The following is a 115343-nucleotide window of genomic DNA, read 5'->3' as shown; positions in this document are numbered from 1 at the left end:
GGATTCACCGCCTTTTCCGATAATGATTCCTTTTTGCGACTCTTTTTCTATAATTATTGTGGCATAAATTCTGTCAATTCCTGTTTCTTCTTCGATAGAGTCAATAATGACATCTGATTCATAAGGGACTTCATCACTGATGTTTTCAAAAATAGCTTCACGGATAAATCCTGCATAAATGTCACGAACAAGTTCACTTGTCAAATCCTCAGGATCATACAGATAAGGAGATTCCGGTAAGTTTTTTGCAATAGTGTCCAATAAGTCTTTATGACCTACCTTACGGGGAATTGCTACAGGAATAAGCGCTTCAAAGTGATCAGCATATTTATTGTAGGCACTAATCGATTTAAAAAGTTTTTCTTGCGAAACCTGATCTATTTTGCTTAAAACAATAATATGCTTCACCCGTCCGTTGTTAATTTTTAAAAATCTTTCATAATGTTCGGTAGAATCAGTCACCGGTGCAAGGTAGACGATTAAATCACAATCACCCATTGCTTTAAGGGCTTCATCAAGCATAAACTGATTGAGCATTTTTTCTTTTTCATGCAAACCGGGCGTGTCGACAAAAATAATCTGTGCATTTTCATGCATAACAATTGCATTTGAACGCTTTCTTGTTGCATTGGCTTTTTGACTTACCATTGCAATTTTTTCGCCCAAAAGGGAATTCATTAGAGTGCTTTTACCTGCATTCGGACGTCCAATCAAGGAAACGAAACCAGCTTTAGTCATTTTTACAAACCTTACTTATTTTTACAGACACAAGTGTCTGAACTTATTATAATATATATCTTGATAAGTCTTCATCTTCTACGGCGTTATCGAGTTTTTCATGCACAAGCTTTGCTGTGACGACAAACTCTTTTCCTTTATACTCATCTGCATTGAAACTGATATCTTCAAGTATTCTCTCTAACACAGTATGCAGACGTCTTGCACCGATATCTTCAGCCGTTTCATTGGCACGGTGTGCAAGTTTTGCAATGGCTCTTACCGCTTCATCTTCAAATATCAACTCCATGCCTTCAACGCCCAAGAGAGCCTGGTACTGTTTAAGCAGAGAGTTTTGTGTACGCGTTAGTATTTGATAGAGTGTCTCTTCTGTTAAAGCTTCTAGTTCTACACGAAGCGGAAATCTTCCTTGCAGTTCCGGAATCAAATCACTTGGTTTGCTGACATGAAAAGCACCGGCTGCAATAAAGAGAATATGATCGGTATTGATTGTTCCGTATTTTGTTGAAACACTGCTTCCCTCTACGATAGGCAAGAGGTCTCTCTGGACTCCTTCTTTTGAGGGGTCATTCCGTCCCTGACTTTTTTCACTGAGTGCAATTTTGTCTATTTCATCAAGAAAAATAATCCCTCCGTTTTCCGCCCGTCTCAATGCTTCTGCATTTACTCTTGTCATATCAAGAAGTTTATTGGTTGCTTCCTGACGAAGAAGCATCTTGGCATCTTTAACCGTTACCTCTTTTTTGTTGTCTTCTTTGTTAATTGTGGCAAAGACTTTGGAGAAACTCTCTTGCACTTTGGCCATTTCCGGCGGTAAATTTGTGTCATTAAATTCGATATTGAGTTTTTCTATTTCAAGTTCTATGACTTTATCATCCATTTCACCGGATTCTATACGCTTTTCCATAGCTTCTAAGAGGCGTTGATAATCATCTTTTTTGCTTTCACTTGCACCGGCAGGAAGGGGAGGGAGCAGTTTTTCTGTGATTTTATTGATAATGTAGTTTTCTATTTTGTCTTTGTTCGCTTCTTCCTGTTCCGCTTTGACAATGCTGATGGAATTTACAACCAGATCACGAATCATAGACTCTACGTCACGACCGACAAACCCCACTTCTGTATATTTGCTTGCTTCAACTTTTATAAACGGTACTTTCATCATTTTAGCCAGACGGCGTGATATTTCCGTCTTTCCGACACCGGTTGAACCAATCATTAAAATATTTTTCGGAGTAATTTCATTCTTGAGTTCATCATCAAGCTGCATACGTCTGTAGCGTGTTCGCAAAGCAAGTGCAATGGTTTTTTTCGCATCTTTTTGAGCAATGACATAATTGTCCAGATATTCTACAATTTCTTTTGGTGTTAAATTCACTGCGCTTCTCCATCGAGTATGAGTGTTTTAATATTGTGATTTGTATATATACAAAGATCTGCCGCTACATGTAAAGACTCTTTGACAAGTTCCTCTTCATCCAATGAAGCGTGCTTTTTTAATGCGCGTGCAGCTGAAATGGCAAAATTTCCCCCGCTTCCTATAGAAGCGATTTGTCCGTCTTCCGGCTCAACCACATCGCCGTTTCCCGTCAAAATAAATATATGTTCATTGTTCAAAACAATCATCATAGCCTCAAGACGACGCAGCACTTTGTCTTTTCTCCAAGCCTTAGAAAACTCAACAACAGATTTGAGCAAATCTCCTTTTTTATTTTCTAAAAATTCTTCAAACATATCAAACAGATTAAAAGCATCAGCAGTACTTCCGGCAAACCCTGCCAGAATTTTACCGTGATGCAGCCTGCGGATTTTTGTTGCATTGCCCTTTAAAACGCTGTCTCCAAAGGTCACTTGACCATCACCGCCGATAACGGCTTTTTTTTGACCTTTGTAGGCCAGTATGGTAGTAGCATCAAACATTAATTCTTACTCTCCCTGAACATCTACATGGAGTTTTGCATGAATTCCGTGACCGAGTTTCAAATCCAAATCATGTTCCCCGATTGTTTTAATCGCTGTTTTGTCTGTAATGGCTTTTTTATCTATCTCTATGTCATGTTGTTCTTTGAGTGCATTTGCGACTTCTTCTTTGGTTATAGCCCCAAACAGGTGTCCGTTGTTGCCAACTTTTTTTGTAATGACAACTTCGAGTTTATCAAGTTTTTCTGCAATCTTTTTGAGTCTTGCTATTTCAGCTTTTTCTTCTTCTTCTTTTCTTTTGATTTCTGCCTCATGTTCAGCAATAATCTCAGGTGTTGCAGGTTTGGCAAAACCTTTTTTAATTAAAAAGTTTTGACCATAACCTGGTTTGACCTCTTTGACTTCACCGGCTTTACCCAAACTTTTTACATCTTTAATTAATAATACTTTCATAGATTATTCCTAGTTTTATTTTATCTTTCTATTTCACCTGGATAGGCAACAATACCATTTGTCAAGTTTCCGATTTTTGTATAACCGTTGTCTGTAAGAATTCTTGCAACATGAGCAGAACGGCTTCCTACATGACAGTAGAGTATGATATTTTCATTTTTACCGTAGTTTGTTTCTTCCCATGTTTGAAAAAATGAACTTGTCGGTACCAGTTTGTCTGCACCTTTAATGTGCCCCATCTGCCATTCCATATATTCGCGTACATCTACAAGCTTAAAATCAACCATTTTCAGTTCACGTGCTTCTAAAAGGGATACAAGTTCATCACCGTCAAGTTCGTCTTTGTTCACAAGTATTTCGCACTCCTCTTTTGTCAGTCCTCTGGAATGGCTGTGTGCGGCCTCTTCCATACCGAGTTCAATACGCTTTTTCTCGGCAAATTCAGGAGTACAGAAAATTCCACAGTGACAGACACCACCCTCCGGAATTTCTTTTTCAATGGCAGGTTTACAAGGACAGATTCTGTCATCAACCGATTTTGGCTTTCCGTCAACTTCTTCAACCATAAAACAGGGACAAAATCTTTTTTTGTACATCATCTTGTTTCGTGCAAGGCCCATCTGTACGCCTTCGTTCACTTCTTCTTGCGGGTTGTATACCCAACCGAACTGTGCATTGACCTTGTCTGTAAATTTGATTGTTTTTTCAAGTTCCGCCTGAAATTCCGGTGAATTCATATCAATTTTTATTATACTCATATCTCGTTCCTCTAGTTATTTTTTAAATTTGTTTCTTGCTTTACCTTCAATGATAAAACGCAATGCATTGAGTTTTATAAAACCTTCTGCATCTTTTTGGTTGTAAACTTCATCTTCTTCAAAAGTAGAATATTCAGGATTAAAAAGCGAAACATCAGAACTTCTTCCCACAACGGTTACATTTCCTTTGTAAAGCTTTAATCGTACTGTTCCTTCCACCCATTTTTGTGTTTGATCAATTGCTGCCTGCAGCATTTCACGCTCAGGAGCAAACCAAAAACCGTTATATATAAGTTTTGCATAACGAGGCATCATCTCATCTTTAAGGTGCGCTGCTTCACGGTCAAGTGTGATGGATTCTATTGCCCGGTGTGCTTTGAGCATAATCGTTCCGCCCGGAGTTTCATAACATCCGCGGGCTTTCATGCCGACAAAACGGTTTTCAACGATGTCAACACGACCGATTCCGTGCTTGTTGCCATATTCGTTTAGTGTCTGCAGCATTGTGGCAGGTGAAAGTTTTTCTCCGTTGAGTGCAATCGGATCACCGTTTTTGTATTCGATCTCTATGTATTCGGGAGTATCCGGTGCTTTTTGCGGTGAAGTTGTCCACAGCCACATCGACTCTTCCGGCTCTGCTGCAGGGTCTTCCAAAATACCGCCTTCATAAGAGATATGCAAAAGGTTGGCATCCATAGAATAAGGGGATTTTTTTCCTTTTTTCTCAATCTGAATGCCATGCTGTGCCGCATAGGCCAAAAGTTTTTCACGAGAATTTAAATCCCATTCACGCCAAGGAGCGATAATGGTAAGTGTAGAGTCCTGTCCAAGGTATCCCATTTCAAAGCGAACCTGGTCATTGCCTTTTCCTGTTGCCCCATGCGCTACACCGTCAGCACCGGTAATTTTTGCAATTTCAGCCTGACGTTTTGCTATTAAAGGGCGTGCAATGGATGTCCCTAAAAGATATTCCCCTTCATAAATAGCATTGGCACGAAACATCGGGAAAACAAAATCTCTTACAAACTCTTCGCGTAAATCATCAATAAAAATATTCTCAGGTTTAATGCCAAGTTCAAGTGCTTTAACACGTGCAGGTTCAAGTTCTTCACCTTGTCCTAAATCTGCTGTAAAAGTAACAACTTCGCATTTGTATTCGTCTTGCAGCCATTTGAGTATAACACTGGTATCAAGTCCGCCAGAGTATGCCAAAACAACTTTTTTAACACTTTTTTTCATGTAAAAAACCTTTGATAATAAAATAATTACCGCGATTATAACGAAAAACAGGTGAGAAGTTGCTTATGAATTTTGTATTTGTTTTTTTTAATAAAACTTACCAAAGGTGTGTTTACATGTAAAGAAGGTTCAAGAGTAAATGCAGTACTTTGTGAAGTACACTTTACCCCTTAGAGTCAAATAGAATTCCGCTGACCTCTTGCATTTTTGGAAGAAAATCATGTGCCTGTTCTGCCGGAAATCTTCGAATAACGGTATTTGTTTTTGTATCTATCGCCGCTACATAAAAGATGTCATTTTTGTCTACTCCGAATTTTATACTTGTATTGAGCGGAGAAAGTGCATCATTGAGCTCCTTTACCAGATTTTCAACATCTTTTTGGGCGTTTGTATTTTTTGTATTGTCAGCTGCAGAATTTTGTGTTTCTTTAATAACATCAGCCTGTTTTGTTCTTGTCTGTGCTGTCTGCTGTACCTGCTGTGACTGATTTTGTGATCGTCCCTGAATTTCTGCCGAACCTACCTGTGACTGCTGCTGTCTTGCAACATTTGCAATGCCATCCATGACATACTCCTTTGCGAAAAGTGTAATTAGTAATGACAAAATCGACAATGCCGTGAATAACTTTAGAAAATATTTTATTTTTTTGTGTTTATTCTAAAATATTTATGATAATCTTGCGTTTATGAAAGAATATATAAAATTACTCAAAGAAGAAAAAGTATTAAGACAGCTTTCGACAATTCAGCTGATTTCTTATTTTGGGGCCTGGTTTTCCAATGTAGCTATATATACTCTGCTCATTGAGTTACATGTATCCGCCTCTGTTGTCGGTTTTGTAGCAATGCTGAACTTTTTTGCCGGTGTTTTGCAGGCTCCGTTTTCGGGTCCTGTTATAGACAGGATGAATCCAAAAAAACTGATGCTGCTGCTTATCACGGTGGAAATAGTCGCTACTGTCTCTTTGATATTTGTGACACAGGTCTCGGACTTGTTACTTTTGTATGTATTGATATTTTTTAAAATGGCGGCAGCTTCATTTTATTTTACGACAGAGATGTCGCTTTTGCCAAAAATCCTGCATGGGAGCAAGCTGCAGCGCGCTAATGAACTGCATTCTATTATCTGGTCGTTTTCCTATACGCTGGGAATGGCGGTAAGCGGCTTTGTGGTTTATTGGTTTGGTATAAAAACGGCCTTTATGCTTGACGGATTGATGTTTTTTATAGCTTTTTGGCTGCTCTTTTATACAGAAATTAAAATAGAAATACTGAAAGTCGAAGAAAATATTTTTAAAATGATGCAGGAGACTTTTGTTTATCTCAAAAGAACACCAAAAGCTCTCCATCTGATGCTTATCCACTCTTTTGTCGGTCTTACCGCTTTTGATGCCCTGGTGGCCTTGATGGTTGATGAGTATTATGCCTCTTTTATTGCGGCTTCACTGGCTCTTGGGCTACTGCATTCTGCCCGTGCCGTAGGTCTTGTCATCGGTCCGGTATATATCGGAAAATGGATTAACAACACAAGGCTTGTCTATGTATTTATAGCCCAGGGGACAGCTGTCTGGATATGGGCATTTGCAATGCATAATTTTTATCTTTCTTTGGCAGCGAGCGTGCTTGTCGGTTTCTTTACAACGACTTTATGGTCTTACAGTTATACACTTTTGCAAAAAAACATAGAAAAAAAATACTATGGACGGATTGTTGCCTATAATGACATGCTGTTTTTGTCTTCGGCAGCTTTTACTTCGTATATGATTGGCTTTTTGGCAGCACATTCATTTTCTTTAGAGGCAATTACGGCTATAATTGGCAGCGGTTTTTTTGTAGGCGCGCTTTACTATAAATATGTACTCAAAAGTCAAAAAATAGAAGAGATTTCATGATGAGTTTTGCAATACTTGGCGGACTGCTGTTAAACATTGGTGCCTATCTTACCTATAAAGGAAAGATTTATCAGGCAGTGATTGTCTATCTTTTTGCAGATATCTGCTGGATAATAATGGCAGTGCAAAAAGAGGATGTGATTGGTGCGGGTTTTATCGTAACAGGCACCATATTCGGATTTTTGGCATATTTGAAGATGAAAAACGGTGCAATGAAAAAAAGTTTAGACAAGGGAGAGGAATGATTTACAAATCAAAAGAGGGTGACATCAGTTTGGAGAATTTGACGCGTCTGTATGGTGCAGTTGTCATTGATATGCAGGGTGAAATTGCCGAAATGAGTCTGGAATGGTTTGATCTGTACGGTGAGAAAGTCAAGTTGATACATTATGTGCTTGTGTTTGATTATACGCCGCCGGGTGAAAATGTCAGAGATACAAAAGTTTTGGAATTTTCTACAAAAGAGGCACTGATAGAAACGATGCAAGAGGTAGCACAATTTTTTCAAAAATAATTTCAAAAGATACCAAAAAAGTTCTCTCTCTTGCCTTTCCTGCAGCGCTCAAGCATCTTGTAGATATTTTACAGGTGCTTATAGATATGCTGATGGTGGGAACGGTAAGTGTTGCCGCACTTGCAGCTGTCGGTATGAGTATGCAGTTTATGATGATTATCAATGTGTTGATGACGCTGTATGTCATAGGCGGCAATGCGCTTATCTCGCGATTTATCGGGCAGGGCAGAAAAAACAGAGCTTCGGCACTTCTCTTTTCACTTGTTATTCTTGCCGTGATTTTGGCTTTTTTTGTAACGATTGGCGGCTATTTCGGCAGCACACATTTTTACAGCTGGATGGGTGCGACACCTGCAGTGGTAGAGCAGGGCAGTATCTATTTTAAAGTCTTATCACTCGGTATTGTCGTGATATTTTTGGATAACCTGCTTTACAATGCCCTGAGTGCCGCAGGAGATACAAAAAGCTCTTTTTACATCAAACTCTCCTCTGCCGCTATGAATGCTTTTATGAACTACGTGCTGATATTCGGTCATTTCGGCTTTGAAGCAAGAGGTATTGAAGGTGCCGCCATTGCAACGGTCATCTCCTATATATTTAATGTTGTTGCCTACTATATACTTATAAAAAAGATGAATTCGAGTCTTGATTTTGTGCCGATTATTCGCACGCAGGATATAAAAAGAGTCCTGAAAGTCGGTTGGAGTGCAGCACTTGACCGTGGTATATCGAGTATGAGTTTTTTGGTTTTTGTCTCCATCATCACTGCTTACGGAACGGCAGAACTTGCAGGCTATCAGGTCGGACTCCGTGTTGAGGGCATTGCCTTTATGCCAGGTTTTGGTTTTGCCATCGCCGCAATGGCGCTGGTAGGACAAAATATAGGAAAAAAAGACTTTGACAAAGCCTATAATATGGGGATAATTTCCGGACGGATTGCCTATGTGTTTATGGGAAGTGTCGGGCTGATTATGATACTCTTTCCGGAGTTTCTTGTGAGTTTTTTTACAAAAGACGCTCTGACGATTGCAGTTGCCTCAAAGTACCTTATACTGGTAGGTTTGGCGCAGATTCCACTTGCAATTATGTTTGTCTATTCTGCAGCACTTCGAGGAGCCGGTGCCACAAAAACCACCCTGAAAGTCAATGTCTCTTCTTTGTGGCTTTTCCGTGTGATTCCTTCGTATACAGCCTATCATATGGGCTATGGAGTTGTTGTGATTTTTGCAATTATGAATATAGAAACTTTGATAAAAGGCATTATCTATTGGTATCTGTACTCGAAAAGAGAGTGGCTCTATACCAAAGTATAAATTTATTTGGGATATGTTGTTTATAACTATTTCACCAGAGGGAGCTTCAATGCCATAAAGTTTAGCGGCTTTTTCGGAACCCGTACTGCAGTGCGGGCCGAGAGTGGCAGGAAAGTAGCAACAGTCGGCACTAAAGTACCGATTCCAAGAGGTTGTTGTATTGCGGAACCTATCCTTTATGATGGGCTGAGAGTGGCAGGAAAGTAGCAACAGTCGGTACTACAGAAAAAATTTAGTTTTTCTCACAAGTTATGCTTTAGTGTTAGAAGTACTGATTCCGGGGAGTTGCTATATTCCGGAACCCGTACTTCAGTGCGGGCTTTGCGTTTTTAAAACCTAACGTCTAGGTTAAAACCCAGATTCTAAAAAAATAGCAATTTTTTTTTCTTAACTAATGGCAATACATTAGTTTTGATGGTTCCCAACAGTATTTGGGATTGTGTTTCCGCTGGCTTGCATGCTGAGTGCCTGAGGGTGTTTTTTATAATGTGTGCGTACTGTTTTGGCGAGTTTTTCTTTGGTGCGTGTGTCGATGACTCCGTTGTCGGCTATGGCGTCTGCAATGTTTTGTACCAGTTCATCCTGGGGGTTTTGCATTTTGCTTTTCCAAGAAAGTAAAAGTGCTTTGTTTACATGTAAAGGCAAGGAGCCCATTATGCCGATATCGTTTTGATTGTGAATGAGCAGTCCTGAGGTAGTGCCTCTGTCAAGTGTCAAAACCTGGAAAAGATAGAGTGTGTGGTAGTCAAGCTGCTGTTGGAGTGCCTCTTTTGAGATTTCTGTTCTTGTCTGTAAAGCATTTGTTATAATGTGGATGTAGGTGTCTATAATGCCCTCTCCAAAGTTTTTTGCAAAATCGGCGTCGGCTTGTTTGTTGTCTGTTTTGTAGTTTTCAAGGTAAAAATGAGAGATGCCGCGTGTACGCTGCAGGGCAGGAATTGTAAAATATTTGTCGCCCTGTTCTGCGCCTGTTGTATAGTTTTTGCTTCCTAGGTTTTGCAAGGCTTTGTCAAATGCAGTTTTATCTTCTTCATAGGCAACAGCAGGATTCAAATCAGCCATAATTCGCCAATAGGAGGGTGCATTACGCAATTCTGTCAGACTGATGTGAATATGCACAGAGGGGACATGCGGATTGGCAGGATGGATAATGGTTGAAATGGCGGTGGCACTTTTGAGGTTTTTTTCAGGTTTGTCATCATAATGTACCTGTGAGACATTCACGCTTGCGGTATTGAACAGTTTTTTGTCTCTTGCTTCAAATCTGTTTCCGCCCCCGTGAAGTCCGGCATCTCTGAGCCAGGTAACTTCTTTGAACTTTTTATCGGCTCCAAACTTTTTTGAAAGAGTATCGAGTTTGTCAACAAATCTTTTTTGTAAAGCAGTGACGAGTGCGTATGCTTGCTGTGCTTCTTTTGAGTCTGCTAAAATCAGTGTCATATTTATTATCCATAATTTTTTCCTAATTTTAGCAGGTTAAGACTAAATAAAAGTCTACAGAGTAAAATATTTACCTTCTTCCTCCGCCTTTTCCGTGAGAACCCTGGTACATATTTTGAGAACCTGAACCGCTTCCCTGATTTTGGGAACCACTTTTATATTGGTACTTGTTTTGTTTTTTTTCTCCTGTACCTGAACCTGTGTATTGTTGCGTTCGCTCTTGCATTTGTTGCATTTGTGCCTCATGTTGGGCAAAACTTTCATCTGCATAACTTATGCCTGCTAATAATAGTGACAGAATGAGTATCTTTTTCATCTTACGCTCCTTATGTTTTATAGGAGGAGTATAGCAGTTTTGTATTAGCGGATTGTTAGCGGTTAGATGTTTTTTTAGCAAGTTTAAGATAATATTTCAGTATGAATAAACAAGAGTATAAACAGGCAGTAGAAAAATTAAATTTGTGGGCATATCATTATTATGTTTTGGATGATCCGATTATGACGGATGAGGTGTATGACAGACTTTACAAGGAGGTGGAAGAGTATGAAGCGGCACACCCTGAAGATGTTTTAAAAGATTCGCCTACGCAAAGAGTCGGAGATGTTGTCAGCGAGGGCTTTGTAAAAGCACGTCATCTCTCGCGTATGTGGTCTTTGGAGGATATTTTCAATGCCGAAGAGTTGAAAAAATGGCTGGAAAAAACCTACCGGCTTGACAAAAATGTGACCTTTTACTGTGAGCCAAAGTACGACGGTGCATCGCTCAACCTTATCTATGAAAACGGTGAACTGCAAAAGGGCATTACCAGAGGTGACGGAACAGTGGGTGAACTGATTACGCAAAATGTCAAAACGATTCGCACGGTTCCTTTGAGCATAGAGCATAAAGAGCTGATTGAAATTCGCGGAGAAGTAGTTATATTTAAAGACGAGTTTGAAAAAATCAACAAAGAGCGTCTCAAACAGGGAGAACCGCCTTTTGCCAACCCGCGTAATGCTGCAGCAGGGAGCCTTCGCCAGCTTGATCCGAATATTACCGCAAAAAGAAATCTTGTCTTTTTGCCCTACGGTGTCGGTGTAAACACTCTGCCGCACAAGCTTCTGAGTGATAAAATGTCTTACATTTATGAACTCGGTTTTCGCGAACCGCCGCTTCGTGCCGTAACAAAAGGCTATGATGAGATAGAAGCAATGTATGAGCGTATGAAAGAGGAGCGTGAGAGTTACCCCATGATGCTTGATGGAATGGTTGTCAAGGTGAACGAAATCGCAGCGCAGATAGATATGGGATATACGGTAAAAGTACCGCGTTGGGCGGTGGCCTATAAATTTCCGGCAGTCGAGAAGATAACACGCGTAAAAGACATCATTTTGCAGGTCGGGCGTACGGGTGTTGTGACTCCCGTAGCCATAGTTGAGCCGACAGAGATAGAGGGCGCCGTGGTTGAGCGTGCGACACTGCATAATTTTGATGAGATAGAGCGTATGGACATCCGCATAGGGGACAAGGTGATTATTTTGCGAAGCGGGGATGTGATTCCAAAAATCGTCAAAGTATTGACACAGGAACGCAAGGGAGATGAAAAGAAAGTTCTCCGTCCGACACACTGCCCTGTTTGCGGAAGCGAACTCTTGCAAGAAGATGTGCTTATAAAGTGTCAAAATCTCAAATGTGAGGCACGGGTTGTCAACTCCATTATCTATTTTGCTTCCAAGCAGTGCCTCAATATTGACGGACTCGGCAGTAAAATAGTTGAGCAGCTTTTTAATGCGGGACTTGTCAAAAGCGTACTTGATTTATTTGCTTTGAATGAAGAAAAACTCTTAAAGCTTGAAGGCTTTAAAGAGAAAAAAGCAAGAAACCTGCTCAATGCCATAGAGAATGCAAAAGGGTGTGAGCTTTGGCGTTTCATTAATGCGCTCGGAATCGAGCATATCGGCGAAGTGGCTTCAAAAATGATAGCCGAAGCCTTTGGGCTGGCATATTTACATGTAACGCAGGAACAGCTTGTAGGCATTGACGGCATAGGGGAAGAGATGGCGCAGAGCTATTTGGAATTTATGCGTGTGAATGAAGATACTGTGCTTAAGCTTCAAGAGATTTTACAGCCGGTGCCGCCGAAAAAAAGAGAAGAAGCAGACGAAAATCCTTTTAAAGGAAAAACGGTGGTACTCACGGGAACTATGAGCGAGCCAAGACCTGTTATAAAAGAGAAGCTTGAAGCACTCGGCGCAAAAGTTTCAAGCAGTGTAAGCAAAAAAACCGACTATCTTATTTATGGCGAAGATGCAGGCAGCAAGTATGACAAGGCTGTAAGTCTGGGTGTCAAAACACTTACGGAAGAGGAAATGAGAGAGATGCTTGCATGAGACTGGATAACTGTTTGGTAGCAAACGGCCTGAGTGAAAGCCGTAACAAAGCGCAGGCTATGATTAAAAACGGACTGGTTCTTGTAAACAGCAAAACTGTCAAAAAACCGGCCTTTGGAGTAGAAGAAGATGACAGGGTGGAAGTGGTGCAGCATAAAAGATATGTTTCCCGTGCTGCTTTGAAGCTTGAATATTTTTTGGATGAACTGGATTTACATGTAAGCAATAAAAGAGCTTTGGATATCGGTTCTTCCACGGGCGGATTTACCCAGGTTTTGCTTGAGAGAGGTGTGCGGGAAGTCAGTTGTGTTGATGTGGGACGGGAACAGTTGCATCACTCTTTGCGTGAAGATAATCGTGTCAATACTTATGAAGGCTGTGATATCCGCCGGTTTGAGGCGGATGAACCGTTTGAACTGGTTGTCAGTGATGTTGCCTTCATCTCTTTGCTGTATATTTTGGATGCTGTTGACAGGCTTGCTTCGGGTGATATCATTTTGCTCTTTAAGCCGCAGTTTGAAGTAGGGAGAGAGGCAAAACGTGACAAAAACGGTGTTGTACAGGATGCAAAGGCAATACAACGGGCAATGCAAAGGTTTGAAGATGCCTGCCGTTTGAAAAACTGGCAGTTGGTGAAAAAATCTCCCTCAAAACTTGCGGGGAAAGAGGGAAATTTAGAGTATTGTTATCACTTTAAAAAAGATATATTATAATGCTGAGAGAGAAGAAAAAAATGAAGGTGCAAATATGAGAAAAAGCACATCAATCGCCATAGGCGGATTTGACGGAATGCACATCGGGCATCAGGCACTTTTTCGTGAGCTTGATGACAACGGTACTATTGTTGTGATTGAGACAGGATATGCCAACCTGACACCTGACGGATTTAGACAACGCTATACAAAGCATCGTATTGTCTATCTGAAGCTTGATGATATACGGCATTTGGACGGAGAGGGTTTTGTTGCTTTTTTACAAAAAAAGTTTCCGAAATTAAAAAAAATAGTTGTGGGATATGATTTTCATTTTGGCAAAGACAGAAAATATTCCTATGAAGATTTAAAACAATTATTTAAAGGAGATGTAGTTGTGGTAGACGAGGTCAAACATAACAACGATTCGGTACATTCGCATAAAATAAGGGCAAAACTCCAAATAGGCGACATAAAAGGTGCCAATGATTTTCTCGGACACAACTATATGATTACCGGTATAAGAGTTGACGGACAGGGTCTGGGCTCCCGGGAACTTGTTCCGACAATCAACCTGAGAGTGAAGGGTTTTTTACTGCCGAAGGAGGGAGTGTACGCAACGCTTACTCGCATTGACGGTGAAGAACATTTTCATCCCTCGGTAAGTTTTATAGGACACCGTATAACAACGGACGGCAGTTTTGCGGTAGAGACACACATACTTGACGGTGTGGTTACATGTAAAGAAAAAGCTGAAATAAGTTTTGTTGATTTTATACGAAACAATGAGAAGTTTGACTCTTTAAATAACTTAAAAGAGGCAATTAAAAAAGATATAACGATTGCAAATCGGATGCTAAAAAGATTGGAATTGTAAGTATCAGTTTTATTGTAACTTTTATACTGTTACAGGATATGTGCCATATATTTTCCCTTGTGTAGTTGGGCAATAACATTTTGCTTGATTTTTGTAGAAGAAGTCTGTGGATTATAACTGACCTGTACTATTTTTCTGTCTTTTGATTTGAGGTAATCTTCTACTGCTATATTATGCGGTTGATCGCCCCAGTCTTCTCCAATGACAAAAATATCTGCATTTACTGCTTCACAGGCTGTGACATATTCAAGTTCGTGGTATGCTCTTACATCATCAACACATTTGAGTGCTTTGAGCATCTCCATACGTTGGGCCAAAGGAACAACAGGAACATTTGGTTTGTAAGAGTTGACAACCTGATCAGATGCAACACCGACTACAAGTGTATCCCCCAGTGTTTTACAGTATTCTAATAAGGCCAGATGCCCCACATGTAATAAATCAAAAGTTCCGACAGTATATATAATCATTATTTTGTTTCCTTTTGTAATATAATTAAGATATTTTAGATATAATACCATAAATATATTTAATATTCAGTAAAAATTTGATAAGGATTCAATTTATGACCAAACAACCAACGATTCTCTCTTATGTGAGAGATATTCCCAACCTTTTATCGCTTTCAGGATTAGCCTGTACACTTTTAGCCATCTATTTTAGTATCACCGGTCTTTATTATGCGGCTATGATTGGTATGGTTTGGGCTGTTGCATTTGACTGGGCGGATGGTTTGGTAGCCAGAAGGCTTAAAGGAAGAACTTCTACAGATGCGAAATTCGGAGGGCAGTTGGATGTTTTGATAGACATTGTAAGCTACGGTGTGACGCCTGCTGTATTGCTTTTGAGTTATGGACATTTTGAGCCTGTATACCTTATAGGCGCATTTATAATGATAAGTGCGGCTGCTGTGCGACTCAGTTATTTCAGTACATACGGACTTGCCGGAGGAACAAAATATACAGGACTTGCATTGGATAACAACAGTCTTATTTTGGTTTTCATTTTTTTGTTTGAAGGTTTTTTTACGCATGAAGTTTTTTCTGCCGTTTTATATATAAGCGGGGTAACTCTTGCGATACTGAATGTGTCAGAAATTAAAACACCAAAACTTTCCGGAAATCCGAGGAATGTCTATCTGCTAGGTATGTATACGCTTGGAATATCAGCTGTATACGGATTTTTTCTGAGATAAGCAAGTACAGAATATGCCAAAATTATAAAAACAAACAGGAAAATCAATGAAGATAACACCAAATGTAGTGGTGGAAAATGAAAATACCGCTTACAAAATTACTCTTAAAAATACGAGTAATATTGAATCTGTAGAAGTCCTCTCACGAGGGGATTATTATCATAAAGAGAAGATAGACTATACTGTACAAAACAATCATATTGTATTTGCATACACCATGAACTATCTTGGAGAGTTTATTGTAAAAGTCAATTTTACCTATAAAGAGTCTAAGTCCGTTTGTCTTTACTGCGTTGACAAAGAGATGATACAGTTAAGACCTTTCAAGGGTGATTTGCATATGCATTCTGTGTATTCTGATGGTAAAACAACACCTTTTGCAATGGCTTTGGCCTCTTTGCAGGCAGGGATGGATTTTGTGAGCATTACTGACCATGACAGCTACGAAGGCTCTCTTGAGGCGATAAAAAAAGTACAACAGAACAATATAGATATTTTGGTACTGCCCGGTGAGGAAGTGAGTGTCGGCGGGAAAAAAGATATGTCGATTGCCCAGGGAAACGGACATATATTATCTGTCAATGCAGACAAATCTATCCAAAAGCAGAGAGAAAAGAGCGAAATATATGAAAAAGAGCTTCAGGATATTGTCAAAAGACTGCAAAAAGAAGAGATAGATACAAAAATTGATCTTTTTCATTATGCAAAAAACATTTGGGTTATCGAAAAAATAAAAGAGGCACAGGGTGTATCCATCCTGGCGCATCCAAACTGGGTATACAGAGACGGAAAGTACCATCTTCATCAGGCTTTTTACAAAGAGATGCTTAAAAGTTCGCATCTTGACGGTGTTGAAGTTTTTGGAGAGGAAAAAATCAAAGAGTATAACAACATGACACACCTGACTGCGCTTCAAATCAGAAACAAACACAAGTATCTGGCACCGTTTGCCAATTCGGATGCGCATGACAGCGATCATGAAGTGGGAGAGCGTTTTAGCATTGTATTTGCAAAAGAAAGGTCTGCTGAAAATATTACTCATGCAATCAAAAAAGGGCTTAGCTGTGCTGTTTATAAAAGAGAAAACAATGAACATCAGTTCATAGGAAAAGATGAACTGGCACAGTATGTTTATTTTTTAATCAAAGAGTATTATCCAAAGCATAACAGTTTAAAAAGCAGATTGGCAAAACTTTATATGGACCAATTGATAAATGGGACAAGTTTTCAAAAAAAAATTGATGCGGTACAGTTGAAATTAAAAAATCATGCAAATGCATTTTTTTTTAGATACAATTAGCATAAAAAAGAAGTAGACATTTGAACAGAGAATATTTAGAAAACAAAGAGACCATACATTTTAAATTTGAACAAAACAAGGAAGACTTTACAGTAGATGAGATTCCTTTGGCATTTAAAGGCAATGGTAACTTTGTTGTATTACATGTAAAGAAAGTAGAACTCACAACCTGGGATATGATAGCAGCATTTGCTGAATTTCTCAACATACCTGCTGAAAAAATAGGCTATGCAGGACTTAAAGACAAACATGCAACAACGACACAGTATATTTCTGTCGAAGCGAAGTATGAAAAACAGCTCAAAAAATTTAGGCATCCTCAGATAAAAATACTCAATACGACAAGACATACCCACTCCATACGGATGGGTGATCTGGCCGGAAACCGTTTTAGCATCAATCTTTTTGGTGTTTCACAGATTGAAGCAGGACGTATTGAAAAGCTGGCTAGAAAAAGTGAAAAAAACGGCTTGCCCAACTATTTTGGATATCAAAGATTTGGACGGGATGAAGATTCAATAGAACAGGCCCGTGCGATGATAGCCGGAGACTTACATGTAAACGATGCAAAGCTGAAAAAGTTTCTTGTTTCTATTTATCAGAGTTTGTATTTCAATGACTGGTTGAAAGAGAGAGTTCTTTTGAGCAGAGAAAAAAACGGCGGAAAGTTTATGCTTTTAGAGGGGGATGTTTATCTTTCAGATGAAGAAAAACTCTTTACGCCGAAAAATACTCCTCAACAGGATTTTCAGGCAAAAAAAGTAGTACCGACAGGACTTTTGCCCGGACGGAATGTGTACCGTGCAAGAGGCGAGGCAAGAGCAATAGAAGCGAAATATGATGATGAGTTTTTATATGACAAAGGCATGCGTCGGGCGGCTTTGGTCTATCCTCAAGATATTACATGTAAGTATAAAAACCATTTTGATATTTTAAACATTGCTTTTACACTGCCAAAAGGTTCCTATGCCACAGTCTTTTTGGAAAATATCGCCAATAAAAACTTTAAAGCAAAAAGATTATAAGCCATCTATAAGAAGTTTTGTAGCAGTTTTGGCATCAACAGGTTTTGAATAGAAGTATCCTTGGATAGTATGAATACCAAGGTTGCTAAAGAAGTCAATTTGTTCTTTTGTCTCAACTCCTTCAACAACACATTTTAAGTTAAAGGTATCGGCAATTGATTTTATAATTCGAACAAGATCCTCATCCTTTTTATGTCCAGGAATTTTATCAACAAATGCTTTGTCGACTTTAATCTCATCAAGTGGCAATTTATGAATATATTGCAGTGATGAGTATCCAGTTCCAAAGTCATCTAGAGAGAGTTTAATACTTAGGTTTTTAAGTTCATCAATGGATTGGAGTTCTTGCATATTAAGGCTCATTAATTCATTTTCTGTTACCTCAATTGTGAGGTATTGTAGTAGGTCACTGTTTTCTTCAAGAAGTTTAAAAACTCTCATACTATTAAAATCTCCGGTAGTAAAATTTACCGATACTGAAACTTTTTTCCCCATATCGTGCCATTGTCTTAATTGATGCAGAGATTTTTTTAACATGATATAGTCGATATCATTAATGATATTGTTTTTAGTTGCAATACCTAAAAACAAACTTGGAGGTATAACTTTAGAATTACTTTGCATTCTTACAAGTGCTTCAAAACTGAGTATGGCTTTTGTTCTTGAATCTACTTTTGCTTGATAGTATGGAATGAAGCTTTCATTTTGAACAGATTTTTCTAATTCTTCAAGAACAAAATGTTGTTGTGCTATATTGTCTCCCATATCAGAGTTATAAAATAAAGCAGTTTCATTTTTCATATTTTTTGCTATTTGTAAAGCAGTATTCGCATCTGTTATCATATTTTGAGTACTATTTGCATCTTTGGGAAACTTTGAGATACCTATGGAAAAATTTATTTTCACCTGTATCCCAGAAACAGTAAATGGCTTCATAAATGTTAATTTTATACTTTGAAGTGCCTGAGTAATGTCATAAGAAGAGTCAAGCAATAAAACAAATTCATCTGCACTGTAGCGATATAACAAATCTTCAGAGAATAACCTTTTTAAAATTTCTGAACTTTTTTGTAAAATTAAATCACCATGGATATGTCCGTATGTATTATTGAACATTTTAAAATTGTCTATATCTAAAAAGAGAAGTGAAAATTTTTCTTTTTTTGCTATGAGCGTGTCTACATTTTCAAATAAAGATTTTTTATTGAGCAGGTTTGTGAGTTGATCGTGTGTTTCAAGGTGTTTAGCGTATTTATTACTTAAATCAAGTTTTTCTTTGGCTAGAATTTTATCTGTTACATCATAAACGATACCAATCATTTTGATTGGTTTGTTATTTTTGTCTTTTACAAGAAAAGCTTTTTCATGTACCCATACGACTTTACCATTTTTAAGTTTAATTTTGTGCTCGAGATTGTAGAAGTCTTTTTTCCCGCTTAAAACATCTTCAATCTCTTTAAAGACAATCGCCTTCGTTTCATCATCAATTACATTTAAAAATTTTTCAAAGGAGGGTTTATAATCATCAGCATCTTCACCGTATATTTCGATTTTTTGCCGGCTCCACAGGACATCATTTGTTTTTATGTCCCATTCCCAGTATCCGACATGTGCAACATCCATCGCTATTTCAAAAAGTTTTTTAAATTCGTTTTTATTTATATCTTGTATAGGCATGTGCAAATTATAACATATTTTTATTTATTACCATTCTTCCTCTTCTTCATTGATGTCTGAATCATCATATGGGTCCATATGAGTGAGGATATGGACTTTTTTATCCGGAAAAAGTCCTTTTATTTTTGCTTCAATCCTGTCTGATATGAGATGGGCATCGTAGAGTGAAATGCTCACATTAAAGACAAGATGGTAAGAGATAAAGATATGCGAACCTGCTTCACGTGTCTGCAGGTAATGGTAGGCTGTAATCTCTTTTTCATTTTTGAGAATTTCTTCTATTTTCTCGATATCTTCTTTTGGCAGGGCAACATCAAGAAGCATCAAAACTCCTTCTTTTACTATAGGAATGGCAGAGTAAATCATATAAAATGCAATGGCAATACCTAAAACAGGATCTATAAGATACTCTCCTGTGTACTGGATGGCTACAAGTGCAAAAAGAACAGCACCGTTTGAAAATATGTCTGTTTTGTAGTGCAGCGCATCGGCTTTTATAACCATGTTTCCTGTTTTTTTTGCCACATATGATAAAAAGAGGACTAAAAAACCTGTGATGACAAAAGATGCCACCATTACAGTGATACTCTCATTCATGTGCTGCATTGCTTTAGGATGCACTATTTTAGAAATTGCTTCATATAGAATAAAAAGTGCCGAGAGCGAAATTATTGTTCCTTCCATGACAGCCGCAAGCGGTTCAAGTTTTGCCCGTCCAAAGTGAAATTTGTCATCCGGATGTTTTTCTGCATTGTGAAGCGCAAAATAGTTAAAGAGCGAAACCGTTAAATCGAGGAGAGAATCAATGGCAGATGCCAAAACGGCGATAGATCCGCTTAATATTCCGACAGTGAGTTTAAGCAGTATCAATACAGAAGCCACACTGCTTGAAACAACGGTCGCTTTCTTTTCTAATCGCATAAAAATCCTTAATTATTATTTAGATATAATTGTACTTAAACTTAACTATAAAAAGCATAAAATGAACTTAGAAGAATTAAGACAAGAGAGACAAAAATGGATGCAGTGGAAAAACATAGCACCCCTGAGAAAAGCGATTGAGAGCCTTGAGGCAGTTACATGCAATGCTACGTTTGGGGATGTGGTAAAAATCAGCGGTGTCTGTGATGAAAAAAAAGTGTATGAAACGGCAAAAATGCTGATGCCATGGCGCAAAGGACCCTTTCAAATCGGTGAAACATTTATAGACAGTGAGTGGAAAAGTAATATAAAATACAATCTGCTCAGACCCTATTTTAATTTAAAAAACAAAAGAGTTGCCGATATAGGCTGTAACAACGGGTACTATATGTTTCGGATGCAAGAAGACGAACCAAAACTTTTAGTCGGTTTTGATCCTTCACCGCTCTATAAAACACAGTTTGATTTCATCAATCATTTTGTAAAAAGTGACATCATGTATGAACTTTTGGGTGTTGAACATCTGCCGATATATGACGAAAAATTTGATATGATTTTTTGTTTGGGTGTTTTGTACCACAGAAGTGATCCTGTTGCCATGCTAAAATCACTCTATAAGGGATTGGACAAAAAAGGCGAAGTGATTTTAGATACATTTTATATAGATGGCGATGAGGAGATGGCACTCTGTCCTGAGTTTTCTTACTCCAAAATACCCAACATCTATTTTGTACCGACGATAAAAGCATTGAAAAACTGGTGTCTGCGTGCCGGATTTGATGGATTTAAAGTATTACGTACTTCTGTTACAGATGCTGATGAACAGCGTAAAACAGAGTGGATAGAGGGGCAGTCACTGGAAGACTTCCTTGATCCGGATGATAACACAAAAACAGTAGAAGGCTATCCTGCGCCGCAAAGAGTCTATGTAAAACTGATAAAGGATAAAAAATAATGAAAAATGAACAACTTGATGATGAATTAGAACTTGAAGAGTATAGAAATACAGAAAATGAAGTGATGATTCAAACACATGAAAAGGTCAACCAAAATCTTTGCGGTGAAGTGATAAAGATGGAAGAGGGATATGTGGAATTGAGCCTTGAGACTATTCCTGATATGCTTGCTGATGAGGTCGGATTGATTCATGGCGGTTTTATTTTTGGTGCTGCTGATTATGCAGCTATGCTTGCAGTAAACGAACGAAATGTTGTTTTGGTAGCAAGTGACTGCCAGTTTCTCTCTCCTGTAAAACTGCATGATGTTGTTGATGTTGTTGCAAAAGTAAGACATAAAGAAGGGCGTAAAAGAAATGTACATGTACAGGCTTTTGTTCTGGATATAAAAGTTTTTGAAGGAGAATTTAAAACTGTTATAACAGACAAGCATGTTTTAAAACTCAAACTGCTGGATGAGGAAGAGCAAAAGAGCGGAACACCAGAGTAAAAAGGTTCAGCCCACCTCTTACTCTTTGTTTGCTGTGAGTAAAAATATTCCAAAATCTTTATGGGGTTTTTTGATTGTATTTATGTTTTGTATTTTTACATCTGCAAATCCGTGTTTTTGGACGATGTCGCGCAGTGTTTGGGCATCGAATCCAAAATGGTGCACACCTGTATTGTCCGAGTGAAAGGTTCCGTCTTCCCTTTCCAAATCGGCAATGGCAATAAAACCGCCTTTTTTAATGTTTTTATAAATTGTTGCAAAAAAAGCATCCAAATCTTTTACATGATGCAGTGTCATTGAGCTGATAAGTCCGTCAAACTGCTGTTTGAGCGGTTCTTTGACAATATCTTGATGATAGGCTTTTATTGCCAGTTGCGGTGTGTTTTTTTCCTGAAGTTTTTCGAGCATTTTTGCCGAGGTGTCTACACCGTAAACCTGTTTTACTTTGGGAGCAATGCTAAATCCAAGCAGTCCTGTTCCCACGCCAAAGTCAAGTATCTCCATATGCTCACTCAGCGGTATCTCTTTTTCTATAGCATCAGCAATTGTTTTTGCGCCCTTCACACGTATGTCACCGCTGTCCCAGTTTTGTGCTTTTTCTTTAAAATGATCTTGCATTATTTTCCTTTAGAGTTGGTTGATCCAGTAGTCTGCATACTGCTGTTCCTGTTTGATCGAAGTATTGTCCCCGTGTCCCGGGTAGACAGTTTTGTCATAAGGAATCTGTTTGAATTTTTCTAAAGATTTTTTCATATCTTCAGGGCTGGAGTAAGGAAAATCCGTTCTGCCGATACTTCTTTGAAAAATAAAATCACCGCTGAACATTGCATGCCCGATTTCAATAGTGGAGCACCCCGGACAGTGTCCCGGAAAATGGGTAAATTTTACTTTTGTACCGTCAAAATCAAGCTCTTCGTCACCCTCAATGGCTACATCAGGAGTAGATGGCGGCAGATCCGGCATCCAGGTATTGTCTTGAAGCAGAGGAATGTCACCTTTTGGTGTGTAGAGTTTGACCCCCAGTTTCTCCTGAAGCTCTGCATTGCTCCACACATGGTCAAAATGACCGTGTGTATTTAATATGGCTACAGGATTTGTAACATTGTTCAAAACCCACCCAGTGGCACCAACACCCGGGTCAATTATAAAATCTTTGCCATCAACTGTAGCAATATAACAATTTGTCTGATACGGTCCCATAGGCTGTTTTTTTATCTGCATTATAATCTCTTTTTTAGTGTTATTATAGCATCATATCGGTATGAATTTTTATAAAGAATTAGAGTTAATTTTACAGACAAAATCACCCAAAGAAAAAATCAGAAGATTTAATGATTTTTATGCGCATTACAAAGCAGGGAACGCCGTTTTTGAAACAGAGTACAAAGCAAAAGAGTTTTCAGAACCCTCATACAGTGTTACATGTAAGACAGTACCGCCTCAGGATGTTCCAAAAAGAACAAACCTCACAACAAAAGAGGGACAGGTGAATTTGCTGCATGCCATAGCACATATAGAATATTCTGCTATAGATCTGGCACTGGACGGGGCATACCGTTTTACAAATATGCCAAAAAAATATTATGATGACTGGCTGGAAGTTGCAGATGATGAGATACGCCATTTTTTACTGCTTGAAGAACTGTTGCATGAACTTGGGAGCAAGTATGGCGATGTGGAGGTGCATAATGCTCTTTTTGAAGCAAGTCAGCGAACACAGACTTTATTGGAGCGTATGGCAGTAGTTCCCCGTTATCTCGAAGCCAACGGCTTGGATGCTACACCGATGATACTGCAAAAAATCCAGAGAATGCCAAAAAATACTATGCTTGAAAAAATTACACATGCTTTACATGTAATCCTTGATGAAGAGGTTTCTCATGTGAAAAAGGGCGATGTCTGGTTTGAGTATGCCTGTGAAAAAGAGGGTGTAAACAAAGATGTCTATTTTGAAATTATAGACAAATATTATCCGCAAGGATTTTTGCGTCCTAAAAATTTAAATCTTGAGGCAAGAAAAGCAGCAGGCTTTACATGTAATGAACTTAATATTATGGCAAAAAAAGAGGTGTGCTGATTATTTGATATAAATTATATGTTATAATTCAAAAATGATAATAAGAAAGATTCTCAGAAAATACTTTGCCGCTCTTTTTGTAGTTGCGACACTTATGGCGGTTTTTCATCACCACAGTGACCTGGAAGTACATGAAGATTGTCAGATATGCAGTATCTCCTCCAATATCTTTGATGGTGATATTCAAAGAGAACCGGTCTATCTTCCTACACTTGGGCAGACACTCTGTTTTGTGCCTGTTTCTACTCTTTTTATATACATAAACGAAATTTACACTCCTCGTAATCCCAGAGCTCCCCCAAGTTATTCTTAATTTTCAAAAACAACTGTTTCAAATTTTTTTAATTATTAATAAGGATACTTATGCAAAAAAAACTCTTCAAAAAATTACAAATACTATCACTGGCAGCATCAGCTGCTATAACGCCTTTATGGGCATGCAACTCTTCGCATGTCTTGGGAATGGGTGGCTCGAGCGCCGCGTATACACTTTCTGCAAATACAATGCAAAAAGGAAACTACTACATTGGCGTAAATGCTGAGCGTGTCCAGAACAACACACTCTCTGATCAAACCATAATATCAGCGATGCAAAACGGTTCAAGTCATTTGCACAATATTGATGCAATAGATTCCTATTCTCTCTCACTCTCTTACGGGCTCACAGACAGATTGACACTCAGTATGCAACTTCCCTATGTTTCGCGTATAAATATTCGTGCAGGTGAAGCAGATAATGGTTTATATGCAGTACATCCGCATGGAAATGCTCAGGGTATAGGTGATATTTCTACAATTTTACAGTATAAAGTGTATGACAAAGAGTTCAAAGTTGCTCTTTTAGCCGGAATAAAAGCACCAACAGGCAAAACTGATATAGCAGATGCAGGAGAAGTTCTTGAAGCGGATTTGCAGGCAGGAAGCGGCTCATGGGACTTTTTTGCCGGAGTTGCTCTGACAAAAGATTTTGACACTTTCTCTTTGCATGCAAACATACTGTACAAAAAAAATACAAAGGGTGTTGATGAGAGTCAATTGGGGGATATTTTTACCTACAATGCAGCATTTTCATACAAACTTTTTGCGCACCAGCATAATCAGAAGTTTTGCAGAGCAGATGAAAAAGAAGATTTTGGCTATTTTGTATCGCTATTTGCTGAAATCAACGGAGAAAAAGCGTATAAAGATGATTTTGGCGGTGAGACCGCTTACAACACAGGACATCATGTTGTTTTTGCGACCGTAGGAACACAGGTCGCCATGCACAGCGGTTACTCGTTTTTTATAACATTGTCAAAACCGTTTTATCAGAATTTTAACGGAATACAAAATGATATAAACTACAAATCAAGTATAGGGTTTGGAAAAAGCTTTTAAAGCTTCTTCTAAACTTTTGTGTAAGAGTGCATATCATTGTAGCTATCTCTTACATGTAAAAACTCATCAAGATGTTCAAAGAAAATATCGACAAGTTCAGGGTCAAAATGTTTTCCTTTTTCTTCTTGTATTAATTTGAAAATTCTTTCATCATCCCATGCTTTTTTATAGCAACGTTCACTGCCAAGAGCATCAAAAACATCCGCAAGCGCAGTAATGCGTCCGTAAATATGAATATTTTTTCCACGCAAACCTCTTGGATAGCCGCTGCCGTCATATTTTTCATGATGCTCATACGCAATGACTGCGGCAGTTTTCAAAAGCTCTCTTTGTGAGTTTTTAAAGAGCTGATAGCCTATTTCTGCATGGGTTTTCATCACTTTCCATTCTTCTTGTGTCAGCTTGCCTTTTTTGTTCAAGATATGATCAGGAATGGCAACTTTGCCTATATCATGCATCGGAGAAGCAATAGTGAGATATTTTGTCTCTTTTTCCCCCAAGCCGTAATGTTTTGCCAAGATCTGAGAATATAAGGCTACCCGTTTGACGTGGAAACCTGTTTCCTGACTTCGTGTTTCACCAATTTCACCCATTTTGAGAATAATATCTTCTTGCGTCTCTTCTATCTCTTTGTGGAGTTGTAAAATCTGTGTGATGTCATTTCTGATGGCAATAAACTCTTCAATTTCTCCTCTTTCATTTAAGATAGGGCTGATGGTCACTTCGACTATGTAAGAACTTCCGTCTTTTTTTCTGTTTTTTATAACGCCGGACCAGGCTCTTTTTTCTAAAACAGTGTGCCACATATCCCGGAACAGTGATTTTGGCATATCTTTGTGACGGACAATATTGTGCGGTTTTCCTAAAAGTTCTTCTTTTGTATAGCCTGAAATTATGCAGAATTTATCATTTACATAGGTGATTCTTCCGCTTCTGTCGGTTTTGGAAACAATGCTGCTTCTGTCAACAGCATTTTTGTATTCACTTAACAGTTTTAAGTTTCTCAAAATACTGTTTTTAATTTTGACTCCAAGCAAAAGCATAATCAAAGTGATGAGGACCAGTAGAAAAATATTTATAATCAGTTCTATTTTGAGTCTTGAGGCATATTTGTTTATCAAACTGTTAATATTGGCAAATTCCAGTTTTTGGAGTCTGTTAAATGCTTCTATAATAGCTGTAGCTTTATCAAACCATTCGTTTGGATCCTGTGTGACAGAAATATTTTGATGTTTTGTATACTTTTTAAATACATTTTGCAGCCATTGATAATTTTTCCCCTGAGCAATTGTATGAAACTCTTTCATCATCTCATCAGAAGCATATGTTAAAAAGTTTTGCTGTGCCAGATCATACTCGCCTTTTGCATGCATAGCTGTAAATACAAGTTGGTAGTTTTGTTTTTTCTGGGCAAACAATCCGCTGAGGGAACCTCGCATCTTGCCGGCGGCTTCTTTCATAAAAAGCAGGTTTGTGTAGGCATGAAACATCTGTTCAATCTCTTTTTCTTTGATTGTTTTGGTGATCATGAGATGATTTTGCAACAGATGGTATATGATTTTTGTATACTCGTTAAAAGCATCTATAGTGCTAAGAGAGAGTGATTGGACTTTTTTTCGGAGTTTTGCAAGTGTCTTTTTGTCGGGAGAATAATCTTCATGCAAAAAGATGATTTTAGCATATATACTGTCTGTATTTTGTTGCTGTTTGCGCAGTAGTGATTGAAATTTTGTTCCATGGGAGCCAAGATACCCGCTGCTGTAGCCTCTCTCTTTTTGAAGAGAGTTTATCAAAAGAGAAATATTTTGTATATGCAAAGCGTCTTTTTTAAGATGAGAAAGGCCTTGAAGATTGTTATAGCTGTGTATCATTAAGAGTACAAATCCAAAAAATATAATGATTAAAGGCAGTGATACCAATAATTTAAGTTTGGATATTATTGTTGTTGAATTTATTATAAAACCTTTAAAAATAAAATTAGATCTTAATTTTACAATAAATTTGTTACAAAAACGTTAAAATCACTTTTCTTAAAAAAACATTTGTTACAAATTTTAGATATAATATTTTTTGTTAATAAGTTGTAAAGGTTTAGTATATATTATGAGTAAATATTCGCAGATAACTGACTATTTGGTTCTTTTTTTGGAAAATGAAGTGAAAAAGACAGGTATAAAAAAAGCAGTGGTTGGTTTGAGTGGCGGACTGGATTCTGCTGTGGTCGCTGTTTTGGCGAAAAAAGCATTTGGAGATGACCTGTTATGTGTTAAAATGCCATCACAATATTCATCACAAAACTCACTTGATGATGCGGATGAATTGTGTCGCGATTTCAATATGCGTTGTGTTGTCTGTAGTATTGCTCCAATGTTGCAAGCGTATGAAGAGATGCACCCTGATATGGATAATCTCAGAAAAGGAAACTTTTCATCACGCATGCGAATGGCAACATTGTTTGATATTTCGGCAAAAGAGAATGCTTTGGTACTTGGTACAAGCAATAAAAGTGAATTAATGCTCGGGTATGGCACACTTTACGGCGACTTGGCGTCGGCAGTGAATCCCATAGGAGATTTGTACAAAAGCGAAGTTTTTGAATTAGCCGAGTACTTACATGTAAGTAAAAGTATCATTGAAAAGCCGCCTTCGGCTGATTTGTGGAGCGGTCAAAGTGATGAGGCTGATTTGGGCTATACATATGCTCAACTTGACGCAGCGATGAAACTCTATGTGGATGAGAGACTTTCGCGTGAAGAAGTCATACAAAAGGGTGTTGACGAACGGATGTTGGATATGATTATAAAAAGAATTTTTAGAAATCATTTCAAAAGAAAGATGCCTGTGATTGCAAAGTTGACTTCAAGAACATTGAATCATGACTTTAATTATCCGCGTGATATTACATTATAAAACCTAGGAGTAAAAAATGAAAAATGAAAAACTGAGTATCCCTTTTAGTAAGTATGAAAGTTCCCGCGAGGCACACTCTAATGTGAGTGATGTACTCGACGGAGAAGATTTGTATCAGGTACCAAAACTTGAAGAAGAGTTTCGTGAGTATGTCGGATCAGAGTATGCGCTTGCTACATCGCACGGCACATCGGCACTGCACCTTGCCATGCTTGCACTTGACCTAAAACGCGGGGACAAAGTAATCTGCAGTGTAAATGCGCATCCGAGTGTACCTGAGGTTGTCCGCCATTTTGATGCTGAGCCTGTTTTTATTGATATAGCCGAAGACTCTTATAATATTGATCTCAACAAGTTAGAAAATTATTTGGAAGAAAACAAATCCAAAAAGCTCAAAGCGGTTATTATAACGCATATTGGCGGTATGACTGTAGATTTGGACAGAGTCTATTCGATGGCTTCCATATATAATGTCAAAATTGTTGAAGATGCAAGCGATGCTCTTGGTGCTACATACAAGGGAGTGAAAATAGGTGCAACAGGTGCAGATATAGTCTGTTTTAACTTTTCTCCGCATTTAAAGAAAAATATCTGTAACGGCGGGATGCTTGTGACCAATGATGAAGATATTATGCAAAGAGCAAGGTTGCTGGCAAATCATGCAATGGTACGCAATGAAAATGCTTTGGAGTATATTTATGATGTTGTAGATATTGGGAATGATTATGCACTGAGCCATTTAAATGCAGCCTATATCAGAGCGCAGGTAAAAGAACAGGATGAAAACATCGCAAGACAAAAAGAGATTGCCAAAATGTACAGTGAAGGACTTGAAGGGGTAGATCACATTATTACTCCGGATATGGATAATGAAGAGAATCCTTTTTCTCTTTATATAGTAAAAATAGATAAAAACCGCGATTCTTTTGCTGTAGCACTCAAAGAAGAGGGAATCGGGGCAGGATTGCATTATATTCCGCTTCATCTTTTATCGTATTATAAAAGCAAATATGCCCTGCGTGTTAATGATTTTCCAAGAGCACTGCGTTCATTCCAACAGGTACTTTCTTTACCGATTTATGCAAGTATGACTGATGAAGATGTACAAACAGTTATAAGTAAAATCAAAAAAATAGCAAAAACGAGAGTGTAATTGAAAAAAACGCTCGTTTTCTGGGTTGAAGAGTATTTCTACAACCCAACTCCTTTGCAAAAACTTCTCTCCTATCTACTGCTTCCGCTGAGTTGGCTCTATTGTATTATTATGTATGTTCGATACAAAGTACAGAGACCGGAGGATTTTGCTATGGAAATTGTCAGCGTTGGTAATCTGACTGTCGGCGGCAGTGGCAAAACTCCATTGGTTATTGCACTGGCAAAAGAGCACAAAAAACCTGCGATTATACTTCGTGGCTATGGACGAGCATCCAAAGGCCTGATTGTTGTCAAAAACGGCAATGAAATTTTATGTGATGTCAAAAGCAGCGGGGATGAAGCGATGATATATGCCAAAAAACTTCCAAATGCTACAGTCATAGTCAGTGAAGAGAGAAAAAGAGCCATACAAAAAGCAAAAGAGCTGGGTTGTGAGATAGTTTTTTTGGATGATGCCTACTCCAAACATGATATCAAAAAGCAAGATATACTCATAGATGTAAAATCAAAGAACAGTTTTTGTCTGCCTGCAGGTCCTTTTAGAGAGCGTCTGTGGCCGGGGAAAGAGGCTTTACATGTAGAAGAGGAGAAAGATTTTTTTCGTAAGGTAAAGCTTGTGAACCCGACACAAAAAATGAGTCTTGTGACCGCTATAGCAAGGCCGCAACGACTTGATAAATATCTTCCTGCTGTTATTGCAAAGCATTATTTTGAAGACCATCACAGTTTTACAAAAGAAGAACTTGAAACAATTTTACAAAAAGATGCAGCGACTTCTCTTTTGGTAACATTTAAAGATTATGTAAAAATTGAGCATTTCGGACTGCCCCTTTCACTTCTGGATCTGGAAGTAAAAGTAAAAGAAGGTGTCTTTAGTGCGTTTGTTTAGAAATGATTCTTTGTTTGAAGTATCGCAGTAGATACTCTGTCGTAAAAGCAAGTGCAAAGGTCACTATAAGATAGTATGCAATCTCAGGCATGGTTTTATAGGTAGAATAGAGAGTAATCCCCGCAACGCCAAACATGGAAAAAATTGCCAAAACAACAAGATATTTTTTTGCGCCACTCTCCTGCAGAAGATTCAAATGCGCAATATGTGTACTTCCCTGAACGATGAGCATGACTATAGCGGCAACAGTTGTGATTTGCGCCAGGTTGAAAAAGAGTATCATCGGTATAATCAGCAACGCGCTGATAATGAGTCCTTCAAAAGAGCGGTAGATATTATATTCGTATATTTCAGGAAGATTTCCCTCTTTTGCCATTGTGTATCCTATGTCAGTTACGGCATAAAGTGTTGCATTAATAGCCGAGGCTGTTGCCAGGAGTGCTGTGGCGGCCATGATTTTAAATCCCCATTCACCAAAGATGGGCTTTGCCGCTTCAGCCAGAGCATAGTCTTTTGTCTGAATAATTTTATCAAGCGGCAGGTTTCCTAAAACAGCGATACTTGTAAGTATGTATAAAGCTGCCACAATGAGCAGGGCGACAAACATAGAACGCATCATGGTCACTTTCGGATTCTCCATATCCTCGACTGAGTTTGTAATCACACTAAAACCCTGGTAGGCAAAAAACGTAATTCCGATGGCAAAGACCATACCGCTTACAGGAGGCATGTCCGCTACACTTAAAAGCTGAGGCTGTATCGTAAAAAGTGCCGCAAAAGCAAAGGTAACAAGGACTCCGAGTTTGATAATGACAATGATGTTTTCCGCCTTCGCAACAAAAACGGCACCGATAAGATTGATAAGGGTAAAAAAGGCGATAATACCTATGGCAAATATATTGACCCAGGCTGTATCTCCGTGGAGCATAAAAGTTGCGCTGTAGGTTCCAAATGATTTGGCAACGGCTGCAATGGCAATGAGTTGGGAAAAATAGAACATGACACCCATAGAACCGGAGAAAATGTTTTCTCCAAAACCCTGGACCAGATACTCGACTATCCCGCCGCGTGACTGGTAGCGTACTGCCAGCTTTGCCAGAGAGTAGCCGCTTAAAAGAGCTATAATCCCACCGAAAACAAAAGAGATCCAGACAATATTTCCAGCCATGGCCCCTGCCTGACCGATGACTATGAAAATTCCGGCACCGACCATGGAGCCTATACCTAAAAAGACGGCACTCCAGAGACCAAATGCTTTTGTCTTGTGCATTTTATCGGTTCATTTTTTTAAAAATCGACCCTGTGACAAGCAGGGCAAATCCGTCAAAAAAGAGACTGAAACCGACAAGCAAACCTATAAGGTAGGTGGAGGTAAAAGGCCATCCTGCTATAAATAAAATACCGATTAACATGGAAAAAAGGGCATTAATCATCCACCAGATCCAGCCGTTTGCAGGACGCATATTCATCGCAAGAGAGAAACTGGCAAAAGAATCCATAAAAAAGTATATAGCCAGAAGCAGACCGACTGTGCCAATTCCTGTCATTGGATAAAAAATCATTAAAGCACCAATCCCGATAAGCACAAAGCTTTTAAGCCAGCCCAGAACATCACTTTTGTCACTTATATAGGTAAAATACCCGGCCATAAAACCACCAAACATCATCAGCCATGCCACAAAGGTGACTGTTGCCAGGGTCATAAATACAGGGTATATAATACCCACTATTCCGAGAATAATAAAAATCACACCTGTAATTTTTGAATACTTACTAAATTTGTCAAACAGATTCTCATCTATAGGATACTTCCACATTTTTCTTCCTTTTAGAATATTTTGGAAAGATTGTAACATAGTTTTATCACAAGAAGAGTTACTTAAGTAGCATTAATAGAAGATTGGATAGAATAGCAAAATTATTTTGCATAAAGGATAGAAATATTGCAGGCAAAAGTTGAAACAGTAAAAACACTCCTTGATGCACTTCCGTTTATTCGCGAGTTTAGAAAAGAGATTGTCGTTATAAAATATGGCGGTTCGGCACAAACATCTCCCGAATTAAAAGAGAAGTTTGCAGAAGATATTTTGCTTATGTATCTGGTAGGTATCAAACCTGTAATTGTTCATGGCGGTGGAAAAAAAATTACCGATATGCTCGAAGCGCTTAAAATTGATACGCAGTTTATAGACGGACAGCGTGTCACGACAAAAGAGACAATGCGGATTGTAGAGATGATACTCAGTGGTGAGATTAACAAAGAGATAGTCTCTTTGCTGAACTCTCATGATGCAAAAGCAATAGGTATCAGCGGTAAGGATGCACACTTTATCCGTGCAAGGGCGAAAGATTTTTCCAAGTGGGGATTGACTGGGAATATTACAAATGTCAAAGCAGATGTTGTTTTAAATCTGATAAAAGAAGGCTTTATTCCTGTGATAGCCCCTATTGCCGCAGGTGAAGAGATGGGACATCCCGGGTATAATATTAATGCTGATCTGTGTGCATCATATGTTGCAAAAGCCATAGGTGCAAACAAAATAATATTTTTGACAGATACTCCGGGGGTCTTGAACAAAGAGAAAAAACTTCTTGCAACCTTGACAAAAGATGAAGTAAAAGTGCTCAAAGAAAACGAAACGATTCACGGCGGGATGGTACCAAAAGTTGATGCCTGTCTTGAAGCGATAGACGGTGGTGTGCATAAAGCACACATAATTGACGGGCGACTTGAACACTCTATGCTTTTAGAGTTGTTTACATCAGAGGGTGTAGGTACCCAAATAGTAAAATAAAAAGGATTAGGTATGAGTTACAGCGCGTTATTTGAAGATGAAGATGATATTTTTGGAGGTTCTCCGAGATCAAAGTTTATGGATGTTGTTTTTAATGCGAACAATGATATAGTAAGACAGGAACTTGAAAAGTTTGTTGAAAAAGTTGCTGCAATGGAGTTGATGCTCCAAGAAGAGGTCGGTGATGATATTGATACGGCAGTTGCCCGATATAAAGCAAGTCATCTGGATGAGGTTGCAACCAAAACGAAAAGTATTTACATAGAGCTTATGGGTGATATTCTTTCTCAAAGCGAATAAGAGTTGCAAAGTATTTTACAGTTTTTCTTGACAGCATTGTTTCTTTGTAGCACTGCTGTTTTTGCAAGTGACTTACGGGATGTGCAGGAAATTTCATTGAAAAAGGATGAGCCAAAGAAAATTCTTGTAAAATACGATAACAAAACAAGACTTTTTACATTTAGATGGACTTTGTACACTAATGAAGGTTTGGTGGTTTTGCGTTCTTATGATAAGCATGTAGCGCAAAATATACTGTACTTGAATCATAAAAATCAAAGTTTTCGGGTTACACTAAAAACTCCTGGAGCAGATTTTTATAATATACCCTATATACTGGTTAAATTTAAAGAGTTTGATGTAAAAAAAAATATTGCAAAATTTGAGCTTTATCTCTCTGATGATAAAGAGCAAATACGATTAGAAACAGCAAAAAATAAACAAAAGACGAGATAAATGCAAAGAGTAGAAGCACAAATAAAAAGATTGATACAAGAGTGTGATTATGATGAAGTGACCCGTCTGTTTGCCATGCTGCAGGGCGGAAAAAGACTTCGGGCAAAGCTTATTCTTAAAATTGCTCCAGAACATAAGGACGCTCCTCTTTTAGCCGCCATAGTGGAACTGATTCATGCTGCCTCACTTTTACATGATGATGTTATTGATGATGCGATGACAAGACGCGGAGCAGCATCGGTAAATGCAACAGACGGAAGCAAAACAGCTGTCATGCTTGGAGATATTTTATACTCAAAAGCATTTACGGAACTTGTTGCCTTTGACAAAGCGGTAGCACAGACAATTGCTTCATCGGTTACAGCACTCTCAAAGGGCGAAATGATGGATGTCAGAATGGCAGAAAGTTTTAACAGTGATGAAGAGCGTTACCTTGATATGCTCTATCTCAAAACTGCTACACTCATTGAAGCAGCTGCAAAAGCGAGTGCTCTGCTAGCAGGAAAAGATGCAGAGAAATATGCTCTTTACGGACGTAACTTAGGACTTTCATTTCAAATTATAGATGACATTCTTGATATTACAGCAGACGAAGCAACGCTTGGAAAACCTGCGATGAATGATTATGTAGAGGGGAAATGTACTTTGCCGTATATTTATCTTTATAATGCACTTGAAGCAAAAGATCAGGAAAAGCTTCTATCTCTGCATGCGAAAAAACCTACGGAAGAAGAACTCTTATGGATGAAAAAGAAAATGCAAGAACATAAAACGATAGAAAAATCTTTTGAACTGGCACAGAAACTCTCAAACGAGGCGAAGATTGCTTTGCACGAAGATAAAGATTTAGTTGCCATTTTAGATACAATGATACAAAGAAGTTATTGATGCATTATTTAATTGTAAGTCTCTCCCATAAAAACAGTGATTTGGAACTGAGAGAAAAATTCACCTATACGGATGAAGAGAAAGAGGCATGTCTGCAAAGACTGCTCAAATCGCCTAATATCAGTGAAGCTGTCATGCTGGCTACATGTAACCGTATGGAGTTGTATGTATGCTGCAGTGACATTGAAGAAGCAACAGAACATATGATGAAGTTACTGGCATTTAAAGGTGGTTTGTCAGAAGAGGTTTTACGAAAAACTGCTGAGATAGTTGATGACAGCAGTGCTATTCATCATCTTTTTGCGGTTGCAAGTTCTATAGACTCTATGGTGGTCGGTGAGACACAGATTGCCGGACAGTTAAAAGATGCTTTTAAATTCTCTCATGAACGCGGTTATTCGGATAAGAAAATGTCACGAGCACTCTCTCATGCGTTTAAATGTGCTGCAAAGGTAAGAAATCTCACTGATATATCCTCAAAACCGGTTTCTGTGGCTTCTGTAGCAATAAAACAGATTAAAGAAAAGGTTCAAAATTTACGTGAAAAAAAAGCACTTGTGATTGGTGTAGGTGAAATGAGTGAAATCTGCGCAAAACACCTTATCTCGGACGGGGTGGAAACTTTTATTGCAAACAGAACAAAGCAAAAAGCCCAGACTTTGGCACAAGAGTGCAATGCGGAAGTATATGAATTTGGAGACCTGGACAAAGCGGTTAACGAATTTGACATTATATTTACTGCTACAGGTTCTTCTTATCCTATAATTACCAACGAACTTATAGAAGATGTAGATTTTGAAAGATTCTGGTTTGACCTGGCTGTCCCAAGAGATATTGATATAAAAAACAGAAAAAATATTTTTCTTTTTGTTGTGGATGATATAAAAGATATTGTAGATGCAAACAAAGCACAAAGAGAACAGTATGTAAGACAGGCACACGGAATTGTAGGACGGAGTGTTGTGGAATTTTATGAGTGGCTTGATACACTCAATGTGGAACCTATCATAAAAGAGATTTATAAAAAAGCCGAAAAAGCCGCACAGGAAGAGACAAAACGTGCGATTAAAAAAGGTTTTCTGCCTCAAGAATATGAAAAGCAAGCACAAAAAATGGCGCATCAGGCAATCAAAAGATTTTTGCATGATATGACAAAAAAGATGCGTGCAGCCTCGCATGAAGCCAAAAGTGATTCTGTCACTGGAGCAATGCAGTATATTCTTAATGATGAACATGACAATATTCCAGACCAATACAAACACCATTTAAAAAAGGATTAAAATTTGAGAAGAAGTAAAGCTTTTATACCGACAACCAAAGAGGCACCATCAGATGCTACACTTCCGAGTCATATATTTTTATCTCGTGCAGGATTTATTACACAGGTTGCTGCAGGTTTGTATAATTATCTGCCATTAGCAAAAAGAGTGATTAAAAAAATAGAAAATATCATTAATGAAGAGATGACAAAAGTAGGTGCCCAGGAAGTGGAACTCTCTTTTGTAACACCCGCAGAGTTGTGGCAGGAGAGTGGAAGAATAGAAAAGTTCGGTAAAGAACTGCTTCGTTTTCACGATAGAAAAAACAACCTTTTCGTACTTGGACCTACGCATGAAGAGATGATGGTTGATGTTGTCCGGAACCGTGTGACATCTTATAAAAATCTGCCATTAAATCTGTATCAGATTAAGACAAAATTCCGTGATGAGGCCCGTCCTCGTTTCGGGCTTATGCGTGGCCGTGAGTTTATTATGCAGGATGCCTACTCTTTTCATGCTACAGCAGAGGATTTAGACAGAGAATTTGATGCAATGGAAGCAGCCTACAAAAAGATACTTTCTCGTATGGGACTGGATTTCAGAGTGGTGGAAGCCGACAGTGGTGCCATTGGTGGAAGCGGTTCCAAAGAGCTTATGGTTTTGGCAGAGAGTGGTGAAGACACAATTGCTGTTTGTTCAAAGTGTGAATACGGTGCCAATATAGAAGCAGCTTCAAGAAGCAAACGCTCAAATATTCCTGAAGCTCCTGAAGCTTCTTTTAATAAGTTTAAAACACCAGAGATAAAAACAATAGATGAACTTGCAGAGTTTTTCAAAATTGACCCTTATTATACGGTTAAATGTGTTGCAAAAAAAGTTATATATGAAGATGCAAGTGAAATTGTTCTTTTCTTTGTACGCGGATGCGATAATCTTCAGGAAGTAAAAGCACTCAATGCAACAGAAGCCCTTGATATTGTGGATGTGACAGAAGAAGAACTCAAAGAGACAGGGCTGATTCCCGGTTTTATAGGGCCGCTTGATCAAGACAAGGCAAAACATGTCATTGACAGTGATTTAAAAGATGCCACAAATTTAATCTGTGGGGCAAATGAAGCAGATTATCACTTTATAGGTGTAGATTTGTCAGTGCTCAGCAATGCTGCTTATTTCGCAGATATAGCAGAAGTAAATGAGGGGGATATCTGCCCGTACTGTGACGGTGAACTCTCTTTTACAAAAGGTATAGAAGTAGGACATATCTTTAAACTTGGAACGACTTATTCTGAAGCTTTAAAAGCCGAGTTTTTAGATGAGAACGGAAAAGCACAGCCTTTTATTATGGGAACATACGGAATGGGTGTTTCACGCCTTGTAGCAGCAGTTGTAGAGCAGCATCATGATGAAAATGGCTGTATCTGGACAAAAGAAACAGCACCGTATATGGTAAATATTATGATAAGTAACATCAAAGATGAGGCGCAGGTGCAAGCAGGCGAACAACTTTATAAGCAGCTGCAGGATGCAAATGTAGAGGTAATGCTCGATGACAGAAAAGAACGTTTTGGATTTAAAATGAAAGATGCGGAACTTATCGGATTCCCGTATACGGTTGTTATCGGTAAAGAGTTGCAAAATGGACATGTGCAGATTTTTGACAGAGCAACAAAAGAAAAAAGAGATATCAAGAGAGAAGAGATATTTGATAAAATTATGGAACTGATTTAAATGATTTATTTTTTACTCTACCTTTTTTTGGAAGTGCTTGTCTCTGTGCAGATTTCTTCTGCTATAGGAGGACTTGCCACTTTTTTTGAGATTCTTGTTACTGCATTTATAGGGATATCAATTTTAGTGAATTTCAGAAAAAGTTTGATTGAAAATATGACGGCAGTCTCTTATAACTGTATTGATCTCGAGCAGTTTCAAAAATTAAATCTTTTTACCCTGATTGGTGCTATACTGCTGATTATTCCTGGATTTTTAACAGACATATTAGGTATACTCATGCAGTTTGGTGTTTTTACGAGTATGATTGTTAACCGTTATAATGTAAAATCAGGAAAATGTAATTCTTCTTTTGAGGAACAAAATAATATAACAAAGGATTCAGATGTCATTGATGTTGAAATTATTGAGCACGACTCTGCTCTTAAGTAGTTTTCTCTATGCAAGTAACGCAAGTGAAAATATAGAATATTTTTTAGAAGACAAGTTTAGTGAAAATCCAAGACTCAAATCAGTAGATGTAAAAGTGGAGGATGTTACACCACTCAAACAACTTCCAAAATGGAATGCCTATATTGTTAATGTGAAAGCTGTTTTGAAAAACAAGCCAAAGCAGGTAATTCGCCAAAAAATGATTTGGTTTTCAAACGGAAAGATGATTACAAAAGATTTGACAGATATAAGTACAGGAGAAAGTCTTGTCGACAAGGTTAAACCAACAGTAAAAGCCAGACATTATGCAAAAGAAAATTTGATTTACGGCAATGCCAATGCGAAACACAAAATAGTCATTTTTTCAGACCCACTGTGTCCTTTTTGTAGAGGATTTGTACCAGGGGCGATTAAAGATATGAAAAAAGAGCCCCAAAAATTTGCTGTATATTACTATCATTTTCCACTCGAAAGAATTCATCCCGCTTCAGTAACACTGGTCAAAGCAGCAATTGCCGCAGAACATCAAGGTGTAAAAGATGTTGTATTAAAACTTTATAATGTTTCAATCAATCCAAGAGAAAAAAGTGTCAAAAAAATTCTTGAAGCATTTAATAAAGCAGAAGGGACAAATATTACACCTGAAGATATTCAGAATTCCAGTGTAATCAAGCAGTTTAACCACGACAGACTTGTAGCCACTGATCTTATGGTTGGTGGAACACCGACGGTTTATCTTGACGGTTCTGTAGATAATACAAAGAAAAAATACCTAAAAGTGAAGTAATGCAAAAATTAACAATAGCAACACGCGTTTCAGACTTGGCACTTTGGCAGGCATATCATATCAAGGAAAGAGTTGAAGCAAGTTTTCCTGAAATAGAAGTAGTGCTTAATAAAATAGTAAGTAACGGCGATAAGGTTTTGGATAAACCTTTGGCTCTCATCGGCGGAAAAGGGCATTTCACCAAAGAGCTTGAAGATGAGATGCTCTCAGGCAATGCCGAGTTTGCTGTACACAGTTTAAAAGATGTACCGACATATATTCCCGATGGTTTGGAACTTGCAGCTGTGACGCAACGTCAAGACCAAAGTGATGTTTTTTTGTCACATACTTACAAAACACTTGAAGATTTGCCTGAGGGAGCAGTGGTTGGGACAACAAGTCTGCGCCGTAGAATGCAACTTTTGCAAAAAAGACCTGATTTAAAAGTCAAAGATTTGAGGGGGAATGTCAATACACGTCTGAGAAAGTTACAAGAAGGGCAGTATGATGCGATAATTTTGGCATGGATAGGACTTAACAGACTTGATTTGCTCAAAGATATTCCCTATACCCAAAAACTTTCTCTTGATATGATGATACCGCCGATGGGGCAGGCTGCCTTGGGTATTGAAATTGTAACCGGCAATGAACAGGTACGGATAATTGCACAAAGTCTCAATGATGAAGATACCTTTACATGTACACAGATTGAGAGAGATTTTATATCAAAAATCGGAGCGGGATGTTCGGCTCCTGTTGCCTGTAATGCTGTTATAGAAGATGATAATGTTGTTTTTAGAGTTATGCTTGGCTTTCCAAACGGAACACATATTATGCAGGAAAAAATCGTAAGAAGTATAGAGGAAAGTAAAAATTTAGGCAAAGAGCTTGCCCAAAAGATGATAGACAAAGGTGCACTGGAGTTATTAAAAGAAGCAGAAAAAACTGCTTTTAAAGATGAAATGCCACAAAGATTGTAAAGTACAAACACTCAGAAATTATTTTTTGAGTGTTTATACTATAACATGGCCTACAAATTTACTCATATTGTCTAAAATATCTCCGCCTTTTCTAAAACTCAGTCCACAGGCTTCATAGGCAAAGAAAACACCTGCCTGATATTTTTTTCCATGAACATCTTTTGGAAAATCTACATACTCCTGGTAGATTTTTTTATGATTCGCATAGGGACCTTCAGTCTGAATGCTGATACTTCCGTTTGCTTCGATAATCTTTGTATTGGCACCTTCGCGTCCAAAAACAGGTTTTTCAACTTGCTTGAGTCCTTGAAGCGGTTCAAAAGAGGTTTTAAGAAGGTAAGGCGAATCTGGAAACAGTTCACATAAAATTGCCATCATTCCTTTTGACTGAAAGAGTAAAGTATAGGCAGGGTTTAAAATAATGGCTTTTTGGTTTTGGATGATATTTGTGAGTGTTGTGGCGAGTTCCGGCTCATCAACTGCAATGTCTTCCCACGGATAGAGTTTGAACCAGTACTCATAATTTATGTCATTACTGTCATAAATGCCATCTTCATCAAAGCGGACATTCTGCAAAAACTCAAACTTTGTAACAAATCCGGCATCTGTTGCCATCTGCTGGAGCAGTTTTGTGGTGGCTTCTTCTTCGTCATTGCCTTCAACAGAAGAAAAAAGTATTTTCCAGCCGTCATAGAATTCTTCAAATTTGTCTGTGTCATCAAAGAGTGTAACGAGTCTTTTAAAATTGTTACTGATGGCCTCATATACATTGTTAAACTGACGCTCTTCGTCCATATCATTGGATTTTAAAATTGCCCATTGTAAAAGTGCAGTCTCAAAAAGCGCCGTTGGGGTGTCGGCATTAAATTCTATAAGCTTAATATCCTGTCCGTCAATACCGCCGGCTAAATCAAAACGACTGTAAATATGCCAATGGACATCGTTTTCCCAGCTTTTTTTAATACTCTCTATAAGGTTAAAAGGAATGCCCAAATCAAAAAAGAGATCATTGCTGATGACATATTCGGCTGCTTCGACATACATGTCATAAAGAGTATTTGCTGCCTCATAATAGGCCTCTGCTTCTTCTTGGGTCACTTCTACAAGCTCATCGCTGACATACTTGCTGCCGTCAGAATCAGTATGCCAGGTAAAGCCTATCTCTTCTAAGGTTTCATCGTCTATTGGACTCAGTTTTTGTGTAGTTATCATGTGTCAGCCTCCAAAAAATCCGCCACTGCTTCTGCTGTAGCTCGAGCTTCTTGAGGTGCCGCCAAAGAAGCTTTTTCTGCTGCTTGTTGATTTTCTTGCTGCCTTGCCTGCTGCCGAACGGCTGTAGGCACTTCTGTTGACACTGCTTGCATTTCTGGAAAACCTTTTGTTGTTCATCAGCGCATTGCCTATCATATTTCCGAGCAAACTTCCTGCCGCAACGGCTAAAATAGTACCGGCAAGTCCCATACCTGCACTGCCTGAATTATCTTGAAGTGTTTCGCTCGTACCGTTTTGTACTTTTTGATACTCTTGTGCAGCCAAAGCTTTCATCTCTTCTTCGTTCATAAAACGCTCTGTTACTCTGCCAAATTCATCACGTTCTCTGATGATTGCACGTGAAGGGCCCTGTGTCGGCATCTCTTCGACAACTTTATACTTTCCGTTTGGCTGTTGTTCTATAACCAAAAATTTATTTTGTGCTTCTTGTTGTTTTTGCTCACATCCTGTAAGCGTACTCATCATTAAAACACCTGCAGTTCCTAATACAACACCGCTGGCAATTGAAGAAATATGTTTCATGCTAATATTGACCTCGAATTTTATTTTTATCTAGAATTATAACTTTTTTTAGTTCATAATCGTAAAATGTTACATTTTTTCTTCCATCATAGTAGAGATCACCATGATAGAAAAATTTATCCGTTTTGAGTGTAATGTTTTTTTTCATAAGCATCATTTCTCCAATGCTTTTTCCTATAGGAGGAATAAGCGTTGCAAAAGAGAGGACAAAGAGAGAACCTATAACAATCAGTGCTGTTTTTGTGCTGGCATAAACTACCAAATAGCCAAGAAGTATAGAAAAAAATAAAAACAAAAAGAAATTTTGATGATCTGCAAATAAAATATTGTAGTATACATGTACACCATAAAAATCGATATAATTCAGTTTCACGCCTAATATAATGAAAAAATCAAGTATGAATGTAAAAAACATACCGCTTAGCAGTGCCTGGAACAGTTTGCTCATCGTAACCTCTTTATTTTTTTATGGTTGATTTTATAGAGTTTTGAAGCCTGACCTTCAAAGAGTCCTTTCTTGTTTTCTATTATTATATCAGCTTTTTGCTCACAAAAAGTTCTTGAAAAGTTTTTACCGCTTTCATTGGCAGATGTGGAGTATGTCCATTCCTTTTGTCTCAAACAAGAAGAGTCTGCCACATCTTCTGCAACCCGAAAAGCATGGTTTTTTACTATAAAGGTTGTTTTTTTAAGGCGTCTGACTCTGTTTTTTTGAGTGTTTGGTACTCTTTTATGGTCTTTCTTCAGTGCTTGAAAGTTTTTATAAACAACAATGAAAGGTTTGGTATTTGGACGTGATTTTACTGCACACAGCTTAGGCGCATCCTGGGATAAAAAACCGACAGTAGTGTCGGTTTGTGAGAGAATAATATTTGTTTTTATACTAAAAAATCTTGCAGGGCTGTTGAGCTTGACCATTTTTCATCTTCCATTTCATCGAGTGCGAGTATCAGTGCTCTTGCTGCACTGAGCGTTGTAAAGTAAGGAATACTTCTTTTAAGCACTTCTTGGCGAATGACAACAGCATCTTTTTTTGATGTGTTGTTGTCAGATGTATTAATTGCCATTGCTATTTCATCATTTTTCATGCTGTCCTCAATATTTGGACGGCCTTCTGAAATTTTTAAAACCACTTCACATGCTATACCCGCTTCTTCTATGGCTTTTTGTGTCCCTTTTGTTGCAACAAGTTTAAAGCCGTGTTCAACCAGACCTTTTGCTATTTCAGGAGCATGTTTTTTATCTGTATCAACAAAAGAGAGGAAACATGTTCCGCCTGTCGGAATATTATTTCCTGCACTGAGTTGTGCTTTTGCAAAACTTACCCCGAAGTTTTTACTGATACCCATTACTTCACCCGTAGATTTCATCTCAGGACTCAGTACCAAATCGGCACCGTAAAGTTTATGGAAAGGGAATACTGCTTCTTTGACAGATACATGCCCTTTGAGGCGAGGACGAAGCAGACCGTTGTGCTCTTCAACTATTTCATATTTGTCATAGTAGGCTAATGAGCTTCTTAAGTCTTTGCCCATCATAACACGTGTGGCTACTTTTGCAAGAGGCATACCGGTTGCTTTTGAGACAAAAGGAACTGTACGTGAGGCACGAGGATTGACTTCAATAAGATAAATTTCATCCTGATAAATTGCATACTGTACATTCATCAGTCCGACAACGCCAAGGCCGAGTGCGATGACTTTTGTCTGCTGCTCAACTTTTTCTATCATATCCTGTGTCAAATTCATAGGAGGCAGTGAACAAGCCGAATCTCCCGAGTGTATTCCTGCCTCTTCGATGTGCTGCATAACAGAACCGATGTAGACATCTTTGCCGTCACAGATACAATCCACATCAAGCTCAATTGCCTGATCCAAAAATTTGTCTACCAAGACAGGGGCTTCGTTGGAGACAGAAATGGCAAGATCCATGTATTGACGCAGCTCATCTTCGCTATATACTATACGCATGCCGCGTCCGCCGAGCACAAAGGAAGGACGAACAAGAACAGGATAGCCCAGTCTTTCGGCTATAATAAATGATTCTTCTTTTGTGCGTGCCAAACCGTTTGCAGGCTGTTTAAGATTGTGCGCTTTTACAAAATCACTAAACTGCTCTCTGTCTTCTGCCAAATCAATGACGGATGATGGAGTTCCTGAAATTTTTGCACCGATTTTTGTTAAAGAATCAGCAAGTTTAAGTGGAGTCTGTCCACCGAAATGAACAATGATGCCATCAGGATTTTCATTTTCTATCACTTCTCTTACATGTTCAAAATCTATTGGCTCAAAATAAAGAACGTCAGATGTGTCATAGTCGGTAGAAACCGTTTCGGGGTTGCAGTTATACATAATAGTCTCTATGCCCATCTCTTTAAGTGCAAATGCCGCATGTACACAACAGTAGTCAAATTCAATCCCCTGTCCGATTCTGTTTGGTCCGCCGCCTAAAATAAGCACTTTTTGTTTGTCGCTTTGACGATTGGTAATATTTGGCAGTTTTGTAATGTTTGTTGTTGAGTAGAGGTAAGGAGTGAGTGCTTCAAACTCAGCGGCACAGGTGTCAACTTCATTATACTCCAGGCTGATGCCAAGCTTTTTTCTTGCTTCATAGACCAGGTCTTCACTCACTGTTTCTTGAGAATTTTTTGCTATAAGCTGTGCAATTCTTTTGTCAGAAAAACCGTCAACTTTTACTTTTCTCATTAACTCCTCATCAAAAAGGATTTTATCGCTGACAGTTGCTTCTGTTTCCATCATCTCTTGTATTTGATATAAGAACCATGGATCAATCTGGCAGGTGTCAAACATTTCCTGTATACTCATGCCGCGACGAAAACCTTCGGCAACATAAAGAATTCTGTCAGCATTGGGACGACGGATTTCATGCTTGACAAACTCATCATCCGCTTCAATGTCATCAAAACCGCAAAGTCCTGTTTCAAGAGAGCAGAGTGCTTTTTGAACAGACTCTTTAAACGTACGGCCGATTGCCATGACTTCACCGACTGATTTCATAGATGTGCTGAGTGTACTTTCGGCTTCAGGAAATTTTTCAAATGTAAAACGCGGTATTTTTGTAACAACATAATCTATAACCGGTTCAAAAGCTGCAGGTGTTCCCGTGATGTCATTTTCAATTTCATCAAGGGTAAATCCGACTGCTAAAAGAGTGGCTACTTTGGCAATAGGATACCCTGTTGCCTTACTTGCCAGTGCAGATGAACGCGATACACGCGGATTCATCTCAATTACAATCATGCGTCCTGTTTTCGGATCAATTGAAAACTGAACATTGGAACCGCCTGTGTCAACGCCGACTTCACGTAAAATTGCGAAAGAGGCATCTCTCATTCTTTGATACTCTTTGTCTGTCAATGTTAATGCAGGGGCAACCGTAATAGAGTCTCCCGTATGCACACCCATAGGGTCAAAGTTTTCAATGGAACATACGATGATGCAGTTGTCCGCTTTGTCGCGGATAACCTCCATTTCATACTCTTTCCAGCCGAGCATAGATTCCATAATCTCGATTTCATTGACAGGCGAAGCTGAAATGCCTTCCTGGGCAAGTTTTTTAAACTCTTCCATATTATACGCCACACCGGAACCGCCGCCTGCGAGTGTAAAGGATGCACGACTGATGACCGGAAAACCTATCTCTTTGACAACTTCTATGGCCTCTTCAACACTGTAGGCATTTCTGCTTTTTGGCAAATCCATACCGATTTTTGTCATCGCTTCATTAAAAAGCTGTCTGTCTTCGCCTTTGTTAATTGCTTCGGGGTTTGCACCTAAAAACTCCACGCCTTCAAGCATTCCTTTTTCATACATACTCATTGCAACATTGAGTGCAGTCTGTCCGCCCATAGTCGGCAAAACAGCATCTACTTTTTCATCTTTGATGATTTTGGCGATAACATCTTCTTTGATAGGTTCGATATAGGTTCTGTCTGCAAATTCAGGATCAGTCATGATGGTTGCAGGATTTGAGTTGATGAGAACAACGCGGTAACCCAATTCTTTTAATGTTTTAACAGCCTGTGTTCCAGAGTAATCAAATTCACAGGCCTGACCGATAATAATCGGGCCAGAACCTATAAGTAAAATAGTTTTTATGTCGGTGCGTTTTGGCATTTGTTCCCTCTTAAATATGGTTATATAAATTTAGAGATTATAGCCAAAAGGCACTTAATAGGAGTTTAGTCAGTAGGTAAAAGTGTAGATAAGCGAGGCAAGTCCAGAGTAAATAAATTTGTTGTTCACCAAAGGACTGTTGTATGCACTGTTTGGAATTCTGTCTGCTCTTATGTTAAAAAGGGCTGAGAGTTTCTTGCTCAGAGGGTATTTAATATATGTTTGCACGGCAAATGAGAATCCTCCCTTTGGCATGTAAGCAGGACGCTGCAGTGTTGCTTCGGAATTTTTGACTCCGTAATAATAGTCAAGAAATTTTCTGGGTTGGTACAAGAGTACAGCACTTGGATAAAAAGTAAATTGACCTGCTGTGTACTTATCACCAATTTCTACACTGCCGACCCATGAATTATATTTGTTGAGGATGTCTGCCAAAAGCATTACTTCAATATAGCTGGAGTTTTTATAGCCGGCACTAAAAGCAATCCCGCCTTCCATTGTTGAGTCTTTGTCGCTCATTCCTTGCAAAGAGACTGAGTCTGATGCCTTGTAGCCAAGTGTTCTCGGCTGTACAGTAAAGGAAAATCCCCAGGAATATTCCGCTTTTTTGTCTCCTAAAAAGTAAAGACCGAATCTGCTCCATCTTGCATATACAACAGAGTTGTCAAAAAATATTACCGGTGAAGGCAAAACAAGGGCAGAAGCCTCTTTGTAAGGTTGACTCTGAAAGTACGGTCCTGCACCGATTGTAAGTTCTTGTTTGCTCTCTTGGGCTGTAAGATGTAAAAATAACAACACTGAGATTATGAAATATTTCATTTTAGATTCCTTATTATATGAAAATAACCCGGCTCATTCGCCTTGTAATATTGTTCAACAACAGCATTTTGATAGCCTTGTGATCTTGTAACAGAAAGAACCTTTCCTACTTTGAGACCTTTAAAAAAGATATTGTCCAGACCTGATGTGATCACTTCATCCCCGGGTTTGATACTGAACCAGGCCGGTATGAAATTGATAACTATATTTTTGGCATTGTTGCCATGTGCAATACCGGGTGCTTTTTCTTTCCCTACATAAACAGAATAGGCACTCTTTATATCAGAATTAAGCAGTGCCAGAGGTTTGTTGTTTTTTGCTATCACTATTCCTGCAACAAACTCTTTGTAGGTTAAGCCGTAAATTTTTGAGGCATTATACTCTGGAATATCCATCCATAATCTGTTGATATTTCCAAATTTTTCATACGATATTGCACGGACAAGCTCTACTTTGGGATCTGTTTTGAGTGAAGAGTTGTTTTCTTTGTACAAATCCTTGAGTTCAGAAGTGAGTTGCTGCAGGAGAAGATGATTATTTTCATATTTTTTCAGTCTGTTTTTCAGATTCTCTATTTCCTGCGCCTGAAATAAATATTTGTCTGTTTTGTTGTTAAAAAATTCTATACTGTCAAGATAATTTGATTTTATGGTGTTGAGTGCTGAAACAATGGGAGACTGAATAGGATTGTTGTAGTATAAAGCACCCACAAAGAGTGCTGTCAGGATAAAAAAATAGACAAACGATTTTTTATTCATTCTCAAAAAGTTCTTGCAGGAGGTCTATCTCTTCTAAAGCTCTTCCTGTTCCCCGTGCAACGGCTAAAAGAGGTTCATCTGCGACAAAAACAGGAATTCTGACGATATCTGAGAGATATTTGTCCAGCTGACGGATTAAAGCACCGCCGCCCGTCAAAATTATACCGTGGTTTACAATATCACCGGCTAAATCAGGCGGCATTCTCTCTAAAACATCACGGAGGGCTTCGGCAACTTCTTTAAGCGGTTCTTTCATCGCTTCTCTGGCATCTTCGCTTGTCAGTTCCACTGAACTCAGCAGTCCTTCAACCTGATCGCGTCCGTTGACAACCATTGTAAGTTCCTGGTCAAGTTCTACAGCTGTTCCAATGTTTATTTTAATCTCTTCGGCAACTCTCTCTCCTATGAGAAGATTGTATTTTTTTCTTACATAGTTGACGATTCCCTGATCGATTTTATCTCCGGCTGTACGGATGGACTTTGAGAGTACCAAACCGCCCAAAGAGACAACACCTATTTCAGTTGTACCGCCACCAATGTCTACAACAAGATTCCCTTGTGGTTCCCGAATATCTATGCCGGCTCCGATAGCTGCTGCCATAGGCTCTTCTATGAGAAAAACTTCGCGTGCTCCGGCACTTAAAGCAGACTCGCGAACAGCCTTTCTTTCAACCTGTGTCAAGCCGTAAGGCACACAGATGATAATACGGGGAGATATTAAAGAACTTCGTCCGTGCGCTTTTTCAATGAACTTGCGAATCATCTTTTCAGTCATGTCAAAATCGGCAATAACACCGTCACGCATAGGACGGATGGCTTTGATATTTCCCGGAGTTTTTCCCACCATCTCTTTTGCTTCATGTCCGACAGCGAGTACACGCTGTTGTCCATATTTTTCGGTTTTGACAGCAACAACAGAAGGTTCATTAATGATAATCCCGCGCCCCTTTGCTATGACGATTGTGTTGGCAGTTCCCAAGTCGATAGAAAGGTCATTTGAAAAAAGTCCGACTATTTTATTAAATATCATTTATTGTGCCTTATGCTGTTTTTTGTGTTGTTTTCTTAATATAAAGAGGCTGTTCGCCATTTTCAATGACTTCTTTTGTGATCATTACTTCATAACCGCTGTATTCAGGGAGTTCATACATGATATCTATCATACTCTCTTCTAAAATTGCGCGAAGTCCCCGTGCTCCTGTTTTTCTTTTGATGGCCTTTTTAGCAATGGCACGGAGTGCATCTTCTTCAAAGTTCAGTTCCACATCATCTATGGCAAAAAGTTTTTTGTACTGTCTTACAAGTGAGTTTTTCGGCTCTGTTAAAATGCGTACCATGTCATCTTCAGTGATTTCATTGAGTGATGCAATGATAGGCAGACGTCCGACAAGCTCAGGAATAAGTCCGTAATGTACGAGGTCATCCGGTTCAACCATGTCAAAAGTCGGTTTTTTCTCTTCTTTTGTCTTCTTTTCCTGGCCGAAACCAAGAACATTTTCACCCTGTTTGCGCTTTAAAATATCTTCAAGTCCGTCAAAGGCACCGCCACAGATAAATAAAATATTTGTAGTATCAATAGCTGTAAACTCCTGATTTGGATGTTTTCTTCCCCCTTTTGGCGGAATATTGACAGAAGAACCTTCGATGATTTTTAAAAGTGCCTGCTGGACACCTTCGCCTGAAACATCGCGGGTAATGGAGCGGTTTTCACTCATACGTGAAACTTTGTCAACTTCATCAAGAAAGATGATGCCTTTTTGCGCCCGTTCTACATCACCGTCAGCTGCCTGAATGAGCTTTGTCAAAATGTTTTCAACATCTTCACCGACATATCCGGCTTCTGTCAGACTTGTTGCATCCGCAATGGCGATAGGGACATTCAATACCCGTGCAATAGTTTGTGCCATAAGTGTCTTACCGCTTCCTGTAGGACCGATGAGCAGAATGTTTGACTTTGAAATTTCTGTATCATCTTCATCTGATTTGTGCATTTTAAATATACGCTTGTAGTGATTATAAACAGCAACACTCAGGAGCTTTCTTGCTCTTTCCTGTCCTATAATATACTCACCTAAAAAAGCATCCAGTTCTTTTGGTGTCATAAGTTTGTGTACTGCATCAACAAGTTCGCTGTTGTTCTCTTTTGCAAGTTCTTTTTCATCACCAAACATTATTTTGTAAGCTGAAACAACACAGTTTTTACAAATGTAAACACCGTTGCCTGCTATAAGAGGGTTTTGTTCGCTTTCGCTTGCATCACAAAAGCTGCAATGTCTGTGTATCATACTTTTTTCCTTTCAAACGGAATTCCGCGTTTTGTTGTAATGACAAAGTTACATAAATCTTTTACATAATGATTGTCTGAATTTTCCAGCAGTTCGCTTGCTGTATCTTTGAGTGGTCTGCCTGATTCAAAAAGTTCTCTGTAGGCTGATTTGAGGGCATTGATGTCATCTCTTGACAAATGTCTTCTGAGTCCCGTTAAATTAAGTCCTCTGAGCGAAGCACGGTTTCCCTCTGCCATACAAAAAGGAGGAATGTCCTGTGCCAAAGCTGATGCGCCTCCCACCATGGCATAATCGCCTACATGGACAAACTGGTGAATTGGTGTCATGCCGCCAATGACAACATAGTTGCCAAGTTCCACATGTCCTGCAAGTGTTGCCGCGTTTGCCAAGATACAGTGATTGCCGATGATGACATCATGTCCGAGGTGAACGTATCCCATAAAAAGGTTGTCGTTGCCTATGATGGTTTTTCCGCCGCCGCCTTTTGTCCCAGGGTTAAAAAGGGTAAATTCACGGATAGTATTGTTATCGCCGATGATAAGTTCAACATCTTCACCGTTGAATTTCAGGTCCTGCGGAATTGAACCGATGACTGCATGTGAAAAAATTTTGTTGTTTTTGCCGATAGTTGTTTTTCCGTAAATACAACTGTTTGCATCTATGCTTGTTCCATTGCCAATCGTTGCTTCACTTGAGATAAAGCAAAACGGTCCGATTGTAACATTTTCTCCGATTGTCGCGCCGTCTTCAATAACGGCAAGTTGAGATATTTGAGACAAAAATAAATCCTTTACTTGTCAACTATCATAGCTTTGAGTTCCGCTTCGCTTGCTAATTTGTCATCAACATATGCTTCACCTTTAAGCATCCAGATAGTACCTTTTTGTTTTATGACAGAAATTCTGTATTCGAGTTTGTCTCCCGGTTTTACAGGAGTTCTGAATTTTGCTTTGTCGATGCTCATGAAATAGACTACTTTGTTTGCAATCTCTTCCTCCGTCAAATCTCCCATACTTAAAAATGACAATATTCCGCCGGCTTGCGCCATGCCTTCTAAAATCATGACACCCGGATATATAGGATGGCCAGGAAAGTGTCCCTGAAAAACAGGCTCTGAAATAGAGACATTTTTGTAAGCAGTGACCGATTTTCCTTTTTCTAGCTGAGTAACTCTGTCAACCAACAAAAAAGGATAACGGTGAGGAAGAATTTTTTGTATTTCTGTAACATCCATAAGCATATTTATAAACCTTATAACAATATTTTTTTGATATTTTATCTAATTTATTGTTAAGAAAAGATAATAAGTTTTTCTTTGGTATCTTCATATACTTTTGCATTCAATTCAATGCTAAGCTTTGTCTCCGGTATATCTTTGACAACTATTATGGGAGTTATATCATAATTTGAGCCCGATACAACAGCTCTGAGTCTCTGTTCTTTTTCAAAGTCCAAGGGGTTGTAAATAAGCTCTTTGAGAGATTTATAAGTTGATTTGCCCAAGTCATTGTAGGTTTGCAAAGTGATAAATTTTATCTCTTCACGATTAAAATAATACACACCATTGTGTGAAAATTCTATGCGCCCCTGTGCTTTTTTTCTCGGCAGTGTGGAATAACTCATAGCATAGGCTTCTATGCTCTCTTTTTTTCCTGCTGTGAGCTTAAAGCCAAACTGTCTATAGTTAAGAAATTTTTGTTTAATTATTCTGTACTCTTTGCCTTCCTCTTCCAGTTCGTTTCTTTTGGTGTACATGTAAAGACGTTCTTCAATCGAGGCAGGAAGTGTCTGTCCTGAAATTGGTGAAAACATTTCATCCATCAGTCTGTTTTGCTGATCCCGCTGCATGGTAAGCCCGAAAATACAGCCGCAATAGTCCTGACGGTAGAGTTGTTCTTCTTTTGTGACACGGCTTTGATCCTGTGTCCCGCCGCCGCTTCTGTAGTCAACGGCTACAAACTCAACACCGTGACTTTTATAAAATTCATCACCGACACGTTTGAGCTGTTCCTGGGACTTGAGCGGACTTACCAACAGAGTGGTTGTTATTTTTTTTTCACCGAGTTCGAGGGCTTTTTTTGCACTTGTTGTGAAACGTTTGTCAAAACAGACTTCACAACGAGCCCCTTTTTCAGGTTCATTTTCCAGTCCACGAACTGCTTCAAGCCAGTTTTCATAGTCATATTCACCCTCAATCAATTCGATACCGAGTTTTTTGCAGGAGCGCTTGACATCAAGCAGGCGCAGCTGATATTCGGAATAGGGATGGATATTCGGGTCGTAAAAAAAGCCGGTCAGTTTTTCATCTGGAAAATCTTTTTGAAGTTTTTCCAGAAAGAAGTGTGAGTCAACACTGCAACAAATATGTACTAAGATGGTTTTTCCTTGAAAGATGTTTTAGGTTATGAGTATTTTTCAAAACGCGGACTTCAGTCCGGGCTGAGAATGGCAAGGCTGTTGCAACAGCCGGCACTGAAGTGCCGGTTCCGAGATTGAGGTTTTAACCTTGCCTGCGAAAAAATCAGTCTCTTTTTTCGTGAATCTCTATAGTTTTGATCTCATCCTGTCCTTCAATTGAATCTAAAACCGCAAAGCTTTCAGCATCATTCTCTTCAATACCGCCAAAAACTGTATGGACACCGTCAAGATGCGGGCAGGGAACAAAACAGATAAAGAACTGGCTGCCGCCTGTGTTTTGTCCTGCATGTGCCATAGAAAGTGTTCCTTTGACATGTTTATGTGTATTTTTATCGGTTTCGCATGCTATAGACCAGCCCGGACCACCAGTTCCTGTTCCCTGCGGACAACCGCCCTGTGCCATAAAACCGGGGATTACACGGTGGAAGCTGAGATTGTCATAAAATCCTGTTTGTGCCAAATGTGCAAAGTTTGCAACGGTATTTGGTGTTTCCTCCGGATAAAGTTTAATCCAGATATCGCCTTTGTTTGTTACGATTTTTGCATATTGCAGTTTTGATAATTCTTCTTCGCTTAAATTGTATTCTTTGAGTTGTGCTTTTCCAAACATATAAACCTCTTTATTTTATTTTTTTGTTATTATAGTTAAATTTTTATAAATATGTCTTGTGCTTTTAAAATTAAGTTTGGAATTAAAAGCGGTATAATTTTGTTGAGAAAAACAGGGATAAAAAATGCAAAAGAACAGATTTACATCTTTGACTATCAAGCAGGCCAATACCGTTACAACTGTTGTCATATTGGTTTTTGTCATTATATTTGCCTATTTGCTGATAAAAGAAAATTATCAGGATTATGAAAAAGCGCTTTACAGGCAGGAACACAGTGTGGCTGATTACGGAGATACACAAAAACAGCTCAAAAGGCTTCTGATAAAAAACACTCTGGCTATTGTGACACTCTCTTTTATACTTTTTGCAATCATGCTCGGGTTGTATAAGATATTTTATGCGTTGATTCAAAATGATATGCATGTATTTTTAAATTTTTTTAAAAATGCGGCACACAGGGAAGCATTGCTGAGTCCTGATGAGATTTTTTTTAAAGAATTTAAAGAGATGGTTCTGTATGCAAATGAAATGGTAAAGACAATAAATCAGCAAAAGCTATCATTAAAAGAGATCAATCTTATTCTTGAAAAAAAGGTACAAAAGAAAACATTGTATTTAGAACAGGCAAATGCAAAACTTTTAGAAGAAAAAAAGTTTTCAGAAGAGATACTTGCCGCACAAAAAGAGTTTTTACGCTACACTGTGCATGAAACAAACACGCCTCTGAGTGTTATTTTGACGAGTATAGAACTGTATGAAATGAAAAATAAAAAGGACAGACAATTGTCCAAAATAGAAGCGGCTGCAAAAAATATATTTAATATATATGATGATTTGAGTTATTTGGTAAAAAAAGACCAGGTGCCGTATCCCAAAGTTTCAATTGAACTGGTTTCGTATCTCGGCATGCGGATAGAGTTTTTTAGAGATGTTGCACATCTGTCTAAAATTGATTTTAAATACAGCAGTGATTTGGACAAGGTTTATATTTATTTTAATGAAACAAAACTTCAGCGTATTGTAGACAATACTATTACAAATGCCATCAAATACACTTTGCCGGAGGAAACAGTCTTCTTACATGTAAAGCAAACAGGAGCAGATGTAATGTTTAGTGTATCAAGCAAGTCCAAAATTATAAAAGATCCGGAGAAAATTTTTGATGCATACTACAGGGAAAATGACAATGTCAAAGGATTTGGATTGGGACTGCAGTTGGTGAAAAATATTTGTGAAGAAGACAATGTGAGCATAGATATTGCATCAACTGACAAACTGACTGCATTTGAATATAAATTTAAAATGATGGGTGAATAATGAAAATTCTTTTGCTGGAAGACGAAATAATGCTAAACGAGTCCATACAGGAGTATCTGCAGGAGCAGGGACATATTGTTGTAAGTTTTACAGACGGTCTTGAAGCATTTGAAAATCTTCAAAAAGACGACTATGATTTATTGATTTTGGATATCTCTGTACCAAATATAGACGGATTGACACTTTTGGAAAAGCTTCATGCCATCAAAATTCATACACCCAGCATTTATATCAGCGCTCTGGTAGATATAGAAGATATCTCCCGTGCCTATGATCTGGGATGCTATGATTACTTGAAAAAACCCTTTCACCTAAAAGAACTTGCTTTGAAAATTGACAGAATTTTAACAGACAAAGATATTCCTCTGGTTTTTCTCAGGCTTTCAAAAAACTATATGTATGATCAGGAAAACAATACACTTTTGTTTCAGAACACTCCCCAGATTCTTACAAAAAAACAATCGCAAATTATAGATATTTTAGCCAGAAACAGAAGCAGAATAGTTGATTTTGAACAGTTTCGCATGTATGTATGGGATGAACAAATCGTAGATAATGCAACCATAAGAGCAGAGATTAACAGACTGAAAAAAAGTTTAAAAGAAGATATTATTGTTAATGTCAGAGGCATGGGATATATGATAGAAAAATGAGCAGGGTATTGTTTGTTACATATTGATACACGCCAGAGATTAAATTGCAATTTTTTGTTAAAAATATGAATTGCTACGTTAATGCTATGTTTTGGATTTATGATTATCTTATCTAAAAGTGGAGGATTACATGAAAAAAATTGCATTAAGTATGTTTGTTACAGCATTGGTGACAAGTGTATATGCTGATTACGACGGTGTAAATATAAAGTTAAAGCACGGTGTTGAAGAGAAACAAGAGGTGCATGTTTTTTCTGATGACATAAAAGACATGTTTGCAAAAGGAAAAACAAGCGGTCAGATTAGAATGTTTTATGTGGACAGACAGTATCAGGGTGGTTCAGGGGCAGATACGCACAGAGATGCTGCTGTTTTAGGCGGTCATCTCAAGTTTGAAACAGCTGCATTAAGCGGTATTCGGTTGGCTGCGGCTTTTTATACAGTGCAGGATTTGGGTATACAGCAACACACTGCCCAGTCACCGGCACTTCTTGGAACCGGATACAAGTCATATTCAATTCTAGGTGAGGGATATCTTGGATACAATTTCAGTGAATACGGGCTAAAAAGTGATGCCAAGCTTGGTTATCAGAGATATGACTCTTTAATGATGGGATCAGATGATGCAAGAACGCTTCCAAATACTTTCAGAGCATACAAGTTTGTAAGCAAGGATGTGAAAAATATTACTCTTCAGATAGCACATGTAGACAGAATCGCTTATGGAACATTCTCAAATATCTATTCTGCCGGCGGAATACTTGCCGCTACTTCAGGGTACACTTCAAGAGGGATCAATGCTTCAACAGGAGTACAAACCGGAGAGTATCTGAACTTGGGACTTGCAACAACCGGAAGAAAAACTGCCGGTGTTACAAATATTCAACTGAAATATACAGCGAAAAACTTTCATGTAGATGTCTCAAATGATTATGCATGGAATCTTTACAATACACTCTACGCTGACACAGGAGTCTCCTGGAACTGTCTGCTCAACAGCAATGTAAAACCGTTTGTAAAAGTGCAGATGATTAAACAAAACAGTGTTGGCGGAAAATATATGCAGTACTCTCCGCTGGGAGGGTCCGGTGAGGTAGATTCTTTTTACTGGGCGGGTAAAATCGGGGCAAAATATGAAGGTTTTGCTGCATATATTGCCTACTCCCAAACATCTTCAAACAATGCAGGAGATGATTCTTACAAAAATGCGATACTTACACAGTTTGGCGGCATGCCGGCATATACTCAAGGTATGGTGACCCGTCATATGTTTTTAGCGGGAACAAAAGCAACAAAAGCTGCTGCTGTCTATAACTTCAAACAACATGGAGTCAACCTTTCAACTGCTGCCTATTATGTCGCTTTTGATACAGATGCAAACTCCGGATACGGTATAGCAAGAACAGCAACAGAAGCTGGGTTTGACATCAAATACTACCCAAAAGCAGTTGAAAAACTGCAGCTTCGTTTTCGCGGAAATTTTCCCAGAAAATTTGCGGAAGCAACTCCAGGAAGTGACACCGGTTGGAATGAGTACAGACTCATTGCAAACTATAATTTCTAATACAAGGAAAAATTATGACCAAAGAACAGATACAACAGATAAAAGCAGATCCTGATTACCAGAAACTTGTAAAGACAAGACAGGGTTTTGCTCTAAAATTAACAATAGCGATGCTTGTAGTCTATTTTGCATTTATACTTACAATAGCTTTTGATCCCTCGGCATTGGCAGTGCCCCTCTCTAGTGAGGCAGTTACAACCATAGGTATTCCTGTCGGTATGGCTGTAATCGTATTTGCTTTTATATTGACAGGCATATATACAAAAAGAGCAAACAGTGAGTTTGATGATCTGGCAAACAAAGTAAAAAACAAATTAAAGGAGCGCCTAGATGTTTAACAGAATATTTTTATTTTTAATTTTCGGCAGTATCGCGGCATTTGCCTCCGGAACTATCAACGGTGAAATTCAAAAACAGCCGCTGAATGTTCCGGCAATTGTTATGTTTGTTATTTTTGTCGGTGCAACTCTGGGCATAACATACTGGGCAGCCAAAAGAACAAAGTCTGCGAAAGATTTCTACACAGCAGGCGGTGGCATTACAGGGCTGCAAAACGGTATGGCCATTGCAGGAGACTATATGTCTGCGGCATCCTTTTTGGGAATTTCCGGACTTGTTTATCTCAAAGGGTATGACGGACTTATCTATTCGATCGGATTTTTGGTCGGCTGGCCGATTATTCTATTCATTATTGCAGAACCTTTGCGAAATTTAGGCAAATATACCTTTGCGGATGTTGCTTCTTACAGACTACGCCAAAAACCTATTCGTATATTGGCTGCATTTGGTTCTATTGCAACTGTTATTCTTTACCTTATCGCTCAAATGGTCGGTTCTGGAAAGTTAATACAGCTTTTGTTTGGTCTGCAGTATGAAGTAGCGGTTATTCTGGTCGGTGTTTTAATGATTCTTTATGTAACATTTGGCGGTATGCTCGCAACAACCTGGGTGCAGATTATCAAAGCATTCTTACTGCTTTCAGGAGCTACTTTTATGGCTATTGCTGTAATGGCGCATTATGATTTCAGTTTTGGAGCATTGTTTGCCCATGCAACAGAATTAAAAGGTATAGAAATAATGTCTCCGGGCGGACTCGTTTCGGACCCTGTTTCTGCAATATCTTTAGCCGTCGCCTTGATGTTCGGTACAGCAGGTCTCCCTCATATCCTGATGAGATTTTTTACAGTAGGCAATGCAAAAGAAGCACGAAAGTCGGTATTTTATGCAACAGGCTTTATCGGTTATTTTTATATACTGACGTTCATCATCGGTTTTGGCGCAATTGTAATGGTGTATAAAAATCCTCAGTATCTGGATCTGGCAAAACAGGCCATAAGCGGCGGATTTCCTATTCTTGGCGGAAACAATATGGCAGCCATACATTTGTCTCATGCTGTTGGCGGTGACTTCTTCCTTGGATTTATCTCTGCTGTGGCATTTGCAACAATTCTGGCCGTTGTTTCGGGTCTGACACTGGCAGGTGCTTCTGCAATTTCACATGACCTGTATGCTTCTGTGTACAAAAAAGGTGAAATTGACGGGCTTAAAGAGATGAAAGTTTCAAAAATTGCTACTGTTGTGCTGGGAATCGTAGCTATTATTATGGGGATAGCATTTGAAAAGCAAAATATCGCTTTTGTTGTCGGGCTTGCGTTTGCAATAGCAGCCTCTGCCAACTTTCCTGTACTTTTACTCTCCATGTACTGGAAAAAACTTACAACGCGTGGCGCTGTCATCGGAGGAACCTTGGGACTGGCTACAGCTGTCATGCTTGTCATCCTTGGTCCGATTGTCTGGGTACAGATTTTTGGCAATGCCGAAGCGATTTTCCCGTATAAATATCCGGCACTCTTTTCTGTGAGTGTTGCCTTTGTCGGTATCTGGTTTTTCTCAGTAACGGACAAATCAGAGGCTGCAGCACAAGAGATGGAGGCTTTTGAAGCACAATACATCAGAAGTCAGACAGGTATTGGTGCCGAGGGTGCATCCGAGCATTAACTATGAGCATCTTAGACCAAAAAAAACTTATTGAGTCTATTCACCCTTTTGGCTTACTCAGTTCAGAGGAACTGAGTAAGCTGATGCAAAAAATCGACATTGCATATTACCCTAAAGATACGCTGCTCATCAGCAAAAACCTTCCATCTGTTGCTTTTTATATCATCATAAAAGGATATGTGTCCGAGTATATTGATGACACACTGCATACTGTTTACGGTGAAGGTGACAGCTTTGATGCGGATGCTTTGATTTACGGGACAACACAAAACAGGTTTGTTGTCAGTGAAGATTTGATTTGCTATGAGATTCAAAAAGAAGACTTTTTGGAATTGATACAAAACAAACGCATACAAGAGTATTTTTTACAAGATTTTATTACACGCCATCAACATTTAAAAGAATACTCACAGCAGAGTCAATTAACTCCTTTTTTGGTATCTCAGGTAAAAGATATTTATCTTCATGCTGTTTGTATTGTTGCACAAGACACAACAATAGCAGATGCTTTAAAAGAAATGAAAAATCTTAAGGCTACATGTATTCTCGTAAGGGATGAAAACAGCTGCGGTATAGTTACGGATACGGACTTGAGAGAGAAGGTTTTGATGGGTAAATATGATGTGAGTGATGCCATTGTGCATATAGCATCTAAAAATATTATTGCTATTGAGAAGAGTGACTTTTTATTTAATGCTTTGGTGCTTATGACACATAATGCGATTAAGCGCTTGGTTGTAAAAGAGGGTGATAAAATTGTCGGAATATTAGAGCAGTTGGATTTGTTGAGTTATTTTGCAAACCATTCTTACCTGATTTCTGTGCAAATAGACAAAGCAGAGAACATTGATGATTTAAAAGAGGTTCAAAACGGATTGAAAAATCTTGTAACAACACTTGATTCCAATGGTGTAAAAGTACGTTATATCAGCAAACTTGTTGCAACACTCAATCAAAAAATATATGCAAAAGTTTTTACGATGTATGTTGATGAATCTTTACAGGAAAAATGTGCTCTTATGATAATGGGTTCTGAGGGCAGAGAGGAGCAGATACTCAAAACCGATCAGGACAATGCTCTGATCATTGCCGATGATATGGATACAGAACTTTTTGGAGAGCCTATGCATAAACTCAACAGGGCGCTTTTAGAAATAGGGTTTGTAAAGTGTGAGGGCAATGTTATGGTCAGTAATGCGTACTGGCGTCGTAATTTAGGGGACTTTAAAAATGAAATAGATAACTGGATAGCAAGTTTTGAAGGAAACAGTTTACAAAACTTGAGTATATTTTTAGATGCAAAGTGTGTTGCGGGTGATTGTACTTTAGTGAATGCGGCAAAAGAACATTTGTTTGCGCGTTTTGAGAAGAGAGATGATGTTTTGGCACATCTTGCAAAAGCAACGCTTTTTTTTGAAACACCTATTTCTCTTTTTAGCGGTTTTAAGCTTGACAAAGAGCATGAAAACAAACTGGATTTGAAAAAAGGCGGTATATTTGCAATTGTTCACGGCATAAAATGTCTGGCACTGGAGAATAAAATCAAAAAAAACAATACAATCGAACGTATCAAAGAGTTGAACAACCGAGGTGTTTTTGATAAAGTTTTTGCGACAGAACTCATAGAAAGTTTTGATACTCTGTTGTCTGTGAGGCTCAAAACAATGCTGTATGCAAAGGATCAAAAAGATATCAATTATATAAATCCAAAAGATTTGGACAAAACAAGCCGGGATTTGCTCAAAGACAGTTTTAAAGTGGTAGATAAACTGAAAAAGTTTATTAGTTTTCATTTTCATTTGGAAATGGTTTCGTAATGCTTTTTTCTATGTTTGAACAGATGAAAAAAAAGAGAAATCTGTCAAAACTCAAAGATAAATCTTTTTCTTCTCTTTTTGAACAAAGTGATGAAATTGTGGTTTTCGATACAGAAACCACGGGCCTCAATCCAAAAGAAGATGAAATACTTTCTATAGGTGCAGTTAAGATTAAAAATAATAAAATACTGACATCACAAACTTTTGAAGTTTATTTGAAAAACTTTGGAGCAATTGATGCAAAAAGTATAACAATACACGGAATCCGTCCATGTGACCTGGAGAATGCAAAAGAACCGCTGGAAGGAATTAAAGAGTTTTTGAATTATATCAAAGGTGCCACTTTGGTGGGGTACTATCTTGAGTTTGATGTTGCGATGATTAACAAATATATAAAGCCTGTGCTTGGAATCACTCTGCCAAACAAAATGGTTGAAGTTTCTGAAATATATTTTGATAAAACAATTGCAATGATACCGCAAGCTAATATTGATTTGCGTTTTGATACAATCTTGAAAAACTGTAATATCCCTCAAATGGGTGTGCATAATGCTGTAAATGATGCCATTATGACAGCAATGATTTACTTAAAAGTAATAAGGCATAATTAATTCCATTCTCAATGGAGACAGAAGCTATAAAATGCAAGGCAAAATCTTGAAGTTGCACTTATTGTGCTTCAAAAGATTTTAACGAAGCAGATTGTAGCTTCTGTCTTCACCCGTAGGGCAACAGATAAAAGGCTTATCTTCTGCGTTGAACTTCACTCAGTGATGAATGACATCACAGAGTAAAGTTTGCCTTGAATCTAAACTTTTTATCTGTTGTTGCGAGTGAAATTAATTATGTCTTATTACTTAAAACTAACACAGGAGAAAATAAATGTCAGAAATAGAAAAAAAACCGATTTTTAAACCAAACAAAGAGTTTGCAAAAACTGCCAGAATCAAAAACATGTGTGAATATCATGATTTGCAGGATGAAGCAATTGAAGATTATGAAGGATTTTGGGGCAGATTTGCCAAAGAAAAGCTGAGCTGGAAAGAGCCGTTTACAAAAGTGATGGATGAATCGAATTACCCTTTTGTCAAATGGTTTGAAGGCGGAAAGTTAAATGTTTCAGAACAATGTATTGACCGTCATTTAGACAAACGCAAGAATAAAGCGGCGATTATTTTTGAAGGAGATCGCGGCGACAAACAAATTATTACCTATTTGGAACTTTACTACAATGTAAACCGCTTTGCCAATCTGTTGAAAAATGAATTTGGTGTCAAAAAAGGGGACAGAGTTGTCATCTATATGCCGATGATTCCCGAAGCTGCCTATGCGATGCTTGCCTGTGCCAGAATCGGCGCCATTCACTCTATAGTATTTGGCGGATTTTCTGCAGAAGCACTCAAAGACAGAATTGAAGATGCGGATGCAAAAGTTGTGATCACTGCTGACGGAGCTTACAGAAAAGACAAACCGTATATGCTCAAACCGGTAGTGGATGCGGCTTTGGCAGAAGGTGGACCGGTAAAAAAAGTGCTCGTGGTTGAGAGAAACAATGAAGATATACGATGGGTTGAAGGGCGTGACTACTCTTATAATGAATTGATCAAAATGCAGGACGTTACATGTAAAGCGGAAGTTATGGATAGTGAAGACCCGCTCTTTCTGCTCTATACATCAGGCTCAACAGGAAAACCAAAAGGTGTGCAGCATAATTCTGCGGGATATATACTGTGGGCACAGATGACAATGGAATGGGTGTTTGATGTCAAAGAAAATGATACCTACTGGTGTACAGCAGATATCGGCTGGATTACCGGGCATACCTATATAGTTTACGGTCCGCTTGCAATGGGTGCGACAACGGTAATGTTTGAAGGTGTTCCGACCTATCCTGATGCGGGTCGTCCTTGGAAAATGGTAGAAGAGTATAAAATCAACCAGTTCTATACTGCGCCTACTGCGATTCGTGTATTGCATAAAATGGGTGAAGATGAACCGGCTAAGTATGATTTGAGTAGTTTAAAAGTACTTGGAACTGTTGGAGAGCCTATTGATCCTCCTGCGTGGAAATGGTATTATGAAGAGGTTGGCGGAAGCAAATGTGCTATCGTTGATACTTACTGGCAGACAGAAACAGGCGGGCATATAGTCTCTCCGCTTCCTGGGACAACCCCTATCAAACCGGGATGCGCAACATTTCCTCTTCCTGGAATCATGGCAGAGATTCTGGACCCGGCAACCGGTGAGAAAGTTGAAGTCGGAGAGGGAGGTTATATGTGTGTCACACGTCCTTGGCCTTCGATGATTCGCGGTGTCTGGGGAGATGAAGAGAGATTTATAAAATCCTATTTTGGTGATGTGAAAAAAGACGGTAAACCTGTCTATTTTACAGGTGACGGTGCTGTGTATGATGAAGACGGTTATATCACGATTACGGGACGTACTGATGATGTTATTAATGTCAGCGGTCACAGAATGGGAACTGCTGAAATTGAAGCAGCCATCAAAAAACATCAAAATGTTGCCGAGGTTGCCGTTGTCGGAAAACCGCATGAACTCAAAGGCGAGGGTATTTTTGCCTACATCGTTTTAAAAGATGACAAAGGCGTGGCTGATGAGGTTGAAGAGGCAAAAATTATTAATAATATCATCAAAAAAGAGATAGGAAACATTGCTGTCTGTGATGATATGGTTTTTGCACCGGGACTTCCAAAAACAAGAAGCGGAAAGATTATGCGTCGTATTTTACGCTCAATTGCCAAAGGCGAGGCAATTACTCAGGATATTTCAACTCTGGAAGATCCAAGCATAGTTGCCAAAATTGAAGCAATGGTGAAGTCCAAATAATAAGACTTTTCTGGAACCCAGACTTCAGTCTGGGCTTTAGTTTTTCATGCTATAATTCCACAAAAAAGAGTTAGTATGGAATTATGTGTTGCCCTTGATTTACCTACGAAAGAAGAAAATCTCACTTTAATTGAAAAAATAAAAAAGTATGATGTCTGGCTCAAAGTCGGACTGCGTACCTATATTCGCGACGGCGAAGCATTTTTGCAGGCTATTAAGCAAATCAACCCCGATTTTAAAATATTTTTAGATTTGAAACTTTATGATATTCCAAATACCATGGCAGATGCCGCCGAGTCAATTATGGGACTTGGTGTTGATATGTTTAATGTTCATGCAAGTGCAGGAAAACGTGCCATGAATACCGTGATGCAAAGACTGGAAAAGTATGAAAATCGTCCATTGGTCTTGGCTGTAACGGCTTTGACATCGTTTAGTGAAGAGGAATTTCAGGCAATATATGAAGCGGACATAGCAACAAAAGCAAATCAGTTTGCAAAAGATGCAATGGAAAGCGGACTTGACGGTGTTGTCTGTTCGGCGTATGAGAGCAAGGCTATTAAAGAGTTTACATGTAAAGAGTTTATGACACTCACTCCTGGTATTCGTCCTTTTGGTGAAGATGCAGGGGATCAAAAAAGAGTCGCCGATGTTGCCTATGCCAAAGAAGCACTTGTTGATTTTATAGTCGTCGGACGTCCGATTTATCAGGCAGAGAACCCTGCTGAGGTCGTTAAAAAAATATTAGCACAGATTTAAGCTAATTATTATGAAATAATGACTATAATCTCACTCTTCAAAAGGACGAGTGGGTGAGTGGCTGAAACCACATCCCTGCTAAGGATGCGTACTGGCAACGGTACCGAGAGTTCGAATCTCTCCTCGTCCACCACAAACCCCTAAAATACGAGCTTTCAAGTACCTTTTTAAAAATCAGTTTTTTTCTTGTCCTACCCCGTTAGACATATATCTCAATACTTCTGTCAAATTTATGATTTGAACTTAGGGAATTTTGAACGGTCTCACAAATTGTAATTGTGGCCAAGTTATAGCTTTTTTTAAATCTTTTGCAAGTCAACAATATAGGGATTTGTCAGAATATTTTTTTATCAAAATCAGGCCACTATTTGTTATTATCGTACTTAAGTGAACATTCTCACACTTTATTATATTTTGCAAATAAACGCCTATTTATAAGCACTTTCACGAGTAGTTACATGTATCACTAAAATTATAAGTTTATCATCATACTTTTTATAAATAACTCTATAAGAACGAAGTTTTAAACGATATAAATCTTCTTTTTGCCCTTGAAGCTTTTTAATCTTACCTTTTTGCATTAATGCAATTTCATATTCTTTAGAAAATAATTCCGAAAAATCTTTTAAACTATCACGAATAAATTTTAAATCAGGTTTATTTACTTTTTTAAAATCTTTTTTTGCGGTAACTGTAAATTCAATTTGATACATCAAGACCTAACTCTTGAAACATATCATCAAATGAAATTGTAGGCTCTTTAAGTTCAAGTCTTCTTTCTGCTTCTTTTAAGTCTATATAATCAAAATACATATCAAGGGCAGAAGCTATAAGATGACTCTTTTTTGTATTAAGCTCTTTGGCATAACGATTAATATCATTATCAAGTGATGTAGGTAATGTAATATTTAATCTTGTAGTATTCATAATGTCACTTCCTTTATGTGTATAATTATACACCTTTTATGTGTATGAAGTCAAATAAACAGCATAGGATTTTTTCGAATCTTTCCTAGTCCACCACAAACCACTAAAATACGAGCTTTCAAGCACCTTTTTAAAAATCAGTTTTTTTCTTGTCCTACCCCGTTAGACATATATTTCGCTACTAACACCCTCGATTTCTTCTATCATACTCATCATGACTACATACACAAACTAAATATATAACATCAATAGTACAATTCATTAAAATACGATATTGAGTATTTGGAATTCGGATAGAATATCTATCTTTATCTTTCTTGCAATTCATTTTTTTATAGTGCAAAGATGAATGATTTGGATCTTGTTCAAAAAGTTCTAAAGTATCATTTATTTGGATTTGAGAAAGAACATATTTTTTAATTAGTTGTTTTTCAGTACGAAGATATTGCGAAGTTTGATAATCTCCATAATATTAAGCAGATTTTTTATTTTCTTGAAGAATACGAACTTCTAATTGACCTATCCTGTCTAAAAAAATAATCAAAGAAGTATAAAGTTTATCTACTTGGATATAAAGTTCTTCAAAAAGAATATCTTTACCTTTTATTTGCTCTAATTTCTTTTTAAAAAGTTTTATGTCATCAATAGCATTTAATAAAGTATCATAAAATTCTTCTATATTATCAACAGGAAAAGTGTGCATATCATCCAGTTGCAATGAAAATCGTTCTAATTCTATTTCTTGAGTATGAATACTATTAATAATCAAACGTATCATTTTTTCAAACAATTTTTTAGGGGCAGTTTTTAATGCTTCTTGAGCTATATCAATATAGTCAACATAATCGATAAAATCTGTATTTATACGAATAGTCATAATAAAAACTCCGATGTTTTTACTAAATTATAGCATATTAAATAAAATACAGGATAGGTTTTTTTCGAGTTTCTCCTCGTCCACTACAAACCCCAAAAATACGAACTTTCAAGCACCTTTTTAAAAATCAGTTTTTTTCTTGTCCTATCCCGTTAGACATATATTTCAATACTTCTGTCAAATTTATGATTTGAACTTATGGAATTTTGAACGGTCTCACAAATTGTAAGTGTGATGTCAACGGCGGAGTTAAAATAAGCAGTATAAGCGTAAACTGCCTGTTTCTTAACTCTGTCGTGATATATTGTACTTTGGTACATTTTTGGATTGCGCTTGACACCTCTTCACCGCTTTTTAAATCCTTCTTATGATATAATCATATTCTAAATAAAGCTTAGTAAAAAAGAGTTCCATGCAGTCATCAGATGTCAGTAAAATATTAAACAATAAAGAAAAACTTTTAACGCAGATATATTTTGATTTACAACGGTTTTTTGAGCAGAAGTATGGGAATGATACAGTTGTTTTTATGGAAATCGGTACTTTTTTTGAAGTGTATGAAGTCAATAATGATGAAGAACAGATTGGAAAAGCCAAAGAGATAGCGGAACTTTTAAATATACAGCTTACGAAAAAAAATAAAAAAATTATTGAAAATTCTGAAAAGAATCCTTTGCTCGCCGGTGTGCCTGCTGTTTCGTTTGAACGTTACTTAAACCGTTTGATTCAGGAGCAGAAGTATACGGTTATAGTTGTCAAGCAAAAGGGAAATCCTCCTAAGATTAGTCGTTATATTTCTCAAATTGTCTCACCCGGTACCAATTTTGAACATATTATTGACAATGATGACAATTACATTGTTTCTGTTTTGATTGACAAGTTTCGTGATATTTATACGGTAGGGTATGCTGCCATTGACGTAACCACGGGGAAAACATGGCTGTATGAGACACACGGGACAAGTGAAGATCCTGCTTATGCACTTGATGAGATTTTTAATCTTTTAAATGTTTACAGAACGAGTGAAATTGTTGTGACTTTTTTAGACGGGATTGATGACCAGCGTCATGTGATGCAGTATCTGGAGATCCCCGAACATTATCACTATTCTGTGAACAACAAACGGGCAAAAATAGAGTTTCAAAATGAACTTTTTAAAGAGGTATATCAGATTCGTTCACTGCTCTCTCCTATAGAGCATCTGGATTTGGAACGCTCCCCTATGATTACCGAAGCCTTGGCAATTCTCATCAATTTTGTGATAGAACATGATTATCATATAGTGCAGAAGATGGCGATGCCCCGTCTTATAGACAATCGCCGTTTTATGTATCTGGGCAACAATGCACTGGAGCAGATGGGGATAATTTCCAAAGACAAAAAAGAGTTTACACTTTTAAAAATGCTTGACAAGAGTGCAACGGCTATAGGAAAAAGACTCTTAAAAGAGCGTCTTTTAAATCCGATAATGGAAGAAGACGAACTTGAACGTCGCTATAACCTTATAGAACGGGTTGCTTCACATGTAAGGTATTTGGATGAAATGATGCGGGGTGTTTATGACCTTGAGCGACTTTCTCGCCGTTTAAGTCTTGGCAGACTGCATCCTTTTGAGATGAATCATATGTATGACTCTATGGTAAGTGTCAAAGAGTTGATGCTCTATGTCAAAAAACATAAGATTCAAAAAACGCCTTTTCATGAGAGTGAAGTGGAAGAGTTCTTACGTGATATAACTAAAACGATAGATTTGGATATATCACGGCGTTTTACCAATGCCACGGTAGATGAAAACTTTTTGATGAGCGGTGTGGATGAGGCAATAGATACTTTGGTCAAAGAAAACAGTGTAATGATGCTTGCTTTTGAAGATATAATTTTGAAAATCGAAGCACTTCTGACAAGTGTCAATGCAGGAAGTTCGACAAAAATGGTAACTTTGGGACTTTTGGAAAAAGAGGGCTATTACATCTCTTTGAGCAAAAACAGATTCTCTTTGATTGAGAGTGAATTCAAAAAGCGGGAAGATTTTGCAGATTTCAGTGTAAAAAAACTGACAAACAATGTCAAAATCACCTCTGCTTTTACTGACAAACTTTCTGACAATATCATGAAAAACCGCCGAAAAATTGTTGTTTTGGTAAAAGAGCGCTATATCCAGCTTCAGGCACTTTTTGAGCGACGCTATTCACTTCTTTTTGACAGAGTTATCAGCTATGTGGCTGATCTGGACGTGGGAGTGAGTTCTTCAAAAGTGGCTCAGGAGTACAAACATTCAAGACCGATGATAGTTGAAGCTAAAGAGGATGAAAATTTTATGCAGATTATGCAACTGCGCCATCCTTTGATAGAAGTACAGGAGCGGGGAGGGCTCTATGTTCCCAATGATATCGTGATGGGAAATCGTGACTATATGGATCTGCCTCATCCAAAAACGGTGATGCTTGATGTGGCTGTGCATGACGGGCATGACATTAACGGAGTCCTTTTATACGGTATAAACTCCAGCGGAAAATCCTCTTTGATGAAGAGTATCGGCATTGCGGTATTGATGGCACAGTCAGGTTTTTTTGTGAGTGCTGCGGTGATGAAATTCAGTATTTTTGATTCTCTCTTTACACGCATAGTTTCTAAGGATAATCTGGCAAAGGGACTCTCTACCTTTGCAGTGGAAATGCTTGAACTTAAAAATATTTTCAACCGCTCAACCGTGAAATCGCTTGTTTTGGGAGATGAAATAAGCCACGGAACAGAAACGCTCTCGGGCGTTGCCATTGTCGCTGCAGCCATACAAAAGCTCTCGCATACTCGATGTCTGTTTTTGTTTGCAACACACCTGCATCAGCTCTCGACGATGGATGAAATTACTTCGCTTGACAATGTTGTCGATTTGCACCTGAGTGTGGAGTATGATGAGAAGAGAGATACACTGATATTTAACCGTGTGCTTCAAGCCGGAAGCGGCAGCAGTATATACGGACTGGAATTTGCCAAATCGCTCCATATGGACAATGAATTTTTGGAAAATGCCAATGCCATCAGAAAACGTCTTGCCAATGACTATGACGAGCTTGAACTGCTTGTGAAAAAGAAAAAATCCAAGTACAACAAAGAGCTTTATGTGACCAAATGTGTTATCTGCGGTGCGGTGGCAGAAGATGTGCATCATATATCGCAAAAATCACTGGCTGATGATGCAGGTTTTATAGGGCATTTTCACAAAGACAACAAACATAATCTTGTGCCTTTGTGCAAAGAGCATCATAAACAAATTCATGACGGCAAGTTACATGTAAACGGCTTTATAATGACGAGTAAAGGGCTTGAGTTGCAGTTTGAAGAGCAGATGAAAAAAACAGAAGTAAAAAAAGTTGTTGCACCTGAAATAAATACAAATATTGAAGTAAAAGAAGTAGAAAATGACGAGCCAAAGGGCTTCGTCCTGGATGACTGGTAAGATTTAAGCCAAGGCTTTTTTGACTGCATCACTGATGCGTTTTCCATCGGCACGTCCGGCTAATTCTTTGCTTGCCATGCCCATAACTTTTCCCATCTCTTTCATGCTTGAAGCACCTGTTTTTTCAATGATGGTTTTGATTTCATTTTGCAGTTCTTCATCACTGAGCTGTTTTGGCAGATAAACTTCATAGTAGGCGATTTCATCAAGTTCTATTTGCATTAAATCTTCACGGCCTGCTTCTTTGTACTGGCTTGCCGCGTCATTTCTGCGTTTGACCTGTGTCTGAATAATTTTTATGACATCTTCATCACTAAGCTCTTTTCGTTCATCTACCTCTATCTGTTTAAAAGCACTGGTAAGGAGGCGAAGCGCATCTCTTTTTTTTGTATCTTTTGCTTTCATGGCATTTTTTACATCTTGGTTGATTGTTTCTCGTAATGACATTGCTAAAATCCTTGTTTATTGTTTATGGAACTGTAATTGCTAGTATTATAACAAAATTAAGGGACTTTCTTGATGAAAAAAATAAAATTGACTGCTTTTGTATTTCTCTGTGTTGTGGTGTTGTTTAACGGATGTACAGCAAACTTAACTGATCCCGAGATAAATTTTGAACCGCCTGCCTATGTTGAACAGATGCCTGCCAAAGAAGAACAGCAGGATTTTGCCTCGACTGGCAGTATATTCGGACAGGGAGAAAATCCTCTTTTTTCTGATCACAAGGCTATGCATGTCAGTGATATTGTAACTGTAGTTATTTCAGAAACTGCACAAAGTTCAAATACCGGTACAAAGCAGCTGCAAGAGGCTGATACAAGTGCTCTTGGAGGGGGGTTGTTTTCAAGTACAGGTCTCAATTCTGCTGTAAACTCCAAAGTAGCAGACTTGAACGGATTTACGAATGTAGGTTTTAACTCTACATCAAACAGTAGTTATAAGGGATCCGGAAGTGCAACAAAGGATGCAAGCTTTACAACAACTATTTCGGCAAGAATTGTAAAAATTTTAAAAAACGGAAATTATTATATTTCTGGAAAAAGAGAGATTCTGATAGATGACCAGAAGCAGATAATTCAGTTAAGCGGTGTGATCCGTCCATATGATATTGATCAATACAACAGAATCAACTCTACACAAATCAGTGATGCAAAAATATTATATAAAACGGAGGGAGATATGGATCGTGCTACAAAACAGGGATGGGGGACGAAAATTGTTCAATCAATTTGGCCGTTTTAGTTTTGTTACAGCACTTTTTTTAACTTCTGTATATGCAGGGAGTTTTGCGGAGTTTAAAAAGGTGCAGACGGGATCTTTTAACAGCTTTAAAGATAAAAAAGACAGCGAATTCAACAAATATCTTCAGCAGCAGTGGGAAGAATACAGTGCGTATATCTCAACACCCTTATATAAAAAGAAAAAACCAAAGACTGTGCCGGCATTGCATCAAAAAAAAGTTCGAAGTGTCGGTCCGAATTTAGTGATAAAGATAAAACCTTTTGCTGAGAAAAAATCCGCTCCTCAGGAAAAAAAAATAAAAGCTGACAATACAGTTTTTGAGTTTTTTGGAACATCTTTGGGATTTGATGTTGATAAAAAAATAAAAAACGCCAACTTTTATCCCAGAACACAAAAGGGGATTGAGAATTTTTTCAGTGTTGTGGCGACAAGTGATTACGACAGCCTTTTGTACGGGATTGAGAGTACATGTAAAGAGATGCATCTCAATGACTGGGGAGTTTATCTTTTAATAAACAGACTCTCCTATACTCTTTTTTCTACACCGGATAATGAAAAATTATTGAGCTGGTTTTTGTTGAATAAGCTTGGCTACAGAGTCCGTGTAGCTTTGGGTGCAGACAAACATATAGTTTTACTTCACAGCGTCAAAGGCAAGATCTACTCTACACCAAACTATACACTGGACAATAGAAAATTTTATGTCATTTCTAAATATAACAAAGAAAATATTGCAAAAGTCTATACGTATAAAAATGATTATCCTGATGCAACAAAAGCACTTGATTTTACGTTAAAAACACTTCCTGTACTTGCAAAAAAAATCCAAACAAAAACTGTTTCTTTTAAAGAACATGGAAAAGTTTACACTTTTTCTTATCGGTATAACCAAAATCTCATAGATTTTATGAAAACATATCCTCAGGTGGAATATAAAGTTTTTTTCAATGCACCTTTGGAGTATGAGACATATAAAGACATAGCAGGGGATATCAAGAAATATACTGAGAACAAAAAAGCAAGTGAAGCTTTGGATTTTGTACTGCATTTTGTACAAAAAGCTTTTATATATGAGCGTGATCAGGAACAGTTTGGCAGAGAAAAAGTTATGTTTGCAGAGGAAACACTTTATTATAAAAAATCAGATTGCGAGGACAGAGCTGTATTGTATGCCCGTTTGGTGAAAGATTTGTTTGGTATTGGTATTGTGGGTGTTCAGTATAAAGATCACATGAGTACTGCTTTACATGTACCGATGGCAGGGGAGAGTGTACAGGTATCAGGACAAAGGTATGTTGTAGCGGATCCGACATATATAAATGCTTCTTTGGGACAAAGTATCCCCAAGTACAGATCTGTCATACCCGAAAGCTTTGTTTATGTAAAATAGGATTCAAATCTCACTGTAAATCGAACAACTGTTTTTTCCGTTTTTTTTGGCAACATACATGGCTTTGTCGGCATCATTCATAATATTTTCTATGTTGTGTTTTTCATCGGGAAAGATTTTAATGCCTATACTTGCACCAATGTGAATTTCATTTCCTTCAATGACAAATGTACGAGAGAGGGCTTCTATGATAGAGTGGCATTTTTTTTGTGCATACTCTTTGGCGGCCTCTTTTGTCTCTGCTATATTTACTAAAATGATTGCAAACTCGTCACCGCTGATTCTTGCAAGAATATCTTCTTCTCTTAAGATGCTTCTCATTCTGTGTGAGACTTGAATGAGAAGTTCATCTCCGACATGGTGGCCATAGGTGTCATTGACCTGTTTGAAATTATCCAAGTCTATAAATAAAAAAGCATGAATAAAGCTATGTCTGATTGCCTTTGCATTCTCTTCATGGAGTCTTTGCAATAAAGCTTTTCTATTCATGAGTCCTGTGAGAAAATCATGATTTGCCTGATATTGAGCCTCTTCCTGTGCATTTCTTAAGTCTGAAATATCATAAAACTGTGCAATAAAATTAATAATTTCACCGTTTTTATCTTTAATAGCAGTAATGGAGAGTCTTTCAGGATAAATTTCACCGTTTTTACGTTTGTTGTAAATATCACCTTTCCATTGTCCGGATGAAAGGAGTTGATGCCACATGTTGGCATAAAATTCTTTACTGTGTTTGCCCGATTTTAGCAGCTTTGTGGTTTGTCCTATAATCTCATTTGCTTTATATCCTGTAATTCTGGTAAAAGATTTATTGACTTCAAGTACAACACCGTTTTTGTCAGTAATGACTATAGCCTCGTGTGAGTCGAATGTATGGGAAGCTATACGTATTTTTGCAAGAAGTTTGTCCTCTTTTCTGATTAGAGCGTTAATATAATAGAGGAGGAGAAAAAAAGAGATAAAAGAGAGAATCCAGAAGATAATTGTATATGTAAAAACCCGTTTTATATCTTTTTGTGTCTGCAGGGCATCTGTTACAATGGTATTGAGAATGTGGCTTGACACATTGTAAAGTTGTGTAATGTATTGTGAAGCAGTCTGAAACCATATTTTTGCATCTTCTTTGGATGAGAGTTTATCCTGAAAAAACATTGTTCGTAAGGCAGCTGTTTTTTGTACAGTCTCTTTTTGTATGAGTTGTTTGAAAATATTTTGTGTGTTTTTTGAAGCACATATGTAAAAAATAGTCTGGAGCTTTTTCTCTTTTTCCTGCAGGAGATGAATATAATGTATATACTTTTCATTTTTTTTGGGAGCGAGTATCTGGTTATAAACATACGCTCTTTCCTGTCCCACATACTCTTTAAGTTTTTGAAGTTCAATAAGGGCTTTGCCGTTATATGATTTTGATTCTAAATTATGCATCAGTGCAGTAATAGCCTGAAGCAGCTCTTTATTGAGGGTATTATAATATTGCATTTCATCCCAAAAGCTGATTTGTGTTTTAAGAACTTTTCTTCTCACTGCCGTAATAGAATGAAACTGCTTTTTAAGATACTGATATGCATTTGAAAAATGAATCAGATCCTGATAGGCACTGTCTGTATGCTTATACTGTTTTTCCAGATTTTTTCGGATTATTTCATCTTTTGAAACAAGGTACCCTGCACTCAATCCTCTTTCAAGTTGTAAATTATGAATGAGTTTACTGAGAATTTTTGTTTGTTTTGCAGAGAATGCATAGGAAGTACTGTTCTTATATTTGATATAGTTTTCATTTACCAAAGAATAGGAAAAGTAAAGTAATGCAATGGCAGGAAGAGAAAAAATAAGGATAATTTTTATCTGCAAAGATTTTAAATTCATATTTAATGATATGCTGATATAGATTAAAAGATATCGTTACATGTATTGAAAATGTTAAAAGTTAAAATCATGTTTCACATTGAAACACAATTTAATAATTAATAGCAACCTTGTATGTCGGATCATCTTCTTCATAACTGCAATGCGGTCCGGCTTTTTTCATGATTTTTTTACAGTCATCACTTAAATGGCGCAAAAGAAGATTTTTGCCGGCATCTTCGTATTTTTTTACGAGAGAATCTATGGCTTCGACACCGGAAAAATCCAATACTCTCGCATTTTTAAAATCAATGACAACTTTTGGCGGATCATTTGGAATGTCAAAATTATCTGAAAAAGTTGTAGCACTTGCAAAAAAGAGCGGACCTTCAAGTTCATATACTTTTGTTCCGTCTGCTTCTGTATGTGTTTTTGCCCAGATGCGCGCATGCTTCCATGCAAATACAAGTGCAGAGATGATAACACCGGCTATGACTGCAACAGCCAAATCTTCTACAACTGTTATAATTGTCACAACGACCATTACAAAAACATCGGCACGAGGCATATGTTTGAGATGTGAGAAGCTCGACCACTCAAATGTTCCTATACTCACCATAAACATAATACCCACAAGAACACCGACTGGAATGGCATTTAAAACATCTGTTAAAGAGATGACCAAGATCAAAAGTCCGACGGCTGCCGTAAAAGAGGAAAGCCGTCCGAGACCGCCTGATGTATAGTTGATGATACTCTGCCCGATCATTGCACATCCCGCCATGCCTCCAAAAAATCCACAGGCGATATTTCCGGTTCCCAAAGCGATACACTCCTGGTTTCCACTGCCTCTTGTCCCACTCATTTCATCTAAAACTGCAAGTGTCAAGAGTGATTCTATAAGACCGACAAGAGCCATAATAACAGCATAAGGAAGAACCATGACAATGGCATCCATACTAAAAAGCGTATCGGGAATAATGAGATGCGGCAGTTTCCCTTTAAACTCTGACAAATCGGCCAATGCTCCGACTGTGAGTGTGTCTAAATGAGTAAAATACACCACAAGTGTTAAAAGGACGATGGCAACAAGTCCTGAGGGAACAGCCTTTGTATATTTTGGCAAGAAGTACATTATAAACATGGTAATGGCTACGATAACATACATATTTAAACCCTGTCCCTCAAAGAATTTAAACTGTGCCATGGCAATAACGATTGCCAGACCGTTTACAAAACCATACAAAGCAGGTTGGGGAACAAGACGGATAAATTTTCCAAATTTCAGCACTCCTACAGCAACCTGAATAAGTCCTGCTATGATGGTTGCCAGCAAAACATAGTGGAGCATATGGAAGTAGAGCTCATCTCCGCTAAACCCCTGGGCTGTGAGTTTTAGGTTTGCTTCTATAACAAGCCCGACTATAACAACAGCGACGCTGCCGGTAGCTCCACTGATCATTCCCGGTTTTCCGCCGATAAGTGCAGTAATAACACCTAAGATAAAAGCAGTATACAACCCTACAATAGGACTGACACCTGCTATAAAGCTAAAAGCAATAGCTTCAGGTACCAGTGCCACTGCAACAACAAGACCTGATAAAATATCGTTTTTTATATTTGGAGAAGTGTATTTTCTTATATCAAACAAATTATGCCTTTAGTGAATCTAATTGTGCTAAAACTTTTTCACGTTTGGCTTCTGCTTCTTTGAGTGCTTCACGATTCTTTGCCAAAACATCTGCCGGAGCATTCGCAACAAAGCGTTCATTGTTCAGCATCCCGCTCAGTTTGCCTATCTCTTTTTGGAGTTTTTCATCCTGTTTTGTCAGTTTGTTGATAATCGGCGTCAAATCAATAGAATCTGTCGGAATGAAAGTTTCGCAGCTGTCTGCGATGTCACTGACCGCATTTTCTATTTTTGTATCGGTAAATTCTACATCTTCCACTTTTGCAAGTTTTGCGATAAAAGGCAACATCATTGCCTTTTCTTTTTCGCTCAGACCGTCAATTTTCACATAGGCTTTTTGGATTTTCTGATTTGCCAAGTCAACCAAAACTTTTGCACGGCGAATGGAGACGATGGCATCCATAATGATGGCAAATGTTTTTTCTTCTTTGCGCTGCTTTGTTTTATGTGGAAATTTCTTAATCATAATAGAATCAGCATTTTCCAAAGAAGTGCCGCTGAGTTCATGGTAGAGATGTTCTGTGATAAACGGCATAAACGGATGCAGGAGTTTCATGGCTTCTTTGAAAATCGCACCAAGTTCTATGATGGATGCTTTGTCTGCTTTGCTCAACTCAATACCCCAGTCACAAAATTCATTCCATAAGAAACGGTACATTGTAAGGGCGGCATCGTTAAACTTGTACTCATCAAGATAGGTACGAACCTCTTTTGTGGCAAAATTCAAACGGCTCATCATGTAACGACCAAGATCGGTCTCAACACAAAAACTCTCCATATCAGGAAAAGTATCACCATTCATTTGCAGGTATTTGCTTGCATTGTAGAGTTTGTTTGTAAAGTTACGGTTTTGTTCGAGTTTGTCAACACTCATTCGTATATCGCGTCCCTGAGCAGCAGAAATGGCAAGAGTAAAGCGTAATATATCAGCAGAGTATTTATTGACCATATCAAGAGGATCAATGACATTGCCTTTTGATTTGCTCATTTTCTGACCGTGTTCATCACGCACAAGCGCATGCAGATAGATGTGGTTAAACGGCAGTTCTCCTATAAAATGTTCGCCCATCATCATCATTCTTGCAACCCAGAAGAAAAGAATGTCAAAACCGGTAATAAGCAAAGAGTTTGGATAAAAATCTTTCATATCCTGTGATTGAAAAAGCTTGTCCATCTCGGTATCACCTTGACCCCAGCCAAGTGTAGAGAATGGCCACAAAGCAGAAGAAAACCATGTATCGAGTACATCAGGGTCTTGAGAGATGTTTTTTGAAGCACATTTTGGACACTCAGTCGGGTGTTCATTTTCTGTTGCCCATTCATGGTCACAATCCCCGCAGTAAAAAACAGGAATCTGGTGTCCCCACCAGAGTTGACGGCTTATACACCAGTCACGGAGTTCACCCATCCATGAATTATAAGAGTTTATCCAGTGCGGCGGGAAAAATTTTGCTTCACCTGCATTTGTTTTTTGTATTGATTTGTCAGCGACTTCTTTGCGAACAAACCATTGTTTTGATATGTATGGTTCTACAACGTTTTTACATCTGTAACAGTGTCCAACCTGATGTTTATGGTCTTCTATCTTAACGATATAACCCTCTTCCTGGAGTCTTTTTACAATAGGTTCTCGTGCTTCAAGGCGTTCCATGCCTTTGAATTCTCCGGCATAGTCATTTAAAATACCTTTTTCATCAAAAACCGTAATAAATTCCAAATCATGGCGTTTTCCGACTTCGTAGTCATTCTGGTCATGTGCAGGCGTGACTTTTACGACACCTGTTCCAAACTCCATATCGACATAAGCGTCTGCAATAATTTTAATCTTTCTATCAAGAAGGGGTAAAACAACTTCTTTTCCTATGATGTCTTTGTATCTTTCATCATCAGGATGTACCATGACGGCAGTATCTCCAAAATAGGTTTCAGGTCGTGTAGTCGCCACTTCAACACTGCCGCTGCCATCTGTAAAATGGTAAAGCATATGGTAAAACTTACCATCTTCTTCTTCGTGTTCTACTTCGATATCTGAGAGGGCCCCGTCATGTGTGCACCAGTTTACCATGTAGTTTCCGCGAACAATCAAACCTTCATTGTAGAGATGGACAAAAGCTTCTTTGACTGACTTTTGCAGACCTTCATCCATGGTAAAGCGCTCTCTCTCCCAGGCAGGACTTACACCCATTTTACGAAGCTGTTCTGTCATTATGCCGGCAGATTCTTCTTTCCATGCCCAGACTTTTTCCAAAAATGCTTCGCGTCCTATCTCTTCTTTCGTGAGTCCCTGTTCTAAGAGTTGTTTTTCAACAACATTTTGTGTGGCAATTCCTGCATGGTCCGTTCCCGGCTGCCAAAGTGTTTTGTAGCCGTCCATGCGTTTGTAGCGGGTAATGATGTCTTGGAGTGTAAAGGTAAGAGCATGCCCGATATGCAGTCGTCCTGTTACATTTGGCGGTGGCATCATAATAGAGAAGTTTTTATTTTCTTCTTGTATGGCTTTGTTTCCGTCTGTTTCGAAGTATTTTCTTTCTTCCCAAATTTTATAATATTTGTTTTCGGTTTCTTGTGGATTGTATTTGTTGTCTGACATAGTGCGCGCCTTAAATTATCTAAATTAAAATTGCGCGATTATATCCAAAAAGAGGTGAGTATTTGCTTAGAAATTGCTATATGCCGGTTACTCTCTTTTTTATCTCTATCTTATCATTGTACATATTTTTATCAGCTACTTCTATAACCTGTGGCAGGAGATCATTTTTTTTAAATTTGGTTACACCAAATGAAAAACTGACACGAAAGGTGTCGTTGTGTGCTTTTAATTTTTTGCCAAGAACATTTTCTCTGATTGTATTTAAAAAAGAGCTTGCTTTTTCCTCGGAGACACTGTCGCCAAAGAGTATGATAAATTCATCACCTCCGTAGCGTATGACAGGAATTTTTAATTTTTTCAGTTCATTTGTCAAAAATATTAAAACTTTATCACCGATAATGTGGCCATGTGTATCGTTCACCTGTTTAAAATAGTTCAGATCTATAATAGCAAGCGTTCCATTATGCACAAAAGTATTGCCAAGCGGGTCCAGGTGAGTATCATGAAGCCATTTTCTGTTATATGCGTGGGTCAGTTCATCTTTGTAAACAGATTCTTTGAGTTTTTCAATTTCTTGACGAAGATATTGCGTCTCTTGCAACACCTGATTGAGAATTTTTTCATCTTTGTTCTCAATAGCATGAATGGCCCTGTTTGTATTTTCACTTAAGGCCTGTACATTTTTGGATGTTTCATTTTGTAAAGTTGTAAATCGTGAACATTCAGTTTCTATAATTTTTCTTGAAAGGCTTTCCTCATCTTCTATTTCAAGATTGTTTTTCTTGGCAAAGTCTGAAAAAACTGAAGCATAAATAGTAGGTGTGACAACAGGAATCTGTGCGATAGAGTTTTTTGCCTCATTCGAAACAATCTCTAATATTTTTTTATTTTCTTCCATGGCTTGCCTTAAAACATTTAATTTAAATGATTTTAGCATATCCCAAATAAATTTAACAATAAATAAGTATAATCACACTCTTAAAATTTTTGCCCAAGGAGTTTGTTTATGCCGTTGTCCCGATTAAATGAAGAACAGTATGCCGCTGCAACATCTCCTTACAGTAAAAATCTCATCATTGCCTCTGCCGGAACAGGAAAAACCTCGACTATTGTCGGCAGAATCGGACATCTTTTAAACAATGGCATTGCACCAAATGAAATTCTTCTGCTGACTTTTACAAACAAGGCGGCAGCAGAGATGGTGGCACGTGTTGCAGAGTATTTCGGTGCGGGTGTTGCCAAAAAAATTGATGCGGGAACATTTCATGCGGTCAGTTACAGATGGCTGAAAAAAAGAGACAAACGAGTGGTGCTCAAACAGCAGAGAGAACTCAAAACACTCTTTCGCTCTGTCTTTGAAAAGCGCTCTTTTATGCATATAGAGGCTGAAGTACAGCCCTACGGCGGGAATTATCTGTACGATTTGTACTCTTTTTACCAAAATACGGAACTGCAAAATAATTTTGAAGATTGGCTTATAGAAAAATATCCCGAACATGAACTCTTTGCTCTGATATATGCCGATATAGTCGATGAATTTGAAGCACTGAAAAAAGAGTACGGTTTTTTAAATTTTAACGATTTGCTGTTGAACTTCAGAGAGATGTGCAAAAATGACGAACTGGGATATAAAGAGGTTTTGGTGGATGAGTATCAAGACACCAATGCCCTGCAGGGAACGCTTATAGATGCGATGAACCCGCCTTCGCTCTTTTGTGTGGGGGATTATGATCAGAGTATTTATGCTTTTAACGGTGCTGATATCGGGATTATAGGCTCCTTTACGACAAAATATCCTGATGCGGTTGTGCATACTCTGACAAAAAACTACCGCTCTTCTGTGCCTATTCTCTCTCTTGCAAACAAGGTGATTGAGCATAATGAGAGAATTTATCCGAAAAAACTGGAAGTGACACGTATATATGATGCGCAGGCGCCAAAACTTTTGGCATTTGATGAGCTGTTTGACCAGTATCATGCCATGGCTGCCATGATTCGCGATACGCAGACACCAAAAGAAGAGATAGCCGTTATTTTCCGCAACAACTCCTCGGCTGATGGTATAGAAGTTGGACTTCGTGAACTTGATATTCCCTGTAAGCGAAAAGGCGGCACAAGCTTTTTTGATTCGCGTGAAATTAAGGCTATTCTTGATTTATATACGTTGCTTGTGAATGAGTCGGATATGATGGCTTTTATTCATCTCTTTGAATTTGCACGGGGTATTGGCTCTGCTATGGCAAAAGAGCTCTATATTGCACTCAAAGCTTTAGGGCAGGGGAGTATTTTTTACGGACTCTATGCGCCTGATGAGGGGATGAAAAATCCTTTTGAAAAGCGCAAACTCAACCATCAGCTCGGTCTTTTTGATGATTTTTTAGAACTCGGTGCCGTCGGAAAATATGCAAAACTCGGATTTGAAGCAAAATTTATGAGAAACCCGGTACTCAAACATCCAAAACTTACAAAAGAGAGCGCGACTTTTTTGCATAATTTTTACTTGCTTTTTCGTGATCTAAAAGGGGTGAAACAGCCAAAAACAGTCGTGAAAAAAATTGCAAATTCATCGCTTTACATGTATATATCCGATGTACTTGCAACTAAAAGAGCGACACTCAAAGACGGTTCTGTTGATGAGAAACAAAAAACGGAAGCACTGAGCAGAATACAGAGAAAAACTCTGCTTTTAGAAGAGCTCTCAAAACCTTATTCTGAGCATGAACGTTTTTTAAATGCGATGATTTTGGGTTCATCCGACTTGACGCAGGGAGAGGGGGTTAATCTCTTGAGTGTGCATGCAAGCAAAGGGCTTGAATACAAAGAAGTGTATGTGATAGATTTGATGGACGGGCGTTTTCCAAACAGAAAACTGATGCAGCGGGGCGGGAGTCTTGATGAAGAGCGACGGCTTTTTTATGTGGCGGTCACACGGGCAAAAGATATACTCTATTTGAGTTATGCCAAATACGACAAGATTAAAAAACAGAACTTTGTGCCAAGCCAGTTTTTGTATGAAGCCGGAATGGTTCCAAAAGATGAAGCTTACAGGAAAATGGTAATGCAGGAAGAAAAAGAGGAAGAGTAGTTTTTCGAATCTGTACTTTTAATTCTAAACAGTCGGCACTAAAGTACCGATTCCGTGCAATATGCAGTTTGTTCGGAACCCATCCTTTAGGGTGGGCCGAGAGTGGGAGGAAAGCAACAACAGTCGGCACTACAATACTGATTCCGTGGAATATGCAGTTTGTTCGGAACCCATCCTTTAGGGTGGGCTGAGAGTGGCTGGAAAGCAACAGCAGTCGGCACTACAGTACTGATTCCGTGGAATATGCAGTTTGTTCGGAACCCATCCTTTAGGGTGGGCCGAGAGTGGGAGGAAAGCAACAGCAGTCGGTGCTACAGTACCGATTCCGGACACAATGCCATATTAGCTTTCATTGCGTAACTTTCTGGTTTCTAAAAAGAAACTGTGTCCAAGATATATCACATAAAAAACAGATGCAAAAAATATAACAAAAGGGATGAGTGAGAGCAGATAGAGTCCCAGTGTCTTGAGCCTGAGTGTATTGGCATGAAAAAACCTGATTTTCATCGCTTCTTCTTTGGTGCAGATTGCCGAAGAGACATCATAGATCATCATTTTATGAAAGAAGTAATACAGCGGAAAATTAAATGCTATGATGTTTACAACGGGTATAAAATACAGGGGAATAAATACAAAAAACAGGACAATCATAACAAACATCCATTTCAGTGTTAAAAATATGCCTTCTGCTGCATTGGAATAGCCTATCATTGCTACATCCTGATAGTGCCTGTAGTGAATTTCTTTCAAAATAGCATGGGTTAAAAAGCCGATAACAAGCAGTGCTACAAATATAGAAGCATACAATGTCATGAATCCGCCTATGGTATAGATAAGAAAAGTGGCTATCCAGGAAGTCAGTGCACTGCTCATAAGAAACTTCATGATGCCTGTACCTGCGAGTGTGGCTTGAAAGCTCTCTGTATGGGGTATGCCGTTTTGGATCGTCGTTTGTGTGCTTTGTATCTCCATGGTTGTGAGCTGGTCAACACCAAGACCGGCAACGATAAAAAAGAGAATATACAAAATTAGCATACTGATGACAAAAGGCATGATGGAATACATTAGCATCTTTTTTGTAAAAAGGTCTTTGATACTCAGAGCAAGGATGTTTGTTTCATTCTCCATTTATAGGTTTTCCTCAATGATTTGAAATGCTTTTTGTGTATCGTCTTCACTCATTTTTCCTGATTTGTAAAAGAGGACTTTGCCGTCTTTTGAAAAGATGACGATATTTGAAGCATCATCCGCTATCTTCCACTCTTTTACCAGAGTTTTGTCTTTGTCCTTTACATAGATCGTTTTTGGAAATTCTTTTTGTTTGCCTTTGAGGATGGCTTCGATTGCGAAGTTTGGTTTCCATGTTGCCGCCATATTGACAATGGCAATACTGCCAAACGCTCCTTTTTCTCTGTAGTGTTTTTTCTTCAGTGCCTGAGAAAAATCTTCATTGACATCTTTTTCATCAGGATCAACATAAAACATGACAAATACTTTATTTTTAAGCATATTTGAGTTCCATGCGCCTCCTGTTACCAGTCCTCCTTTTTCACCCTCTATTGTTACATTTTTTGGTGCTTCCCCGATTGTAAGTGCATACAAATTGAGGGTGGTTAAAAGTGCTGCCAGTGTTAGTTTTATTTTCATCGTTTACTCCATAGTTTTTGGTTAAGTTGTAACTCCCCGACAATTCCCAGTGCCAAATGCAGGGTTTGTATATATTGCATTGCTATTTTATACTTTAAAAGTGAATGAAATACAGACGGTTCAAAAAGATCTTTATTATACTCTATTGCCATATAAATATTGCCTCCCAAAAAAGAGACATAGAGAGGGTGTTTTGATTTTTTTTTCAAATGCAGAAGTTTGCTCATAAGTGTATGTGTCAAAATATAGCGTGCTTCAATTTGGTCGTTTGAATAGACAACAAACTCTTTTTCAAAGGCAATATTGTCCATTTTTACAAGTTCGCTGCGGCTCATATTGTTTGCCTGCAGCCAGTTGCCGATGAGCGTGCCAAATGTATTTTGGGCACTGTCGGGAAGAATGACGGTTTGGGATGCAAAATGTTTGTTAAATTCGCAAACAATAAAAAGACCTTGAAATATTGTGCTCCAGCTTGTTCTGCCTTTTGAATCTTTATGTTTTTTTTGGGCATGAATATCTGAGAGTTCTATTTTTATTCCATCAATTTCTCCTCGAATATAGTCATTGCCGCTGAATTTGTCAGGCCGTGCGGTAAAAATCTTTGAACGGGTAAAATTCTCTTGTGCAATATGCGCATTTGGCAGATAAGTGAGATTTTTATCGATCTCTTGAATCAAGGGCTCAATTATGAGGCTTTTAAACTGGGCGGTATAATCTTTGATGAGGTATTTGTATATGCCTCCGCCCACAGCGAGATACACAACTGCTGCAAAAATCCAGGCTTCAATGTTTTGGATGTTTTTTAAAAGTGCAAAGGCAAAAAGCAGGATAATAACAGTATATACAATACCGGTATTTATAATCTTTTTTTTAAGTTTTTCTCTTTTATTTTCAAGTTCCTGCAAAACAGGGAAGAGTGTTTTATAGTAAAAATCTGTTAACTCACTGATATTTTTCATATCTTAAGAAAACAGCTCTTTGACATTGACATTTTTTCTCTCGTCTTCACTGATGACAAAAACATCTTTTTTCTTGTATCCCATCATATTTGCCATGATATTTGTAGGAATCTGTTCAAGTGCATTGTTGTAATCCGTAACGGCTTGATTGTAAGCACGGCGGGCTGCCGAGATCTGTGCCTCTACTTCATTGAGCGAATGTTGCAGATGCAGAATATTTTCATTTGCTTTGAGCTCAGGGTAGTTCTCAACCGCAATCATAATTGAGCCAAGAGCAGAACTCATTTTTTTGTCCAAATCTATTTTCTCTTTGTTGCTCAGATTTGTTTTGTTTGCCTGGGCACGGAGTTTTGTTATATCTTCAAGGATTGATTTTTCGTGCTGCATATACTTACTGACACCGGCAACAAGATTTGGTATGAGGTCATAGCGTTTTTTCAAAAGCGTATCCACCGAAGCAAAAATATTTTCAACCTGATTTTTCTTGGCAACAAGCGAGTTGTACATAAGAATGAGAACTATGGCAAGCACTATGAGAATTATAAGCGGTGTGGACATACAAGCAACCTTTTTTAATATAAGTATATTTTATCTGTTTATATTTTAATCTGCACTTATGGCGTTGGCCGCCGCATAGGCACTTGCCCAGGCAAAAGCAAAGTTGTATCCGCCGCGTTTGCCGACGACATCGAGACACTCTCCTATAAAGTAGAGATTTTTCTGTTTTTTTGATTCAAATGTTTTGTTGTCTATTTCTAAAGTATTTATGCCCCCGCCGCTGACTTCTGCGTGCCGAAATCCATGCGTGTCTGTTACTTCAAATCGCCAGTTGAGCATCAGGTTTGCTATTTTTTTGGAGAGTTTTGTATCTATATTTTTGCTCTCAGGGTTGAGATGCAGGTCCTGCAAAATACCGTTTGCTATTTTTAAGGGAACTAAGCCGACCAATACATCCAAAAAAGTAAACGCAGGCATGTTTTTCTTTACATGTAAGAGATGGGCAGAGAGTTTTTGTGCTGTAAATTCAGGAAGCAGGTTGATGGAAATATCTACAGCCCCGTACTCCAAGAGTGCTTGTGAGGCATGCTGGGAGATATCCAAAATAGCAAAACCGGAAACACCGTAATTTGTAAAAAGCACATCCCCTTTTACTGTTGTCTCTTTTTGATGGTTAATCAGCAGAGTCACTTCGGCATTGAGTTTGGCTCCGCTCATTTTTTTCGCAGTATTTGATGCTAAATGCAGCTGTACCAAAGAGGGATAGGCTTCAATGACAGTGTGCCCAAAGGCTTTGGCAAACTCCTCGGCATCGGCATTGCCGCCCAAATGAGAAGCAGCACGCGAACCGCTGGCAACGACAACACTGTCATAACTGTTTGTCAGTTTTTTTATATCGGTAATTTTATGCTCTGTATGAAAAACAACGCCAAGGCTCAGGGCATATTCTATAAAAATTTTGGCAACACTTTTGGCTTCATTGCTCAGCGGATAGGCTCTTCCGTCATCCGTTACATGTAAGAGCAGTCCGATTGATGCGGCAAATTTTTCAAACTCTTTAAAGCCGAAGTTCCTGATGGCATACTCTGCAAAGTTCGGATTTTGAGAAAAAAAATCGTTTACATGTAAATTTTTGTTTGTAATATTGCAGCGTCCGTTTCCAGAGACGAGAATTTTTTTTGCCGGTTTGGTATTTTGTTCGTAGAGCGTTACATGTAAACCTGCTTTTGCACAAAAGATGGCACACAAAAGCCCGCTTGCACCGCCTCCGATGATTGCAACTGATTTTGCCATTACAGATGTACTACCTTTGCTCCAAATCCACCCATATGCTGTGGGGCATCCTCAAATTTTTTCACTCGCGGGTGGCGTTTTAAAAACTCTTTGACCGCATAAGAGAGTTTTCCCGTGCCTATGCCGTGATAGACAATGACTTCATCCCAACCGTTGATAAGGGCGTCGCTTAAAAATTTGTCTAAGACTTCACAGGCTTCTTCGGCTCTTAAACCGTGCAAGTCACACTTAAGCCCCGCTTTTTTCTCTACATGCACATTGAAGTTTGTTGTTGGTTTCTGTTTGATGATTTGTGTAGGTTTGAGATGTTTTGTTTTGACGCGAACACGCATACCGTCCACTTCTATGGTCGCCTCGTTTTTGCCTTTCATGGAGACTATCGTCCCTTTTTGGGAATGGTATTTGACTTTGTCTCCGACTTTAAACTCTATATTTCTTTTGTCCTCTTTTTGTGTCTGTTTTGGCAGTTTTTTGTTTGCTTTGTTCATTGCACGGTGAATCTCTTTGACATCGCCTGCTTTTGCCGCATTTTTGGCTTCGTTTATGGCAACATCATAAGAGTGCTTGAGTGCTGCTTTTTCTTTTTCAAGTTCACGCAAAAGCTGTTCTTTTTGTTCTTTGAGGGCATGCTCTTTTTTATGAATTTCATCCAGTTTTTCATCGACTTTTTGATGTTTTTGCCTGAGTTCGCGTTCAAGCTGTGAACCGCGCTCGATCAAGAGTGAAAGTTTTTCCGAGTTGTCGCCATAGACTTTTTTTGCCTCATTGACAATGGTATTTGAGATGCCGTAACGGCTTGCTGTCTCAAATGCGTAACTTTTCCCGATGATGCCCTGCATAAATTCATAAGTCGGTTTTCTCTGCTCTTCATCATAAATGGCAGCCATCAGTTCCACATCATCACGATCCGCCATCAGTGCAGCAAGGCGTTTGTGGTGGGTGGTTACAACCACTTTTTGTCCGCGTTTGATTAAATCATCGAGAATGACCTTAAAAAGCGCCGCCGCTTCATCGGAGTCTGTTCCGAGTTCTATCTCATCGACTCCGATGAGTGCTGATTTGTACTCAAATATACGGGAAAACTGCTGCATTCTCCCGGCAAAAGTCGAGATGTCGTTTTTGACATTTTGCGGATCATCTATAATGGCCTGTATCGCTTTAAAATTGCCTATATGTGACTTTGTCTCATTAAGTTTCATAGGAATAATATACTTTGCCATAAAAGAAGCTGCCAATATGGACTTCAAAAGCATGGTTTTTCCGCCGGCATTGACACCCGTAATCATCAAAATATTTTTGGAAAAGTCAACATTGATAGGTTTTGCATTATGCAAAGCAGGATGAATAAAACTGTTGAGCACTATTTTTGTATCTTTTTTGCTTTTGACGAGTTGCAGGTTTTTGCTTTTTGCAAAGAGTACCCGTGCCTGATAGTTGTCAAATTTGGTAAACTCTTTGTCTATAAAGTTGATAAAAGGCTGCAGTTCATAGAGTTTTTTTGAAAACTCTTTGGCATATTCGTAAAATATTGCTTCACGTTCTTGCTCTATAAAACGAATCTGCTCTTTTGATTTAAGTACGCTGTCGGGTGCAACATAAAAAAATCCACCGGTACTTCTGCCAAGTATGGCACCTTTAAGGACATGATTAAATCCGCCACGCACAAGCAGACACTCTTCATTGTTTACAAAGTGAACCTGTGTATCGACAAGGTAACCGGCGAGTTTTGAACTTGACATCATTCTTTTGAGTGCGCCTGAGATGTTGCTTTTGTGCTCTTGTATGCGTTTACTGAGCGTAAAAAGGTTTTCATCCAGATTTTCTTCAAATTTTCCGTCATTTGTGAAATATTTTTCTATTTCCAAAAACTGTTCCGGGATGATGAATTTTTCCATCCATTCTCCGATTAGGCCCTCAAGTTCTCTGTTTTTAAAATAACGAAAATAGCGCACAATTTTGACAATCTCAAAAATCTGTTCAAAATTTAAGACACCGTGTTTTTTGAGATGTCCTTTGATTTCAAAAAAATCACTTACTTTAGGCGGGGCTTTAAACTCCAGCTTATCCAACTCTTTGATGTAACGAAAATGCAGTTCCTGATCACCTTCAATGTACAAAGAGTGTTCACGGGAAAAAAAACTTTTAAACTGTTCTATATGTTCAACTAAGTCAAGTTGGTGGATGAGGGTATCGACTCGGGAACTTTTAGCAGTTTTATTCACAACTGTCTGCACTTATCATCTCTGCATAGTGGGGTGTGTTCTTTTTGCCTATGAAGGTGTAGGTTCCTGTACTGAGGGAGTATATGTCTGCATTGACATCGACGCCGTTACATGTAATCGTTTTTCCCTGTTTGTATTTTATAATTGCATTGAGCATTGTATCTCTTTGTGCCTGATTGTATTTGTTGTAGGCAACAGCACCGAGAATAACGACTAACAGTACAGCTCCGATGAGAAGTTTTTGCAATTTGTCAAGCTCTGTAAAGTAATGCAGGGCTGCAAACAGCAGGGTAACTATAATTAAGCCATATATATATGCCATTACAGTGTGCCTCTGATTTGATAGGTAATATCACCTGCACCAAAACCGATGATGAGACCTTTATCAAGTGTTTCCAAGTCTTTATTGTCTTTTATAACTTTTATAGTATTGTTACTGCGGGATATTTTGTCCGCTAGAGTAAGGTTGTAATGTTTGAAATTTTCTTGAAAATCAATATCGCGCGGTGCTTCTCCCGCTGCCCATACCGGAAGAATGATAAGCTCGGCCGCTCCGTCGAAACATTTGATGAATTCCTCCAGATTGTCAATAGTTCTGGAGTATTTGTGCGGCTGCCAAATGGCTGTAATTTTGTCAAAACCTTTGAGCATGGCATACTCTTTGACCGATTCAAAAGTGGCTTTGATCTCTGTAGGATGATGCCCGTAATCATCTATGATGACACTGTCGTGCTCAAATCCGACAATATCAAAACGTTTTTTAATACCTTTGAAGTTTAAAATATTTTTGCGTATCTCTTCTATGGACATGGATTCATGTGCGGCAAGTATCGCGAGGGCTGCATCAATGGCAATATGCTTGCCAAATCCCCAGACATCAAAACTCCCAAAATCACGGAAGGTAAAACGGGTATGGGGCTGATTGTTTATGAGTACGAACTCTATGTTTTGTATCTCTTTGCTGGGATAAAGCCACTTGGCTTCAACTTCATTGACCAGTGTTGCCAAAAATGGGTCTTCGGCATTTAAAACTTTGAGTGGTGCAAGGTCTATGAATGTTTTGTACGAATCATAAAATCTTTCATAATTATAGTCATAATATTCCATATGTTCAGGCTCGGCATTGATGACGATGGCACAATGCGGGTTAGAGTTTATAAAACTGCCGTCGCTCTCATCAGCCTCAAAAATCATAACATCATTTGTTGCATCATAACGGACATTTGAGCCAAATTCTTTGGATTCTGCACCGATAATGGCAGAACCGCTCATAATAGCTGAGAGAATTGCCGTCGTTGTGCTTTTTCCATGCGCTCCCGCAACAGAGTAGACTTTTTTGTCCTGCAGAATTTTAGGCAGTGCTTCACGGCGGGCAAGCACTTCTATGCCTTTTTCTTTGGCTGCAATAATTTCTGGATTGTCTGGACGGATAATAGCAGAGTGTACTACCAGGTCATGATTCGTAATGGCATCCGCAGAATGAGGTATGGTTACATGTAAACCAAGAGCGCGCAGTTTTTTGGTAATAACAGTCTCTTTGATATCAGAACCGCTGACTTCATGCCCTTTGTAATGCATATACTGTGCAAGTCCTGAGATACCGATGCCGCCGATGCCGATGAAGTGTATTTTCATGCTTGTATGCCTTTGTCTTTCATTGTGTCGAGCAATTTTTGTGCCTCTTGCTGAAACTCGCTTATGTAAAAAGTTCCCGCTCTTTGTGTCGCTTCCAAATCTGCAATTCTGTCAAGGAAGTCATCAAAAGAAATTTTTTCCTCTGCTGCTATCCAGTGCAGTTTTAAAGCATTTGAAAATTTTTCGTCATTGCTAAGCCCGCTGAGCACCTCAAAGAGGGCAGCAGCATCATTTGTCTTACCGGCGGAGTAGTGCTCTATCGCATATTCATACAAAGCACGCAGGGTTGCAAAATCCTGCACTTCGTTCATATCCATTTTTCTGTGTTCTTCGAGTGTTTCGGTAAGCTTTTCCAGCGCCAAATCAAGAATATTTGCATAAAAACCTTGCAGTGTTTCTTCATCGAAACTGTCATGTGCCTGCTGTTCCAAAACATAAAGTGCTGCTATGTCACCGCTTTGCTGGGCTTTGAGGATTTTTTCTTTTAACTCTTTATCTTTGCTCATTTAAACATTCCTTAATTCTTACAAGTGCATCTTTTGTTTTTTGGGGATTCTCAACCAGTGCAATACGAATGAACCCTTTGCCCGGGTTGTCGTCTTTTGCATCTTCTCGGGCGAGATATTCGCCCGGAAGTACTTTTACATTGTAGTTTTTGTATAATCTTTTAGTAAATTCAAGCGCGTCACCGACATGTATCCAGAGGTAAAATGTAGCATCAGGAATTTTTGTTCCCAATATCTCCTGGGCTATACGAAAGTTTTCCTGATAGACAGCTCTTGCTTTGGCAACATGTTCTTCATCACTCCAAGCCGCTGCTGCCGCATATTGCAGAGGAAGGGGTGAGGCACAGCCTATGTAGGTTCTGTACTTCATATACTCTCCCAGTATTGTGGCATCACCGGCGATAAAACCGGAGCGAAGACCCGGTGCAGAAGAACGCTTGGAAATGGAATTGATCACTAAAACATTTTTATATGTGTCATTGTTTACATGTAACGCGGCTTCTAGGAGTGAAGGCATCGGTCTGTTTGTATATATTTCGCTGTAACATTCATCATTGAGCAAAACGAAATCATGTTTGAGCGCGAGTTTGACCCACTCGCCTAGTTCGTCAAGAGTGAGCGTTGCCGTAGTAGGATTGTTTGGAAAGTTAAGTATAACCAGATCACACTTTGCCAGCTCTTCTTCGTTGATTTCTGGTTTAAAGCTGTTTTTTTCACTCAAATTCAAATGTATCACTTTTGCTCGTGTCGCTGTTGCTGCACCTTCGTATATTTGGTAAAAAGGATTTGTGTAGGCAATAACGGGATTTTTCTTGTCAAAAAGCAAAAACTGCGGGAAGTTAAAAAGAACTTCACGCGTGCCGAATGTGGGAATGATTTGTGCATCGTTCAGCGTGACACCAAAGCGTTTGCCTATAAAATCTCTTTGCGCTTCTCTTAAAATCGCCTCGCCGCTGGTCTTTGGATATTTTTTTAAAAGTGCGGTATTGTCAGTTAATGTTTTTTGTATAAAATCAGGTGTTTCAAACTGTGGTTCGCCGATTGTGAGAACAGAGGGATAATAGCCTTTGTTTGGTTGTATATTTTGCAGTAAATTGTTTAATTTTTCAAATGGATAGGGTTCAAAATTCATAGTTTTCATCGCTTTATTAAATTAAAGCTATTATACTGTACAATAACTAATAAACAATTAAGGAATATGAAAATGAAGATAGTATTATCAGTTGTACTTGCAATGTTGATTGCAGGATGCAGTGACGAGAAAAAATCTGAGAATGTATCGGCTACAGCAGAAGTTGCGAAAGAGGTACAAACGGTCCAAAAACAACCTGTTCAAACCCGACAAAATGATGCAATGCAAAAAGTTGCTGCAGTGCAAAAAGCCATTGAAACAAAGAAGCTTGTAGTGGTAGAAAAGGTAACAAAAGATGTGCCCCAGACAAAAACAGCTGACGGTGCAAAACTTTTTACTGCTTGTTCAAGTTGTCACGGAGCACATGCTGAGAAAAAAGCTTTAGGAAAATCTCAGATAATTAAAGGATGGGACAAAACAAAAATCATAACGGCGCTCAAAGGCTATAAAGACGGAACATACGGCGGAGCCATGAAAGCTGTTATGAAAGGACAGGCGACAAAACTTTCTGATGCAGACATCAAAGCTTTGGCAGAATATATTTCTCAATTATAATATGTAATATTACACTGATATTCAAGTAAAGTTGGTACAATTATAAAAAGGGTACCTTAAAAAATAGAAACGGGAAATATTAATGACAATAATAGTGAATGGAAACAGTAAAGTCTTTCAAGACGGAGCAACGCTTTTGGAAATTTTAAAAGAACTTGATTTGGTTGATAAAGTTATGGCAGCGGCAGTAAACATGGAAATCGTAAAGCAAAATGACTGGGATAAAAAAGTTTTAAAAGATAATGATAAACTAGAACTGCTTGATTTTGTCGGAGGAGGGTGAGTTTAAAAACTCTATATTGACAACACTGATGGCATAGTCTCCGTCATGTGTAATCGATAAAGCAACATCAGTAATCTTAAATTTTTCAATGATCTTTTTTGAAAGTGCAAAAAGCGGAGCGCCTTTTTCCGATTTATAAATTCTCATATCGAAAAAGGAGCATTCGGCACCTATGCCTGTTCCCAGTGCTTTAGAAAATGCCTCTTTTGCAGCCCAGAATCCGGCTGCTGTTTTGTAGGACTTTACAAGTCTGATCTCATCTTCTGACAGAAATCTGCGAAGCCCTTTGTCGCCGAACCGCGTCATCAGATGCTGCATACGCGATGCTTTTATGATATCTATACCAATCATTAATTATTGAATAACAAATTCAGTAAAATAGATACCTTGTATTTTTCCGTCAGTAATCATAGAGTTCAGTGTATCCATAATTTGTTGTGAAACTTTTTGTTTGCCTTTTTTGGAAGAGATTTCTTCTAAAGTTTTAGAACTGAGTATTCGAATAATTCTGTCCCGAAGTACCGGTGCTTTTGAGTCAAGTTCATGACTGAGCTCGGGAGAATCAAGTTCTAAAGACATTGTTGCTTTGAGATATCTTCTCCCGGAATCACTTTTTAAGTTAACTGTAAAAGTGTCCAGCGGATATAAGACACCGATATCACTCAGTTTTCTGTTGTTGTCAAATGAACTGCTAGATACACTCTTTCTGCTTGTATGTGTATCTGCCATTCTTTCCTGTGCCTGAGGAGCATTATTGACTGCTGCTTCTTCATCTGAACCCATTAACAAAAAGGCAACTACAGCACCTATGATTATGATAAGAATCAAAACAACAATGATAATAATCATCAGCAAATTACTGGATTTTTTTTCTACGGGTGCGGATTCTTCGGTTTCTTTTTCTTCAGCCATATTTCTTCCTTGAAATTACAGTTTTATTTTTGTTAGTATATCAGAAAAATAATTATTTTTATTTTCAGTTAATAACTTTAACATCAAGAGACTTGATTATTTCTTCAAAAATCGGTCCGGCTTCACGATTACAGTCATCATGAAATTCAATAACCAAAACTTCTTTTCCATTAGCGACTTTTGTTGTATATGTGTCAGGCTTGAAAGCATATTTATTGATTATTGATTCTATTTTTGCACATACATCATCTTTTTCTTTCGCACATTCGTAAGCCAGTGACAATCTTGAAAATCGTTCTTCGCTTCTAAACTCTGCATCTATCATTTTTTGCCTTTTGAAAATATAGAGTTATTATACAACGAAATTATGCAAATATAACTTTAAAATGTATAATTTAATACCACTCCAAAAGTTTTGTTACTTCATCGACTATAAATGTTTTTATACTTGTCTTTTCAAGTGGTTTTTTAGATACAAGTGCCTTGGTGATATTTTGCATTCTCGCCTCTTTGAGCCTTGCATCAAGGGCATATACTTCTCGAACATCGCCAACCAGAGAGACTTCACCTATAAAAATAGTCTCTTTTGAGATGGCACGGTCACGGAAACTGCTGATAATTGCTGCGAGTATGGCTAAATCGGCTGCTGTTTCGGTGATTTTAATACCGCCTGTTATATTGATGAAAACATCATATCCCGAAAGCGGAATCTCCAGTTTTCGCTCAAGCAGTGCCAAAAGCATATTTAGTCGGTTGTTGTCAAAGCCGGTTGCCTGTCTTTTTGCATTTGGCGTGTGTGATTCTGACACAAGCGCCTGAACTTCTAAAATGATGGGACGGGAACCCTCCATAATGACAGTAAGTGCAGAACCGCTTTGAGAGGAGTTACGGTTAAAAAAGCGTGAAGCAATGTCTGTGGCACTCACAAGTCCTTCGGCTTTCATCTCAAAAACACCTATTTCACTTGTTGCCCCGAAACGGTTTTTAAAGCCTCGTAAAATTCTCAGCTCCTGGGAAGAATCCCCTTCAAAATACAAAACGGTGTCAACCATATGTTCCAAAACCCGAGGACCGGCAATAGAGCCTTCTTTTGTAATATGCCCGATAATGAAAATGGCTATATCCTTGTCTTTGGCAATACGCATCAATTCAAAAGTGATCTGGCGAACCTGTGTAACACTTCCCGGAGCAGAAGAGATGTTTTCCGAGTAAATAGTTTGAATAGAATCAATAATCAAAAAATCATATTTTCTGTGTTCAAGTTCAACCAAAATCTGCTCAAGTCGTATTTCACTTAAAAGGTAGAGTGAATCATGGTTTGACTTGAGGCGGTTTGCACGCAGTTTTATCTGTCCGGCTGATTCCTCTCCTGTAACATACAGTACATCTTTGCCTGTTGATGCAATGTTTGAACCTACTTTAAGCAAGAGGGTTGATTTGCCAACACCCGGACTTCCTCCTATAAGTGTGAGTGAACCGGGAACAATGCCTCCTCCTAAAACATTGTCAAGCTCATCGTCGAGTGAAGAAAATCTATAGACTTCTTCTTCTACAATGTCATTAATACTGACAGCTTTAGCCGATGATGATGTCGTTGATTTTGTCTGTTTGACAACTTCCTGCTGGTGCTCGTTTAATTCAACAAAGCTGTCCCAGGCACCACAGTTGGTACATTTTCCCATCCATTTAGGTGTGGTAAGCCCACAGTGTTGACACTCAAAGAGTACTTTTTTCTTAGCCATAATGATCATCTCTTATTTATATTTGAAGCATTATAATCTATTTTTTATTTTTGTATTAAAAAAATGACATTTTGTCATAAAATAGAAAGAGCCAATCACAGGGGGGGTAGTCCAATGGCATTAAGTTAAGCGGCTTTTTCGAAACCCGTACTTCAGTGCGGGCTTTGTGCCTTTCAAGACTAAGGCCTTGGTTAAAACCTAGGTTCCGAGAAAACATCAAGCTATTTTCTTAACTTAATGGCATTGAGAGGGGTAATTTTGTATTAATTTTTTTTTGCATAATATTTTTGCAACTCTTTATATTGACACATCAAACATCTGTTGCAGATTATTCTACTTCCTACAAATTATATATAGAAAAGCTTAAAATGATACAACTGATAATATAAATATTTATCAAGCTATAATTTTCCAAACTCCAACCACTTAATTCCCTTAAAAAGTTCCTTAACACTATACCCACTAAAATACTGCTGAGTAGTAGTGTCTTTATCAGGTTCATGTCCAAGTATTCTGTTTATTAAATCTTTCGGAAGTTTTTGGTGTACTGCATTTCTAAGCATTTGTGAACTTGGATTATGTCTCAGAGAGTGAAAAACTTGATTTTCTTCTTTTGTTACATATCTTCTAATTCCACCCCTGTGATTGAATATCCTTTTTACTACCTTATGTTCAACCTGCTTTAATGATAAATTTTAATATAAAAACCCAAACAACCAGAGTGGAATCTTATTGCCGTGCCCGATTTCAATATCATCCGCAACAACAAAGCTGTCTGGTATATCTTTTATTTGTTTAAAAGTTTTATTTTTACTGCCTACTTCTACCAAATATTTATTGTTTATTAAAAAATCACCTTTTGCAGGTACACTTAGAACATCATCGTCAAACATACTCATAAAAAAAACTTCTCTAATCGTACCTATCTCAATATTTTGGCAATACGCATAATGAAGATTCGTATTTCCCAAATAAAGTTTATCCGGCTTAGTGAAAATATTATCGCCTTTGGTTTTCGCTCTTAAAAGGTTAAGAATTTTACCTCTTTTTAAATACTCCATATATTTATAGAGTGTATGGTAATCACTTGTACCTATTTTTACAGAGAGCTCTTTAATATTGATTTTAAATGGTTTAGATTCACATACAAATTTTATAAGCTTTTTAAGCTTAATAATTTTATCATACTCTATCGGAAAAATAGAGGGTATATCTACTTCAATAACCGTATTGATTGTCTCTTGGAGTCTAAGCAGATAACTTCCCTCATTTTCAAAATAAAAAGGGTAGTATCCCATTTTTAGATACTCCGTCCAATACTCATAAATTTTTAATTTGGAAGATATTTCATACGCTATATTTTCATGGTCGACAAAAAGTTTTTCATATGTAAAAGTTGGCAACTTTTTTGAGCTCTTTAACTCTATAAATTCTCTAAAAGACAGACCTTTCATATGGTATAGAACAGCTCGTCTGCTTAAATCTCCTTTAGAATTATCTAATTGCAATGCACTTGAACCAGAAAATATTACATGTAAATCAAGCATATCATAAATTTTTTTTAGCTCTATTTCAAAATTTTTATATTTATGAATTTCATCTATGACAAGTAGCTTCCCACCCTCTTTTGAAAAGTTGTATGCTATCTCAAACAATGATTCTATTTCTATTGCATCTGCACTAAAGTAAAGCTTTTTAGCAAGAGGCAGATCATTTTCTTGTAAATACTGTAATAAGAAAGTTGTTTTTCCAACACCTCTGGCACCTATGAGACCTATCATTTTTTGAGAAAAATCTATATTTTTGTGTATATAGCGCTTATAGGAACTTTTTAAAACTCGTAAATAGTTCAGTTGATAATCTTTAAGAGTTTGAAGCATTAGAAGTCCTTTTATTGTTTGAACATAAATATTATATCATAAAATTATGGTTTGAACCATATTTTATCCGTATGTTTTATGAAGTACTATAATATAAAAGCAGAGTTATGCATCTTCTGTAAAAATGGCATCAAGCAGACCATCGACAAATTCGTATTTGTCAAACGGTGTGAGATTTTCCGGCTGTTCTCCTGTGCCTACGTAAATTATAGGAAGTTCCAAGGCATAGGCGATGGAGAAGATACTGCCGCCTTTTGCCGTACCGTCGAGTTTTGTGATGATGATGCCGTCTATGCCTATCATCTCATTGAAGGCCTTTGCCTGACTTATTGCGGAATTGCCCTGTGTGCCGTCTATGATGAGTACGGTTCTGTGCGGTGCGCCTTTGTGGGCTTTGTCGCAGATGCGTTTTACTTTTTTGAGCTCATTTGCCAGGTTTGTCTGTGTGTGCAGACGCCCTGCGGTGTCAATGATGACGTTGTCTATGCCTTTTGCCTTTGCCGAATCTATGGCATCATAGGCAACTGCCGAGCTGTCATGTCCCTGTTTGGAAGAAACAATGGGAATGTCAAGTCTGTTTGCCCAAAGTGTCAGCTGTTCGATGGCTGCGGCACGAAAGGTATCGCCTGCACCGAGTAAAACTTTTTTGCCTTCCTGCTTGTACTTGTAAGCGAGTTTTGCAATAGTGGTTGTTTTTCCGGCACCGTTGACGCCGACTATGAGTTCTACAAAAGGCGGTGTGAACTCCGGTTCTTTGTAAGAGGTGTATGCCAGTGTCGCCAAGAGTTTGGAACGCAAAATTTCACGTGTGATTTTGTCTTGGTATATTTCGTTGAGAATGATTTCGACCAAAGCATATTCTACATCCGCTTCAAGCAAAATGTCCTCGAGTTCTTCTTTGGTAAAAGTGATTTTTTTCTTTGGAGCGACTGTTTTTATAGCGGCGACGGTTTTGCTGAGGGATTTTTTTATAAAACCAAACATTGTTATATTCCTAACGCTTTTTTAATGTCACTTTCGATAAACTCTTCTTCTGTAGCACCCTGATAATAATTGATTATTTTACCGTCTTTATATAAAACCATAAGCGGAATTCCGAAGTCTCTGCCTAATTTTAACTCTTTTGCTATTTCACTGATGATACGTGAGTTTTCACTTGAATTGACAAGAGTATAGTTTGCATTATATTGTTTTTTGAATGTTTCAAGCTTTTCGTTTGGAATATTGTTTTCAACGCTAATCCCAATAATGATGAGTTTATCTTTGTATTTTTTTTGGAGTGAGGCAAGGTGTGACGCTTCCGCCTGACAAGGCGGACACCAGGTTGCAAATATATCATAAATGACTACTTTGCCTTTTGCCCCCTCAAGTTGCAGTCCATTGTCTGCTTTTTCGACAACAAGCTGTTTGTTGTCGAGTGATGTTAAAACGATTTCATTTGTTGCAAGGAGTGAATTTGCTTCTTGGCGGGTGTTTTCTTTCTCTTTTGAGCAGGCTCCAAAAAGTAATCCGATTGCCAGTAAAGTAGTTAAGAGTGGAGTGTTTCTCATATATTTTTTTGCCTTTGTTTGTTTATTTGTGTAAAATATGCAAAATTATAGCGATAAAGATTTAATATGACTCTTACAAAAAACAGTTTCAGGCAAATATGTCTTCAAAAGATTAAAAAAGCATCACAACACAATAAGTTTTATAAAGATTTTTTAATAAATAATGCACTCTTAAAAGAGTTGGAATATTTTAAAACCGGCAAAAGACTGAAAATATTGTTTTTTTATCCGTTGCCATATGAGGCGGACATCCTTAAAGTGCTTAAAAAAATGAGAAAAAAACACGATATTTTTGTGCCGTTTATGCAAGGCGAAAGTTTTAAAATGGTACCATTTAGATTACCGCTAAAGAAAAAAAAATTTGATATTTTTGAAGCGGGAAATACAATAAAAAAAAATAATAAAATTGATATAGCTATAGTTCCAGCAGTGGGAGTTGACGGTAATTTACAGAGAATTGGTTTTGGAAAAGGGATGTATGATCGTTTCTTTGCAAAATTAAAAGAAAAACCATATACTATTTTTGTACAACCGGTATTTTGTCACACAGAGAGTTCGATATGTGATGCATATGATGTGGCATGTGATGTACTTATAACCCCGACAAGAACACTGCGTAAACGGAGTAGCTAAGGTCTTTATAAAAAGGTTTATTAGATGTTAAACGAAATACTGCTTGGTGGTGCAATTGCAACAGTAAGTGGAGTAGTTGGTTTTTTAATTTCTAAAAAGATAACCGGTGCTAACTTTGATGTATATGTTGAACAGGCGGTTGCCAAAGCAAAGGCGATTGAAAATGAAGCACAGACACTTCTGGAACGTGCAAAACTCAAAGCACGTGAAATAGAGCATGAAGCACAAAAAGCCTTTGACAGTGCCAAAGAACGTGCACGTGCAGATTTTGCGCAAAGAGAAGATGAACTTTTACGCAAAGAACAAAGTCTAAAGCGCTTGATACAGGATGAAGAAAAAAACATTCAAAATGAGTTAAACAGAATCAAAGCACAAAAAGTTAACCTGGAAAGAAATGAAAAATCACTGGCTTCACTGAAAAAAAAGTATGAAGAGAAAATAGATGAAGCAGTCCATACCATAGAACACAGTGCAGGTATGACACAGGAAGAGGCTAAAAAAATTCTTCTTGATAAAATTGAAGAAAAGGCGCGTGGCGAGATAGCACATATTGTAAGAAAATATGAAAATGAAGCCAGACAAGAAGGGGAGCGCAAAGCCAATTTTATTTTGGCACAGGCAACGAGTCGTTTTGCCGGAGAATTTGCTTCTGAGAGATTGACAAATCTGGTTCATTTGGAGAGTGATGAACTCAAAGGCCGCATTATCGGTAAAGAAGGGCGAAATATCAAGGCTTTGGAAACTCTTCTTGGTGTGGATATCATTATAGATGACACACCAAATGCTATTCTTGTGAGCAGTTTTAATTTGTATCGTCGAGCTATTGCAACAAAAACACTGCAGTTGCTTATAGAAGACGGAAGAATTCAGCCTGCGCGAATAGAAGAGATATTTAAAAAAGTTTCTGAGGAGTTTGAATCCAAAATTTTGGCAGAAGGTGAAGAACTGATAGCAGAAATGAATATCGGTGTAATGCACCCGGAACTTATGAAATTAATCGGAAGACTGCGTTACCGCGCAAGTTACGGACAAAATGCGTTAGCCCATACGCTTGAGGTTGCCCATCTTGCCGGAATTATGGCTGCAGAAATGGGGGGAGACCCGATCTTGGCAAAACGGGCAGGACTTTTGCATGATATAGGCAAGGCATTGACGCATGATATGGATGGAAATCATGTTGATTTAGGGGCCCAGATTTGTCGCAGATACAATGAAGATGAAGTTGTCATCAATGCAATCTATGCACATCACGGACAACAGGAAATCAACTCCATAGAGTGTGGTGCGGTTTGTGCTGCAGATGCACTTTCAGCGGCACGTCCGGGTGCACGAAGAGAAGTTCTGGAGAGTTTTTTAAAGCGTGTTACCGAAATAGAAGATATCGCATCGCGTCACAGCGGTGTCAAACAGGCATATGCGATTAATGCCGGACGGGAAGTCAGAGTCATCGTGAATGCAACTTTGGTAAATGATGATGAGTCAATTCTGATGGCAAGAGAAATTGCAAAAGAGATAGAAGATCGTGTGCAGTATCCGGGTGAAATTAAAGTAAATGTTATTCGGGAAAGTCGGGCTGTGGAATTTGCCAAATAAAGTAGAAAACTCTACTTTATTTACTTTTTAATCGTAACAACGACGGCTCCTCTCAAGTCACCCATCTTGTAGTGCTGTGCTTTATCTTCCGGATATCTTTGGGCAATGGCACGTTTTAAAGCTTCATTCTGTATATTTCCATGACATTTCAAGCACACCTGTTTGTTTATTACTAATGGTTTATAGTATTTGTATGTATGTTCATCTACTTTTTGTATCAACTGTTTTGGTAGCTTTACATGTAGGCTTTGGAGCTTTTCAAGTGATGCCAAAACTTCTTGTTCATTACCTTGCGGCTGGTTGGCGGGGTTTCTGTATTTTGTACTGATTCTTTTGACTGTTACTCCTTTTGGAAGCTTTTTGTTCACTTCCTCTGTCAGGGTATAGGCTTTTTGTGTACAGAAATCAAGGGCTTGCATAGGACCGCCTGCTTTCATATTTCTTTTCATATTGGAACCCAGGGTTTTTAGCAGCAGCATGGAACTTTTCTGTCCTGTTCTTACTATGTTCTGCAGTTGTTTGTTTTCCTGTTGAGAGGCCCCAAAAAGCAATGAAACACTCAATGTAATATATGTAACGGATTTTAAAATATTCATGAAATCCTCCTCGATTAAAATATTCTTGGGATGATTATAACAAAACTTAGAATAATTTAATGCAACTTTGAGTATAATTGCGTCAATATTTAAAGACAAGGGAGCACACCTATGGGTGAACTGTTTACTTTTTTCGGACTTATCTCAGAAGATAAAACGTTTATTTTTATGAGTCACATGTTGCTATCAGCCGGTATAGCTTTAATCTTAGCGAGAGTGGCTATGTCAAATTTACAACTTGTACCCAAAGGGACACAAAACCTGATGGAAGCATACGTGCAGGGTGTATGGTCTATGGGTACGGATGTAATGGGCAGATTGCATGCCCGTAAATATGTTGCACTGGTAGCAACTATCGGTTTGTTTGTTGGAATTGCAAATATTATTGGAATATTCCCAGGATTTGAAGCGCCTACAGCAATGTTGGAAATGCCTTTGGCTCTTGCTATAACAGTATTTGTGTATTACAACTATGTTGGTATTAAAGAGCATGGTCTGCTGCTTTATCTCAAGCACTTTCTTGGACCTGTCTGGTGGCTGTACTGGTTAATGTTCCCGATTGAGATTGTGTCTCATATCTCCCGTATTATCTCTTTGACATTCCGTCTTTTTGGAAATGTAAAAGGGGATGATATGTTCTTGATGGTAATATTGATGCTTGCTCCTTGGATATTGCCGATTGTTCCGTTTGCTCTGTTGACATTTATGGCATTTTTACAGGCGTTTATCTTTATGATGCTTACATATGTTTACCTTGGTGGTTCATTACTTGTCGATGAGACTATCTAATTTCTCTCAATGCAAAAAGACATTTATGAAAAAATTATAAGCTTTTTGCTTGGAGCATCATGGGCAATAGTATTGTTCGGTGCTCTGTTTACTTTCAAGATATTTATCAATTTCGGAATCGTAATAGCGATTTTTACCACGATGGTATATATCTTTATCTCACTCTTTCTTATTCTCGCAATAGATGCTTTTTTAGTCAATAAACAGCGACTGCAGGAAGCGAAAAAACAAACCAAACTCTTAGAAAAAATCTATACTCAAGTCACTTCATAACGTCCTTTAAAGCATACATTGGTTAAAATAAGAACAATTAATTTATTTTCACAAGGAAATTTATGTTTGAAGTAGTTATCGGTCTTGAAGTCCACGTACAATTAAATACAAAAACGAAACTTTTTTGCTCGTGTCCTACGAGTTTTAACCATAAGCAAAATACAAATACCTGTCCGACCTGTTTGGCACTGCCCGGTGCACTTCCTGTGCTTAACAAAGAAGTTATACATAAATCCATAATGCTCGGTACAGCCCTTGATGCTACGATTAACAGAGTTTCTTATTTTGACAGAAAATCCTATTTTTATCCGGATTCTCCCTCTTCTTATCAAATTACGCAGCTCTATACGCCTATAGTGGAACACGGGAAACTGCAAATTGATTTTGAAGACGGTTCACACAAAACGATTCGTGTCAATCGGGCACATATAGAGGCTGATGCCGGTAAAAACATCCATGACGGCAATATTTCAAAAGTTGATTTAAACCGTGCCGGAACACCTTTGCTCGAAATTGTAAGTGAACCGGATATGCGCAGTGCTGAAGATGCGATTCTTTATCTGAAAAAGCTCCACTCGATTATCCGCTATTTGGATATAGGTGATGCGAACATGCAGGAGGGTTCTTTTCGAGTGGATGTAAATGTCTCTATCCGTCCTAAAGGAGATGAAAAGCTGTATACCCGTGTCGAGATTAAAAACATCAACTCTTTTAAATTTATTCAGCGTGCTATAGAGCTTGAAGTGGCTCGTCAGATTGATGCATGGGAAGATGGAACATATGAAGAAGAGATTTGTCAGGAAACACGTCTTTTTGATCCTGTAAAACAGGAAACACGTTCTATGAGAGGAAAAGAAGAAGCGGCTGATTACAGATATTTTCCGGAACCTGATCTGCTCAAATGTGTTGTAACAGATGAAATGATGCAAAAATATACACAAATTCCTGAACTGCCTGATGCAAAAAAAGAGCGTTTTGTGAATGAATACGGTATGAATAAATACAATGCTATGGTAATCACTTCTGCCGTGGAGACGGCAAACTTTTTTGAAACAATGCTGCAAGAGGAAGGGGTGAGTGCAAAAACGGCTACTACATGGCTGACTGTGGAATTGCCTGCCCGTTTTAAAGGGGAGATAAATATAACGAACTCTCCGGTAGATGCAAAAAAGCTTGGATTTTTGGTCAAAAGAATAGATGATAAAACCATCAGCGGTAAAGCGGCGAAAGAAGTTTTAGATTTTTTAATGGAGAATGAAACTGTAGATGTTGACAGTGCAATTGACAAACTCGGACTCAAACAGGTTACAGATACCGGAGCAATCGAGGCGATGTGTGATGAAATTATCAATGCAAATGAGGATAAAGTTGCCCAGTACAAAGGCGGAAAAGAGAAACTTTTCGGTTTCTTTGTCGGTCAGGTGATGAAAGCAAGCAAAGGAAGTGCAAATCCACAGGTTGTCAATGAAATTCTTAAAGCTAAACTGGGTTAACTTCTATGATAAAAAGTTTGATACTTGATGCGGCCTATTTTTTAAATACCTCAAAAAAGTATCAGTCTTTTAAAAACTTTTTTTACAATATTTTAGAGAATGACAAATGCAAATATAAAAGATATATAGATATCTTTATGATTCTGCTTATTTTTATAAGTGTGGGTGTTTTAATTCGGGAAGTCAAACATCATGTAAATGACTACCTGATGTTTTTTAGCAATTATGTAATTTCTATCATTTTTTTTATAGAGTATATGTTGCGTTTGTGGGTAAACAGCAGTGTCAGTGAAATTATTGTCAAACGAGCGGAACATGATACATTTTTGCTTCGAGAGGTTAATCTTTACAAGGCGTTTAAAGAGATCGCAAAAGTAAAACTCAGCTATATGGCATCACCAAAAGCCATTATAGATCTTCTTGCAATTTTACCGTTTTTCCATGAATTGAGACTGTTGCGTATATTTATTCTTTTTAGGGTTTTTAAACTTTTTCGGTATGCCAAAAGTTTGCAAATACTGAGTTCTGTTCTTGCAACAAAAAAGTTTGAGTTTTTTACGCTTGGTATTTTTGCCTTTGTCGTTATTTTTATCTCTTCTGTTTTGATTTATGTTATGGAAGGCAACAGGGCAGACTCTCCTGTTGATACTCTTTTTGAAGCACTTTACTGGGCTATAGTGACCATTTCAACTGTGGGATACGGTGATATAGTTCCGGTAACGAGCGAAGGGCGTTTTGTATCCATCATCGTTATCATTGCAGGTATTGCAGTTTTGGCATTTACTACATCTTTGTTTGTTTCTGCTTTTACCGAGAAGCTTGAAGAGATCAAAGAGATAAAAACAATTGAAAATATTGCCAAACTAAAAAAATTTTATTTGATATGCGGATATGAAAATGTTGCCAGGGAAGTTGCCAGAAAACTTTCAAAAAGCGGGCATAACATTATCGTTCTTGATGAAGATACCCAAAGGGTGGAAAATGCAAAACTGGACGGGTATACTACATTAAATTATAATCCCGGCAATAAAGAAAGCTATGAAAAACTCAACATAGATATGAAAAAACAACTCAAAGGAGTGCTGTGTCTGCGTGAAAATGATGTAGACAATGTTTATGCCGCTTTGACTATACGCTCTTTGAACAAAGATGTTATGATTTTGTCTTTGTTAAACAATGATGCAAACCGTAACAAACTGGAGTTTGTAGGCATCAATAAAATAGTTTATCCTCAGGAGCTTGTGGGACTTATAACTAAAGAGCTGGTAGGAAAGCCTGTTGCTTTTGAAGTGATTCATGAGCTTAGGAGTGAGGATTCTGATGTAATTATCGATGAGATCGGCATCACCAAAAGAATTGTAGAAAACTTTCCTACAGTCGGAGATTTGAACAATAAACACTACAGTATCGTTTTGCTTGGCGTGTATAAGCATGAAAAAGACCGTTTTTATTTTAACCCTTTAGACAGCACTTTGTTGGAGGCCGGAGATTATCTTCTGGTCATTGGATATCAGGTGTATATTAAAGAATTTGAAAAATATTTGCATACAAGAGTACATGATGACTAAAACTACAGCATTGATATTTGGACACAATAAATACGCCTATGAAATAATTAAAAATGTAAAAGACAAATACAACAGCATCAAAGTGTATTCTTTGGATGACAATGATAAAAAAGAGGGTTTGTATGATGTGGAACTTTTTGATTTAAGTGATGAGTGGGAAGATATAGAAAACAATGTGGATATTGAAAATTCAATAGCTTTTTGTGCATTGGAAGACCCTTCCGAAAATATATTTTTAACGATATCACTGCGTTCAAGTTTTAAAAACCTGACAATTATAACGATTGCATCAAATAAAGAAAATTCAGATAAACTGAAAATGGCAGGAGCCACAAAAGTCATTCCGATTGTAGAAACGACATCGGATATTATTGCAAATGTATTGGAAAAGCCGGTATCAAACAAGGTACTGCACAGTATTTTATATGAAGAGAGTGATCTCAAAATTGCACAAATTAAAATTGATGACACAAGTCATTTTAAAGATGAAAAACTTAAAAGTATAGACTGGACACGATATAATGGCATACTGGTATTATCTGTGATGCACGAAGATATGCAGAGTGAATTTATATATTCAAACAAAGCAAAAGAGCATGTTATAAAAAGCGGTGATATTCTCGTAATTGTAGGATATGAAAAAGATATACAGGAATTTGAAAATTTGATTGGGAGTAAGCGATATGTCAATTGGAGTCATTGGAGCAGGTAAGTGGGGCAGTGCTTTGGCATTTGCCCTGAGTGAAAAAAACAGTGTTCTTATAACGTCTAGAACTCCGAGAGATTTAGACAATTTTGTCACTCTAGATGAGATTCTTGAATGTGAGTATCTTGTGATTACAGTACCTGCACAGCAGATAGCAGGCTGGCTTGAAGAAAATTTTGTATTTAAAAACCAAAAAATTCTTGTGGCATCGAAGGGCATAGAGGCTACAAGCGGAAAGTTTTTAAATGAAATATATGAAAAGTATGTTCCCGATGAAAACATAGCCTTTTTATCCGGTCCCTCTTTTGCGTCAGAAGTGATGCAGTCACTGCCGACTGCCTTGGTTATAAACTCCTCGAATGAGAAACTTGCTCAAGAATTGGGTGGTTTGTTTCCCTCTTTTATCAAAACATATACCTCAGATGATGTGACAGGCGCAGAAGTTTGCGGTGCATACAAAAATGTCATTGCGATTGCCGCAGGCATATGCAATGGATTGGCATTGGGAAATAATGCAGCTGCAGCGTTGATATCTCGCGGTTTGGTTGAAATGCAACGCTTTGGCATTGCATACGGCGCAAAAGAGGAGAGTTTCATAGGGTTAAGTGGTGCAGGTGATCTGTTTTTAACAGCTTCTTCTCCCATGAGCAGAAACTTCAGAGTGGGAATCGGTCTTGCAAAAGGCCGTACTCAAAAAGAAATTCTTGAAGCATTGGGCGAAGTTGCAGAGGGAATAGGAACTGCGTATGCGCTGCAAGACATCTCTGCAAAACATGGTTTGTATCTTCCTATTGCGAGAGAAGTGTATCTGACACTTGAGGGAAAAAACCCACATGAAAGTTTGAAAGATTTATTGACAAAGTAGAAAGCAGGATATATATGAAAATAGCAGTGGCACTGAGTATAGGACTTTTCTTTTTTGCTCTAAGCGGAGTCTTTTTTACACTCCAACAGAGTACCCTTATAGGGTGTATAGCCTTTTTTGTAACGCTTTGGACAAACGAAGGTCTGCCATTGGGCGTAGTCTCTCTTTTACCGATAGTTCTTTTTCCTGCCTTTGGGATTTTAGATACAAAAATGACTGCCACAAATTATGCCAATCCTATCATTTATCTCTTTTTTGGCGGTTTTTTACTTGCAATAGCGGTTGAGAAAACAAAGCTGCATTTACATGTAGCCAATAAACTTTTGGGTTTGTTTCCTGCAACACCAAGAGGGATGATATTTTCTCTTGCACTGACATCAGCTCTTTTAAGTTCCATTTTGTCCAATACGACAACAACCCTGTTACTTATCAGTATTGCAGTTTTTTTAACAGATAATATAAAATTAAAAATGCGTTTTGCCCTTGCTATTGCTTATGGTGCAAGTATAGGAGGTATATTGACACCCATCGGCACACCTCCAAATTTGATTTTGCTCGGTATTATGCAAGAACACAATATGCAGCTTATTCCGTTTTTTCAGTGGATATTTATGGTTGTGCCACTCTCTCTTTTTATGTTGACAAGTGTCGGTTTTTTACTGAGTTACGGTGTCAATGCAATACCGATACAGACAAAAATAGAAAAAAAAGTTTTAGAGCCATCACAGAAAAAAGTGATGTATTTAATGTTGGGCTTAATTGCAGTCTTGTTTGTCAACGCTCCTGTAAGACCCTATTGGAATGGTCTTGGTATGAGTGAGAGTGGCATACTGCTTGGTTTTGGATTGGCACTGTTTATGCCGCCTTTTAATATACTGCAATGGAAAGAGGACAGTAAAAAAATCCCTTATGCCATAATGTTTTTATTTGGTGCGGGTTTTTCTATTGCAAAAGCTTTTGCACAAACCGGACTGGCAGATGAGGTTGCATCATATCTCTTACATATGACTGAACTTTCACCATTGCTTCTTCTGTTGAGTGTTGCGGTATTGATTACCTTTACAACAGAAATTACATCCAATACGGCACTGATTTCGATAATGCTGCCGGTTATCTATTCTGTAGCAGAGCAGTCCGGCATAAATACAACACTTTTCATGATGGTGGCTACCCTGTGTGCCAGTTATGCTTTTATGCTGCCTATTGCCACACCGCCCAATGCTATTGCGATGAGCAGCGGAGCTGTCGGGGTAAAAGATATGCTGAAATACGGAATAGTTTTGAATTTACTTGGAATATTTTTTATCGTTTTTATTGCAGAATATTTTTGGAAAAATATTTTATAGTTTGTCACTCTTTTTTCTGATGTACATGTAAAGGTCTTTGAAGATTAAAAATACAGAGTAGACCCATAAAATATCCAGAATTGGATTATGCTGCAGACCATGTGTCAGCATGTACGGATAAACAACGGCGATTGGCCATTTCAAAAAATAAAAAAATAAAATTCCTACACCGTATAACTCTTTCATACAGGTATCTTAGCAAAATATTATAAAATCTTTGCTAATATTGCAAGAAATATCTAAAGGTTGAAAAATGATAGTCCATATAGTGATGTTTAAATTTAAAGATGAAAACAAAGCTTTAAATATAGCAAAGGCAAAAGCGAAACTTGAAAGTCTGGAAAAAAGTATTGATGTGCTCAGAACCATTGAAGTTGGTATTAATTTTAATGAATCAGACAGAGCTATGGACCTCTCTCTTTACTCAACATTTGCAACCCAAGCAGATCTTGAAACATATGCGACACATGAAGAGCATCTCAAAGTGGTCTCTTTTATCAAAGAAGTTACTGTAGAATCAAAAGTTGTTGATTATATACTTGAGTAACTGAATTTTTCTAAAATGACGATAAAACAAAATAAAAAATAGACTTAAATCGTCAAACTAGCTCTTTTTTATCACATCAGCTTATATTTATTTTTGATACAATCTCACAAAATATTTATAAAGGATGGAAAATGATGTCAGAACCAAGATTAGAAGATATGGGTGATTACAATACGTTAAAAGGCGAAAAAAAGAGAATTGTATGGGCGGTTATCATTGCCGGTCTTCTTTTAGGCGCTGTATATATGATCGCATATAATATATTTGATGACAAAGGAGATGTTATTCCTGTAAAAGATGAAATAACAATCGTTCCGTTAAGCAAAAGTATTCCAATTAGATAAGTTTTAGCTATAATTTCTCAATTAAAATAAGGCGGTAGTGGCATGTTAATGACAATAGTGGGTATATATAGTTTTTATGTATTGATAATGATATATACAAGTGTAATGCAGATAGGCTATATTAATCTCATAAAAAGAAAAACACCGGTTTTGCTGTCTGCTGCTGATTTCTTAAAAGCGGGAAATTATGCTGTTGAAAAAGAAAAACTCTCGATTGTAAATACTTTTGTTGACTATCTTGTGTTTATTGCCTGGATCGGCATTGGGATAAAGTACCTTGTTGAACAGTACTATACTCTGTCAAACCAGGCATTGATGAATGTGGCTATAGTCATGAGTTTTGTAGTTGTAAACTATATCATTTCTTTGCCTTTTTCCTATTATGAAAAATTTGTGATTGATGCAAAATACGGCTTTAACAATTCAACCCTTGGACAGTGGATAAAAGATACGTTTATTTCTTTTTTTCTGACAATTGTTTTTGGTTCTCTGGTTGTGTGGGGTATTTATGAAATCATTGCAAACTTTGAGTTGTGGTGGCTGTGGAGCTTTTTGTTTGTTTTTGCGATAGTGATTTTGATAAATATGCTTTATCCTACTTTTCGTGCAATGTTTTTTGATAAACTGACACCGCTTGAAGATGCAGAACTTGACAGTGAAATTAAAAGACTTATGGACAAAACAGGTTTTGTAAGTTCGGGTGTTTTTGTAAGTGATGCGAGTAAGCGGGATAACAGGCTCAATGCCTATTTCGGCGGATTCGGAAAAGCTAAAAAAGTTGTTTTGTTTGACACTTTGCTTAAAAAACTGACAACGAAGGAGCTTTTAGCCGTTTTAGGGCATGAACTCGGACATTTTGCCCATGGGGATATTTATAAAAACATTGCTTTGGTGGGTGTGATGCTTTTTGCAATGTTTGCAATCTTTGGTAATCTGCCGGATTCGCTTTACCTGGAACTCGGTGTTTCCAAACAGCCCTATGTCATTATGATTTTACTGATGCTGTTTATGCCGGTACTTGGTTTTGTAATGATGCCTGTTATGGGAATTGTCAGTCGGCATAACGAATATGAAGCGGATAAGACGGGGAGTGAACTTGGCGGAAGCGCAGGTGCAATTGAACTTGCAAATGCACTGAAAAAACTGGTAAATGAAAACAAAAGTTTTCCGCTTTCGCATCCTTTGTATATTTTCTTTCACTATACACATCCTCCTGTGATTGAACGATTAAAGGAACTCGGCATGGATGTGGGATATATAGAAAAGAGCGGTACTGAGGGTAAATGCGAAGCAGATATATAGTCAAAGATTTACTTCGTGAGGTTACACAGAATCTACAGCCTTGTGTACAAAGAGCCCCAAGAGAAGCACAGCTGCTTTTAATGAAATATCTTGAAGTGGATGAACTCTGGCTCATTACCCATCAAAACAGTTCTGTAGAAATTTCACAGCAGTTTTTTGAATGGGTACAAAGACGGCAAAACAATGAACCTTTTGAATACATCACAAAGCGGGTAAGCTTTTACAGTGAAGAGTTTTACATAGACGAGGGCGCCCTGATACCCCGTCCCGAAACAGAACTGCTGATAGATGAAGTGATCAAAAACGTACCGGATAAAAAGAGTGCTTTCACTTTTGCCGAGGTCGGAGTAGGGAGCGGCATCATCTCTATAATGCTTGCAAAGACTTTTAAAAACTCTAAAATCATCGCAGTGGATATTTCTCAAAAAGCTTTGGATGTGGCACAAAAAAATATAGAAAAATTTGGACTGCAGGAGCAGATTGAACTGCGGTTAGGATCTCTGCTTGAACCGGTTTGTGAAAAAATTGATTATCTGGTTTCAAATCCGCCGTATATTGAAAACGGTACTGCTTTGGAATCAAATCTCTCCTATGAGCCGCAAAATGCACTTTTTGGGGGAGAGGTCGGTGATGAAATTATTAAAGAACTTCTTGATGAAGTCTTAAGACAAAAGATTAGATTTTTTAGTTGTGAGATTGGTTATGACCAACAAGATAAAATACAGGATTATATGCAAGGAAAAGATTTTAAATCTATAACTTTTTACAAAGACTACAGCTCGTTCGATCGCGGATTTACATTACAAATATAACAAGGTTTTACAAAATGAAAAAAAATATTTATCTGGATTTTACATATTTTATTGTTTTAGCAGCTACTTTTGGAGCTGTTTTGGTTTTAGGTGCTATCGTTGCGCCTGTTATTTTTCATACAGACAAGATTACAGTCAACTTGCTGATAGACCATTATAATGCGGGTATTATAATGGGAGAAATTTTTCACAGGTTTTCATATTGGACCTATTTTGTAGCAATTTTTGTCGCTTTGTATGAGACTATGGCTTATAAAATGGGTCAGCGTGATGCCATCAGTTTTGCAGCGGCTGTCACAGTGATATTTGCATCTTTGATGTTTTCTGCAGTGTATGTTCCAAAAATCCTTTCTATGCAGGCACTGGGAGCAGAAGCTACACAAAGCGATACCTTTGAACATCTTCATATTGCAAGTGAGATAGATTTTAAAATACTGGCATTTGCTCTTTTGGTTCTGTTTGTCAGAAGATTGATGCTCTTAAGAGTACCTTCCAGGCAACTTTAACGCTAAATTAACACTATTTTGATAAGATTTGTCCTGAACATATTTTTGTATTAGGTGGTTTTATGTCAATTTTTAAATTTTTCATTCTTGTTCCTCTTTTTTCAACACTTCTTTTTTCTTATCCGAATTATTCACAGGCCTTTAAAGAGAAGAAGCTTTATCCTATGGGTGAAAAAATTTATAAGAAAAAATGTTCTGATATAGACGTAAAGAGATACAACAGTTATGAAGAACTCTCAAATGCTTTGCTTACAAAAAAGAGTTGTGCAACACTCAATAAAAAATACTTGGAGGCATTGGCGCTTTATCTGTGGGAGGTTAAAAGAGTCTCAGGCAAATACAGACACTTTTGCAAACTTACTGTTTCAAAAGATGAAAAATGTCCTGTGTGCGGTATGCTTTTATATAAATATCCAAGTTGGATTTCACGTATAGAGTATACTGACAAAAATGTATCTTTTGACGGAATTAAAGATATGATGAAGTACTATTTTGAACATCCGAAGAAAATAAAACATATGTTGGTGCAAGAGTATTATACGCAGCAGGTTATAGATGCAAAAAAGGCCTATTTTGTTATGTGGAGTGATGTGTACGGACCTATGGGAAATGAGTTGATAGCTTTTAAGGATGAAGCATCTGCCAAACGGTTTTATCTTGACCACAAGGGAAAAAAGATACTCAAGTTTGATGATATAACGCCTGAAGATGTGTATAAACTGGATGAATAAAAAAAGCCGCTTTTGTCTCTTTACATGTAGTGCTTTAGTGCTTTTGAGTGTGGGAGAGATATTTTATCTACAGATGAATGATACGCTGAAAAAACAAGAGTGTATGCAAAAGAAAAAATTTGTACAAATGACAACTGTTTCCAATTTTGTTTTGGCGCTGAAAAACAACTCTATTAAGACAATACCGTGAAAAAGATTAATTTTCATCTTCTGGAATATGCCATCAATTATATTTTACGATATAAAGCAAAGAATATATTTATTCTTATAATACTGACACTGCTCATTACTCTGTTGGCGTCATTCTTTTTTGTGCAAAACTCGCTGAAGTATGAACTGGAATCAACACTTGATGCCCAACCGCAAATTATAGTGACAAATCAAAAGGCGGGCAGAGATACCACTGTGGATGAGCATGTGATAGATAGCATTGTAAATATTAAAGGTGTATCTGATGTAAATGCACGTGTATGGGGATATTATTGGTTTAAACATATGCATGCAAGATTTATTGTAGTAGGTATAGATGAATTTGAAAATCAATACAATGCTACTTTTGAAAATATAATAAAAAACAGTGAACTGAATGCTTCGTCTATGCTTGTAGGAGAGGGAGTCAAACGCATATTGGATGCAAGTTATTATAAAGAATATTTTAATTTTATTTCTCCTGATTTATCAGTAAAAAAAATTTATATAGCCGGAACATTCAAAGCCGCAACACAGTTGGAATCAAATGATATGATTGTTATGAACAAAGATACTGTGAAAGAAATTTTTGGTTACACAAACAGTGAGGCTACAGATTTGGCTGTTCGTGTCAATAACCCTCTGGAACTTCCTTCCATAATGTCAAAGATTCAAAATAGGTTTCCAACTTTTAAAATTGTTGCGAGAAAAGATTTGAAAACAGCACTTGAAAACCAGTTTAATTATACCAGCACTGTTTTTTTAATTCTGTTTACAATTACTCTTTTTACATTTTTTATGATTGTTTATGATAAATCCAGCGGACTCAGCAGTGAAGAAAAAAAAGAGATAGGCATACTTAAGGCAATAGGCTGGACAATTGATGATGTTCTTAAAGCACGCATATATGAAGGTCTCATTATCTCTTTTATCGCTTATATTATGGGAATAACCCTGGCTCTCTTTTATGTGTATATTTTAAATGCGCCGATACTCAAAAACATATTTATAGACTATAATGATATTGCAAACAGTTTTACGCTTCCCTTTGTGCTTGACTATAAGATACTGCTTTTACTTTTTTTGCTCAGTGTCCCTGTATATATGTTTGCAACAATCATTCCGTCATGGAGAATTGCTACGCTTGATGCTGATGAGGTAATACGATGATAAAACTGCTACATGTAAGCAAAATTTATGATGATATAAAAGCTTTGGATAACATTGATTTGGAAATTGGCGAAGGAGAACTTGTCATATTAAAAGGGGTCAGTGGCAGTGGAAAAAGTACCATACTTTCATTGATTGCCGGACTGCTCAAACCGACAAACGGAGATGTCCTGGTTGAAAACAAACATATCTCAAAACTGCCGGATCATTTTTGCTCCCGATACAGAAGAGACAATATCGGATTTATATTTCAAAAATATAATTTGATTCCGACGCTGAGTGTTCGTGATAATATTTTACTGCCATTGGTGCCGTTAAACCTGGATGAAAAGGCTTTACATGTAAAGCTTTTTTCTGTAATGAAGATGTTTGACATTGAACATAAAAAAGATGCGAGGGTAAAGAATCTCTCGGGTGGTGAACAGCAAAGAGTTGCAATAGCCAGGGCAAATGTAAACAATCCAAAAATAATTCTGGCAGATGAACCGACTGCAAATCTGGATGAAAAGCTCTCTTGTGAATTCATACAAATTCTTAAAGAATTAAAGTCTATGAACAAAACTGTCATCGTTGCAACACATGACCCTCTTTTTTTTGATTTGGATTTTGTGGATCGTGTTGTAGATATACATAATGGTAAACTGCTATGCTCCTGACGCCTGAAGTATTGACAATAGACATACTGAATCTGCTCTTTGTTGTTTTCGCCACTCTTGCATTTTATTACAGTGTGAAAATAGTCTCCCGATACGACCGGAATGCTACAACTCCATTACAGTATAATCTGGAAAAACAAAGCTATCTGGTAAGTGTAGTTATAAAATTTATTTTTTATACCAAGGTTTTATTGTTTATATTTTTTATTTTTACTCTTGATGATATTTCAAATATTTTACCCGGGGCAATGTGTGGAGCCGGTGTCGTCAATGCAACACAATACGGTACCTATCTTCTGATACTTAAAGTTATCAATTTATATATTTTTGCCTACTGGCTGGTACTTAACAATGAAGATATGAAATCAGAACAACAGATATATTTACAATTGAAGTTAAAAATATATCTGTTTGCATATTTTTTACTCATTCTCGAAATAGGGCTGGAGAGCCTGATGTTTCTTTCTATAGATACAAAGAGTGTTGTAGACTGTTGCGGTGCTATTTTTTCTACAACAGACGGTACCTACATGGCACATTTGCTAAGTGTAAACCCGGTAATGCTTCTTGGAAGTTTTTATGCTCTGTTTGCGTTTATTGTATTGGCATACAAAATAAAAAACAGATATCTGTTTTCTCTTGTGAATCTACTGTTTGTTATTGCAGCCCTGGTCTCACTCATAGGTTTTTTTGGAACGTATATATACGAACTGCCAACACATCACTGCCCGTTTTGTCTGCTGCAAAAAGATTATAACTATATAGGATATTTGTTATATATATTTTTATTTATCGGTACTTTTTTTGGTATTGTTCTGGGACTTGTTCCTTTCAGGCAAGAAGATGAAAATGCAAAATATAAGATATCGCTTTTTTTTACAACTCTGTATGTTACAGCTGTAAGTTACTACCCGCTTGCATATTATATAAAAAATGGTGTTTGGCTTTAAACATTATGTTGGTTGTCCCCAAATTTACTGTTCCACCACTCTTGAGGTGTGTAGGTTGATTTTTTAACACTCTCTTCATCAAGAGGGTATTCATAAGTGTTGCAGTAGTCAAGTATAATTTGATAGGCTTCATTGATTTGCATACTCATCTGCGTTGCCTGTTCATAGTTGTCTTTATGTTTGTCAGGATGCCATTTTTTCATAAGGTTTTTATATTTGTTTTTTATTTCTTTGAGAGAAGCTTTTTCGCGAAGACCAAGGAGTGATTTGGCCTTCATTATTTTTTCAAAAGAGTGCAATGGAGTTAGTCTTGTTGTTGTCTCATATAAGCAGGAATATCCAGATAGTCACCGTCAAGTTCGCCGCCTACGACAAGTCTTGGTCTTACTTTGGCGCGAACAGGAGCAGGTGTTTCACTGACAAAATCTTCATTGTTTGTCAGTTCTTTTTCAAAACCTGTTGCAACAATAGTAATCTTGATATAGTTCTCAGGAATCTTCTCGCTTGTAGAGGTTCCCCAGATAACTTCTGCATCATCATGTGCACTTTCATGGACAACTTCCATTGCTTCTGCAAGTTCCATCATAGGAAAATCAGGATGCATACTGAAATGTACCAAAACACCCATTGCACCGTTAATGGACATGTTGTCTAAGAGCGGAGACTCTATTGCCGCTTTAATCGCTTCATAGGCTGCATTTTCACCTTCATGTTCCCCCACACCCATCAGTGCCATACCTTTGTGACTCATAACAGTTTGCAAGTCGGCAAAGTCAAGGTTGATATCATTGTCCCCGCTTGAGAGGATAACACCTGATGT

The 115343-nt window shown here is 38.0% G+C and carries 120 protein-coding genes and 1 tRNA gene (2 of these 121 cut by a window edge); 62 read left to right on the top strand and 59 right to left on the bottom strand.

The window, feature by feature from the left end; all coding sequences use genetic code 11:
• From era to MLC52_RS08175, 7 genes are all read right to left on the bottom strand, one after another.
• Positions 1 to 738: the 5' portion of a GTPase Era gene (era, locus tag MLC52_RS08205; RefSeq protein ID WP_151899997.1), read on the bottom strand. 147 nt of this gene lie to the left of the window's left edge; only the first 738 of its 885 coding nucleotides appear in the window; its start codon is at positions 736 to 738; its stop codon lies beyond the left edge, outside the window.
• 46 nt (positions 739 to 784) lie between these two features.
• Complete coding sequence (hslU, locus tag MLC52_RS08200) at positions 785 to 2113, bottom strand: HslU--HslV peptidase ATPase subunit (protein WP_346388964.1); 1329 nt, start codon at positions 2111 to 2113, stop codon at positions 785 to 787.
• Entirely contained in the window at positions 2110 to 2655 is a 546-nt protein-coding gene (gene hslV / locus MLC52_RS08195) for an ATP-dependent protease subunit HslV (RefSeq protein WP_151899999.1), read from the bottom strand. Before hslV ends, hslU begins: the two co-directional genes overlap by 4 nt.
• Before the next feature lie 6 nt (positions 2656 to 2661).
• Positions 2662 to 3108 (bottom strand): 50S ribosomal protein L9, encoded by a 447-nt coding sequence (gene rplI, locus MLC52_RS08190; RefSeq protein WP_346388963.1) that lies wholly within the window; start codon positions 3106 to 3108, stop codon positions 2662 to 2664.
• A 20-nt stretch (positions 3109 to 3128) separates the two neighbouring features.
• A complete protein-coding gene (locus MLC52_RS08185; protein ID WP_151900001.1) occupies positions 3129 to 3866 on the bottom strand; it encodes a ferredoxin-thioredoxin reductase catalytic domain-containing protein in 738 nt (245 codons plus the stop codon).
• Positions 3867 to 3881: 15 nt separating this feature from the next.
• Positions 3882 to 5105, bottom strand: a complete 1224-nt coding sequence (locus MLC52_RS08180) for an argininosuccinate synthase (protein ID WP_346388962.1) — start codon at positions 5103 to 5105, stop codon at positions 3882 to 3884.
• Between the two features lie 163 nt (positions 5106 to 5268).
• Entirely contained in the window at positions 5269 to 5670 is a 402-nt protein-coding gene (locus MLC52_RS08175; protein ID WP_151900003.1) for a flagellar protein FlaG, read from the bottom strand.
• 121 nt (positions 5671 to 5791) lie between these two features.
• Here MLC52_RS08175 and MLC52_RS08170 point away from each other — a divergent pair, with 121 nt between their 5' ends.
• From MLC52_RS08170 to MLC52_RS08155, 4 genes are read left to right on the top strand one after another with little or no spacing between them, the layout of a single operon-like run.
• The gene (locus MLC52_RS08170) at positions 5792 to 6997 is read left to right on the top strand and encodes an MFS transporter (RefSeq protein WP_151900004.1); all 1206 of its coding nucleotides are present in this window, start codon (positions 5792 to 5794) and stop codon (positions 6995 to 6997) included.
• Entirely contained in the window at positions 6997 to 7242 is a 246-nt protein-coding gene (locus tag MLC52_RS08165) for a hypothetical protein (protein ID WP_151900005.1), read from the top strand. The genes MLC52_RS08170 and MLC52_RS08165 overlap by 1 nt, the downstream gene beginning before the upstream one ends.
• Positions 7239 to 7511: a hypothetical protein gene (locus MLC52_RS08160; protein WP_151900006.1), complete on the top strand. Its 273-nt coding sequence runs from the start codon at positions 7239 to 7241 to the stop codon at positions 7509 to 7511. Before MLC52_RS08165 ends, MLC52_RS08160 begins: the two co-directional genes overlap by 4 nt.
• Positions 7496 to 8824 (top strand): MATE family efflux transporter, encoded by a 1329-nt coding sequence (locus tag MLC52_RS08155; RefSeq protein WP_346389038.1) that lies wholly within the window; start codon positions 7496 to 7498, stop codon positions 8822 to 8824. The genes MLC52_RS08160 and MLC52_RS08155 overlap by 16 nt, the downstream gene beginning before the upstream one ends.
• A gap of 405 nt (positions 8825 to 9229) precedes the next feature.
• On the opposite strand, the gene MLC52_RS08150 is transcribed toward MLC52_RS08155, so the two are convergent.
• Both MLC52_RS08150 and MLC52_RS08145 read right to left on the bottom strand, forming a co-directional pair.
• Entirely contained in the window at positions 9230 to 10264 is a 1035-nt protein-coding gene (locus tag MLC52_RS08150) for a coproporphyrinogen III oxidase (protein WP_434579985.1), read from the bottom strand.
• 70 nt (positions 10265 to 10334) lie between these two features.
• The gene (locus MLC52_RS08145) at positions 10335 to 10580 is read right to left on the bottom strand and encodes a hypothetical protein (protein WP_434579984.1); all 246 of its coding nucleotides are present in this window, start codon (positions 10578 to 10580) and stop codon (positions 10335 to 10337) included.
• 101 nt (positions 10581 to 10681) lie between these two features.
• Here MLC52_RS08145 and ligA point away from each other — a divergent pair, with 101 nt between their 5' ends.
• The 3 genes from ligA to MLC52_RS08130 are packed head-to-tail and all read left to right on the top strand — an operon-like array spanning position 10682 to position 14203.
• Positions 10682 to 12634, top strand: coding sequence for an NAD-dependent DNA ligase LigA (gene ligA / locus MLC52_RS08140; RefSeq protein ID WP_434579982.1), 1953 nt, complete (start codon positions 10682 to 10684; stop codon positions 12632 to 12634).
• Positions 12631 to 13347, top strand: coding sequence for a 23S rRNA (cytidine-2'-O)-methyltransferase TlyA (tlyA, locus tag MLC52_RS08135; protein WP_346388956.1), 717 nt, complete (start codon positions 12631 to 12633; stop codon positions 13345 to 13347). Before ligA ends, tlyA begins: the two co-directional genes overlap by 4 nt.
• A gap of 34 nt (positions 13348 to 13381) precedes the next feature.
• Entirely contained in the window at positions 13382 to 14203 is an 822-nt protein-coding gene (locus MLC52_RS08130; protein WP_346388955.1) for a bifunctional riboflavin kinase/FAD synthetase, read from the top strand.
• A gap of 29 nt (positions 14204 to 14232) precedes the next feature.
• On the opposite strand, the gene MLC52_RS08125 is transcribed toward MLC52_RS08130, so the two are convergent.
• Positions 14233 to 14673 (bottom strand): adenylyltransferase/cytidyltransferase family protein, encoded by a 441-nt coding sequence (locus tag MLC52_RS08125; RefSeq protein ID WP_434579981.1) that lies wholly within the window; start codon positions 14671 to 14673, stop codon positions 14233 to 14235.
• A gap of 95 nt (positions 14674 to 14768) precedes the next feature.
• Here MLC52_RS08125 and MLC52_RS08120 point away from each other — a divergent pair, with 95 nt between their 5' ends.
• The 3 genes from MLC52_RS08120 to MLC52_RS08110 are packed head-to-tail and all read left to right on the top strand — an operon-like array spanning position 14769 to position 17723.
• Positions 14769 to 15398: a CDP-alcohol phosphatidyltransferase family protein gene (locus MLC52_RS08120; RefSeq protein WP_346388954.1), complete on the top strand. Its 630-nt coding sequence runs from the start codon at positions 14769 to 14771 to the stop codon at positions 15396 to 15398.
• Between the two features lie 46 nt (positions 15399 to 15444).
• Positions 15445 to 16698, top strand: a complete 1254-nt coding sequence (locus tag MLC52_RS08115) for a PHP domain-containing protein (protein ID WP_434579980.1) — start codon at positions 15445 to 15447, stop codon at positions 16696 to 16698.
• Between the two features lie 20 nt (positions 16699 to 16718).
• Complete coding sequence (locus MLC52_RS08110; RefSeq protein ID WP_434579978.1) at positions 16719 to 17723, top strand: tRNA pseudouridine(13) synthase TruD; 1005 nt, start codon at positions 16719 to 16721, stop codon at positions 17721 to 17723.
• On the opposite strand, the gene MLC52_RS08105 is transcribed toward MLC52_RS08110, so the two are convergent.
• Positions 17718 to 19400, bottom strand: coding sequence for a bifunctional diguanylate cyclase/phosphodiesterase (locus MLC52_RS08105; protein WP_151900017.1), 1683 nt, complete (start codon positions 19398 to 19400; stop codon positions 17718 to 17720). The genes MLC52_RS08110 and MLC52_RS08105 overlap by 6 nt on opposite strands.
• A 27-nt stretch (positions 19401 to 19427) precedes the next feature.
• A complete protein-coding gene (locus MLC52_RS08100; protein WP_434579976.1) occupies positions 19428 to 20321 on the bottom strand; it encodes a cation diffusion facilitator family transporter in 894 nt (297 codons plus the stop codon).
• Between the two features lie 61 nt (positions 20322 to 20382).
• Between MLC52_RS08100 and cmoB the strand changes: the two genes are divergently transcribed.
• Positions 20383 to 21276: a tRNA 5-methoxyuridine(34)/uridine 5-oxyacetic acid(34) synthase CmoB gene (cmoB, locus tag MLC52_RS08095; RefSeq protein WP_434579975.1), complete on the top strand. Its 894-nt coding sequence runs from the start codon at positions 20383 to 20385 to the stop codon at positions 21274 to 21276.
• Positions 21276 to 21767, top strand: coding sequence for a PaaI family thioesterase (locus tag MLC52_RS08090; RefSeq protein WP_346388951.1), 492 nt, complete (start codon positions 21276 to 21278; stop codon positions 21765 to 21767). The genes cmoB and MLC52_RS08090 overlap by 1 nt, the downstream gene beginning before the upstream one ends.
• An 18-nt stretch (positions 21768 to 21785) precedes the next feature.
• Here MLC52_RS08090 and MLC52_RS08085 read toward each other — a convergent pair whose 3' ends face one another.
• Together MLC52_RS08085 and MLC52_RS08080 are read right to left on the bottom strand one after the other, a co-directional pair.
• Complete coding sequence (locus tag MLC52_RS08085) at positions 21786 to 22385, bottom strand: class I SAM-dependent DNA methyltransferase (RefSeq protein ID WP_434579974.1); 600 nt, start codon at positions 22383 to 22385, stop codon at positions 21786 to 21788.
• A gap of 9 nt (positions 22386 to 22394) precedes the next feature.
• Positions 22395 to 22988, bottom strand: coding sequence for an MBL fold metallo-hydrolase (locus tag MLC52_RS08080; RefSeq protein WP_151900021.1), 594 nt, complete (start codon positions 22986 to 22988; stop codon positions 22395 to 22397).
• A 40-nt stretch (positions 22989 to 23028) separates the two neighbouring features.
• On the opposite strand from MLC52_RS08080, the gene MLC52_RS08075 reads away from it, so the two are divergent.
• The 3 genes from MLC52_RS08075 to MLC52_RS08065 are packed head-to-tail and all read left to right on the top strand — an operon-like array spanning position 23029 to position 25221.
• Positions 23029 to 23844, top strand: a complete 816-nt coding sequence (locus MLC52_RS08075; protein ID WP_346388949.1) for a ferritin-like domain-containing protein — start codon at positions 23029 to 23031, stop codon at positions 23842 to 23844.
• A gap of 34 nt (positions 23845 to 23878) precedes the next feature.
• Positions 23879 to 24157, top strand: a complete 279-nt coding sequence (locus MLC52_RS08070; protein WP_151900023.1) for a hypothetical protein — start codon at positions 23879 to 23881, stop codon at positions 24155 to 24157.
• Between the two features lie 50 nt (positions 24158 to 24207).
• Entirely contained in the window at positions 24208 to 25221 is a 1014-nt protein-coding gene (locus MLC52_RS08065) for a transporter (protein WP_434579973.1), read from the top strand.
• Positions 25222 to 25229: 8 nt separating this feature from the next.
• Here MLC52_RS08065 and MLC52_RS08060 read toward each other — a convergent pair whose 3' ends face one another.
• Positions 25230 to 27092, bottom strand: a complete 1863-nt coding sequence (locus tag MLC52_RS08060) for an HD domain-containing phosphohydrolase (RefSeq protein WP_151900025.1) — start codon at positions 27090 to 27092, stop codon at positions 25230 to 25232.
• A gap of 232 nt (positions 27093 to 27324) precedes the next feature.
• Between MLC52_RS08060 and MLC52_RS08055 the strand changes: the two genes are divergently transcribed.
• The 3 genes from MLC52_RS08055 to MLC52_RS08045 are packed head-to-tail and all read left to right on the top strand — an operon-like array spanning position 27325 to position 30175.
• Entirely contained in the window at positions 27325 to 28131 is an 807-nt protein-coding gene (locus MLC52_RS08055) for an NAD+ synthase (RefSeq protein ID WP_151900026.1), read from the top strand.
• A 16-nt stretch (positions 28132 to 28147) separates the two neighbouring features.
• Positions 28148 to 29284, top strand: coding sequence for a DegT/DnrJ/EryC1/StrS family aminotransferase (locus MLC52_RS08050; RefSeq protein ID WP_188110047.1), 1137 nt, complete (start codon positions 28148 to 28150; stop codon positions 29282 to 29284).
• Entirely contained in the window at positions 29285 to 30175 is an 891-nt protein-coding gene (locus tag MLC52_RS08045; protein ID WP_434579971.1) for a tetraacyldisaccharide 4'-kinase, read from the top strand.
• On the opposite strand, the gene MLC52_RS08040 is transcribed toward MLC52_RS08045, so the two are convergent.
• Together MLC52_RS08040 and MLC52_RS08035 are read right to left on the bottom strand one after the other, a co-directional pair.
• Complete coding sequence (locus tag MLC52_RS08040; RefSeq protein WP_418640476.1) at positions 30159 to 31445, bottom strand: APC family permease; 1287 nt, start codon at positions 31443 to 31445, stop codon at positions 30159 to 30161. The genes MLC52_RS08045 and MLC52_RS08040 overlap by 17 nt on opposite strands.
• Position 31446: 1 nt before the next feature.
• The gene (locus MLC52_RS08035; RefSeq protein WP_151900029.1) at positions 31447 to 31992 is read right to left on the bottom strand and encodes an HdeD family acid-resistance protein; all 546 of its coding nucleotides are present in this window, start codon (positions 31990 to 31992) and stop codon (positions 31447 to 31449) included.
• A gap of 126 nt (positions 31993 to 32118) precedes the next feature.
• On the opposite strand from MLC52_RS08035, the gene argB reads away from it, so the two are divergent.
• From argB to hemC, 9 genes are read left to right on the top strand one after another with little or no spacing between them, the layout of a single operon-like run.
• Entirely contained in the window at positions 32119 to 32970 is an 852-nt protein-coding gene (argB, locus tag MLC52_RS08030) for an acetylglutamate kinase (RefSeq protein WP_346388942.1), read from the top strand.
• 12 nt (positions 32971 to 32982) lie between these two features.
• The gene (locus MLC52_RS08025) at positions 32983 to 33270 is read left to right on the top strand and encodes a DUF2018 family protein (protein WP_151900031.1); all 288 of its coding nucleotides are present in this window, start codon (positions 32983 to 32985) and stop codon (positions 33268 to 33270) included.
• A gap of 27 nt (positions 33271 to 33297) precedes the next feature.
• Positions 33298 to 33705, top strand: a complete 408-nt coding sequence (locus MLC52_RS08020) for a hypothetical protein (RefSeq protein WP_434579970.1) — start codon at positions 33298 to 33300, stop codon at positions 33703 to 33705.
• Positions 33706 to 34593 carry a polyprenyl synthetase family protein gene (locus tag MLC52_RS08015; RefSeq protein WP_346388941.1) on the top strand — a complete coding sequence of 296 codons (888 nt, stop codon included), beginning with the start codon at positions 33706 to 33708 and terminating at the stop codon, positions 34591 to 34593.
• On the top strand, positions 34593 to 35873 hold the full coding sequence (gene hemA / locus MLC52_RS08010; RefSeq protein ID WP_434579968.1) for a glutamyl-tRNA reductase: 1281 nt from the start codon (positions 34593 to 34595) through the stop codon (positions 35871 to 35873). The genes MLC52_RS08015 and hemA overlap by 1 nt, the downstream gene beginning before the upstream one ends.
• 3 nt (positions 35874 to 35876) lie before the next feature.
• On the top strand, positions 35877 to 37580 hold the full coding sequence (locus MLC52_RS08005; protein ID WP_151900035.1) for a proline--tRNA ligase: 1704 nt from the start codon (positions 35877 to 35879) through the stop codon (positions 37578 to 37580).
• Complete coding sequence (locus MLC52_RS08000) at positions 37581 to 38012, top strand: FxsA family protein (RefSeq protein ID WP_151900036.1); 432 nt, start codon at positions 37581 to 37583, stop codon at positions 38010 to 38012.
• Positions 37966 to 38799: a DsbA family protein gene (locus tag MLC52_RS07995; protein ID WP_434579965.1), complete on the top strand. Its 834-nt coding sequence runs from the start codon at positions 37966 to 37968 to the stop codon at positions 38797 to 38799. The genes MLC52_RS08000 and MLC52_RS07995 overlap by 47 nt, the downstream gene beginning before the upstream one ends.
• Positions 38799 to 39758 (top strand): hydroxymethylbilane synthase, encoded by a 960-nt coding sequence (hemC, locus tag MLC52_RS07990; protein WP_434579963.1) that lies wholly within the window; start codon positions 38799 to 38801, stop codon positions 39756 to 39758. Before MLC52_RS07995 ends, hemC begins: the two co-directional genes overlap by 1 nt.
• Before the next feature lie 33 nt (positions 39759 to 39791).
• Here hemC and MLC52_RS07985 read toward each other — a convergent pair whose 3' ends face one another.
• The 13 genes from MLC52_RS07985 to MLC52_RS07925 all read right to left on the bottom strand — a co-directional run bounded on the left by MLC52_RS07985 (position 39792) and on the right by MLC52_RS07925 (position 52581).
• Positions 39792 to 40970 (bottom strand): glutathionylspermidine synthase family protein, encoded by a 1179-nt coding sequence (locus MLC52_RS07985; RefSeq protein ID WP_346388935.1) that lies wholly within the window; start codon positions 40968 to 40970, stop codon positions 39792 to 39794.
• 3 nt (positions 40971 to 40973) lie between these two features.
• The gene (locus MLC52_RS07980) at positions 40974 to 41552 is read right to left on the bottom strand and encodes a hypothetical protein (RefSeq protein ID WP_151900040.1); all 579 of its coding nucleotides are present in this window, start codon (positions 41550 to 41552) and stop codon (positions 40974 to 40976) included.
• A gap of 1 nt (position 41553) precedes the next feature.
• Positions 41554 to 42000, bottom strand: coding sequence for a hypothetical protein (locus MLC52_RS07975; RefSeq protein ID WP_151900041.1), 447 nt, complete (start codon positions 41998 to 42000; stop codon positions 41554 to 41556).
• Positions 41997 to 42470 carry a Sua5/YciO/YrdC/YwlC family protein gene (locus tag MLC52_RS07970; RefSeq protein WP_151900042.1) on the bottom strand — a complete coding sequence of 158 codons (474 nt, stop codon included), beginning with the start codon at positions 42468 to 42470 and terminating at the stop codon, positions 41997 to 41999. The genes MLC52_RS07975 and MLC52_RS07970 overlap by 4 nt, the downstream gene beginning before the upstream one ends.
• Complete coding sequence (carB, locus tag MLC52_RS07965; protein WP_418640469.1) at positions 42431 to 45688, bottom strand: carbamoyl-phosphate synthase large subunit; 3258 nt, start codon at positions 45686 to 45688, stop codon at positions 42431 to 42433. The genes MLC52_RS07970 and carB overlap by 40 nt, the downstream gene beginning before the upstream one ends.
• Before the next feature lie 69 nt (positions 45689 to 45757).
• Positions 45758 to 46507 carry a MipA/OmpV family protein gene (locus tag MLC52_RS07960; protein ID WP_434579959.1) on the bottom strand — a complete coding sequence of 250 codons (750 nt, stop codon included), beginning with the start codon at positions 46505 to 46507 and terminating at the stop codon, positions 45758 to 45760.
• Positions 46504 to 47265 carry a rod shape-determining protein MreC gene (gene mreC / locus MLC52_RS07955; protein WP_434579958.1) on the bottom strand — a complete coding sequence of 254 codons (762 nt, stop codon included), beginning with the start codon at positions 47263 to 47265 and terminating at the stop codon, positions 46504 to 46506. The genes MLC52_RS07960 and mreC overlap by 4 nt, the downstream gene beginning before the upstream one ends.
• On the bottom strand, positions 47258 to 48295 hold the full coding sequence (locus MLC52_RS07950) for a rod shape-determining protein (RefSeq protein WP_151900046.1): 1038 nt from the start codon (positions 48293 to 48295) through the stop codon (positions 47258 to 47260). Before MLC52_RS07950 ends, mreC begins: the two co-directional genes overlap by 8 nt.
• Positions 48296 to 48305: 10 nt before the next feature.
• Positions 48306 to 49550, bottom strand: coding sequence for an ATP-dependent Clp protease ATP-binding subunit ClpX (clpX, locus tag MLC52_RS07945; RefSeq protein ID WP_151900047.1), 1245 nt, complete (start codon positions 49548 to 49550; stop codon positions 48306 to 48308).
• Positions 49547 to 50332, bottom strand: a complete 786-nt coding sequence (lpxA, locus tag MLC52_RS07940) for an acyl-ACP--UDP-N-acetylglucosamine O-acyltransferase (RefSeq protein ID WP_418640467.1) — start codon at positions 50330 to 50332, stop codon at positions 49547 to 49549. Before lpxA ends, clpX begins: the two co-directional genes overlap by 4 nt.
• 11 nt (positions 50333 to 50343) lie before the next feature.
• Positions 50344 to 50793: a 3-hydroxyacyl-ACP dehydratase FabZ gene (fabZ, locus tag MLC52_RS07935; protein ID WP_151900049.1), complete on the bottom strand. Its 450-nt coding sequence runs from the start codon at positions 50791 to 50793 to the stop codon at positions 50344 to 50346.
• Positions 50794 to 50843: 50 nt separating this feature from the next.
• Positions 50844 to 51929 carry an epoxyqueuosine reductase QueH gene (locus MLC52_RS07930; protein WP_434581632.1) on the bottom strand — a complete coding sequence of 362 codons (1086 nt, stop codon included), beginning with the start codon at positions 51927 to 51929 and terminating at the stop codon, positions 50844 to 50846.
• Between the two features lie 145 nt (positions 51930 to 52074).
• Complete coding sequence (locus MLC52_RS07925; RefSeq protein ID WP_151900051.1) at positions 52075 to 52581, bottom strand: peptidylprolyl isomerase; 507 nt, start codon at positions 52579 to 52581, stop codon at positions 52075 to 52077.
• Positions 52582 to 52705: 124 nt separating this feature from the next.
• Between MLC52_RS07925 and MLC52_RS07920 the strand changes: the two genes are divergently transcribed.
• The 10 genes from MLC52_RS07920 to MLC52_RS07875 all read left to right on the top strand — a co-directional run bounded on the left by MLC52_RS07920 (position 52706) and on the right by MLC52_RS07875 (position 63670).
• Positions 52706 to 53899, top strand: coding sequence for a sensor histidine kinase (locus MLC52_RS07920; protein ID WP_434579956.1), 1194 nt, complete (start codon positions 52706 to 52708; stop codon positions 53897 to 53899).
• Positions 53899 to 54552, top strand: coding sequence for a response regulator transcription factor (locus tag MLC52_RS07915; RefSeq protein ID WP_434579954.1), 654 nt, complete (start codon positions 53899 to 53901; stop codon positions 54550 to 54552). Before MLC52_RS07920 ends, MLC52_RS07915 begins: the two co-directional genes overlap by 1 nt.
• 130 nt (positions 54553 to 54682) lie before the next feature.
• Positions 54683 to 56116 carry an OprD family outer membrane porin gene (locus tag MLC52_RS07910; protein ID WP_434579953.1) on the top strand — a complete coding sequence of 478 codons (1434 nt, stop codon included), beginning with the start codon at positions 54683 to 54685 and terminating at the stop codon, positions 56114 to 56116.
• 14 nt (positions 56117 to 56130) lie between these two features.
• Positions 56131 to 56454 (top strand): DUF485 domain-containing protein, encoded by a 324-nt coding sequence (locus MLC52_RS07905; protein WP_151900055.1) that lies wholly within the window; start codon positions 56131 to 56133, stop codon positions 56452 to 56454.
• Entirely contained in the window at positions 56447 to 58114 is a 1668-nt protein-coding gene (locus MLC52_RS07900; protein ID WP_151900056.1) for a cation acetate symporter, read from the top strand. Before MLC52_RS07905 ends, MLC52_RS07900 begins: the two co-directional genes overlap by 8 nt.
• A 2-nt stretch (positions 58115 to 58116) precedes the next feature.
• Positions 58117 to 59931 (top strand): putative nucleotidyltransferase substrate binding domain-containing protein, encoded by a 1815-nt coding sequence (locus MLC52_RS07895; protein ID WP_434579950.1) that lies wholly within the window; start codon positions 58117 to 58119, stop codon positions 59929 to 59931.
• Positions 59931 to 60542 carry a 3'-5' exonuclease gene (locus MLC52_RS07890; RefSeq protein ID WP_346388930.1) on the top strand — a complete coding sequence of 204 codons (612 nt, stop codon included), beginning with the start codon at positions 59931 to 59933 and terminating at the stop codon, positions 60540 to 60542. Before MLC52_RS07895 ends, MLC52_RS07890 begins: the two co-directional genes overlap by 1 nt.
• Positions 60543 to 60813: 271 nt before the next feature.
• Positions 60814 to 62778 (top strand): acetate--CoA ligase, encoded by a 1965-nt coding sequence (gene acs, locus MLC52_RS07885; protein ID WP_434579948.1) that lies wholly within the window; start codon positions 60814 to 60816, stop codon positions 62776 to 62778.
• A 75-nt stretch (positions 62779 to 62853) separates the two neighbouring features.
• Positions 62854 to 63537: an orotidine-5'-phosphate decarboxylase gene (pyrF, locus tag MLC52_RS07880; protein WP_418640462.1), complete on the top strand. Its 684-nt coding sequence runs from the start codon at positions 62854 to 62856 to the stop codon at positions 63535 to 63537.
• A 43-nt stretch (positions 63538 to 63580) separates the two neighbouring features.
• Positions 63581 to 63670, top strand: a tRNA-Ser gene (locus MLC52_RS07875).
• A 295-nt stretch (positions 63671 to 63965) separates the two neighbouring features.
• Here MLC52_RS07875 and MLC52_RS07870 read toward each other — a convergent pair.
• The 3 genes from MLC52_RS07870 to MLC52_RS07860 form a co-directional block, all read right to left on the bottom strand.
• A complete protein-coding gene (locus MLC52_RS07870; RefSeq protein ID WP_418641408.1) occupies positions 63966 to 64250 on the bottom strand; it encodes a type II toxin-antitoxin system RelE family toxin in 285 nt (94 codons plus the stop codon).
• Positions 64237 to 64464 carry a CopG family transcriptional regulator gene (locus MLC52_RS07865; protein WP_151900060.1) on the bottom strand — a complete coding sequence of 76 codons (228 nt, stop codon included), beginning with the start codon at positions 64462 to 64464 and terminating at the stop codon, positions 64237 to 64239. Before MLC52_RS07865 ends, MLC52_RS07870 begins: the two co-directional genes overlap by 14 nt.
• Positions 64465 to 64936: 472 nt before the next feature.
• On the bottom strand, positions 64937 to 65341 hold the full coding sequence (locus MLC52_RS07860; protein ID WP_346388926.1) for a hypothetical protein: 405 nt from the start codon (positions 65339 to 65341) through the stop codon (positions 64937 to 64939).
• Positions 65342 to 65753: 412 nt separating this feature from the next.
• Here MLC52_RS07860 and MLC52_RS07855 point away from each other — a divergent pair, with 412 nt between their 5' ends.
• Positions 65754 to 68798, top strand: coding sequence for a MutS-related protein (locus MLC52_RS07855; RefSeq protein ID WP_434579946.1), 3045 nt, complete (start codon positions 65754 to 65756; stop codon positions 68796 to 68798).
• Positions 68799 to 68801: 3 nt separating this feature from the next.
• Here the strand turns inward: MLC52_RS07855 and MLC52_RS07850 are convergent, their stop codons facing one another.
• Complete coding sequence (locus MLC52_RS07850) at positions 68802 to 69245, bottom strand: GatB/YqeY domain-containing protein (protein ID WP_346388924.1); 444 nt, start codon at positions 69243 to 69245, stop codon at positions 68802 to 68804.
• 72 nt (positions 69246 to 69317) lie between these two features.
• Between MLC52_RS07850 and flgH the strand changes: the two genes are divergently transcribed.
• A complete protein-coding gene (gene flgH / locus MLC52_RS07845) occupies positions 69318 to 70040 on the top strand; it encodes a flagellar basal body L-ring protein FlgH (RefSeq protein ID WP_151900064.1) in 723 nt (240 codons plus the stop codon).
• Positions 70015 to 71430 carry a hypothetical protein gene (locus MLC52_RS07840; RefSeq protein ID WP_434579944.1) on the top strand — a complete coding sequence of 472 codons (1416 nt, stop codon included), beginning with the start codon at positions 70015 to 70017 and terminating at the stop codon, positions 71428 to 71430. The genes flgH and MLC52_RS07840 overlap by 26 nt, the downstream gene beginning before the upstream one ends.
• Before the next feature lie 3 nt (positions 71431 to 71433).
• Here the strand turns inward: MLC52_RS07840 and MLC52_RS07835 are convergent, their stop codons facing one another.
• The 4 genes from MLC52_RS07835 to MLC52_RS07820 form a co-directional block, all read right to left on the bottom strand.
• Positions 71434 to 73296 (bottom strand): diguanylate cyclase domain-containing protein, encoded by a 1863-nt coding sequence (locus MLC52_RS07835; RefSeq protein WP_434579943.1) that lies wholly within the window; start codon positions 73294 to 73296, stop codon positions 71434 to 71436.
• 91 nt (positions 73297 to 73387) lie between these two features.
• Positions 73388 to 74926 (bottom strand): SulP family inorganic anion transporter, encoded by a 1539-nt coding sequence (locus MLC52_RS07830; RefSeq protein ID WP_346388921.1) that lies wholly within the window; start codon positions 74924 to 74926, stop codon positions 73388 to 73390.
• A gap of 1 nt (position 74927) precedes the next feature.
• Entirely contained in the window at positions 74928 to 77555 is a 2628-nt protein-coding gene (locus MLC52_RS07825; RefSeq protein ID WP_434579941.1) for a valine--tRNA ligase, read from the bottom strand.
• A gap of 76 nt (positions 77556 to 77631) precedes the next feature.
• Complete coding sequence (locus tag MLC52_RS07820; RefSeq protein ID WP_151900068.1) at positions 77632 to 78453, bottom strand: GGDEF domain-containing protein; 822 nt, start codon at positions 78451 to 78453, stop codon at positions 77632 to 77634.
• A gap of 108 nt (positions 78454 to 78561) precedes the next feature.
• On the opposite strand from MLC52_RS07820, the gene MLC52_RS07815 reads away from it, so the two are divergent.
• Positions 78562 to 80640 carry an ATP-dependent helicase gene (locus MLC52_RS07815; protein ID WP_434579939.1) on the top strand — a complete coding sequence of 693 codons (2079 nt, stop codon included), beginning with the start codon at positions 78562 to 78564 and terminating at the stop codon, positions 80638 to 80640.
• Between the two features lie 342 nt (positions 80641 to 80982).
• Here MLC52_RS07815 and MLC52_RS07810 read toward each other — a convergent pair whose 3' ends face one another.
• The 10 genes from MLC52_RS07810 to MLC52_RS07765 are packed head-to-tail and all read right to left on the bottom strand — an operon-like array spanning position 80983 to position 90532.
• Positions 80983 to 81768, bottom strand: a complete 786-nt coding sequence (locus tag MLC52_RS07810) for an EI24 domain-containing protein (protein WP_434579937.1) — start codon at positions 81766 to 81768, stop codon at positions 80983 to 80985.
• Positions 81769 to 82287 (bottom strand): YtfJ family protein, encoded by a 519-nt coding sequence (locus MLC52_RS07805; RefSeq protein ID WP_434579935.1) that lies wholly within the window; start codon positions 82285 to 82287, stop codon positions 81769 to 81771.
• A complete protein-coding gene (locus MLC52_RS07800; protein WP_434579933.1) occupies positions 82284 to 83246 on the bottom strand; it encodes a DUF3137 domain-containing protein in 963 nt (320 codons plus the stop codon). Before MLC52_RS07800 ends, MLC52_RS07805 begins: the two co-directional genes overlap by 4 nt.
• 3 nt (positions 83247 to 83249) lie before the next feature.
• Positions 83250 to 83804 (bottom strand): LemA family protein, encoded by a 555-nt coding sequence (locus MLC52_RS07795; RefSeq protein ID WP_418640449.1) that lies wholly within the window; start codon positions 83802 to 83804, stop codon positions 83250 to 83252.
• 45 nt (positions 83805 to 83849) lie between these two features.
• A complete protein-coding gene (locus MLC52_RS07790) occupies positions 83850 to 85037 on the bottom strand; it encodes an NAD(P)/FAD-dependent oxidoreductase (protein WP_434579931.1) in 1188 nt (395 codons plus the stop codon).
• The gene (locus tag MLC52_RS07785; protein ID WP_346388913.1) at positions 85037 to 87259 is read right to left on the bottom strand and encodes an endonuclease MutS2; all 2223 of its coding nucleotides are present in this window, start codon (positions 87257 to 87259) and stop codon (positions 85037 to 85039) included. The genes MLC52_RS07790 and MLC52_RS07785 overlap by 1 nt, the downstream gene beginning before the upstream one ends.
• Positions 87252 to 87581, bottom strand: coding sequence for a hypothetical protein (locus MLC52_RS07780; protein WP_434579930.1), 330 nt, complete (start codon positions 87579 to 87581; stop codon positions 87252 to 87254). Before MLC52_RS07780 ends, MLC52_RS07785 begins: the two co-directional genes overlap by 8 nt.
• Positions 87581 to 88894, bottom strand: a complete 1314-nt coding sequence (murC, locus tag MLC52_RS07775; RefSeq protein ID WP_434579928.1) for a UDP-N-acetylmuramate--L-alanine ligase — start codon at positions 88892 to 88894, stop codon at positions 87581 to 87583. The genes MLC52_RS07780 and murC overlap by 1 nt, the downstream gene beginning before the upstream one ends.
• The gene (locus MLC52_RS07770) at positions 88891 to 89400 is read right to left on the bottom strand and encodes a hypothetical protein (protein WP_434579927.1); all 510 of its coding nucleotides are present in this window, start codon (positions 89398 to 89400) and stop codon (positions 88891 to 88893) included. Before MLC52_RS07770 ends, murC begins: the two co-directional genes overlap by 4 nt.
• A complete protein-coding gene (locus MLC52_RS07765) occupies positions 89387 to 90532 on the bottom strand; it encodes a succinyldiaminopimelate transaminase (RefSeq protein WP_434581631.1) in 1146 nt (381 codons plus the stop codon). The genes MLC52_RS07770 and MLC52_RS07765 overlap by 14 nt, the downstream gene beginning before the upstream one ends.
• 72 nt (positions 90533 to 90604) lie before the next feature.
• On the opposite strand from MLC52_RS07765, the gene MLC52_RS07760 reads away from it, so the two are divergent.
• Complete coding sequence (locus MLC52_RS07760; protein WP_434579926.1) at positions 90605 to 91087, top strand: c-type cytochrome; 483 nt, start codon at positions 90605 to 90607, stop codon at positions 91085 to 91087.
• 82 nt (positions 91088 to 91169) lie between these two features.
• Complete coding sequence (gene thiS / locus MLC52_RS07755) at positions 91170 to 91370, top strand: sulfur carrier protein ThiS (protein WP_151900078.1); 201 nt, start codon at positions 91170 to 91172, stop codon at positions 91368 to 91370.
• Here thiS and acpS read toward each other — a convergent pair.
• From acpS to MLC52_RS07720, 7 genes are all read right to left on the bottom strand, one after another.
• Positions 91338 to 91721 carry a holo-ACP synthase gene (gene acpS / locus MLC52_RS07750; protein ID WP_434579924.1) on the bottom strand — a complete coding sequence of 128 codons (384 nt, stop codon included), beginning with the start codon at positions 91719 to 91721 and terminating at the stop codon, positions 91338 to 91340. The genes thiS and acpS overlap by 33 nt on opposite strands.
• Positions 91722 to 91724: 3 nt before the next feature.
• Complete coding sequence (gene fliL / locus MLC52_RS07745; protein WP_151900080.1) at positions 91725 to 92282, bottom strand: flagellar basal body-associated protein FliL; 558 nt, start codon at positions 92280 to 92282, stop codon at positions 91725 to 91727.
• A gap of 64 nt (positions 92283 to 92346) precedes the next feature.
• Positions 92347 to 92607 carry a hypothetical protein gene (locus MLC52_RS07740; RefSeq protein ID WP_151900081.1) on the bottom strand — a complete coding sequence of 87 codons (261 nt, stop codon included), beginning with the start codon at positions 92605 to 92607 and terminating at the stop codon, positions 92347 to 92349.
• Between the two features lie 70 nt (positions 92608 to 92677).
• Positions 92678 to 94024, bottom strand: a complete 1347-nt coding sequence (radA, locus tag MLC52_RS07735; protein WP_346388894.1) for a DNA repair protein RadA — start codon at positions 94022 to 94024, stop codon at positions 92678 to 92680.
• 695 nt (positions 94025 to 94719) lie between these two features.
• A complete protein-coding gene (locus tag MLC52_RS07730) occupies positions 94720 to 95904 on the bottom strand; it encodes an AAA family ATPase (protein WP_346388893.1) in 1185 nt (394 codons plus the stop codon).
• 105 nt (positions 95905 to 96009) lie between these two features.
• Positions 96010 to 96888 carry a signal recognition particle-docking protein FtsY gene (ftsY, locus tag MLC52_RS07725; RefSeq protein WP_346388892.1) on the bottom strand — a complete coding sequence of 293 codons (879 nt, stop codon included), beginning with the start codon at positions 96886 to 96888 and terminating at the stop codon, positions 96010 to 96012.
• Between the two features lie 2 nt (positions 96889 to 96890).
• On the bottom strand, positions 96891 to 97454 hold the full coding sequence (locus MLC52_RS07720; protein ID WP_151900086.1) for a TlpA family protein disulfide reductase: 564 nt from the start codon (positions 97452 to 97454) through the stop codon (positions 96891 to 96893).
• 66 nt (positions 97455 to 97520) lie between these two features.
• Between MLC52_RS07720 and MLC52_RS07715 the strand changes: the two genes are divergently transcribed.
• Positions 97521 to 98087 carry a 5-formyltetrahydrofolate cyclo-ligase gene (locus MLC52_RS07715; RefSeq protein WP_434579920.1) on the top strand — a complete coding sequence of 189 codons (567 nt, stop codon included), beginning with the start codon at positions 97521 to 97523 and terminating at the stop codon, positions 98085 to 98087.
• 24 nt (positions 98088 to 98111) lie between these two features.
• Positions 98112 to 99680, top strand: coding sequence for a ribonuclease Y (gene rny, locus MLC52_RS07710; RefSeq protein WP_151900088.1), 1569 nt, complete (start codon positions 98112 to 98114; stop codon positions 99678 to 99680).
• A 20-nt stretch (positions 99681 to 99700) separates the two neighbouring features.
• On the opposite strand, the gene MLC52_RS07705 is transcribed toward rny, so the two are convergent.
• Positions 99701 to 100276 (bottom strand): Tll0287-like domain-containing protein, encoded by a 576-nt coding sequence (locus tag MLC52_RS07705; RefSeq protein WP_434579917.1) that lies wholly within the window; start codon positions 100274 to 100276, stop codon positions 99701 to 99703.
• A gap of 111 nt (positions 100277 to 100387) precedes the next feature.
• Between MLC52_RS07705 and MLC52_RS07700 the strand changes: the two genes are divergently transcribed.
• The 7 genes from MLC52_RS07700 (at position 100388) to MLC52_RS07670 (ending at position 107316) form a co-directional block, all read left to right on the top strand.
• Positions 100388 to 101065: a F0F1 ATP synthase subunit A gene (locus MLC52_RS07700; RefSeq protein ID WP_151900090.1), complete on the top strand. Its 678-nt coding sequence runs from the start codon at positions 100388 to 100390 to the stop codon at positions 101063 to 101065.
• Between the two features lie 9 nt (positions 101066 to 101074).
• Positions 101075 to 101338: a hypothetical protein gene (locus MLC52_RS07695; protein WP_226065585.1), complete on the top strand. Its 264-nt coding sequence runs from the start codon at positions 101075 to 101077 to the stop codon at positions 101336 to 101338.
• Between the two features lie 62 nt (positions 101339 to 101400).
• Positions 101401 to 102831, top strand: coding sequence for an Asp-tRNA(Asn)/Glu-tRNA(Gln) amidotransferase subunit GatB (gene gatB / locus MLC52_RS07690; RefSeq protein WP_346388888.1), 1431 nt, complete (start codon positions 101401 to 101403; stop codon positions 102829 to 102831).
• A gap of 5 nt (positions 102832 to 102836) precedes the next feature.
• A complete protein-coding gene (locus tag MLC52_RS07685; protein ID WP_188110050.1) occupies positions 102837 to 104399 on the top strand; it encodes an ion transporter in 1563 nt (520 codons plus the stop codon).
• Positions 104392 to 105111 carry an NAD-binding protein gene (locus tag MLC52_RS07680; RefSeq protein WP_151900093.1) on the top strand — a complete coding sequence of 240 codons (720 nt, stop codon included), beginning with the start codon at positions 104392 to 104394 and terminating at the stop codon, positions 105109 to 105111. The genes MLC52_RS07685 and MLC52_RS07680 overlap by 8 nt, the downstream gene beginning before the upstream one ends.
• Positions 105083 to 105970, top strand: coding sequence for an NAD(P)H-dependent glycerol-3-phosphate dehydrogenase (locus MLC52_RS07675; protein WP_434579914.1), 888 nt, complete (start codon positions 105083 to 105085; stop codon positions 105968 to 105970). Before MLC52_RS07680 ends, MLC52_RS07675 begins: the two co-directional genes overlap by 29 nt.
• Before the next feature lie 14 nt (positions 105971 to 105984).
• Positions 105985 to 107316: an SLC13 family permease gene (locus tag MLC52_RS07670; protein ID WP_434579912.1), complete on the top strand. Its 1332-nt coding sequence runs from the start codon at positions 105985 to 105987 to the stop codon at positions 107314 to 107316.
• On the opposite strand, the gene MLC52_RS07665 is transcribed toward MLC52_RS07670, so the two are convergent.
• Complete coding sequence (locus MLC52_RS07665; protein WP_418640427.1) at positions 107311 to 107502, bottom strand: hypothetical protein; 192 nt, start codon at positions 107500 to 107502, stop codon at positions 107311 to 107313. The genes MLC52_RS07670 and MLC52_RS07665 overlap by 6 nt on opposite strands.
• 67 nt (positions 107503 to 107569) lie before the next feature.
• On the opposite strand from MLC52_RS07665, the gene MLC52_RS07660 reads away from it, so the two are divergent.
• From MLC52_RS07660 to MLC52_RS07615, 10 genes are all read left to right on the top strand, one after another.
• A complete protein-coding gene (locus MLC52_RS07660; RefSeq protein WP_151900097.1) occupies positions 107570 to 107863 on the top strand; it encodes a Dabb family protein in 294 nt (97 codons plus the stop codon).
• 131 nt (positions 107864 to 107994) lie between these two features.
• A complete protein-coding gene (locus tag MLC52_RS07655) occupies positions 107995 to 108207 on the top strand; it encodes a hypothetical protein (RefSeq protein ID WP_230973313.1) in 213 nt (70 codons plus the stop codon).
• Positions 108208 to 108249: 42 nt separating this feature from the next.
• Positions 108250 to 109509 carry a M48 family metallopeptidase gene (locus MLC52_RS07650; RefSeq protein ID WP_434579909.1) on the top strand — a complete coding sequence of 420 codons (1260 nt, stop codon included), beginning with the start codon at positions 108250 to 108252 and terminating at the stop codon, positions 109507 to 109509.
• Complete coding sequence (prmC, locus tag MLC52_RS07645; protein ID WP_151900099.1) at positions 109491 to 110321, top strand: peptide chain release factor N(5)-glutamine methyltransferase; 831 nt, start codon at positions 109491 to 109493, stop codon at positions 110319 to 110321. The genes MLC52_RS07650 and prmC overlap by 19 nt, the downstream gene beginning before the upstream one ends.
• Before the next feature lie 14 nt (positions 110322 to 110335).
• A complete protein-coding gene (locus MLC52_RS07640) occupies positions 110336 to 110827 on the top strand; it encodes a DUF4149 domain-containing protein (protein WP_151900100.1) in 492 nt (163 codons plus the stop codon).
• 62 nt (positions 110828 to 110889) lie between these two features.
• The gene (locus tag MLC52_RS07635) at positions 110890 to 111558 is read left to right on the top strand and encodes a nitrous oxide reductase accessory protein NosL (RefSeq protein ID WP_434579907.1); all 669 of its coding nucleotides are present in this window, start codon (positions 110890 to 110892) and stop codon (positions 111556 to 111558) included.
• A complete protein-coding gene (locus MLC52_RS07630) occupies positions 111551 to 111748 on the top strand; it encodes a hypothetical protein (RefSeq protein WP_434579906.1) in 198 nt (65 codons plus the stop codon). The genes MLC52_RS07635 and MLC52_RS07630 overlap by 8 nt, the downstream gene beginning before the upstream one ends.
• Positions 111745 to 112917, top strand: a complete 1173-nt coding sequence (locus MLC52_RS07625) for an ABC transporter permease (RefSeq protein WP_346388880.1) — start codon at positions 111745 to 111747, stop codon at positions 112915 to 112917. The genes MLC52_RS07630 and MLC52_RS07625 overlap by 4 nt, the downstream gene beginning before the upstream one ends.
• On the top strand, positions 112914 to 113573 hold the full coding sequence (locus MLC52_RS07620; protein WP_434579904.1) for an ABC transporter ATP-binding protein: 660 nt from the start codon (positions 112914 to 112916) through the stop codon (positions 113571 to 113573). The genes MLC52_RS07625 and MLC52_RS07620 overlap by 4 nt, the downstream gene beginning before the upstream one ends.
• Positions 113564 to 114523 carry a hypothetical protein gene (locus MLC52_RS07615; RefSeq protein ID WP_346388878.1) on the top strand — a complete coding sequence of 320 codons (960 nt, stop codon included), beginning with the start codon at positions 113564 to 113566 and terminating at the stop codon, positions 114521 to 114523. Before MLC52_RS07620 ends, MLC52_RS07615 begins: the two co-directional genes overlap by 10 nt.
• On the opposite strand, the gene MLC52_RS07610 is transcribed toward MLC52_RS07615, so the two are convergent.
• On the bottom strand, positions 114520 to 114801 hold the full coding sequence (locus MLC52_RS07610) for a J domain-containing protein (RefSeq protein WP_346388877.1): 282 nt from the start codon (positions 114799 to 114801) through the stop codon (positions 114520 to 114522). The genes MLC52_RS07615 and MLC52_RS07610 overlap by 4 nt on opposite strands.
• A 26-nt stretch (positions 114802 to 114827) precedes the next feature.
• Positions 114828 to 115343, bottom strand: partial view of a cell division protein FtsZ gene (ftsZ, locus tag MLC52_RS07605; RefSeq protein WP_151900107.1) — the 3' end only. The gene runs 597 nt beyond the window's last position; 516 of the gene's 1113 nt are visible here — the last part of the coding sequence; its start codon lies beyond the right edge, outside the window; its stop codon occupies positions 114828 to 114830.

The organism is Sulfurimonas sp. NW15 (assembly GCF_051132285.1).
In the GTDB taxonomy this organism is placed as follows: domain Bacteria; phylum Campylobacterota; class Campylobacteria; order Campylobacterales; family Sulfurimonadaceae; genus Sulfurimonas; species Sulfurimonas hydrogeniphila.
Note: the sequence above shows the minus strand (reverse complement) of the source record. Positions and strands in the feature narration are given on the sequence as shown.

What these genes read in the sequence shown, in the direction of transcription:
- MLC52_RS07800 (WP_434579933.1), bottom strand. Translation starts at nt 83,246, where the DNA reads ATGAAAAATATCAGTGAGTTAACAGATTTTTACTATAAAACACTCTTC.
- flgH (WP_151900064.1), top strand. Translation starts at nt 69,318, where the DNA reads ATGAAAAAAATAAAATTGACTGCTTTTGTATTTCTCTGTGTTGTGGTG.
- MLC52_RS07980 (WP_151900040.1), bottom strand. Translation starts at nt 41,552, where the DNA reads ATGAAACATATTTCTTCAATTGCCAGCGGTGTTGTATTAGGAACTGCA.
- MLC52_RS08000 (WP_151900036.1), top strand. Translation starts at nt 37,581, where the DNA reads ATGATTTATTTTTTACTCTACCTTTTTTTGGAAGTGCTTGTCTCTGTG.
- MLC52_RS07630 (WP_434579906.1), top strand. Translation starts at nt 111,551, where the DNA reads ATGAATAAAAAAAGCCGCTTTTGTCTCTTTACATGTAGTGCTTTAGTG.
- ftsY (WP_346388892.1), bottom strand. Translation starts at nt 96,888, where the DNA reads ATGTTTGGTTTTATAAAAAAATCCCTCAGCAAAACCGTCGCCGCTATA.
- MLC52_RS07765 (WP_434581631.1), bottom strand. Translation starts at nt 90,532, where the DNA reads ATGAATTTTGAACCCTATCCATTTGAAAAATTAAACAATTTACTGCAA.
- MLC52_RS07790 (WP_434579931.1), bottom strand. Translation starts at nt 85,037, where the DNA reads ATGGCAAAATCAGTTGCAATCATCGGAGGCGGTGCAAGCGGGCTTTTG.
- MLC52_RS07915 (WP_434579954.1), top strand. Translation starts at nt 53,899, where the DNA reads ATGAAAATTCTTTTGCTGGAAGACGAAATAATGCTAAACGAGTCCATA.
- MLC52_RS07660 (WP_151900097.1), top strand. Translation starts at nt 107,570, where the DNA reads ATGATAGTCCATATAGTGATGTTTAAATTTAAAGATGAAAACAAAGCT.
- MLC52_RS07665 (WP_418640427.1), bottom strand. Translation starts at nt 107,502, where the DNA reads ATGAAAGAGTTATACGGTGTAGGAATTTTATTTTTTTATTTTTTGAAA.
- fabZ (WP_151900049.1), bottom strand. Translation starts at nt 50,793, where the DNA reads ATGCTTATGGATGTTACAGAAATACAAAAAATTCTTCCTCACCGTTAT.
- MLC52_RS08075 (WP_346388949.1), top strand. Translation starts at nt 23,029, where the DNA reads ATGAATTTTTATAAAGAATTAGAGTTAATTTTACAGACAAAATCACCC.
- MLC52_RS07655 (WP_230973313.1), top strand. Translation starts at nt 107,995, where the DNA reads ATGATGTCAGAACCAAGATTAGAAGATATGGGTGATTACAATACGTTA.
- MLC52_RS08120 (WP_346388954.1), top strand. Translation starts at nt 14,769, where the DNA reads ATGACCAAACAACCAACGATTCTCTCTTATGTGAGAGATATTCCCAAC.
- MLC52_RS08115 (WP_434579980.1), top strand. Translation starts at nt 15,445, where the DNA reads ATGAAGATAACACCAAATGTAGTGGTGGAAAATGAAAATACCGCTTAC.
- pyrF (WP_418640462.1), top strand. Translation starts at nt 62,854, where the DNA reads ATGGAATTATGTGTTGCCCTTGATTTACCTACGAAAGAAGAAAATCTC.
- gatB (WP_346388888.1), top strand. Translation starts at nt 101,401, where the DNA reads ATGTTTGAAGTAGTTATCGGTCTTGAAGTCCACGTACAATTAAATACA.
- MLC52_RS07950 (WP_151900046.1), bottom strand. Translation starts at nt 48,295, where the DNA reads ATGATATTTAATAAAATAGTCGGACTTTTTTCAAATGACCTTTCTATC.
- MLC52_RS08175 (WP_151900003.1), bottom strand. Translation starts at nt 5,670, where the DNA reads ATGGATGGCATTGCAAATGTTGCAAGACAGCAGCAGTCACAGGTAGGT.
- MLC52_RS07760 (WP_434579926.1), top strand. Translation starts at nt 90,605, where the DNA reads ATGAAGATAGTATTATCAGTTGTACTTGCAATGTTGATTGCAGGATGC.
- MLC52_RS07640 (WP_151900100.1), top strand. Translation starts at nt 110,336, where the DNA reads ATGAAAAAAAATATTTATCTGGATTTTACATATTTTATTGTTTTAGCA.
- MLC52_RS07720 (WP_151900086.1), bottom strand. Translation starts at nt 97,454, where the DNA reads ATGAGAAACACTCCACTCTTAACTACTTTACTGGCAATCGGATTACTT.
- MLC52_RS07865 (WP_151900060.1), bottom strand. Translation starts at nt 64,464, where the DNA reads ATGAATACTACAAGATTAAATATTACATTACCTACATCACTTGATAAT.
- MLC52_RS07895 (WP_434579950.1), top strand. Translation starts at nt 58,117, where the DNA reads ATGAGCATCTTAGACCAAAAAAAACTTATTGAGTCTATTCACCCTTTT.
- MLC52_RS08170 (WP_151900004.1), top strand. Translation starts at nt 5,792, where the DNA reads ATGAAAGAATATATAAAATTACTCAAAGAAGAAAAAGTATTAAGACAG.
- MLC52_RS07860 (WP_346388926.1), bottom strand. Translation starts at nt 65,341, where the DNA reads ATGACTATTCGTATAAATACAGATTTTATCGATTATGTTGACTATATT.
- MLC52_RS08025 (WP_151900031.1), top strand. Translation starts at nt 32,983, where the DNA reads ATGAGTTACAGCGCGTTATTTGAAGATGAAGATGATATTTTTGGAGGT.
- MLC52_RS07615 (WP_346388878.1), top strand. Translation starts at nt 113,564, where the DNA reads ATGCTCCTGACGCCTGAAGTATTGACAATAGACATACTGAATCTGCTC.
- MLC52_RS07805 (WP_434579935.1), bottom strand. Translation starts at nt 82,287, where the DNA reads ATGAAAATAAAACTAACACTGGCAGCACTTTTAACCACCCTCAATTTG.
- MLC52_RS07835 (WP_434579943.1), bottom strand. Translation starts at nt 73,296, where the DNA reads ATGAATTTAAAATCTTTGCAGATAAAAATTATCCTTATTTTTTCTCTT.
- MLC52_RS08040 (WP_418640476.1), bottom strand. Translation starts at nt 31,445, where the DNA reads ATGCACAAGACAAAAGCATTTGGTCTCTGGAGTGCCGTCTTTTTAGGT.
- MLC52_RS07680 (WP_151900093.1), top strand. Translation starts at nt 104,392, where the DNA reads ATGACTAAAACTACAGCATTGATATTTGGACACAATAAATACGCCTAT.
- MLC52_RS08160 (WP_151900006.1), top strand. Translation starts at nt 7,239, where the DNA reads ATGATTTACAAATCAAAAGAGGGTGACATCAGTTTGGAGAATTTGACG.
- MLC52_RS08130 (WP_346388955.1), top strand. Translation starts at nt 13,382, where the DNA reads ATGAGAAAAAGCACATCAATCGCCATAGGCGGATTTGACGGAATGCAC.
- MLC52_RS07780 (WP_434579930.1), bottom strand. Translation starts at nt 87,581, where the DNA reads ATGGCATATATATATGGCTTAATTATAGTTACCCTGCTGTTTGCAGCC.
- MLC52_RS07695 (WP_226065585.1), top strand. Translation starts at nt 101,075, where the DNA reads ATGCAAAAAGACATTTATGAAAAAATTATAAGCTTTTTGCTTGGAGCA.
- thiS (WP_151900078.1), top strand. Translation starts at nt 91,170, where the DNA reads ATGACAATAATAGTGAATGGAAACAGTAAAGTCTTTCAAGACGGAGCA.
- MLC52_RS08100 (WP_434579976.1), bottom strand. Translation starts at nt 20,321, where the DNA reads ATGCGATTAGAAAAGAAAGCGACCGTTGTTTCAAGCAGTGTGGCTTCT.
- MLC52_RS07850 (WP_346388924.1), bottom strand. Translation starts at nt 69,245, where the DNA reads ATGTCATTACGAGAAACAATCAACCAAGATGTAAAAAATGCCATGAAA.
- MLC52_RS07910 (WP_434579953.1), top strand. Translation starts at nt 54,683, where the DNA reads ATGAAAAAAATTGCATTAAGTATGTTTGTTACAGCATTGGTGACAAGT.
- murC (WP_434579928.1), bottom strand. Translation starts at nt 88,894, where the DNA reads ATGAAAATACACTTCATCGGCATCGGCGGCATCGGTATCTCAGGACTT.
- MLC52_RS08055 (WP_151900026.1), top strand. Translation starts at nt 27,325, where the DNA reads ATGAGTAAATATTCGCAGATAACTGACTATTTGGTTCTTTTTTTGGAA.
- MLC52_RS08060 (WP_151900025.1), bottom strand. Translation starts at nt 27,092, where the DNA reads ATGATACACAGCTATAACAATCTTCAAGGCCTTTCTCATCTTAAAAAA.
- MLC52_RS07610 (WP_346388877.1), bottom strand. Translation starts at nt 114,801, where the DNA reads ATGAAGGCCAAATCACTCCTTGGTCTTCGCGAAAAAGCTTCTCTCAAA.
- MLC52_RS07685 (WP_188110050.1), top strand. Translation starts at nt 102,837, where the DNA reads ATGATAAAAAGTTTGATACTTGATGCGGCCTATTTTTTAAATACCTCA.
- MLC52_RS07985 (WP_346388935.1), bottom strand. Translation starts at nt 40,970, where the DNA reads ATGATAACTACACAAAAACTGAGTCCAATAGACGATGAAACCTTAGAA.
- MLC52_RS08065 (WP_434579973.1), top strand. Translation starts at nt 24,208, where the DNA reads ATGCAAAAAAAACTCTTCAAAAAATTACAAATACTATCACTGGCAGCA.
- MLC52_RS07670 (WP_434579912.1), top strand. Translation starts at nt 105,985, where the DNA reads ATGAAAATAGCAGTGGCACTGAGTATAGGACTTTTCTTTTTTGCTCTA.
- fliL (WP_151900080.1), bottom strand. Translation starts at nt 92,282, where the DNA reads ATGGCTGAAGAAAAAGAAACCGAAGAATCCGCACCCGTAGAAAAAAAA.
- acpS (WP_434579924.1), bottom strand. Translation starts at nt 91,721, where the DNA reads ATGATTGGTATAGATATCATAAAAGCATCGCGTATGCAGCATCTGATG.
- hemA (WP_434579968.1), top strand. Translation starts at nt 34,593, where the DNA reads ATGCATTATTTAATTGTAAGTCTCTCCCATAAAAACAGTGATTTGGAA.
- MLC52_RS07920 (WP_434579956.1), top strand. Translation starts at nt 52,706, where the DNA reads ATGCAAAAGAACAGATTTACATCTTTGACTATCAAGCAGGCCAATACC.
- cmoB (WP_434579975.1), top strand. Translation starts at nt 20,383, where the DNA reads ATGAACTTAGAAGAATTAAGACAAGAGAGACAAAAATGGATGCAGTGG.
- MLC52_RS08035 (WP_151900029.1), bottom strand. Translation starts at nt 31,992, where the DNA reads ATGTGGAAGTATCCTATAGATGAGAATCTGTTTGACAAATTTAGTAAG.
- MLC52_RS07635 (WP_434579907.1), top strand. Translation starts at nt 110,890, where the DNA reads ATGTCAATTTTTAAATTTTTCATTCTTGTTCCTCTTTTTTCAACACTT.
- MLC52_RS07740 (WP_151900081.1), bottom strand. Translation starts at nt 92,607, where the DNA reads ATGATAGATGCAGAGTTTAGAAGCGAAGAACGATTTTCAAGATTGTCA.
- MLC52_RS08150 (WP_434579985.1), bottom strand. Translation starts at nt 10,264, where the DNA reads ATGACACTGATTTTAGCAGACTCAAAAGAAGCACAGCAAGCATACGCA.
- MLC52_RS07975 (WP_151900041.1), bottom strand. Translation starts at nt 42,000, where the DNA reads ATGAGCAAACTGTTCCAGGCACTGCTAAGCGGTATGTTTTTTACATTC.
- MLC52_RS07815 (WP_434579939.1), top strand. Translation starts at nt 78,562, where the DNA reads ATGCCGTTGTCCCGATTAAATGAAGAACAGTATGCCGCTGCAACATCT.
- tlyA (WP_346388956.1), top strand. Translation starts at nt 12,631, where the DNA reads ATGAGACTGGATAACTGTTTGGTAGCAAACGGCCTGAGTGAAAGCCGT.
- carB (WP_418640469.1), bottom strand. Translation starts at nt 45,688, where the DNA reads ATGCCAAAACGCACCGACATAAAAACTATTTTACTTATAGGTTCTGGC.
- MLC52_RS08180 (WP_346388962.1), bottom strand. Translation starts at nt 5,105, where the DNA reads ATGAAAAAAAGTGTTAAAAAAGTTGTTTTGGCATACTCTGGCGGACTT.
- clpX (WP_151900047.1), bottom strand. Translation starts at nt 49,550, where the DNA reads ATGATACACAGACATTGCAGCTTTTGTGATGCAAGCGAAAGCGAACAA.
- hslV (WP_151899999.1), bottom strand. Translation starts at nt 2,655, where the DNA reads ATGTTTGATGCTACTACCATACTGGCCTACAAAGGTCAAAAAAAAGCC.
- MLC52_RS07970 (WP_151900042.1), bottom strand. Translation starts at nt 42,470, where the DNA reads ATGGTCAAGCTCAACAGCCCTGCAAGATTTTTTAGTATAAAAACAAAT.
- MLC52_RS08015 (WP_346388941.1), top strand. Translation starts at nt 33,706, where the DNA reads ATGCAAAGAGTAGAAGCACAAATAAAAAGATTGATACAAGAGTGTGAT.
- MLC52_RS07700 (WP_151900090.1), top strand. Translation starts at nt 100,388, where the DNA reads ATGGGTGAACTGTTTACTTTTTTCGGACTTATCTCAGAAGATAAAACG.
- MLC52_RS08090 (WP_346388951.1), top strand. Translation starts at nt 21,276, where the DNA reads ATGAAAAATGAACAACTTGATGATGAATTAGAACTTGAAGAGTATAGA.
- MLC52_RS08050 (WP_188110047.1), top strand. Translation starts at nt 28,148, where the DNA reads ATGAAAAATGAAAAACTGAGTATCCCTTTTAGTAAGTATGAAAGTTCC.
- MLC52_RS07810 (WP_434579937.1), bottom strand. Translation starts at nt 81,768, where the DNA reads ATGGAGAATGAAACAAACATCCTTGCTCTGAGTATCAAAGACCTTTTT.
- MLC52_RS07730 (WP_346388893.1), bottom strand. Translation starts at nt 95,904, where the DNA reads ATGCTTCAAACTCTTAAAGATTATCAACTGAACTATTTACGAGTTTTA.
- MLC52_RS08145 (WP_434579984.1), bottom strand. Translation starts at nt 10,580, where the DNA reads ATGAAAAAGATACTCATTCTGTCACTATTATTAGCAGGCATAAGTTAT.
- MLC52_RS07825 (WP_434579941.1), bottom strand. Translation starts at nt 77,555, where the DNA reads ATGTCAGACAACAAATACAATCCACAAGAAACCGAAAACAAATATTAT.
- rny (WP_151900088.1), top strand. Translation starts at nt 98,112, where the DNA reads ATGTTAAACGAAATACTGCTTGGTGGTGCAATTGCAACAGTAAGTGGA.
- mreC (WP_434579958.1), bottom strand. Translation starts at nt 47,265, where the DNA reads ATGAATAAAAAATCGTTTGTCTATTTTTTTATCCTGACAGCACTCTTT.
- MLC52_RS07820 (WP_151900068.1), bottom strand. Translation starts at nt 78,453, where the DNA reads ATGGAAGAAAATAAAAAAATATTAGAGATTGTTTCGAATGAGGCAAAA.
- MLC52_RS07675 (WP_434579914.1), top strand. Translation starts at nt 105,083, where the DNA reads ATGTCAATTGGAGTCATTGGAGCAGGTAAGTGGGGCAGTGCTTTGGCA.
- rplI (WP_346388963.1), bottom strand. Translation starts at nt 3,108, where the DNA reads ATGAAAGTATTATTAATTAAAGATGTAAAAAGTTTGGGTAAAGCCGGT.
- MLC52_RS08165 (WP_151900005.1), top strand. Translation starts at nt 6,997, where the DNA reads ATGAGTTTTGCAATACTTGGCGGACTGCTGTTAAACATTGGTGCCTAT.
- MLC52_RS07795 (WP_418640449.1), bottom strand. Translation starts at nt 83,804, where the DNA reads ATGTCCACACCGCTTATAATTCTCATAGTGCTTGCCATAGTTCTCATT.
- MLC52_RS07715 (WP_434579920.1), top strand. Translation starts at nt 97,521, where the DNA reads ATGACTCTTACAAAAAACAGTTTCAGGCAAATATGTCTTCAAAAGATT.
- prmC (WP_151900099.1), top strand. Translation starts at nt 109,491, where the DNA reads ATGCGAAGCAGATATATAGTCAAAGATTTACTTCGTGAGGTTACACAG.
- MLC52_RS08085 (WP_434579974.1), bottom strand. Translation starts at nt 22,385, where the DNA reads ATGCAAGATCATTTTAAAGAAAAAGCACAAAACTGGGACAGCGGTGAC.
- ligA (WP_434579982.1), top strand. Translation starts at nt 10,682, where the DNA reads ATGAATAAACAAGAGTATAAACAGGCAGTAGAAAAATTAAATTTGTGG.
- MLC52_RS07620 (WP_434579904.1), top strand. Translation starts at nt 112,914, where the DNA reads ATGATAAAACTGCTACATGTAAGCAAAATTTATGATGATATAAAAGCT.
- MLC52_RS08185 (WP_151900001.1), bottom strand. Translation starts at nt 3,866, where the DNA reads ATGAGTATAATAAAAATTGATATGAATTCACCGGAATTTCAGGCGGAA.
- MLC52_RS07770 (WP_434579927.1), bottom strand. Translation starts at nt 89,400, where the DNA reads ATGAGCAAAGATAAAGAGTTAAAAGAAAAAATCCTCAAAGCCCAGCAA.
- MLC52_RS07890 (WP_346388930.1), top strand. Translation starts at nt 59,931, where the DNA reads ATGCTTTTTTCTATGTTTGAACAGATGAAAAAAAAGAGAAATCTGTCA.
- MLC52_RS08125 (WP_434579981.1), bottom strand. Translation starts at nt 14,673, where the DNA reads ATGATTATATATACTGTCGGAACTTTTGATTTATTACATGTGGGGCAT.
- MLC52_RS07905 (WP_151900055.1), top strand. Translation starts at nt 56,131, where the DNA reads ATGACCAAAGAACAGATACAACAGATAAAAGCAGATCCTGATTACCAG.
- MLC52_RS07960 (WP_434579959.1), bottom strand. Translation starts at nt 46,507, where the DNA reads ATGAAATATTTCATAATCTCAGTGTTGTTATTTTTACATCTTACAGCC.
- MLC52_RS08080 (WP_151900021.1), bottom strand. Translation starts at nt 22,988, where the DNA reads ATGCAGATAAAAAAACAGCCTATGGGACCGTATCAGACAAATTGTTAT.
- hemC (WP_434579963.1), top strand. Translation starts at nt 38,799, where the DNA reads ATGCAAAAATTAACAATAGCAACACGCGTTTCAGACTTGGCACTTTGG.
- MLC52_RS07855 (WP_434579946.1), top strand. Translation starts at nt 65,754, where the DNA reads ATGCAGTCATCAGATGTCAGTAAAATATTAAACAATAAAGAAAAACTT.
- MLC52_RS07870 (WP_418641408.1), bottom strand. Translation starts at nt 64,250, where the DNA reads ATGTATCAAATTGAATTTACAGTTACCGCAAAAAAAGATTTTAAAAAA.
- MLC52_RS08105 (WP_151900017.1), bottom strand. Translation starts at nt 19,400, where the DNA reads ATGCCTATACAAGATATAAATAAAAACGAATTTAAAAAACTTTTTGAA.
- radA (WP_346388894.1), bottom strand. Translation starts at nt 94,024, where the DNA reads ATGGCTAAGAAAAAAGTACTCTTTGAGTGTCAACACTGTGGGCTTACC.
- MLC52_RS07995 (WP_434579965.1), top strand. Translation starts at nt 37,966, where the DNA reads ATGTCATTGATGTTGAAATTATTGAGCACGACTCTGCTCTTAAGTAGT.
- MLC52_RS07705 (WP_434579917.1), bottom strand. Translation starts at nt 100,276, where the DNA reads ATGAATATTTTAAAATCCGTTACATATATTACATTGAGTGTTTCATTG.
- MLC52_RS07925 (WP_151900051.1), bottom strand. Translation starts at nt 52,581, where the DNA reads ATGTTTGGAAAAGCACAACTCAAAGAATACAATTTAAGCGAAGAAGAA.
- MLC52_RS08070 (WP_151900023.1), top strand. Translation starts at nt 23,879, where the DNA reads ATGATAATAAGAAAGATTCTCAGAAAATACTTTGCCGCTCTTTTTGTA.
- MLC52_RS07650 (WP_434579909.1), top strand. Translation starts at nt 108,250, where the DNA reads ATGTTAATGACAATAGTGGGTATATATAGTTTTTATGTATTGATAATG.
- acs (WP_434579948.1), top strand. Translation starts at nt 60,814, where the DNA reads ATGTCAGAAATAGAAAAAAAACCGATTTTTAAACCAAACAAAGAGTTT.
- MLC52_RS07900 (WP_151900056.1), top strand. Translation starts at nt 56,447, where the DNA reads ATGTTTAACAGAATATTTTTATTTTTAATTTTCGGCAGTATCGCGGCA.